Source organism: Paraburkholderia phymatum (assembly GCF_040965635.1).
Taxonomy (GTDB): Bacteria; Pseudomonadota; Gammaproteobacteria; order Burkholderiales; family Burkholderiaceae; genus Paraburkholderia; species Paraburkholderia phymatum_B.
The window spans coordinates 633,123-715,433 of sequence record NZ_JBFRCH010000002.1; the positions used below are offsets into that span (position 1 = coordinate 633,123).

The 82,311-nt window shown below is 63.7% G+C and carries 76 protein-coding genes, 1 other RNA gene and 1 pseudogene (1 of these 78 cut by a window edge); 40 read left to right on the forward strand and 38 right to left on the reverse strand.

The features are described 5' to 3' along the window. The 6 genes from AB4Y32_RS06235 to AB4Y32_RS06260 form a co-directional block, all read left to right on the forward strand. Positions 1 to 386 carry the 3' portion of a YhdP family protein gene (locus AB4Y32_RS06235; RefSeq protein WP_368720474.1) on the forward strand. It extends 3,850 nt beyond the left edge of the window, so 386 of the gene's 4,236 nt are visible here — the last part of the coding sequence; its start codon lies beyond the left edge, outside the window; it ends in the stop codon at positions 384 to 386. A gap of 177 nt (positions 387 to 563) precedes the next feature. Beyond that, on the forward strand, positions 564 to 1,412 hold the full coding sequence (locus tag AB4Y32_RS06240) for a carbon-nitrogen hydrolase family protein (RefSeq protein WP_368720475.1): 849 nt from the start codon (positions 564 to 566) through the stop codon (positions 1,410 to 1,412). A 99-nt stretch (positions 1,413 to 1,511) separates the two neighbouring features. After that, the gene (gene tldD / locus AB4Y32_RS06245; protein ID WP_368720476.1) at positions 1,512 to 2,978 is read left to right on the forward strand and encodes a metalloprotease TldD; all 1,467 of its coding nucleotides are present in this window, start codon (positions 1,512 to 1,514) and stop codon (positions 2,976 to 2,978) included. A 385-nt stretch (positions 2,979 to 3,363) separates the two neighbouring features. Then, entirely contained in the window at positions 3,364 to 4,437 is a 1,074-nt protein-coding gene (gene aroG / locus AB4Y32_RS06250; RefSeq protein ID WP_368720477.1) for a 3-deoxy-7-phosphoheptulonate synthase AroG, read from the forward strand. A 185-nt stretch (positions 4,438 to 4,622) separates the two neighbouring features. Next, positions 4,623 to 4,961, forward strand: a complete 339-nt coding sequence (locus AB4Y32_RS06255) for a type II toxin-antitoxin system RelE/ParE family toxin (protein WP_368720478.1) — start codon at positions 4,623 to 4,625, stop codon at positions 4,959 to 4,961. Next, positions 4,958 to 5,293 carry a helix-turn-helix domain-containing protein gene (locus AB4Y32_RS06260; protein WP_368720479.1) on the forward strand — a complete coding sequence of 112 codons (336 nt, stop codon included), beginning with the start codon at positions 4,958 to 4,960 and terminating at the stop codon, positions 5,291 to 5,293. The genes AB4Y32_RS06255 and AB4Y32_RS06260 overlap by 4 nt, the downstream gene beginning before the upstream one ends. Before the next feature lie 112 nt (positions 5,294 to 5,405). Here the strand turns inward: AB4Y32_RS06260 and AB4Y32_RS06265 are convergent, their stop codons facing one another. Further along, a complete protein-coding gene (locus tag AB4Y32_RS06265) occupies positions 5,406 to 5,972 on the reverse strand; it encodes a cob(I)yrinic acid a,c-diamide adenosyltransferase (protein ID WP_368720562.1) in 567 nt (188 codons plus the stop codon). Positions 5,973 to 6,200: 228 nt separating this feature from the next. Here AB4Y32_RS06265 and AB4Y32_RS06270 point away from each other — a divergent pair, with 228 nt between their 5' ends. From AB4Y32_RS06270 to proC, 6 genes are all read left to right on the forward strand, one after another. Further along, the gene (locus AB4Y32_RS06270) at positions 6,201 to 7,616 is read left to right on the forward strand and encodes an FAD-binding oxidoreductase (protein WP_368720563.1); all 1,416 of its coding nucleotides are present in this window, start codon (positions 6,201 to 6,203) and stop codon (positions 7,614 to 7,616) included. A 64-nt stretch (positions 7,617 to 7,680) separates the two neighbouring features. Beyond that, positions 7,681 to 9,186 (forward strand): FAD-linked oxidase C-terminal domain-containing protein, encoded by a 1,506-nt coding sequence (locus AB4Y32_RS06275; RefSeq protein ID WP_368720480.1) that lies wholly within the window; start codon positions 7,681 to 7,683, stop codon positions 9,184 to 9,186. Between the two features lie 232 nt (positions 9,187 to 9,418). Then, complete coding sequence (gene glcE, locus AB4Y32_RS06280) at positions 9,419 to 10,507, forward strand: glycolate oxidase subunit GlcE (RefSeq protein ID WP_368720481.1); 1,089 nt, start codon at positions 9,419 to 9,421, stop codon at positions 10,505 to 10,507. Positions 10,508 to 10,514: 7 nt separating this feature from the next. Beyond that, complete coding sequence (glcF, locus tag AB4Y32_RS06285) at positions 10,515 to 11,741, forward strand: glycolate oxidase subunit GlcF (RefSeq protein WP_368720482.1); 1,227 nt, start codon at positions 10,515 to 10,517, stop codon at positions 11,739 to 11,741. Between the two features lie 157 nt (positions 11,742 to 11,898). Continuing rightward, the gene (locus tag AB4Y32_RS06290; RefSeq protein ID WP_368720483.1) at positions 11,899 to 12,597 is read left to right on the forward strand and encodes a YggS family pyridoxal phosphate-dependent enzyme; all 699 of its coding nucleotides are present in this window, start codon (positions 11,899 to 11,901) and stop codon (positions 12,595 to 12,597) included. A gap of 12 nt (positions 12,598 to 12,609) precedes the next feature. Then, on the forward strand, positions 12,610 to 13,425 hold the full coding sequence (gene proC / locus AB4Y32_RS06295) for a pyrroline-5-carboxylate reductase (RefSeq protein WP_368720484.1): 816 nt from the start codon (positions 12,610 to 12,612) through the stop codon (positions 13,423 to 13,425). 88 nt (positions 13,426 to 13,513) lie between these two features. On the opposite strand, the gene ubiA is transcribed toward proC, so the two are convergent. From ubiA to recG, 7 genes are all read right to left on the reverse strand, one after another. Beyond that, positions 13,514 to 14,377 carry a 4-hydroxybenzoate octaprenyltransferase gene (ubiA, locus tag AB4Y32_RS06300; protein WP_368720485.1) on the reverse strand — a complete coding sequence of 288 codons (864 nt, stop codon included), beginning with the start codon at positions 14,375 to 14,377 and terminating at the stop codon, positions 13,514 to 13,516. A gap of 180 nt (positions 14,378 to 14,557) precedes the next feature. Continuing rightward, entirely contained in the window at positions 14,558 to 15,046 is a 489-nt protein-coding gene (locus tag AB4Y32_RS06305) for a Dps family protein (RefSeq protein WP_087732581.1), read from the reverse strand. A 173-nt stretch (positions 15,047 to 15,219) separates the two neighbouring features. Then, positions 15,220 to 15,378, reverse strand: a complete 159-nt coding sequence (locus AB4Y32_RS06310; RefSeq protein WP_368720486.1) for a hypothetical protein — start codon at positions 15,376 to 15,378, stop codon at positions 15,220 to 15,222. Between the two features lie 207 nt (positions 15,379 to 15,585). Continuing rightward, positions 15,586 to 17,040 carry a catalase gene (locus AB4Y32_RS06315; RefSeq protein ID WP_368720487.1) on the reverse strand — a complete coding sequence of 485 codons (1,455 nt, stop codon included), beginning with the start codon at positions 17,038 to 17,040 and terminating at the stop codon, positions 15,586 to 15,588. Between the two features lie 65 nt (positions 17,041 to 17,105). Beyond that, a complete protein-coding gene (locus tag AB4Y32_RS06320) occupies positions 17,106 to 17,240 on the reverse strand; it encodes a hypothetical protein (protein ID WP_368720488.1) in 135 nt (44 codons plus the stop codon). Positions 17,241 to 17,413: 173 nt separating this feature from the next. Beyond that, on the reverse strand, positions 17,414 to 18,373 hold the full coding sequence (locus AB4Y32_RS06325; protein ID WP_087732579.1) for a LysR substrate-binding domain-containing protein: 960 nt from the start codon (positions 18,371 to 18,373) through the stop codon (positions 17,414 to 17,416). Between the two features lie 124 nt (positions 18,374 to 18,497). Further along, complete coding sequence (recG, locus tag AB4Y32_RS06330) at positions 18,498 to 20,720, reverse strand: ATP-dependent DNA helicase RecG (protein ID WP_368720489.1); 2,223 nt, start codon at positions 20,718 to 20,720, stop codon at positions 18,498 to 18,500. A 233-nt stretch (positions 20,721 to 20,953) separates the two neighbouring features. Here recG and queA point away from each other — a divergent pair, with 233 nt between their 5' ends. From queA to secF, 5 genes are all read left to right on the forward strand, one after another. Continuing rightward, positions 20,954 to 22,015 carry a tRNA preQ1(34) S-adenosylmethionine ribosyltransferase-isomerase QueA gene (gene queA, locus AB4Y32_RS06335; RefSeq protein WP_368720564.1) on the forward strand — a complete coding sequence of 354 codons (1,062 nt, stop codon included), beginning with the start codon at positions 20,954 to 20,956 and terminating at the stop codon, positions 22,013 to 22,015. 79 nt (positions 22,016 to 22,094) lie between these two features. Next, positions 22,095 to 23,300 (forward strand): tRNA guanosine(34) transglycosylase Tgt, encoded by a 1,206-nt coding sequence (tgt, locus tag AB4Y32_RS06340; protein WP_368720490.1) that lies wholly within the window; start codon positions 22,095 to 22,097, stop codon positions 23,298 to 23,300. Between the two features lie 208 nt (positions 23,301 to 23,508). Continuing rightward, complete coding sequence (gene yajC, locus AB4Y32_RS06345) at positions 23,509 to 23,838, forward strand: preprotein translocase subunit YajC (RefSeq protein WP_012401902.1); 330 nt, start codon at positions 23,509 to 23,511, stop codon at positions 23,836 to 23,838. 120 nt (positions 23,839 to 23,958) lie between these two features. Continuing rightward, entirely contained in the window at positions 23,959 to 26,010 is a 2,052-nt protein-coding gene (secD, locus tag AB4Y32_RS06350) for a protein translocase subunit SecD (RefSeq protein WP_368720491.1), read from the forward strand. A 16-nt stretch (positions 26,011 to 26,026) separates the two neighbouring features. After that, complete coding sequence (gene secF, locus AB4Y32_RS06355; RefSeq protein WP_087732575.1) at positions 26,027 to 26,977, forward strand: protein translocase subunit SecF; 951 nt, start codon at positions 26,027 to 26,029, stop codon at positions 26,975 to 26,977. Positions 26,978 to 27,075: 98 nt separating this feature from the next. On the opposite strand, the gene AB4Y32_RS06360 is transcribed toward secF, so the two are convergent. The 4 genes from AB4Y32_RS06360 to AB4Y32_RS06375 all read right to left on the reverse strand — a co-directional run bounded on the left by AB4Y32_RS06360 (position 27,076) and on the right by AB4Y32_RS06375 (position 30,374). Further along, positions 27,076 to 28,353, reverse strand: a complete 1,278-nt coding sequence (locus AB4Y32_RS06360; RefSeq protein WP_368720492.1) for an MFS transporter — start codon at positions 28,351 to 28,353, stop codon at positions 27,076 to 27,078. A gap of 266 nt (positions 28,354 to 28,619) precedes the next feature. Next, the gene (locus tag AB4Y32_RS06365) at positions 28,620 to 29,189 is read right to left on the reverse strand and encodes a YceI family protein (RefSeq protein WP_368720565.1); all 570 of its coding nucleotides are present in this window, start codon (positions 29,187 to 29,189) and stop codon (positions 28,620 to 28,622) included. A 40-nt stretch (positions 29,190 to 29,229) separates the two neighbouring features. Continuing rightward, positions 29,230 to 29,793, reverse strand: coding sequence for a YceI family protein (locus AB4Y32_RS06370; RefSeq protein WP_368720493.1), 564 nt, complete (start codon positions 29,791 to 29,793; stop codon positions 29,230 to 29,232). 8 nt (positions 29,794 to 29,801) lie between these two features. Beyond that, positions 29,802 to 30,374 (reverse strand): cytochrome b, encoded by a 573-nt coding sequence (locus AB4Y32_RS06375; RefSeq protein ID WP_368720494.1) that lies wholly within the window; start codon positions 30,372 to 30,374, stop codon positions 29,802 to 29,804. A 412-nt stretch (positions 30,375 to 30,786) separates the two neighbouring features. Here AB4Y32_RS06375 and AB4Y32_RS06380 point away from each other — a divergent pair, with 412 nt between their 5' ends. From AB4Y32_RS06380 to AB4Y32_RS06410, 7 genes are all read left to right on the forward strand, one after another. Continuing rightward, on the forward strand, positions 30,787 to 31,512 hold the full coding sequence (locus AB4Y32_RS06380) for a paraquat-inducible protein A (RefSeq protein ID WP_368720495.1): 726 nt from the start codon (positions 30,787 to 30,789) through the stop codon (positions 31,510 to 31,512). 7 nt (positions 31,513 to 31,519) lie between these two features. After that, positions 31,520 to 32,188: a paraquat-inducible protein A gene (locus tag AB4Y32_RS06385; RefSeq protein ID WP_368720496.1), complete on the forward strand. Its 669-nt coding sequence runs from the start codon at positions 31,520 to 31,522 to the stop codon at positions 32,186 to 32,188. After that, positions 32,185 to 33,825, forward strand: a complete 1,641-nt coding sequence (locus AB4Y32_RS06390; protein WP_368720497.1) for an intermembrane transport protein PqiB — start codon at positions 32,185 to 32,187, stop codon at positions 33,823 to 33,825. The genes AB4Y32_RS06385 and AB4Y32_RS06390 overlap by 4 nt, the downstream gene beginning before the upstream one ends. Beyond that, the gene (locus AB4Y32_RS06395) at positions 33,822 to 34,550 is read left to right on the forward strand and encodes a membrane integrity-associated transporter subunit PqiC (RefSeq protein ID WP_368720498.1); all 729 of its coding nucleotides are present in this window, start codon (positions 33,822 to 33,824) and stop codon (positions 34,548 to 34,550) included. The genes AB4Y32_RS06390 and AB4Y32_RS06395 overlap by 4 nt, the downstream gene beginning before the upstream one ends. A 153-nt stretch (positions 34,551 to 34,703) precedes the next feature. Beyond that, positions 34,704 to 35,984, forward strand: coding sequence for a class I SAM-dependent RNA methyltransferase (locus AB4Y32_RS06400; RefSeq protein WP_368720499.1), 1,281 nt, complete (start codon positions 34,704 to 34,706; stop codon positions 35,982 to 35,984). A gap of 185 nt (positions 35,985 to 36,169) precedes the next feature. Then, positions 36,170 to 36,553: a VOC family protein gene (locus AB4Y32_RS06405; RefSeq protein ID WP_368720500.1), complete on the forward strand. Its 384-nt coding sequence runs from the start codon at positions 36,170 to 36,172 to the stop codon at positions 36,551 to 36,553. Between the two features lie 122 nt (positions 36,554 to 36,675). Continuing rightward, positions 36,676 to 37,416, forward strand: a complete 741-nt coding sequence (locus AB4Y32_RS06410) for a helix-turn-helix transcriptional regulator (protein ID WP_439899744.1) — start codon at positions 36,676 to 36,678, stop codon at positions 37,414 to 37,416. Between the two features lie 66 nt (positions 37,417 to 37,482). On the opposite strand, the gene AB4Y32_RS06415 is transcribed toward AB4Y32_RS06410, so the two are convergent. The 3 genes from AB4Y32_RS06415 to AB4Y32_RS06425 all read right to left on the reverse strand — a co-directional run bounded on the left by AB4Y32_RS06415 (position 37,483) and on the right by AB4Y32_RS06425 (position 40,576). Beyond that, complete coding sequence (locus AB4Y32_RS06415; RefSeq protein WP_368720501.1) at positions 37,483 to 38,934, reverse strand: NAD(P)(+) transhydrogenase (Re/Si-specific) subunit beta; 1,452 nt, start codon at positions 38,932 to 38,934, stop codon at positions 37,483 to 37,485. Continuing rightward, entirely contained in the window at positions 38,935 to 39,267 is a 333-nt protein-coding gene (locus tag AB4Y32_RS06420; RefSeq protein WP_368720502.1) for an NAD(P) transhydrogenase subunit alpha, read from the reverse strand. 166 nt (positions 39,268 to 39,433) lie between these two features. Next, positions 39,434 to 40,576 carry a Re/Si-specific NAD(P)(+) transhydrogenase subunit alpha gene (locus tag AB4Y32_RS06425; RefSeq protein WP_368720503.1) on the reverse strand — a complete coding sequence of 381 codons (1,143 nt, stop codon included), beginning with the start codon at positions 40,574 to 40,576 and terminating at the stop codon, positions 39,434 to 39,436. A 281-nt stretch (positions 40,577 to 40,857) separates the two neighbouring features. Between AB4Y32_RS06425 and AB4Y32_RS06430 the strand changes: the two genes are divergently transcribed. The 3 genes from AB4Y32_RS06430 to AB4Y32_RS06440 all read left to right on the forward strand — a co-directional run bounded on the left by AB4Y32_RS06430 (position 40,858) and on the right by AB4Y32_RS06440 (position 44,484). After that, entirely contained in the window at positions 40,858 to 41,355 is a 498-nt protein-coding gene (locus tag AB4Y32_RS06430; RefSeq protein WP_368720504.1) for an NUDIX hydrolase, read from the forward strand. Positions 41,356 to 41,398: 43 nt separating this feature from the next. Next, positions 41,399 to 42,553, forward strand: coding sequence for a tRNA 2-thiouridine(34) synthase MnmA (gene mnmA / locus AB4Y32_RS06435; RefSeq protein WP_368720505.1), 1,155 nt, complete (start codon positions 41,399 to 41,401; stop codon positions 42,551 to 42,553). Between the two features lie 320 nt (positions 42,554 to 42,873). Then, on the forward strand, positions 42,874 to 44,484 hold the full coding sequence (locus tag AB4Y32_RS06440) for an FMN-binding glutamate synthase family protein (protein ID WP_368720506.1): 1,611 nt from the start codon (positions 42,874 to 42,876) through the stop codon (positions 44,482 to 44,484). Between the two features lie 86 nt (positions 44,485 to 44,570). Here AB4Y32_RS06440 and AB4Y32_RS06445 read toward each other — a convergent pair whose 3' ends face one another. Next, positions 44,571 to 45,326 (reverse strand): M48 family metallopeptidase, encoded by a 756-nt coding sequence (locus AB4Y32_RS06445; protein ID WP_368720567.1) that lies wholly within the window; start codon positions 45,324 to 45,326, stop codon positions 44,571 to 44,573. Between the two features lie 199 nt (positions 45,327 to 45,525). Next, on the reverse strand, positions 45,526 to 46,137 hold the full coding sequence (locus tag AB4Y32_RS06450; RefSeq protein WP_368720507.1) for a glutathione S-transferase C-terminal domain-containing protein: 612 nt from the start codon (positions 46,135 to 46,137) through the stop codon (positions 45,526 to 45,528). Between the two features lie 405 nt (positions 46,138 to 46,542). Here AB4Y32_RS06450 and AB4Y32_RS06455 point away from each other — a divergent pair, with 405 nt between their 5' ends. From AB4Y32_RS06455 to ruvB, 8 genes are all read left to right on the forward strand, one after another. Continuing rightward, positions 46,543 to 47,982 carry an aminopeptidase P N-terminal domain-containing protein gene (locus AB4Y32_RS06455; protein WP_368720508.1) on the forward strand — a complete coding sequence of 480 codons (1,440 nt, stop codon included), beginning with the start codon at positions 46,543 to 46,545 and terminating at the stop codon, positions 47,980 to 47,982. Between the two features lie 21 nt (positions 47,983 to 48,003). Then, positions 48,004 to 49,224, forward strand: a complete 1,221-nt coding sequence (locus AB4Y32_RS06460; protein ID WP_368720509.1) for a UbiH/UbiF/VisC/COQ6 family ubiquinone biosynthesis hydroxylase — start codon at positions 48,004 to 48,006, stop codon at positions 49,222 to 49,224. A 197-nt stretch (positions 49,225 to 49,421) separates the two neighbouring features. Next, positions 49,422 to 50,486, forward strand: a complete 1,065-nt coding sequence (dusB, locus tag AB4Y32_RS06465) for a tRNA dihydrouridine synthase DusB (RefSeq protein WP_368720510.1) — start codon at positions 49,422 to 49,424, stop codon at positions 50,484 to 50,486. Continuing rightward, positions 50,483 to 50,716, forward strand: coding sequence for a Fis family transcriptional regulator (locus AB4Y32_RS06470; RefSeq protein ID WP_087739738.1), 234 nt, complete (start codon positions 50,483 to 50,485; stop codon positions 50,714 to 50,716). The genes dusB and AB4Y32_RS06470 overlap by 4 nt, the downstream gene beginning before the upstream one ends. A gap of 43 nt (positions 50,717 to 50,759) precedes the next feature. Next, a complete protein-coding gene (gene purH, locus AB4Y32_RS06475) occupies positions 50,760 to 52,325 on the forward strand; it encodes a bifunctional phosphoribosylaminoimidazolecarboxamide formyltransferase/IMP cyclohydrolase (RefSeq protein WP_368720511.1) in 1,566 nt (521 codons plus the stop codon). A 105-nt stretch (positions 52,326 to 52,430) separates the two neighbouring features. After that, positions 52,431 to 52,973, forward strand: coding sequence for a crossover junction endodeoxyribonuclease RuvC (gene ruvC / locus AB4Y32_RS06480; protein WP_368720512.1), 543 nt, complete (start codon positions 52,431 to 52,433; stop codon positions 52,971 to 52,973). A 126-nt stretch (positions 52,974 to 53,099) separates the two neighbouring features. Then, complete coding sequence (ruvA, locus tag AB4Y32_RS06485) at positions 53,100 to 53,681, forward strand: Holliday junction branch migration protein RuvA (protein WP_087739741.1); 582 nt, start codon at positions 53,100 to 53,102, stop codon at positions 53,679 to 53,681. A 109-nt stretch (positions 53,682 to 53,790) separates the two neighbouring features. Beyond that, the gene (gene ruvB / locus AB4Y32_RS06490) at positions 53,791 to 54,855 is read left to right on the forward strand and encodes a Holliday junction branch migration DNA helicase RuvB (RefSeq protein WP_368720513.1); all 1,065 of its coding nucleotides are present in this window, start codon (positions 53,791 to 53,793) and stop codon (positions 54,853 to 54,855) included. 73 nt (positions 54,856 to 54,928) lie between these two features. Here ruvB and AB4Y32_RS06495 read toward each other — a convergent pair whose 3' ends face one another. Genes AB4Y32_RS06495 through tyrS form a run of 3 tightly spaced genes read right to left on the reverse strand, consistent with a single transcriptional unit; the run spans position 54,929 to position 57,399 of the window. Beyond that, positions 54,929 to 55,600, reverse strand: a complete 672-nt coding sequence (locus tag AB4Y32_RS06495) for a histidine phosphatase family protein (RefSeq protein ID WP_368720514.1) — start codon at positions 55,598 to 55,600, stop codon at positions 54,929 to 54,931. A gap of 49 nt (positions 55,601 to 55,649) precedes the next feature. Continuing rightward, complete coding sequence (gene dtd, locus AB4Y32_RS06500; RefSeq protein ID WP_342935807.1) at positions 55,650 to 56,108, reverse strand: D-aminoacyl-tRNA deacylase; 459 nt, start codon at positions 56,106 to 56,108, stop codon at positions 55,650 to 55,652. 43 nt (positions 56,109 to 56,151) lie between these two features. Further along, positions 56,152 to 57,399, reverse strand: coding sequence for a tyrosine--tRNA ligase (gene tyrS, locus AB4Y32_RS06505; protein ID WP_368720515.1), 1,248 nt, complete (start codon positions 57,397 to 57,399; stop codon positions 56,152 to 56,154). Between the two features lie 235 nt (positions 57,400 to 57,634). Here tyrS and AB4Y32_RS06510 point away from each other — a divergent pair, with 235 nt between their 5' ends. Beyond that, a complete protein-coding gene (locus tag AB4Y32_RS06510) occupies positions 57,635 to 58,765 on the forward strand; it encodes an anhydro-N-acetylmuramic acid kinase (protein ID WP_368720516.1) in 1,131 nt (376 codons plus the stop codon). Between the two features lie 104 nt (positions 58,766 to 58,869). Here the strand turns inward: AB4Y32_RS06510 and erpA are convergent, their stop codons facing one another. From erpA to rplM, 3 genes are all read right to left on the reverse strand, one after another. Continuing rightward, a complete protein-coding gene (gene erpA, locus AB4Y32_RS06515) occupies positions 58,870 to 59,235 on the reverse strand; it encodes an iron-sulfur cluster insertion protein ErpA (protein ID WP_087739746.1) in 366 nt (121 codons plus the stop codon). Positions 59,236 to 59,484: 249 nt separating this feature from the next. Beyond that, positions 59,485 to 59,877 (reverse strand): 30S ribosomal protein S9, encoded by a 393-nt coding sequence (gene rpsI, locus AB4Y32_RS06520; RefSeq protein WP_087739747.1) that lies wholly within the window; start codon positions 59,875 to 59,877, stop codon positions 59,485 to 59,487. An 11-nt stretch (positions 59,878 to 59,888) separates the two neighbouring features. Then, positions 59,889 to 60,317 (reverse strand): 50S ribosomal protein L13, encoded by a 429-nt coding sequence (rplM, locus tag AB4Y32_RS06525; protein ID WP_087739748.1) that lies wholly within the window; start codon positions 60,315 to 60,317, stop codon positions 59,889 to 59,891. Between the two features lie 606 nt (positions 60,318 to 60,923). On the opposite strand from rplM, the gene AB4Y32_RS06530 reads away from it, so the two are divergent. Further along, on the forward strand, positions 60,924 to 61,346 hold the full coding sequence (locus tag AB4Y32_RS06530) for an OsmC family protein (protein ID WP_087739749.1): 423 nt from the start codon (positions 60,924 to 60,926) through the stop codon (positions 61,344 to 61,346). 87 nt (positions 61,347 to 61,433) lie between these two features. Here AB4Y32_RS06530 and rnpB read toward each other — a convergent pair. From rnpB to pyrC, 3 genes and pseudogenes are all read right to left on the reverse strand, one after another. Continuing rightward, positions 61,434 to 61,847: RNase P RNA component class A (gene rnpB / locus AB4Y32_RS06535), an RNA gene on the reverse strand. Between the two features lie 51 nt (positions 61,848 to 61,898). Beyond that, positions 61,899 to 62,840, reverse strand: a pseudogene (locus tag AB4Y32_RS06540) (DUF3025 domain-containing protein); the annotation flags it as partial. Continuing rightward, positions 62,753 to 63,817 carry a dihydroorotase gene (pyrC, locus tag AB4Y32_RS06545; protein ID WP_368720517.1) on the reverse strand — a complete coding sequence of 355 codons (1,065 nt, stop codon included), beginning with the start codon at positions 63,815 to 63,817 and terminating at the stop codon, positions 62,753 to 62,755. The gene pyrC and the pseudogene AB4Y32_RS06540, both read right to left, overlap by 88 nt. A 202-nt stretch (positions 63,818 to 64,019) precedes the next feature. On the opposite strand from pyrC, the gene AB4Y32_RS06550 reads away from it, so the two are divergent. Continuing rightward, positions 64,020 to 64,925, forward strand: a complete 906-nt coding sequence (locus tag AB4Y32_RS06550; protein ID WP_368720518.1) for a class II glutamine amidotransferase — start codon at positions 64,020 to 64,022, stop codon at positions 64,923 to 64,925. A 69-nt stretch (positions 64,926 to 64,994) separates the two neighbouring features. Here AB4Y32_RS06550 and AB4Y32_RS06555 read toward each other — a convergent pair whose 3' ends face one another. The 7 genes from AB4Y32_RS06555 to AB4Y32_RS06585 form a co-directional block, all read right to left on the reverse strand. Continuing rightward, on the reverse strand, positions 64,995 to 65,465 hold the full coding sequence (locus AB4Y32_RS06555) for a hypothetical protein (RefSeq protein ID WP_368720519.1): 471 nt from the start codon (positions 65,463 to 65,465) through the stop codon (positions 64,995 to 64,997). A gap of 259 nt (positions 65,466 to 65,724) precedes the next feature. Then, positions 65,725 to 66,450: an amino acid ABC transporter ATP-binding protein gene (locus AB4Y32_RS06560; RefSeq protein WP_368720520.1), complete on the reverse strand. Its 726-nt coding sequence runs from the start codon at positions 66,448 to 66,450 to the stop codon at positions 65,725 to 65,727. Beyond that, positions 66,447 to 67,124 carry a glutamate/aspartate ABC transporter permease GltK gene (gene gltK, locus AB4Y32_RS06565; RefSeq protein ID WP_368720521.1) on the reverse strand — a complete coding sequence of 226 codons (678 nt, stop codon included), beginning with the start codon at positions 67,122 to 67,124 and terminating at the stop codon, positions 66,447 to 66,449. Before gltK ends, AB4Y32_RS06560 begins: the two co-directional genes overlap by 4 nt. Further along, complete coding sequence (locus AB4Y32_RS06570; protein WP_090868555.1) at positions 67,124 to 67,861, reverse strand: amino acid ABC transporter permease; 738 nt, start codon at positions 67,859 to 67,861, stop codon at positions 67,124 to 67,126. The genes gltK and AB4Y32_RS06570 overlap by 1 nt, the downstream gene beginning before the upstream one ends. Before the next feature lie 92 nt (positions 67,862 to 67,953). Next, positions 67,954 to 68,847, reverse strand: coding sequence for a glutamate/aspartate ABC transporter substrate-binding protein (locus tag AB4Y32_RS06575; RefSeq protein WP_087739756.1), 894 nt, complete (start codon positions 68,845 to 68,847; stop codon positions 67,954 to 67,956). A gap of 382 nt (positions 68,848 to 69,229) precedes the next feature. Continuing rightward, positions 69,230 to 70,522 carry a Glu/Leu/Phe/Val dehydrogenase gene (locus tag AB4Y32_RS06580; RefSeq protein ID WP_368720522.1) on the reverse strand — a complete coding sequence of 431 codons (1,293 nt, stop codon included), beginning with the start codon at positions 70,520 to 70,522 and terminating at the stop codon, positions 69,230 to 69,232. 182 nt (positions 70,523 to 70,704) lie between these two features. Continuing rightward, positions 70,705 to 71,661: a LysR family transcriptional regulator gene (locus AB4Y32_RS06585; protein ID WP_368720523.1), complete on the reverse strand. Its 957-nt coding sequence runs from the start codon at positions 71,659 to 71,661 to the stop codon at positions 70,705 to 70,707. A 173-nt stretch (positions 71,662 to 71,834) separates the two neighbouring features. Here AB4Y32_RS06585 and purB point away from each other — a divergent pair, with 173 nt between their 5' ends. After that, complete coding sequence (gene purB, locus AB4Y32_RS06590) at positions 71,835 to 73,223, forward strand: adenylosuccinate lyase (protein WP_368720524.1); 1,389 nt, start codon at positions 71,835 to 71,837, stop codon at positions 73,221 to 73,223. A 99-nt stretch (positions 73,224 to 73,322) separates the two neighbouring features. Here the strand turns inward: purB and AB4Y32_RS06595 are convergent, their stop codons facing one another. The 4 genes from AB4Y32_RS06595 to edd all read right to left on the reverse strand — a co-directional run bounded on the left by AB4Y32_RS06595 (position 73,323) and on the right by edd (position 78,007). Next, positions 73,323 to 73,817: a gluconokinase gene (locus AB4Y32_RS06595; RefSeq protein WP_368720525.1), complete on the reverse strand. Its 495-nt coding sequence runs from the start codon at positions 73,815 to 73,817 to the stop codon at positions 73,323 to 73,325. A 10-nt stretch (positions 73,818 to 73,827) separates the two neighbouring features. Then, entirely contained in the window at positions 73,828 to 75,189 is a 1,362-nt protein-coding gene (locus AB4Y32_RS06600; RefSeq protein ID WP_368720526.1) for a GntT/GntP/DsdX family permease, read from the reverse strand. Positions 75,190 to 75,435: 246 nt separating this feature from the next. Further along, a complete protein-coding gene (gene eda, locus AB4Y32_RS06605) occupies positions 75,436 to 76,077 on the reverse strand; it encodes a bifunctional 4-hydroxy-2-oxoglutarate aldolase/2-dehydro-3-deoxy-phosphogluconate aldolase (protein ID WP_368720527.1) in 642 nt (213 codons plus the stop codon). Between the two features lie 19 nt (positions 76,078 to 76,096). Beyond that, positions 76,097 to 78,007, reverse strand: coding sequence for a phosphogluconate dehydratase (gene edd, locus AB4Y32_RS06610; RefSeq protein WP_368720528.1), 1,911 nt, complete (start codon positions 78,005 to 78,007; stop codon positions 76,097 to 76,099). A gap of 295 nt (positions 78,008 to 78,302) precedes the next feature. Here edd and AB4Y32_RS06615 point away from each other — a divergent pair, with 295 nt between their 5' ends. Beyond that, on the forward strand, positions 78,303 to 79,142 hold the full coding sequence (locus AB4Y32_RS06615) for a MurR/RpiR family transcriptional regulator (protein WP_368720529.1): 840 nt from the start codon (positions 78,303 to 78,305) through the stop codon (positions 79,140 to 79,142). Between the two features lie 308 nt (positions 79,143 to 79,450). Here the strand turns inward: AB4Y32_RS06615 and AB4Y32_RS06620 are convergent. Next, on the reverse strand, positions 79,451 to 82,311 hold a 2,861-nt coding region (locus AB4Y32_RS06620), incomplete at its 5' end, for a YadA-like family protein (protein WP_368720530.1).

Genomic DNA, 82,311 nt, shown 5'->3' on the forward strand with positions numbered 1-82,311 from the left:
TCGGCGAAGGGCTGCCGTTCGAGCACGTGACGGGCACGGCACGGGTCGAGAACGGCATCGGCACGACGAACGACTTCGAGATGGTGACGGCGCCCGCGCGCGCCCAAATGAAGGGCTCCGTCGACCTGCCGCACGAAACCCAGGACCTGAATGTGCATATCGTGCCGACCGTCAGCGCGGGCGCGGGCGTGGTCGCAGCGGCCGTGATCAACCCGCTGCTCGGACTGGGCGCGCTGGTCGCCGATATCGCGCTGTCGCATTCGATCGAACATGCGTTCGCGGTCGACTACACGATCACGGGTTCGTGGGCCAAGCCGCACGTCGAGCGGGTCCACACCGATCGCGGTAATATGAACGCGCCGGCCGCCGTCGCGGCGCCCAATTGAGCGAAACGCGCTCCTGACCCGCTCGGGCACTGCATGGCACGTGCCCGTGTCGGCCGCCCGGAAGTGCGGAGCCGCAGCTGGCATCCCTTTTCTGCAGCGCGCCGGTGCCGCGCCTTTGCGCCGATCCTTTTGGCAGAAGTCAGCAGAAGTCTTTTGGCAGGAGTCTTTCGAACGCCTATGAGCGACCTGAACACGCAGTCCGCGAAGTCATTCCCCCACGCTGGCCCCTTCCGCGTCGCCGCGCTGCAGATGGTGAGCACGCCGGAGCGCGACCGCAATCTCGCCGATGCCGAACGCCTGATCGCGCAAGCCGCCGCCGATGGCGCGCAGCTCGTCCTGTTGCCCGAGTACTTCTGCTTCATGGGCTACAAGGAAACCGACAAGCTCACCGTGCGCGAACCCTACGGCGATGGACCGATCCAGCGCTTTCTCGCCGACGCCGCGCGCCGGCACAAGGTGTGGGTGATCGGCGGCACGCTGCCTTTGACGGCGCCCGACGCGACGCGCGTGCTGAACACGACGCTCGTGTTCGATCCGCAAGGTGACGAAGCCGCGCGCTACGACAAGATCCACCTGTTCAACTTCGAGAAGGGCGAGGAATCGTTTGACGAAGCGCGCACGATCCGCCCAGGCGACACCGTCCGCACGTTCGACGCGCCGTTCGGGCGCGTGGGCCTGTCCGTCTGCTACGATCTACGCTTTCCCGAGCTATACCGGCGCATGGGCGACTGCGCGCTGATCGTCGTGCCGTCCGCATTCACGTACACGACGGGCCGCGCGCACTGGGAAACGCTGCTGCGCGCGCGAGCCGTCGAGAACCAGTGCTACGTGCTCGCCGCCGCGCAGGGCGGCAAGCACGAGAATGGCCGGCGCACGTGGGGCCACAGCATGCTGATCGACCCGTGGGGCGAAATCATCGACGTGCGCGACGAAGGCGCGGGCGTCGTTGCGGGCAATATCGAGCGCTCACGCATCGACGAAGTCCGGCAAAGCCTGCCGGCCTGGCGTCACCGCGTGCTCAGCTGACTACGTTTGATTTGAACCGCATGCATTGAAAGTGCCGCAGCCGTCACCCATCTGACGGGTGTGCACGCAACCGAATACCCTGAATCGAGCGAACTTCGCATGAACATCATCGAACCCAGCATCCGTAATCTCGCGACGGCCAAAGACGTGCTCCTCACACCCTACGGCCTCGACGAAGCCGTGCTGACCCGCACGCTCGCCGAGATCTTCACGCATCGCGTCGATTACGCCGACCTCTATTTCCAGGCGACGCGCAGCGAGGCCTGGAGCCTGGAGGAAGGCATCGTCAAGTCGGGCAGCTTCAGCATCGACCAGGGCGTCGGCGTGCGCGCCGTGTCCGGCGACCGCACGGCTTTCGCGTATTCGGACGACCTGTCGCCCGAAGCGATCCGCCAGGCCGCGATCGCGACGCGCGCGATTGCCAAGGCAGGCGGCGGCAAGCAGAAGATCAAGGCGGCGTCGACGCTGACGGGCGTGTCCGGACGCGATCTCTACCTGCCGTCCGATCCGCTGCATTCGCTCGACGCAACGGCCAAGGTCAAGCTGCTCGAACGCATCGAGCAGATGGCGCGCAGCCGCGATCCGCGCATCACGCAGGTAATGGCGGGTCTCGCGGGCGAATACGATGTGGTGCTGGTCGCACGCAGCGACGGCGCGCTGGCGGCGGACATCCGCCCGCTCGTGCGGGTGTCGGTGACGGTGATCGCCGAACAGAACGGCCGCCGCGAAATCGGCAGCGGCGGCGGCGGCGGCCGCTACGACTACGGCTATTTCACCGACGAAATCCTGTCGAAGTACGTGGATGACGCGGTTCACGCGGCACTCGTCAATCTCGACGCGCGTCCGGCGCCCGCCGGCGCGATGACGGTCGTGCTCGGACCGGGCTGGCCCGGCGTGCTGCTGCACGAAGCGATCGGCCACGGCCTCGAAGGCGACTTCAACCGCAAGGGGTCGTCGGCGTTCGCGGGCCGCATCGGCGAGCAGGTGGCGGCGAAGGGCGTCACCGTGGTCGACGACGGCACGCTGCCGAACCGCCGCGGCTCGCTGAACATCGACGACGAAGGCAACCCGACGCAGTGCACGACGCTGATCGAAGACGGCATCCTGAAGGGCTATATCCAGGACACACTGAACGCGCGCCTCATGAAAATGCCCGTGACGGGCAACGCGCGCCGCGAATCGTACGCCGCGCTGCCGATGCCGCGCATGACCAACACGTACATGCTCAACGGCGACAAGGACCCGCAGGAAATCATCGCTTCCGTGAAGAACGGGCTTTATGCGGTGAACTTCGGCGGCGGCCAGGTCGACATCACAAACGGCAAGTTCGTGTTCTCGGCGTCCGAAGCGTACATGATCGAAGACGGCAAAATCACGTATCCCGTCAAGGGCGCAACGCTGATCGGCAGCGGCCCGGAATCGCTCAAGTACGTGAGCATGATCGGCAACGACATGTCGCTGGACACGGGCGTCGGCGTCTGCGGCAAGGAAGGCCAGAGCGTGCCCGTCGGCGTGGGCCAGCCGACGCTGCGCATCGAGAAGATGACGGTCGGCGGAACAGTCTGATTTCGCGTTTGGCGCACGATTCGCGCACCACTAGCTGGAATTGTGCGGATTTTCCGCATTTTCCGGGCATACGGCTTGCCAGCCGAGCAATCTCCGGGTTATAAAGCGATTCAACCTTTTTGACGAGCCATCCCTTTTCGCCATGTCCGCCAAGTTTTATTTTTATTTCTTTTGGGCATCTCAGACCGCTGGCGGATCGAGAGGGGTGTGAACGTACATAGGCACCTGAAATTCCCGAAAAAACCGCCAGCGAGTCTGGCGGTTTTTTTTCGTCCCTAACGACTTTGACTTTGACCGTTTTAGCTTGTTGACCCGTTCGCTGCGGCGCCGTCGTTGAATCGAAGACCGCGCGAACCGCGCTACGAACCGAATCGAGGAGAAAACCATGCCCCCGCACAATACCGACGATGTCCGCATCCGCGAACTGAAGGAACTGACGCCGCCTGCTCACCTGATCCGAGAATTCCCCTGCGACGAGAAGGTGTCCGACCTGATCTTCAACGCGCGCTCGTCGATGCATCGGATTCTGCACGGCATGGACGACCGTCTGATCGTCATCGTCGGACCCTGCTCGATTCACGACACGAAGGCCGCGATGGAATATGCCGGCCGCCTGATCGAACAGCGCAAACGCTTCGCGAGCGAACTCGAGATCGTGATGCGCGTGTACTTCGAGAAGCCGCGCACGACGGTCGGCTGGAAGGGCCTCATCAACGATCCGTACATGGACAACAGCTTCAAGATCAACGACGGCCTGCGCACCGCGCGCGAGCTGCTGATGAAGATCAACGAACTGGGCCTGCCCGCCGGCACCGAATATCTCGACATGATCAGCCCGCAGTACATCGCCGATCTGATTTCGTGGGGCGCGATCGGCGCGCGCACGACGGAATCGCAGGTGCATCGCGAACTCGCGTCGGGGCTGTCGTGTCCCGTCGGCTTCAAGAACGGCACGGACGGCAACGTGAAGATCGCCGTCGATGCGATCAAGGCTGCGTCGCAGCCGCACCATTTTCTGTCGGTGACGAAGGGTGGCCACTCGGCCATCGTATCGACGGCGGGCAATGAGGACTGCCACATCATTCTGCGCGGCGGCAAGGTGCCGAACTACGACGCCGACAGCGTGAACGCGGCGTGCACCGACATCGGCAAGGCGGGCCTCGCCGCGCGCCTGATGATCGACGCAAGCCACGCGAACAGCTCGAAGAAGCACGAGAACCAGATTCCCGTGTGCGCGGATATCGGCCGCCAGATCGCAGCAGGCGACGAGCGGATCGTCGGCGTGATGGTGGAATCGCATCTCGTCGCGGGCCGCCAGGATCTGCAAGAGGGCTGTGCGCTGACGTACGGCCAGAGCATCACCGATGCATGCATCGGCTGGGACGACAGCGTCGCCGTGCTCGAAGGTCTCGCGGATGCCGTCAAGCAACGGCGCGTCGCGCGCGGCAGCGGCAACTGACCATCAACCAACCTTACTTCACGCAGATTTTTGCCCGGCTCGTGCAGCCGGGCATTTTTTTGGCCATTCGGCCGAATCGCGCTTCATGTGCTGCTTCTGTACCTTCGAATCTCGTGCCCGTGTTTGCGAAAAGACGTTGAACACTGGGGAATTTGGGTATAAAATTTTGTACATGAAGGAAGCACATGGAGCTGGAAAAAGAGATTCGCTGGATCGGCTCCAGCTATGACAATCTGCTTTCGTTTCCGGATGAACCCCGCCGCCAGGCAGGCTTTCAGCTCGCCAAGGTTCAAGCGGGCCTCGATCCGGACAACTGGAAGCCGTTCGATATCGTCGGCGCGGGCACGCGTGAAATTCGCATCAGCGAACAGGAAGGCGCTTTTCGCGTGATGTACGTCGCCAAGTTTGTCGAAGCCGTATACGTACTGCACTGCTTTCAGAAGAAGGCGCAGGCAACCAGCCGGCATGACAGGGAAATCGCCGAAGCGCGCTATCGCGCCGCGGCCACTGTGAGGAAAGTATGAAGACCATCGACACCACGATCCGTCATGTCACGAAACCGGGCGCGAATCTGTTTCTCGAACTCGGCTTCCCCGCAGACGAAGCAAAACGGCTGCACGCCGCATCGCAGAAGCAGATCAACGACACGCGCCTGCTCAAGGAACAGTTGATGACCGAACTCTCCACGTGGATCGAACAGCATCATCTGAAGCAGTCCGAGGCTGCAGAAATCCTGATGGTGTCGCGGCCGCGCGTGTCGGATGTCGTCAACAAGAAGACTTCGAAATTCACGATCGATACGCTCGTCGAAATGATGAGCCGTATCGGCAAGCCGGTCACGCTCGCGGTCGGCTAGGCAGTCGGTCGAGTGGGCTGCCCGTCGGTTCGCTTTTTGTCGCGTTCTTTCTCAGGCTCTTTGGCTTGTTGCCGCGCTTCTTGCGAGGCTGGCCGTGCCCTTGCCCGTCTTGCTAGCCACCTTTGCTTTTCGAGCCGCGGTCGTGTTGCCACAGCACGTCGCTGCCGCCGTCCACGCGATTGAGTACGCGAGCCAGCACGAACAACAGATCGGACAGCCGGTTCACATATCGACGCGGCGCCGCGTTGATCGTGTCGACGGCACCAAGCGCGACGATCGAGCGCTCCGCGCGCCTGCAAACCGTCCGGCACACATGCGCGAGCGAGGCAGCGCGCGTGCCCGCAGGCAGGATGAACTCCTTGAGCGGCGGCAAGGTCGCGTTGTATTCCGCGAGCCAGGCATCCAGTTGCGCGAGATGCATATCGGCGATCATCGAATGGCCCGGAATGCATAGCTCGCCGCCGAGATCGAACAGATCGTGCTGGATCGCCGTCAGCGCGGCACGCACGCCGTCGGGCAAGGTCTCGCACAACAGCACGCCGATATTCGAGTTCAGTTCATCGACGTCGCCGATCGCGGCAATGCGCGCGTCATCCTTGCGCACGCGGCGGCCGTCGCCGAGACCCGTAGTGCCGTCGTCGCCCGTGCGGGTCGCGATCCTGCTCAAGCGGTTGCCCATGATGTGCGTTTCCTTGTGTCGAACGGCGATGCGTCCATGCGGAACATCGCGATATGCCATCGCGCTTCATTATAAAGTTGCCGCGTTCTCCTGCTCGCGAACGCGCATGCCGCTGGGCCAAACACTGCGTCAAAGCCTGCATCGACCTTGCGAGTCCGACGCCCGGCCGCGATCGAAGGGCGTAAAATGGACATCAACCATCAGAACATTCGTCAACAGGAGACGCAGGTGAACCATCCCGTGCCGCCCACCCCCGTGCGCCGCCCTTTTCCTGCAGAACTGCTCACCGCGCTCAAATCGGCATTCGGTGAACGCGTATCGACATCCGACGCTGTTCGCACCCATCATGGCCGCGACGAATCGCCCTTCGATCCGCAACTGCCCGACGCCGTCGTCTTCGCGCGCAACACGGAAGATGTCCAGGCCGTCGTCACGCTGTGCGGTCAATATGACGTTCCCATCATTCCATACGGCAACGGCTCCTCGCTGGAAGGCCATCTGCTGGCCGTACAAGGCGGCGTGTCGATCGATCTTTCCGAAATGAACCGCGTGCTCTCGATCAACGCGGAAGATCTGACCGTCACCGTCGAGCCCGGCATCTCGCGCAAGCAACTGAATGAAGCACTGCGCGACACGGGCCTGTTCTTCCCGATCGATCCGGGCGCGGACGCGAGCATCGGCGGCATGTCGGCGACGCGCGCGTCGGGCACGAATGCCGTGCGTTACGGCACGATGCGCGAGAACGTGCTGGGCCTGACCGTCGTGCTCGCCGATGGCCGCGTAATCCACACAGGCACGCGTGCGCGCAAGTCGTCGGCGGGCTACGACCTTACGCGCCTGTTCGTCGGCTCGGAAGGCACGCTCGGCGTGATCACCGAAATCACGTTGCGCCTGTATCCGCAGCCGGAGGCCGTGTCCGCGGCTGTCTGCGCGTTCCCGTCGATGGGCGACGCCGTACGCGCCGTGATCGAGACGATCCAGATCGGTGTGCCGATCGCGCGCGTCGAGTTCGTCGATTCGCTCGCAATCCGCTCGATCAATCGTCACTCGAATCTGACGCTGCGCGAAGCGCCCACGCTGTTCTTCGAATTCCATGGCACGGAAGCCGGCGTGAAGGAACAGGCCGAACTCGTGCAGGAAATTGCCGCGCAAAACAGCGGCGAAGACTTCGAATGGGCGACGCGCCCTGAAGACCGCAGCCGCCTGTGGAATGCGCGTCACAGCGCTTACTTCGCGATGCTGCAACTGAAGCCCGGCAGCCGCGCGGTCTCCACCGATGTCTGCGTGCCGATCTCGCGCCTCGCCGAATGCGTGGTCGAAACGGAGGCGGACCTCAAGGGGTCGCCGCTGCCCTGCCCGATCGTCGGACATGTCGGCGACGGCAACTTCCACGTCTGCATTCTGATCGACCCGAACAAGCCGGAAGAGATGGAAGAAGCGGAGCGCCTGAATCACCGCATCGTGCAGCGCGCGTTGCGCATGGACGGCACCTGCACGGGCGAACATGGCGTGGGCCTGCACAAGATGAACTTTCTGCTCGACGAACACGGTCCCGTCGCAGTCGATGTGATGCGCTCGATCAAGCACTCGCTCGATCCGCGCAACCTGATGAATCCAGGCAAGATCTTTACATGGGCGGCATAGCGTAACCGCATGTCCGGCCGCGCAGCACAAAGAGGCGCGTGGCCGTCCAACGAGGAGACATTCCATGAACGCACCCGGCGAGCTGTCATCCGAGCTGTCGCCCGAGATGCTTGCGCAACGTCAGCGCGAGGTCGTGCAGGCGTTGATGGCCGTACTGCCCACTCATTGCCTGCTCTTTCGCGAAGAAGACACGGTCGCATACGAATGCGACGGTCTTGCCGCGTACCGGCGCTTGCCGCTTGCCGTCGCGCTGCCGGAAACCGAGTCGCAGGTGCAGCGCATCGCGCAAATCTGTCAACGGCTCAATGTGCCCATCGTCCCGCGCGGCGCGGGCACGAGCCTGTCGGGCGGCGCGATGCCGATCCGGAACGGAGTCGTCGTCTCGCTCGCGCGCTTTCGCAAGATCATCGAAGTCGATCCGTATGCGCGCACGGCAACCGTGCAGCCCGGCGTGCGCAATCTGTCGATATCGGAAGCGGCTGCGCCTTACGGCCTTTACTACGCGCCCGATCCGTCATCGCAGATCGCGTGCACGATTGGCGGCAACGTCGCGGAGAATTCCGGCGGCGTGCACTGCCTCAAGTACGGCTTGACGGTGCATAACGTAATGCGCGTACGTGCCGTCACGATGGACGGCGAGATCGTCGAGTTCGGCTCGCTGAGCCCGGACGCGCCCGGCCTCGATCTGCTGGCCGTCATGATCGGCAGCGAAGGCATGTTCGCGATCGTCACGGAAGTCACCGTCAAGCTGATACCGAAGCCGCAGGCCGCGCAGGTCATCATGGCGAGCTTCGACGATGTCGTGAAAGGCGGCGATGCCGTCGCGGGCATCATTGCCTCGGGCATCATTCCCGCCGGCCTCGAAATGATGGACAAGCCGGCCACGCGCGCCGTCGAGGAGTTCGTCAACGCCGGCTACGATCTCGATGCGGCCGCGATCCTGCTCTGCGAGTCGGACGGCACGCCTGAAGAGGTCAGCGACGAAATCGTGCGCATGACGGCCGTGCTGCGCGAACACGGCGCGACGCGCATCCAGATCTCGCGCACGGAAGCCGAACGGCTACGCTTCTGGTCGGGCCGCAAGAACGCGTTTCCAGCCGCCGGCCGCATCTCACCCGACTACTACTGCATGGACGGCACGGTGCCGCGTCGCAGCATCGGACCGCTGCTCGCGCGTATCGAGGAGATGGAGAAGAAGTACGACCTGCGTTGCATCAACGTGTTCCACGCGGGCGACGGCAACATGCATCCGCTGATCCTGTTCAACGGCAACGACCTCGACGAGTGGCACCGCGCGGAGGCCTTCGGTTGCGACATCCTCGAGACGTGTGTCGAACTGGGTGGCACGGTGACGGGTGAACACGGCGTCGGCATCGAGAAGATCAACTCGATGTGCGTCCAGTTTTCGCCCGAAGAGCGCGATGCGTTCCATGCCGTCAAGCGCGCCTTCGATCCCGCGGGACTGCTCAACCCCGACAAGGGCATCCCGACGCGCGCCCGCTGCGCCGAATACGGCAAGTTACATGTACGCGGCGGACTGCTGCCTCATCCCGAACTGCCGCGTTTTTGAGCGCCCGGCCGGCGGTTGCACGGTCACTCCGCGCACCGCAGGCATTGCGCCTGACTCCGGCCGATGCTCAGCCTGTCGATGTTTCGGCTCGCGGCAGGCGGCACGTACGCGTTGCCCTTGAACGCCTATAAGGCATAACCAACGCCCTCGGGTTCGTGGTACGGGTCGGAACCGGGTTGCCAGCACGGTTTGCCTCGGTACAATCGAAAGCACTACAACGAAGCAACGCACCATGAAAGAGGACGACATCGTCGCCGCGTGGTCGGAACGGGTTCGCGCCGCCACGGCCGCCGAGCAGCCGCTCCGCATCCGAGGCGGTGGCACGAAGGACTGGTACGGCCAGTCACTGCAGGGTGAGATCCTCGACACGCGCGCGCATCGCGGCATCATTGCGTACGACCCGGCCGAGTTGGTCATCACCGCGCGCGCAGGCACGCCGCTCCTCGAAATCGAAGCGGCGCTCGCCGAGCACGACCAGATGCTGGCCTTCGAGCCGCCCCACTTCGGCACGCAGGCAACGCTTGGCGGCTGCATAGCGGCGGGCATCGCCGGTCCGCGCCGCCATTCGGCAGGCGCGCCACGCGACTTCGTGCTCGGCACCGTCGTCATGAACGGCCAGGGGCAGGTGCTCACGTTCGGCGGACAAGTGGTGAAGAACGTCGCCGGTTACGACGTTTCCCGTCTGATGGCCGGATCGCTCGGAACGCTCGGGCTGATTCTCGAGTTGTCGGTCAAAGTGCTGCCACGTCCGAAGGCCGAAGCGACGCTCAAGTTCGACATGAACGGCACCGATGCCGTGCGCAAGCTCAACGAATGGGGTGGTCGCCCGCTGCCGATCACGGGCAGCGCGTGGCGCAACGGCACGCTGGCCGTCCGGCTGGGCGGCGCGGAAGCAGCCGTCAAGTCGGCGCGCACGTCGCTGGGCGGCGAAGTCGTCGACGCTGTGGAAGCCGAACGCTTCTGGGCCGGCCTGCGCGAGCAGACCGATCCGTTTTTCGCGGCCATTGCGCCGAAGTCCGCGCTCTGGCGTCTCGCGCTGCCGACGATCACCGAGCCGCTGCAACTGCCCGGCGCGCAGCTGATGGAATGGGGCGGCGCGCAACGCTGGTGGATCACCGACGCCGACGCGCAGACCGTGCGCATCAGCGCGAAACAGGCGGGCGGCCACGCGACGATCTTCCGCGCGGGCCACGGCTACGATCGTGGCGCGGGCGTCTTTACGCCGCTGCCCGCCCCGCTGATGAAAATTCATCGCGGCCTGAAGGCTGCATTCGACCCGGCCCGCATCTTCAATCGCGGCCGGCTGTACCCCGACTTCTGAGCGCGCGATGCAAACCAATCTCGCCGACTTCATTCGCAACACGCCCGACGGCGACGAAGCCGACGCCATCCTGCACAAATGCGTGCATTGCGGCTTTTGCACCGCCACCTGCCCGACGTATCAACTGCTGGGCGACGAACTCGACGGGCCGCGCGGCCGCATCTATCTGATCAAGCAGATGGTGGAAGGCGCGCCCGTCACGCGCAGCACGCAACTACATCTGGACCGCTGCCTTACGTGCCGCAATTGCGAATCGACCTGCCCGTCGGGCGTGCAATACGGCAGGCTCGTCGAGATCGGCCGCAAGCTCACGGAAGAAAAAGTGCCACGACCTTTCGGCCAGCGCCTGATGCGCCGCGTGCTCGCGAGCTTCGTGCCGAACAGCACGCTCTTCACGCCCGCGATGCGTATCGGCCAGCACTTCCGTCCGCTGCTGCCGAAGAAACTGCGCGACAAGGTTCCGCAACGGCAACGTCAGCTCGAATGGCCGACGGCCACGCATCCGCGCAAGATGCTGATGCTCGCGGGCTGCGTGCAGCCGTCGATGATGCCGAACGTCAATATCGCTACGGCACGCGTGCTGGACGCGCTCGGCATACAGACTGTCATCGCACCGGAAGCGGGCTGCTGCGGCGCGATCCGTCTGCATCTCGGCTACAACGACGAAGCGCTGGACGACGTGAGGCAGAACATCGACGCGTGGTGGCCGCATGTCGAACAGGGCGCCGAAGCGATCGTGATGAACGCATCCGGCTGCGGCGCGACCGTCAAGGAATACGCGCACCTGATGCGCAACGATCCCGCTTACGCCGAGAAAGCAAAGCGGATCGTCGAACTGACGCGCGACGTCAGCGAAATCCTGCCCGACTTCGAAGAAGCGTTGACGCCGCTCACGCGCCGCCGCGCGATTCACACCGTCGCGTTTCACCCGCCTTGCACGCTCCAGCATGGCCAGCAGATTCGCGGCCAGGTCGAACAGCTGCTGACGGCGCTCGGCATCGACGTCAGGCTGCCCGCCGACAGCCACCTGTGCTGCGGTTCGGCCGGCACCTATTCGCTCACGCAACCGGCGCTGTCGTACGCGCTGCGCAACCAGAAGCTCGAAAAGCTGAAGGCGCAGGAACCGCAGATCATCGTCTCTGCGAATGTGGGCTGCATCGCGCATCTGCAAAGCGGAACCTCAACTCCTGTCGTGCATTGGATCGAGCTCGTCGAGCACATGCTCGCGGCCTGAGCTTGTGTCCTGTGCTTGTGTCCTGTGCTTGTGTCCCGATCGACAGCATCGCTTGCGGACGATGCACGCGCAACCTGGCCATTCGGCCAGGTCGTGACGCACGGGAGGCGTCCGTATAATTCGAATCGTCGCCCCTCGCATCGGTAATCAACGTTTCATGCCCGATCTCGCTCACAATCTCGACGCAGTGCATCAGCGCATCGCTCTCGCCGCGCAGGTCGCGGGCCGCGATCCGCGCTCGATTGCGCTGCTGGCCGTCTCGAAGACGTTTCCCGCCGAAGACGTTCGCGCCGCCCATGCAGCGGGCCAGCGCGCGTTCGGCGAAAACTACGCGCAGGAAAGCCTGACGAAAATCGAAGCGCTGTCCGATCTGCGCGCGTCGATCGAATGGCATTTCATCGGACCGCTGCAGTCGAACAAGACGCGCCTCGTTGCCGAACATTTCGACTGGGTGCATTCCGTCGATCGTCTGAAGATCGCGCAGCGGCTGTCAGAACAGCGGCCCGACAGCTTGCCGCCCCTCAATGTGTGCCTGCAGGTCAACATCAGCAGTGAGGCGTCGAAGAGCGGCGTGGCGCCTGAAGAAGCGTTGCATGTCGCGCGCGAAATCGCGTCGCTGCCGAAGTTGCGGCTGCGCGGCCTGATGGCGATTCCCGAACCGGCAGGCGACGTCGAACAGCAGCGCGCGCCCCATCGCGCGTTGCGCGAGTTGTTCGAACAGCTGCGCGCGGAGGGTCTCGAACTCGACACGCTATCGATGGGCATGTCGGGCGATCTCGAAGCGGCCGTGCTCGAAGGCGCGACGATCGTGCGCATCGGCACGGCTATCTTCGGCGCCCGTGACTACTCTCACTAACTCCCGTACATCATGAAAATTGCCTTCATCGGCGGCGGCAATATGGCCGCCGCACTCATCGGCGGTCTGATCAAGCGCGGCGTCGCACCGTCGGACATTCGAGCCATTGATCCCAACGAAGACGCGCGCAAGCGCAACGAACAACAGTTCGGCGTCGGCACGAGCGCCACGGCGGATGCATCGCTGAAAGCGTTCGATGCCGTCGTGCTCGCCGTGAAGCCGCAGATCGTCAAGGACGTCGCGGCCGCGCTAGCGCCGCATCTGTCGCCGTCGCAACTGGTCATCAGCATCGTCGCTGGCATTCGTGGCGCGGACCTCACGCGTTGGCTCGGCGGCCACGCGCGCCTCGTGCGCACGATGCCGAACACGCCCGCGCTGATCGGCATGGGCGTGACGGGGCTGGTCGCGCTCGGCGGCGTCGACGAAGCGGGACGGGCGCTGGCGTCGCAGGTTCTCGGCGCGGTCGGGCAGACGGTATGGTTCGACGACGAAGCGAAGATCGATGCCGTGACGGCCATCTCGGGCAGCGGCCCCGCCTACGTGTTCTACTTCATCGAAGCCATGCAGGAAGCGGCGCGCCAGCTAGGCATGGACGAAGAGCAAGGCCGCGCGCTCGCCGTCGCGACGTTCATGGGTGCCGCGCAACTCGCCGCGCAGTCGGACGAACCGGCGAGCGTGCTGCGCGAACGCGTGACGTCGAAGGGCGGCACGACGGCAGCCGCGCTGGCATCGTTCGAAGCGCAAGGCGTGAAGGACGCGATCGTGCGCGGCGCGCTCGCCGCCGATGCGAGGGCCCGGGAAATGGGGGAGGAATTCGGCAAGCAGTGAAGGCGCTTGCCGTTTGACATAGGCAGACGCTGCGGCTCGTTACCGGTAATGCAATCGGTACCGGCCGCAGCGCCTTATCGAAAGCCGTTCAGAACGCCTGCGCCGCGTAATGCGCGGCAATGCCGGCAAACAACGCCCCGCCCAGCCAGTTGTTATGCCGGAACGCTGCGAAGCACGGCATGCGCTCGCGGTCCTTGATGAGCGTGTAGTGGTACACGGCGCAGCCGACAGCAGCGGCAAGACCGATCCAGTACAGCACCCCGAAGCCCAGCACCACGCCGATGCCGACGTAGATGCCGAGTGTGACCGCGTAGCAGATCATGATCGCGAGCACGTCGAAGCGGCCGAATGTCAGCGCGGACGTGCGTATGCCGATCTTGATGTCGTCGTCGCGATCGACCATCGCATATTCGGTGTCGTACGCGACCGACCAGAACACGTTCGCGAGCAGCATCACCCACGCGAGCAGCGGCACCTGATTCTGTATCGCGGCGAACGCCATCGGAATGCCGAAGCCGAATGCAATGCCCAGATACGCCTGCGGAATCGCGAAGAAACGCTTCGTGAACGGATACGTACCCGCGACGAACAGCGCCGCCACCGACAACTCCTTCGTCAGCGTATTGAGCGGCAGGATCAGCAGGAACGCGATCAGCGACAGCCCCGCCGCCAGCGCCACGGCTTCCCACGCCTTGATCTTGCCCGACGTGATCGGCCGGTTTTCGGTGCGATTCACGTAGCGGTCGAAGTCGCGGTCAGCGTAGTCGTTGATCGCACAGCCTGCCGAGCGCATCAGCACCGTGCCGATCGCGAAGATCGCCAGCAGCGACAACGACGGATGACCGTCGGATGCAATCCACAGCGCGTTGAGGGTCGGCCACAGCAGCAGCAGGCTGCCGATCGGCTTGTCCATGCGGACAAGGCGCAGATAAAGCGGGAGTCGGGCGAACATGGCGGTGCGCAGAAATACGAATCTCCGTATTTTAGAGCAGTGCGTGAGAGAGGCCCGATCAGTCGCGTGGGCACGGGAACGGCGGCAAAAAAGCCCGACGGGCTTTCACCCATCGGGCTTCACGTTGACCTGCGTGGACCACCGGCGCTTCGACCCGCGCCAGAGGGCCGCCGAAGCGGATTAAGCCAGCATCGAACGCAGCATCCACGCGTTCTTTTCGTGCGTCTGCATGCGTTGCGTCAGCAGGTCGGCTGTCGGCTCGTCGTTGGCGGCGTCCGTCACCGGGAAGATTGCGCGCGCGGTGCGCACAACGGCTTCCTGGCCTTCCACCAGTTGGCGGATCATGTCTTCGGCGGCGGGCACGCCGTCCGCTTCGGCGATCGACGACAGCTTCGCGAATTCCTTGTAGCTGCCCGGTGCCGCGACGCCCAGAGCGCGAATGCGCTCGGCGATCAGATCGACGGCGGCGGCCAGTTCCGTGTACTGCGTCTCGAACATCAGATGCAGCGTGTTGAACATCGGACCCGTCACGTTCCAGTGAAAATTGTGGGTCTTCAGATAAAGCGTGTACGTATCGGCGAGAAGGCGCGACAGACCTTCTGCGATCTTCTTTCGATCCTTGTCGCTGATACCAATGTTGACGTGCGGTACGGCTTCCTTCTTGGCCATGATGACTCCTTCTAAGAGTGATACGAACCTGTCTGCATGCCCGAAGTTGCGTCTGTGCAGTCCGTCAACGCTCGAACGTCCGCCAGTTTATCTTAGAAATGGGATGCGTTCGCGCGACGCAATACCTCGCCGATGCGGCTGTTCGAACCGCGGATGGCCATGCGTGCGGTTCGTCATCGGCTGATTGCGTGCAGCAGATTCGCGACGATCACCGCGTACCCGCTGCTGACGATCGCGAGCCCTGCGAGCTTCTGAAAAAGCATAGGGCCGCGCACCTGTTGCGCGACGTTGCCGGCGCTGTGGCCGACTGCGTTCATCACCATCTGAACCATGATCGTTCTCCTGTGCTGTCGACCAGAGTTGGTGCTTTAGCACTTACTCTGGTCCCATGCAAAGCTGTCGACCAGAGTTAGTGATTTAGCTGTCGGCTGGAGTTAGTGCTTCAGCACTTACTCCAGCCCCATGCAGAGCACTCACTCTGGTCCCATCCAACATCGTTGCCTTGATGCGGGCGGCTCAATCACTACTCGCCCGCCATCTCACTTCGCCTTCGCCTTAGCGAGCGCCTCGATAGCCGCGAGCACGCCGTCCGCATACGCCGGATCGATCTTGCGGAAGTGCTCGACCTGCAGCGCGACGATATCCGCCGGCACGCCATCGATCGCCCGCGCGATGTTGCCAAAGAGACGCTCGCGCTGGCCCGCATCGAAGATCCGGAAAAGGGCCGCCGGCTGGCTGTAGTAGTCCTCGTCCTCGCGATGGTTATAGCGATCGACGTTGCCCGCCGCGAGCGGCGGCTCGATCGCATTGCGGTCCTGCGTGAAGTCGCCGAAACGGTTCGGCTCGTAGTTCACGTTGCCGCCGAGGTTGCCGTCGGTGCGCATGCCGCCGTCGCGATGGAACGAGCGCGCATTCGGCGCGCGCGATGCGTTCACGGGAATCAGATGGTGATTCACGCCAAGGCGATAGCGCTGTGTATCGCCGTACGAAAACAGGCGGCCCTGCAACAGGCGGTCCGGCGAGAAGCCGATGCCCGGCACCACGTTGACCGGCGTGAACGCAGCCTGCTCGACGTCCGCGAAGTAGTTCTGCGCGTTGCGGTTCAGCTCGATTACGCCGACGTCGATCAGCGGATAGTCCTTGTACGGCCACACTTTCGTGATGTCGAACGGGTTGTAGCGATACGTCGCCGCATCCGCTTCGGGCATCACCTGAATCTGGAAGCGCCACTTCGGGAAGTTGCCGCTGTCGATCGATCCGATCAGATCGCGCTGCGCGCTCTCGCGGTCGCTCGCGACGACCTGCGCGGCTTCTTCGTCGGTGTAGTTCTCGATGCCCTGCATCGACTTGAAGTGGAACTTCACCCAGAAACGCTCGCCGTTCGCGTTGATGAAAGAGAACGTGTGCGAGCCGAAGCCGTGCATCTGCCGATAGTTCTTCGGAATGCCGCGATCGCTCATCACGATCGTCACCTGATGCAGTGACTCGGGATGACGCGAGAAGAAGTCCCACGCGTTCGTCGCGCTGCGCATGTTCGTGTACGGATCGCGCTTTTGCGTATGGATAAAGTCCGGAAACTTCAGCGGATCGCGGATGAAGAACACGGGCGTGTTGTTGCCGACCACGTCCCAGTTGCCCTCTTCCGTGTAGAACTTGATCGAGAAGCCGCGCACGTCGCGCTCGGCGTCTGCGGCGCCGCGCTCGCCCGCGACCGTCGAAAAGCGCATGAACAGCGGCGTTTCCTTGCCGACTTCCGAGAACACTTTGGCCTTCGTATAGCGCGAGATGTCGTGTGTCACCGTCAACTTGCCGAACGCGCCCGAACCCTTTGCGTGAACGCGGCGCTCAGGAATCACTTCGCGGTCGAAGTGCGCGAGCTTTTCGATCAGCCACACATCCTGCAACGCGACGGGGCCGCGCGGGCCTGCCGTCAGCGAGTTCTGGTTGTCGGCGACGGGCGCGCCCGAGGCGGTCGTGAGATTGCGTTCAGACATATCTGTTCTCCTTGCTAGTTCTGGCGAATGCCGTCCTGGGGAATTCGAATAAGAGGAAAAGCGTGTCAGGCGGCCAGCGCGCGATCGACGAGCAGTGCGAACGCGACAGTCCTGAAGCTGGACGCAACATTCGCGGCCGGGGCCGCTTGCTGCGGCGACGGGGAAACAGACGGGATCAACGACGACGTAGATGACTGCATGATTCCTCCCATTTGTGGTGGCGGATCTCGGCGACCCATGGAGGAATCTTATTAAAAACTATCGAATACGACGATTTGATTAATTTTATGTATTCAATAGTCTCCGCCTCATGCAGAAGGCGGCGGCTGACGGGCGGCGCATCCCGAGGCCCGGGATGCGCCAGCAAAGGCTCTTAGTTGACGGCTGCGGGCAGATCGAGCTTCTTCACACCCGGCAGATCGCATGCGGCGACGGCGTCGCAGATCGCGTCGATGGCGGGCATCCGCGTGAAGCTCTTGCGCCATGCGAGCACGACGCGGCGATCCGGCACCGGGTCGTCGAACGGCACGTAGCTGAGCAGGCCCGAATCGACGCCGCCCGCGTGCGCCTTCACTTCATGCACGGACATGCGCGGCAGCACGGTAATGCCGACGCCGCTCGCGACCATATGCCGGATCGTTTCCAGCGACGACCCTTCGAACGTCTTCTGGATGCCGTCCGCGTTCTGCGAGAAGCGCATCAGCTCGGGACAGACGCCGAGCACGTGATCGCGGAAGCAGTGACCGCTGCCGAGCAAGAGCATCGTTTCCTGCTTCAGGTCGGTCGGATCGATCTTGTGACGCGACTCCCACGCGTGGCCCGACGGCAGCGCGACGACGAACGGCTCGTCGTACAGCGGACGCAGCATCAGGCCCGTTTCCGGGAACGGCAGCGCCATGATCGCGACGTCGATCTCGCCCTGCTTGAGCAGTTCGATCAGCTTGAGCGTGTAATTTTCCTGCAGCATCAGCGGCATCTGCGGGACGCGCTTGATCATCTGCTTGACGAGCGTGGGCAGCAGGTACGGTCCGATCGTGTAGATGACGCCCAGGCGCAGCGGCCCGACGAGCGGGTCCTTGCCCTGCTTCGCGATTTCCTTGATTGCGAGCGTCTGTTCGAGCACGCGCTGCGCCTGCGTGACGATCTGTTCGCCAATCGGCGTGACGCTGACTTCGCTCGTGCCGCGTTCGAAAATCTGCACGTTCAGTTCGTCTTCGAGCTTCTTGATCGCGACGGACAGCGTCGGCTGGCTCACGAAACACGCTTCCGCCGCGCGGCCGAAATGGCGCTCGCGGGCAACGGCGACGATATATTTCAGTTCTGTGAGGGTCATTAGGGACCAATCAGGGCGATAGATTCGATAGGTTTCTGTTATACACCTATGGGGCCAATTCGCCAACCTTCAAGCCGCCTTCACTTGTGCTGCGGCGCGCAAGCGCTTCCCCGCCCAAGCCTCGTCACGCTTTCAGATACTGCTCGCGCGTGTTCAGCCAGCGCAAAAGATGCTGCGTGACGACGCTCGGATACTGCGCAAGCAGCGTCGCGGCCGCCTCGCGCGCCGGTTCGATCAGCCAGCCGTCGTTTTCCAGATCCGCGAAACGAAGCATCGCGGCGCCCGATTGGCGCGCGCCGAGAAATTCCCCAGGGCCGCGAATTTCGAGGTCGCGGCGGGCGATTTCGAAGCCATCGGTGGTTTCGCGCATCGTCTGCAGCCGCGCGCGCGCCGTCATCGATAGCGGCCCCGAATACATCAGCACGCATACCGATGCCGCGCTGCCGCGCCCCACCCGTCCGCGCAGCTGATGCAGTTGCGCGAGCCCGAAGCGTTCCGCGTGCTCGATCACCATCAGCGATGCGTTCGGCACGTCGACGCCCACTTCGATCACCGTCGTCGCAACCAGCAACTGCACTTCGTTGCGTGTGAACGCGTCCATCACGGACGCTTTCTCGACGGGCGTCAGGCGTCCGTGCACGAGGCCGACCTTCAGCTCCGGCAGCGCGGCGACGAGCGTTTCGTAGGTTTCGACGGCCGTCTGCAATTGCAGCGTCTCGCTTTCCTCGATCAGCGGACAGACCCAGTACACCTGGCGTCCCGTCAACGCTGCTTCGCGCACGCGGCCGATCACTTCGTCGCGGCGTCCGTCCGACACCAGCTTGGTCAGGATCGGCGTGCGGCCGGGCGGCAACTCGTCGATCGTCGATACGTCGAGGTCCGCGTAATACGTCATCGCGAGCGTGCGCGGGATCGGCGTCGCGGACATCATCAGTTGATGCGGCTGGAAATCGCGCGCGCCGTCGGCGGCGTTTTGCGCTTTCGCGCGCAGCGCAAGCCGCTGCTCGACGCCGAAGCGATGCTGTTCGTCGACGATCACGAGGCCCAGCCGCGCAAATTCGACCGCGTCCTGAATGATCGCGTGCGTGCCGATCACGAGTTGCGCGGTGCCGAGCGCCGCCGCTTCGAGCGCACTGCGCTTTTCCTTCGTCTTGAGGCTGCCCGCGAGCCACGCGACCGTCACGCCGAGCGGCTCCAGCCAGCCGCGCAGCTTGCGCGCGTGCTGTTCGGCGAGAATTTCGGTCGGCGCCATCATCGCGGCCTGATAACGGGCGTCGATGGCTTGCGCGGCCGCGAGCGCGGCAACGATCGTCTTGCCACTGCCGACGTCGCCCTGCAACAGACGCTGCATCGGATGCGGCTGCGTCAGATCGTGCGCGATCTCCGCGCTCACGCGCTGCTGCGCTCCCGTCAGCGCAAACGGCAGCGCCTTCAACAGACGCGCGACGAGCGATGTGTCATCGGCGGGCGAAAGGCGCGGCATCGCGGGCGCGGCGCGCGTGCGGCGCTCTTCGTGCGCGCGCTTGAGCGACATCTGTTGCGCGAGCAGTTCCTCGAACTTGATGCGCGTCCACGCGGGATGCGTGCCGTCGATCAGCGCCGTTTCGTCGGCATGCGAAGTGGGATGGTGCAGCGTGCGCACGGCGTCCATCAGCGGCGGTACGTCGAGCGGCTGCAAAAATTGCTGCGCGACGGGCTCGGGCAACAGCTCAGGCAACGACGTGCGCGACAACGCGTTGTCGATCGCCTTGCGCAGATACGCCTGCGAAACGCCCGCCGTGCTCGGATAGACGGGCGTGAGCGCTTGCGGCAGCGGCGTGTCTTCATCGACGACGCGCACCGCGGGATGCACCATCTCCATCCCGAAGAAGCCGCCGCGCACGTCGCCGCGCACGCGCAGCCGCATGCCGACCGACATCTGCTTGACCTGCGAGCCGTAGAAATTGAGGAAGCGCAGGATCAATTCGTCGCCCGCGTCGTCGCGCATCTTCACCAGCAACTGGCGGCGCGGCCGGTACGCGATCTCGTTGCCGAACACGACGCCTTCTGTTTGCGCGACGCCACCGGGCAGCAGTTCGCCGATCGGCGTCAGCGAGGTTTCGTCCTCGTAGCGCATGGGTAGATGCAGCACGAGGTCGATGTCGCGCGTGAGGCCGAGCTTCGCGAGCTTGTCGGCTGTCCTGGCGAGCGCGGGCTTTTTTGCGGCGGGCTTCTTCGCGCCTTGAGCGTCGGGCACAGCGGGCTCCTGAGCCGCGTCCTCGCCCGCCTTGCTCCGCGCGGCGCGGCGCTTCTTCGGAGCGTCTGCGTCGTCGGTGTCGAGGGGTGAACGGCTATCGGACAAAGGCATGAGTCGCTTCGCAAGTACAATATCGGCTTCAGAAGGTTCGCGGCCAGCGCGCGCATGTCGGTTGCGCACCAAGGACCGCTGCGGCAATGTCCCGCAATCATAGCCGCTCGACGGCCGCTGGCGTACCTGCTATGGATCGAGTCGTCGATCCCGTCGCCCGTCCGGCTTCGTTTCAGCCCTGTTCCGTCCAAGACGGCAATCCAATATCGCATCAGCGCATCACATCAGTCCGCATGTTCACGCTTTCCGATTTCGATTTCGACCTGCCGCCCGAGTTGATCGCGCAAGTCGCCCTGCCCGAGCGCAGCGCGAGCCGTCTGCTCGAAGTGAATGGGCAGACGAAGCCCGCGACGTTCGCGGACCGGCGTTTCGCCGATCTGCCCGAGCTCATCGACGCCGGCGATCTGCTCGTATTCAACGATACCAAAGTGCTGAAGGCGCGGTTCCTCGGCCAGAAGGCCAGTGGCGGCAAGATCGAAGTCCTCGTCGAGCGTCTGACGGGCGAGCGCACCGCGCTCGCGCAGATCCGCGCGAGCAAGCGTCCGGGGCCGGGCACGACGCTGCGTCTCGCCGACGCTTTCGACGTCACGGTGGGCGAGCGCGTCGAGCCGTTCTACACGCTGCACTTCCCGGACGACTGCCTGACGCTCATCGAGCAATACGGCCGCCTGCCGCTGCCGCCGTATATCGAGCACGACCCCGACGCGTTCGACGAAACGCGCTATCAAACGGTGTACGCGCAAAACCCGGGCGCCGTCGCCGCGCCCACGGCCGGCCTGCATTTCGACGACTCGATCTTTGCGCGGCTCGACGAAAAGGGTGTCGAGCGCGCGACGCTCACGCTGCACGTCGGCGCGGGCACGTTCCAGCCGGTACGCGTCGACAACATCGCCGAGCACAAGATGCATAGCGAGTGGTATCGGTTGCCGCAGTCGCTGGTCGACCGAATCGCGGCGACGAAGGCGCGCGGCAATCGCGTGATCGCGGTGGGCACGACGTCGATGCGCGCGCTCGAAGCCGCCGCGCGCGACGCCGAAGCAGCGGGCCGTGCGCTTGCCGCGACGAGCGCCGACACGGACATCTTCATCACGCCGGGCTACAGGTTTCGCGTGGTCGACCGGCTGGTGACGAATTTCCATTTGCCGAAGTCGACGCTGCTGATGCTCGTGTCCGCGTTCGCGGGCATCGAGACGATACGCGCTGCGTATCGGCATGCAATCGAGGAACGCTACCGTTTTTTCAGCTACGGCGACGCGATGCTGCTCACGCGCAGCGACGACGCGTTGAACGCATAATCCAACACCGCCGCCGGGAATCTTCTGGCGGCGTTTATCATCTGCGCCGGACTGTTCTCTGGTGGCACAGGAGTATTCAATGACCGACGGTCACAACAACGCCGCACGCGCGGACCACGGCGCCTACCTCGGCGACCACGTTCGCCCTGACAACGGCCTTAAGTTCGAGCTGCTGAAAACCGACGGCCAGGCGCGCCGCGGACGTCTGACACTCAATCACGGCGTCATCGAAACGCCGATCTTCATGCCTGTCGGCACGTACGGCACCGTGAAGGCGATCCAGCCGCGCGAGCTCGAAGAAATCCGCGCGCAAATCATCCTCGGCAACACGTTTCACCTCTGGCTGCGCCCCAGCCTCGAAACGATCGCGGCGCATGGCGGCCTGCACGGCTTCATGGGTTGGAAGCGGCCGATTCTCACCGATTCGGGCGGCTTTCAGGTCTTCTCGCTCGGCGATCTGCGCAAGATCACCGAAGACGGCGTGACGTTCGCGTCGCCGATCAACGGCGACAAGCTGTTCCTGTCGCCGGAAGTGTCGATGCAGATCCAGAAGGTGCTGAACTCGGACATCGTGATGCAGTTCGACGAATGCACGCCCTACGCGACCAACGGCGTGCCGACGTCGCACGAGGATGCCGCCGGCTCGATGCGCATGTCGATGCGCTGGGCCAGGCGCTCGATCGACGAGTTCAACCGGCTCGGCAATCCGAATGCGCTTTTCGGCATCGTCCAGGGCGGCATGTTCGAAGACCTGCGAGACGAGTCGCTCGCGGGGCTGTCGGAGATCGGCTTTCACGGCTTCGCGATCGGCGGGCTGTCCGTCGGCGAGCCGAAGGAAGACATGATGCGCGTGCTCAATCACATCGGCCCGAAGCTGCCCGCCGACAAGCCGCACTACCTGATGGGCGTCGGCACGCCGGAAGACCTCGTTGCGGGCGTCGCGGCGGGCGTCGACATGTTCGACTGCGTGATGCCGACCCGCAACGCGCGCAACGGCTGGCTCTTCACGCGCTACGGCGACATCAAGATCCGCAACGCGACGCACAAGAACTCACTGCGCCCGCTCGACGAGCAATGCGGCTGCTACACGTGCCGCAACTTCACGCGCGGCTATCTGCACCATCTGCATCGCGTGGGCGAAATTCTCGGCGCGCAGCTGAACACGATCCACAACCTGCACTACTACCTCGAACTGATGCAGGAAATGCGCGATGCCATCGACACGCAGATGTTCGACACGTTCAAGAAGTTATTTCATGAAAACCGGGCGCGCGGGACGGACTAAAGTTAAACGACGCGCGACGCAAGCGCGTCGGGCACCGCGCGAAAAGCATCCTCCCACATAGCGCAGCAGACATTACAATTTACTTTCGGAAAAACACCCGAAACCTCTTGACAGCCCGTCACGAAAACTTGTTCGGGTGCCGTCCCGTAAATGGCCGGTGGTAGAATAACCGGCTGATTTTTTTGATTGTTATAACGGAGAGACCAACGTGTCGTTCATTTCCAATGCCTTCGCGCAAGGCAGTGCAGCAGGTGGCGCCGAATCGAGCCTGATGAGCTTCCTGCCGCTGATTCTGATGTTCGCGGTGCTCTACTTCATCATGATCCGCCCGCAAATGAAGCGCCAGAAGGAACACCGCAACATGCTCGCCGCGATGGCGAAAGGCGACGAAGTGGTGACGAACGGCGGCATCGTCGGCAAGGTGACCAAGGTCGGCGAAGCCTATGTTGGCGTCGAAATCGCAGAAGGCACTGAAATCACCGTGCAGAAGGCGTCGGTCACGACCATTCTGCCGAAGGGCACGCTGAAGTCGCTGTAAGGCCTGCTCTCTCGCGTCCGGCGCGGCCTCGCGTCGGTCGAAGCCCGCCCAGGCGCTTCCGCTCGCCGCGCTCATCGCCGGACGCATCGCACTCAAGCCAACCTCCCGTTGGACCACTCCATGAATCGTTATCCCCTCTGGAAATATGTCGTGATGCTGGTGGCGCTCGTCATCGGCCTCGTGTACACGCTGCCCAATTTCTTCGGCGAAGCGCCGGCGGTGCAGGTGTCGAGCGGCAAGGCCACGGTGAAGCTCGATTCGGCCACGCTGTCGCTGGTCGAAGCGGCGCTCGCATCGAGCCAGATCAAGCCGGACGACGTCACGTTCGACAACTCCACATTGAACGCGAACATTCGCGTGCGCGTGAAGGACACCGACACGCAGCTGCGCGTCAAGGACCTGCTGCAAAAGTCGCTCAATAGCGACCCGACCGATCCGCAGTACATCGTCGCGCTGAACCTGCAGAGCGCATCGCCGCACTGGCTGACGGCCCTGCACGCGCTACCGATGTATCTGGGTCTGGACCTGCGCGGCGGCGTGCACTTCCTGCTGCAGGTCGACATGGCGGGCGCGCTGAACAAGAAGCTGGATTCGGACGCTTCGGATGCGCGCACGCTGCTGCGCGACAAGAACATCCGCGACGGCGGCGTGAACCGCGTCGGCCAGTCGGTCGTCGTCAATTTCGCGGACCAGAGCGTCGCGGAGAACGCGCTCACGCAACTGCAAGCGGGCGTGAACGAACTGCAGTGGGCCACGCAGCCGAACCCGAGCGGCGGCGTCCAGGTAGTCGGCACCTTCACGCCGGCCGTGCAGAAGACGGTGCAGGACGCGGCGCTCAAACAGAACATCACGACGCTGCATAACCGCGTCAACGAACTGGGCGTGGCCGAGCCGGTGATCCAGCAGCAAGGCCCCGATCGCATCGTCGTCGAGCTGCCGGGCGTGCAGGACACGGCGAAGGCGAAGGACATCATCGGCCGCACGGCGACGCTCGAAGCGCGTCTCGCCGATCCGAACGGTCTGCATCCGAACCCGGGCGATCCCGTGCCGGCCGGCGACGAGCTTTTCACTCAAGGCAACCAGGCGCCCGTGCTGCTGCGCAAGGCCGTGATCTTCACGGGCGACCGCATCATCGACGCGTCGGCGGGTTTCGACGAGCACCAGCGTCCTTCCGTCAACATCCGTCTGGATTCGGCGGGCGGCCGCGCGGTGCGCAGCGTGTCGCGCGACAACATCGGCAAGCCGATGGCGATGGTGCTGTTCGAAAAGGGCAAGGGCGAAGTACTGACGGTTGCGACGATCCAGTCGGAACTGGGCGACCGCTTCCAGATCACGGGCCAGCCCACGCCGCAAGCGGCAACGGACCTCGCACTTCTGCTGCGCGCCGGCTCGCTCGCGGCGCCGATGGACATCATCGAGGAACGCACGATCGGCCCGAGCCTCGGCGCGGACAACATCAAGAAGGGCTTCGATTCCGTCGTCTACGGCTTCATCGCGATCGCGGCGTTCATGATCGCGTACTACATGCTGTTCGGCCTGATCTCGATGATCGGGCTGTCGGTGAACCTGCTGCTGCTGATCGCGATCCTGTCGATGCTGCAGGCCACGTTGACGCTACCGGGCATTGCCGCTATCGCGCTCGCGCTCGGTATGGCGATCGACGCGAACGTGCTGATCAACGAACGCGTACGCGAAGAGTTGCGCAATGGCGCGCCGCCTCAACTGGCGATCCAGAACGGCTACGCGCACGCATGGGCGACGATTCTCGACTCGAACGTGACGACGCTGATCGCCGGTCTCGCGCTGCTTGCGTTCGGCTCCGGCCCGGTGCGCGGCTTTGCCGTCGTGCACTGTATCGGCATTCTGACGTCGATGTTCTCGGCCGTGTTCTTCTCGCGCGGCCTCGTGAACCTGTGGTACGGCGGCAAGAAGAAGCTGAAGTCGCTGGCCGTCGGCCAGGTGTGGAAGCCCGCTGCCGCCGACGGCGCAACGGCCTACCTCGACGACGCCGACGCGCAATCCGAAGCGGCTCGAGCAATCGCGGCCGCGTCGGCGCCCAAGGCGAAGGCAAAGGCAGCGACGCCTGCTCAGGCCCAGGGCCGCACTGGCAAGCCGACCCTGCGCCGCCGCAACGCGCCGGATGTCACGAAGAAACCGGGTTCGTCCCGCTGAGTCCCGGAGAAAGAACATGGAATTTTTCCGCATCCGTAAAGACATTCCGTTCATGCAGCGCGCGTTGATCTTCAATGCGATCTCGCTGCTGACGTTCATCGCTGCGGTGTTTTTCCTGCTGCACCGCGGGCTGCATCTTTCCGTGGAGTTCACGGGCGGCACGGTCATCGAAGTGCAGTATCCGGGCGCAGTGCCGCTCGAACCCGTGCGCGACACGCTGACGAAGATCGGTTACGGCGACGCGCAGGTGCAGAACTTCGGCACCTCGCGAGACGTGCTGATCCGTCTGCCGCTGAAGCAGGGCCTGACGTCGGCGCAGCAAAGCGACCAGGTGATGTCGGCGCTGAAGGGCCAGGACGCGAACGCGAAGCTGCAGCGCGTCGAGTTCGTCGGTCCGCAGGTCGGCAAGGAACTCGCGACCGACGGCCTGCTCGCGCTCGCGTGCGTGGTCGCCGGCATCGTGATCTATCTGTCGTTCCGCTTCGAGTGGAAGTACGCGATCGCGGGCGTGATCGCAAACCTGCACGACGTCGTGATCATCCTCGGCTTCTTCGCGTTCTTCCAGTGGGAGTTCTCACTGTCGGTGCTGGCCGCGGTGCTCGCGGTGCTCGGCTACTCGGTGAACGAATCGGTGGTTATCTTCGACCGGATTCGCGAGACCTTCCGCCGCGAACGCAAGATGAGCGTGATGGAAGTGATCAACCACGCGATCACGAGCACGATGTCGCGTACGATCATCACGCACGGCTGTACGCAGATGATGGTGCTGTCGATGTTCCTGTTCGGCGGCCCGACGCTGCACTACTTCGCACTCGCGCTGACGGTCGGCATTCTGTTCGGCATCTACTCATCGGTGTTCGTCGCGGCGGCGCTGGCGATGTGGTTCGGCGTGAAGCGTGAAGACCTGCTGAAGGAAAAGAAGGAACGCCACGATCCGAACGATCCAAACGCAGGTGCGCAGGTTTGATCGGTAGCGTTTGAGACTCTCCGAAGCATAAAGAAAAGGCCGGTTCGAAACTGAACCGGCCTTTGTCGTTTACGACGGCGTCATAGCGGTCAAAGCGATCATCGGAACCCAAGCTTGCGCCGCGCCGCCACCAGCGCGACCACGCTCACGACGGCAGCGAACATCAGATAGAAGCTCGGCGCGACCTTCGAATCAGTCGCGCGAATCAGCCACGCGATAATGAACGGCCCGAAACCGCCGAAGATCGTCACCGCGATGTTATAGGCGAGCGACATGCCCGTCGTGCGCGTCTGCACCGGGAAGATTTCCGACAGCAGGCCCGGCAGCGAGCCGAAATAGCCCGTCATCAGGAAGCCGAACACGATCTGCATCAGCATCAGCGTGCCGAAGGTCGGATGCGCGACCAGGTACGTGAACGCCGGCAGGATCAGCAGGAACAGCAGCACGGCGGGCACGAGCATGATCCGCACGCGTCCGTAGCGGTCCGACAGATGACCGACGATAGGCGAGAACACCAGCTGGATCACGCCCACGAGCGAAATGGCCGCGAATGCCACGGAAGGCGCGAGACCCAGTTGCTTGATCGCATACGTCGGCATGAACAGCACGAGATACGTCGACACCGTTCCGAGCACGACTATGCCCATGCCGATGAAGAGCCTCGCCTTCTGGCTCGCGAACGTATCGCGGATCGGCGTCTGCGTGGTTTCGGCGGCAAGGAATTCGGGCGTTTCGTCGAGCTTCGTGCGGATATACCACGCGACGGGCCCGATCAGCAGGCCGAAGAAGAACGGCACGCGCCAGCCCCACGCGCTCAGCTGTTCCGGCGACAGCTCGCCCGTCAGCACGACGCCGAACAGCGCGGCGAGCAGCGTCGTCAAGCCCTGGCTCGCGATCTGCCAGCTCGCGAAATAGCCGCGCCGGGCCGGTACGTGCTCGGCGAGAAACGCGGTGGCACTGCCGAACTCGCCGCCCGCCGAAAAGCCCTGCATCAGCCGCGCGACGACGAGAATCAGCGGCGCTGCGATTCCGATCGACTGCCAGGTCGGCAGCACGGCGATGATCAGCGTGCCCATCATCATCAGCGCGATCGACAGCGTGAGCGCGGCCTTGCGCCCTGCCCGGTCCGCATAGGCGCCGAGCACGATCGCGCCGAGCGGCCGCATGAAGAACGACACGCCGAACGTGCCGAGCGTCAGCAGCAGCGACACCGTATCGTTGCCCGCCGGAAAGAACAGCTTCGAAATGACGACGGCAAAAAACCCGTAGACGACGAGATCGAACCATTCCAGCGCATTGCCGATCGATGCGGCGATCACCGTGCGCCATGTATCGGGACGACTCTGCACCGCGCTCGCGGATATCGTTGAACTCATTGCGGATCTCCAGGTGCGCGCGAGGGTGTCGTTGTGATGGCAATCAGCGACTATTGCCCGCTTCTGTCATGTTTGCCGGACTCGATGCGCGCACAACCGGACCGGCGTCCGCCTCACTATGTACCGCAAAAAAGAAATCTGCACGAGACGTGAAAGCGCCAGGTGTTCACCGCCTCGCCTGTCATCATGAAGAAAAAATCAATAAAAAAACCGCTTCGCCGCGAATGCGGATGAAGCGGCTTGCGCGCCGGTTCAGGCGAGAACGTTTACTGCTTGATGCCTTCCGCCTGGATATGCAGCACCGTCTTCATGCTGAAACCATATTTGGTGCCGAAGTCCATCCCATAGTCCGCGCGGTTGAACTCGCCTTCCGCTTCCACGCCGCACACTTCGCGCTTCAGCACGGGATGCTGGATGCATTTGAACGATTCGATCTTCAGGCTCAGCGGCTTGGTGACGCCCCTCATCGTGAACTGACCGTCCACGGCGACGGGCGTATCGCCGTCGAACCTGATCGTCGTACCCTTATAGCTCGCCGTCGGATACTTGGCGACGTCGAAGAAATCGGGCGAACGCAGATGCTCCTCGAGCTTCGTGTTGCCGATCTGGATGGACGAAGTATCCACCGTGACGTCCACCGTGCCCGTCTTCGCCGCGCGGTCGAGCGTCACCGCGCCCGAGCTTTTCGTGAACTTGCCGCGCCACGTGGACACGCCGCCCATGTGATCGGCTTCGAAGCTCGGATAGGTGTGCGCCGGGTCGAGCTGATACGTATCGGCGGCAAACGCGCCTGCCGCAATCGACGACGCCACTGCGCCGGCAACGATCAAAAGCATCGGTTTCACTTCATTCTCCTTTCTGTGTGCATGCAATGAATCACTTGCTCGCGGCGACGATATGGAATTTGATCGTCACATCGTCCGCGACCACTGACGTATCCTTCCATTCGCCCGTGCCGATATCGAACTGCGAACGTTTGACGGACACCGAGCCGTCGTAGACTTGCGCGGCGCCCTGCTTCGTCACCGTGACGGGCACGACGACTGTCTGCGACTTGCCCTTCATCGTCAGCTTGCCCGTGACCTTGAACTGGTTGGTGCCGGCGGGCGCGATCGTGCTGGATACGAAGGTCGCCGTCGGATACGCCTTCGAATCGAACCAATCCTTGCCGCGCACCTGTTCGTTGTAGCTCTCGTCGCCGAGATCGTAGCTCGACGTATCGATCGTGACCTGCGCGCTGCCCGACGTCGGCTTCGAAGGATCGAACGAGACTTGCGCGGTGAACTTGCCGAACTTGCCTTCGACGGGCACGTTCATCTGCTTCGACGTCGCCGTGACCGTGCTCTTGCCCATGTCGACCTGCGCGAACGCGGCCCCCGACGCGGCCAGCGACGCGGCGGCAAACGCAGCGAGCATGTAGCGATAGAACGAAACCTTCATGTTTATCCTTATTTGAGGAAAGGGATCATCCGCGACAGCAGGCCGTCGCGATCGAGCCATTGATGTTTGATGGCCGCCAGCATGTGCAGCACGACCAGCCCGAGAAGCGTGTAATTGAGCACGATGTGGACCGACTTCAGCACTTCCTTGAGGTGCGGATCAGGGGCGATCAGACGCGGCAGCGGCACGAGCCCGAGATAGACGACGGGCACGTTCGCCGCCGAGCTGAACAGATAGCCCGACACGGGAATCGCGACCATCAGCACATACATCAGGATATGCGTGAGATGCGCGATGCCGCGCTGCCACGCGGCCATATGCGCGGGCATCGGCGGCACGGCATGCGTCGCGCGCCAGATGAGGCGCAGCACGACGAGCGCGAACACCGTCACGCCGATCCATTTGTGCCACGAAAAGTACTTGAGCTTGGTCGGCGTGAAGCCGGGGATGTCCGTCATCACCCAACCGAGCGCGAAGCCGCAGACAATCAGCAGCGCGATCAGCCAATGCAGCGCAATGGCCGTCGATGTGTACGACGAAGCCCGTGCGGAGAACGAACGAAGCGAAGAAGTGTGTGCCATGACAGAACCGACGCCAATCTGTAAGTAAAACGACGCAGTCGATGCCGTTATTCCGCCGCGTCCGACTTCGGCGCACCAACGGCTCGCGGCGCTAATCGTACCGCAAGCCGCTTCGACTGGCTGGCGGCCTTGCATGCGGCGCGAAATTTGCTGTCGCGGTTTGAACCCGCGCGCGCCGCATCCGTCGGACAGAGCCCGCGGCAAGCCGACGAACGTCAGTCCATTCGCCGGGCATCCGTCGGTGCACACCGACGGACGTCATCCGGGCGAGCTTTGATACTATTGCCCCCAAACCGTGCCGCGCGCCTCCCGCATGCCCTTTCACGCCGCATGCAACGCGTCGCGCCGCAACCGGCCGTAAGGTCCAACCAGAGACACGACGACACATCGCTTCCGTTTTCCGATCGCCTGCATGGAACATGACCATCTGATTGCCTGTCACGAATGCGACGCGCTGCTCCAGAAACCCCGCCTCGGACGCAGGCGGACGGCGCGCTGCCCGCGATGCGGCGCGATCCTGTACGGGAGCGCGTCGGGACGGCTGGAGGGCATCACCGCGATGACGATGGCCGCGCTGATCACGTTTCTGATCGCGCAAGGCTTTCCGATCGTTGAACTGGAAACCAATGGCATCACGTCGCAGACCAGCCTGATCGGCGCCATCGTCGCGCTATGGGACGAAGACATGCAGATCGTCGCGGTGATGGTGTTCTGCTCGACGTTTCTTTTCCCGCTCACCGAACTGACGGCGCTGCTCTATCTGCTGATCCCCATTCGCGCGGGCATCGTGCCGCCCGGCTTCAATCAGGTGCTGCGCGCGATCCAGTTCGTGCGCCCGTGGGGCATGATCGAAGTGTTCATGCTCGGCGTGCTCGTGACGATCGTGAAAATGGTGAGCCTCGCGCGCGTGATCCCCGAAGCGGCGATGTTCGCGTTCGGCGCGCTCACGCTGATGTTCGTCGTGGTCGTCACCTTCGATCCGCGCACGCTGTGGGACGTCGCCGAAAGTATCGGCGTGCTGGAGGCGCGGCGCGAACGCCATGCGCGCGAAGAAGGCGATGACGGCAATGCCGATCAGCCCGGACGCGACGCAGGCAAACCCGGCGTCGATGACACGGCCGCGCCGCACCAGGGATGACGGGCCGATGAAATACACGACGGCCTCGCGCGCCGGTCTCGTCGCCTGTCACGCATGCTCGCGCGTGCAACTGCGCGTGCGCTCGAAAGAGCCGCAACGCTGCACGCGCTGCGGCGCGGTCCTGCACCGGCGCCATCCCGACAGCCTGATGCGCACCTGGGCGCTGCTGATCGCCGCCGCCGTGCTCTACATTCCCGCGAACCTGCTGCCCGTGATGCATACGGCATCGCTGCTCGGCGCGGAGGACGACACCATCATGAGCGGCGTCGTCTACTTCTGGACGTCGGGCGACTGGCCGCTCGCCGTCATCGTGTTCGTCGCGAGCATTCTCGTGCCGATGCTCAAGCTCACGGTGCTCGCGCTTCTGACCATCACCGCGCAGCGCCATTCGACGTGGCGTCCGCTCGAACGCACGAAGCTCTACCGGATCGTCGAGCGCATCGGCCGCTGGTCGATGCTCGACATCTTCGTCATCACGCTGACGGTCGCGCTCGTGCGCTTCAAGTCGCTCGCCGTCATCACGGCGGGGCCGGGCGCGCTCGCGTTCGGCTCGGTCGTGATCCTCACGATGATTGCGTCGATGCAGTTCGATCCGCGCCTCATCTGGGACGACGTGGACAAAGGCACAGGCGACGCAGCCCGCGCGAACCGCAATACTTCAGGACCCACCACATGAATAGCCCTCAAGAGCCGACGCCACCGGGCGGCGCGCCGCGCAGCGAGCCGCCCGTCCCCGAACCCGAGATCGTCACGAAACGCGGCTGGCTGCCTTCGCTCGTCTGGGTGATTCCGCTGATCGCGGCGCTGATCGGCGTCGGACTCGTGGTGAAGTCGGTGCTCGAAAAGGGGCCGACCATCACGATCACCTTCGTCAGCGCGGAAGGGCTCGAGCCCGGCAAGACGAAGGTCAAGTACAAGGACGTCGATATCGGCTTCGTGAAGTCGATCAGGCTCGCGAAGAACCATTCGCGCGTCAACGTCGAGGTCCAGCTGACGAAGGAAGCCGAAGACTTCGCGGTGAAGGACAGCCGCTTCTGGGTCGTGCGTCCGCGCATCGGCGCAAGCGGCGTGTCGGGGCTCGGCACGCTGCTGTCGGGCGCGTATATCGGCGTGGACGGCGGCCGCGCGACGGAAACGCAGACACAGTTCGTCGGCCTCGAATCGCCGCCCGCCGTCACCGTCGACCAGAAAGGCCGCCAGTTCACGTTGCGCGGCGAATCGCTCGGCTCGATCGACATCGGCTCGCCCGTGTTCTACCGGCGCGTGCAGGTCGGCCAGGTGACGGGCTTCTCGCTCGACAAGGACGGCACGGGCGTGACCGTGCAGGTGTTCGTGAGCGCGCCCTTCGATCAGTACGTCGGCACGAACTCGCGCTGGTGGCACGCGAGCGGCGTCGATGTGCGGCTCGATTCGAGCGGCTTCAAGCTGAACACGCAGTCGCTCGCGACGGTGATCGTCGGCGGGCTCGCGTTCCAGTCGCCGCCGGGCCAGGCCGTCGGCGCGCAGGCACCGAACAACATGATGTTCCGCCTTGGCTCGGACGAAGGGGATGCGATGCGCGAGCCCGACGGCGAGCCCGTGCACGTCGTGATGAACTTCAACCAGTCGCTGCGCGGGCTGTCGCCCGGCGCGGCCGTCGATTTCCGCGGCATCGTGCTCGGCCAGGTGACGAACATCGGCGTCGAATACGATCCGCAGACTAAGAACTTCACGATGCCCGTCACGATGGACCTGTATCCCGACCGTCTGCGCCGCCGCACCAAGGGCCAGCTCGTGCCCGACCAGGGCACGCAAGAGAGCCACAAGATGCTGCAGGCGCTCGTCAAGCACGGTCTGCGCGGCCAGTTGCGCACGGGCAACCTGCTGACGGGCCAGTTGTATGTCGCGCTCGACCTGTTCCCGAAGGCGCCCGCCGCGACCGTCGACGTTTCGCGCGATCCGATCGAGCTGCCGACGATCCCGAACACGCTCGACGAACTGCAACTGCAAGTCGCCGACATCGCGAAGAAGCTCGATCAGGTGCCGTTCGACCAGATCGGCAACAACCTGAACACCGCGCTGAAGAACGCCGACCGGCTCTTCACGCGGCTCGACAAGGAAGTCGTGCCGCAGGCGCGCGACACGCTCGCGGCAGCGAAGCAGACGTTCGGCTCGGCGGAAGCGACGCTCCAGCAAGACTCGCCGATGCAATCCGACGTGCATCAGGCGCTGCAAGAGCTGACGCGCACGCTGCAGTCGCTGAATGCGCTCTCCGACTATCTCGAACGCCATCCCGAATCGCTGCTGCGCGGTAAATCAGGAGACAAGCCATGACGTATGCCCGCGTCCACCGAACGATGCGCGTTGCCGCGCTGGCGCTGTCCGCCGGGCTGCTTGCGGCGCTCGCCGCGTGCTCGTCGCCCGCGAGCCGCTTCTATACGCTCTCCGCCGGCGACCCGTCGCAGGATGCCTTGCGCGCCGCAAGCAATCCTGCGTTTCTGATCGAACTGCCGCCCGTCGACGTGCCGTCGCAAGTGGCGAAGAACCAGCTCGTAGTGCAGACGGGACCGACCCAGGTGCAGGTGCTCGAACAGGAGCGCTGGGCGTCGCTGCCGGGCGACGAAATCCGCCGCGCTCTGTCCAGCACGTTGACGCAGCAACTGGGCACTATCGACGTGTATGGCACGCCGTATCCCGATCGCGTGCCTGTGTACCGCATCAGTGTGAACGTACAGCGCTTCGAGTCGTGGCCCGGCTCGCATGCGCTGATCGATGCCGTGTGGAGCGTGCGCGCGGTGCGCACACAGGCGGTGCTGACGTGCCGCAGCGTGATCGGGGAGTCGGTGTCCGGCGGCTATGATGCGCTCGCCGAGGGCCATCGGCGCGCGGTCCAGCAGATCTCGACGGAAATCGCAGCCGCCGTGCGCAATCTCGCGGCGGCGCCGGCGCGCGGCGCGAGCGTGACGTGTCCGGCGTCGGCGGCCGGGCCGGCTGCTGCATCAGCGGTGCCTCCTGCACCTTCCTCGCCTCCCGTACCGAATGCGGGGTCGAAGGGCTGAGCCGGCTCACGCGCGCGACGCGACGTTGACGCGCGGTGACGTGCGCTGACGAAGCGACGCGCGCATGGGAGCGCCGACGCGCACCCCAACCCGGAGGCACAGCGAGGCGACCGCGTACAATGTCGCCTTGATCCACGCCTTACGGCAACCTCCATGTCCTTCGAATTTTTCATCCCCTGCCCGCGCGGCCTCGAAGCCGCGCTTGCCGCCGAACTCGCCGAGATCGCCGCGCGTCATCTGAACGGCGCGCCGTTCACGGCCGGCGAGCGAGTGCCCGGCGGCGTGCACTTCAAGGGCGGCTGGGCAGCCGGCATGGCCGCCAATCTGCATTCGCGCATCGCGAGCCGTGTGCTGCTGAAGATCGCGCATCGTCCGTATCGCAACGAGCAGGACATTTATGCGCTCGCGCTCGAACAGCACTGGGAACAGTGGTTCTCGGCGAACGAAACGCTGCGCGTCGACGTCACCGCGATCAAGTCGCCGCTGCGCAGCCTCGAATTCGCGACGCTGCGTGTGAAGGACGCGATCTGCGACCGTCTGCGCGACAAGACGGGCGCGCGTCCGAGCATCGATACGGGCGCGCCGGACGTGCGCATATTCGCGTTCGTGACGGCTACCGACTGCACGCTGTATCTCGACACATCGGGCGAGCCGCTCTTCAAGCGCGGCTGGCGCCTCGACAAGGGTGCGGCGCCGCTGCGAGAGAACCTCGCGGCGGGCATTCTGCGCCTGACGGGCTGGACGCCGGGCACGCCGCTGTACGACCCGATGTGCGGCAGCGGCACGTTCCTCGCGGAGGCCGCGCAGGTCGCGCTGAACATCGCGCCGGGCGTCGATCGCCGCTTCGGGTTCGAGAAGTTCAGGCAATACGACGTATCGGCGTGGCAAGCGCTGAAGGTCGCCGCGCAAGACGCGAAGCGCGCGGCGCGTGCGGGCCGCGGCGATCTGCTGATCTTCGGCAGCGACATCTCCGACAACATGCTGGAGAAAGCGCGCGCGAATTTCGAGCGCGCCGGCTTTCCCGCGCTGCCGCTCAAGCAACTCGACGCACGCAATATGACGCCGCCCGTCAGCGAGGCGGGCATTCTCGTCGCGAACCCGCCCTATGGCGAACGAATCGAGGTGCGCGGACGCGGACCGCGCGGCGAAATACGCAATACGGGACGTGAAGAAGGCGGCTTCCGCCGCGCGGAAGCGGATACGGGGGATATCGCCGAGTTCTTCCAGTCGTTCGGCGATGCGCTCAAGAAGCGCTTCACCGGCTGGCACGCGTTCGTGCTGACTTCGGATCGCAAGCTGCCGGGGCAGTTGCGCCTGCGCGAGTCGGCGAAGACGCCTCTGTATAACGGCGCGCTCGAATGTCGGCTGTTCCGCTTCGATCTGATCGCGGGAAGCGTGAGGCAGCGGCCGGGTGCTGACGAGCCGAAGGCGTAACCGTTATTTCGCGTCGGCGGCTTATTTCCGCGACTCATTTGAGTGAAAGAGAAAGCGGGCGCAATGCCCGCTTTTTTATCACCCATCGCACGCGGCGTCGCGCAACGCTACTGACAGAACGGTGTCAGCAGCCCACCCGCACACTTCTCCTGCGCCATCCGGCGACCCATTCACAGGAGAACGTCATGTCAGCACAACCCAATCGCGCCATCGCCTGGTTCGAGATCCCTTCCGTCGACTTCGAGCGCGCCGTCCGCTTCTACGAGGCCGCGCTCGATACGACGCTGCGCCGCGAAGACTTCGGCATGCCGATGGCCGTCTTCAGCTACGACGAGCCGTCGACGGGCGGCTGCATCGTCCAGAGCCCGACCATGGAGCCGTCGTCGACGGGCTCGCTCGTTTATCTGAACGCGCGCCCGACCGTCAACGCGACGCTCGAGCGCGTGAAGCGCGCGGGCGGCAAGGTCGAAGGGCCTGCCGTGCAGCTGCCGCACGACATCGGCTGGATCGGCTTTTTCACCGATACGGAAGGCAACCGCGTCGGCCTTCATTCGAAGACCAACGGGTGAGTGACGCGACGGCATAAGTGACTGCAATCATCTTGCATGGACGGGAGCAGGCATGAGACGGGAGTAGGCGCTTGAGCGCCCACCCCGTTCGACACGCCAACTCACGTCGACAGGAGCGCATCGTGCGGCGCTATCATCGCGGGAGATTCCCCGTCTATTTCCGCGAGACACCCACGATGACGCGTCGCGCCGACCGCCTGTTCCAGATCGCCGAACTGCTGCGCGGCCGGCGCCTGACCACCGCGCAGCAACTGGCGGACTGGCTGCACGTGTCGCTGCGCACCGTCTATCGCGACGTGCAGGACCTGCAACTGTCGGGCGTGCCGATCGAAGGAGAGCCGGGCATCGGCTATCGGCTGAGCCGCAGCGCGAGCCTGCCGCCGCTCACCTTCACGGCCGACGAACTCATGGCGCTCGCCGCAGGCGCGCGGATGCTCGAATCATGGGGAGGCGAAAGCATGGCGGCGGGCGCACGCGGCGCGCTCGCGAAGATCGCGTCGGCGGTGCCCGCCGACAAGCGCGCGACCATCGACCGCCTCGCATTCTTCGCACCGTCGTTTCACATCGATGGGAATGTCTCGGCGACCGTCGATACGCTGCATCGCGCGATCGACACGCGGCACGTGGTCAGCTTCGCGTATCAGGACAAGAACGGCGCGGCGACGAAGCGGCGCGTGTGGCCGCTCGCGCTCGCGTACTGGGGCGCGCGCTTCACGCTCGGCGCGTGGTGTGAACTGCGCGGAGACTTTCGCCACTTCGCGCTCGCGAATATCGACGAGCTGAAAGTGCACGAGCCGTTTCCCGATGTAGAGGGAAGACGGCTCGCGGATTTCATGCGCAGCATCGGCGTGAAGCCGCGCTGAGCGAATTGTCGTGACACTCGATGAAGCGTGCGAGGCGCCTTTGAATGCGCCTCACAACTCACTTCATCAGTCGACGGACTTCACCATGTCTTCGATGACCTTCTTCGCATCGCCGAAGACCATCATCGTCTTGTCCATGTAGAAAAGATCGTTGTCGAGACCGGCGTAGCCCGCCGCCATCGAGCGCTTGTTGACGATCACCGTGCGCGCCTTGTACGCCTCGATGATCGGCATGCCCGCGATCGGCGACTTCGGATCGTTCTTCGCGGCCGGGTTCACCACGTCGTTCGCGCCGAGCACCAGCACCACATCGACCTGGCCGAACTCACCGTTGATGTCCTCCATCTCGTGAACGATCTCGTATGGCACTTCGGCTTCGGCCAGCAGCACGTTCATGTGACCCGGCATCCGTCCCGCGACAGGGTGAATCGCGTATTTCACGTCGATGCCCTTCTCGACGAGCTTGTCGGTGAGTTCCTTCAGCGCGTGTTGAGCGCGCGCGACGGCGAGACCATAACCCGGCACGATCACAACGGTCTCGGCGTTGCCGAGCATGAACGACGCATCTTCCGCCGAACCCGACTTCACCGGCTTCTGCTCGCCCGCGCCGGCGGCTGCTGCCGCGCCGGGTTCGGCACCGAAGCCGCCGAGAATCACGTTGAAGAACGAGCGGTTCATCGCCTTGCACATGATGTACGACAGAATCGCACCGGACGAGCCGACCAGCGAGCCGGCGATGATCAGCATCGCGTTGTTCAGCGAGAAGCCGATGCCCGCCGCCGCCCAGCCCGAGTACGAGTTCAGCATCGACACGACCACGGGCATGTCCGCGCCGCCGATCGGGATGATGATCAGCACGCCCAGCGCGAACGCGATCAGCGTCATGATGATGAACGGCAGCCACGATTGCGTGAGGAAGAAGATCACGCCGAAGCCGATCATCGCGAGCGCGAGCAGCAGGTTGATCAGATGCTGGCCCGCATAGACGACGGGCGCGCCCTGGAAGAGCCGGAACTTGTACTTGCCCGACAGCTTGCCGAACGCGATCACCGAGCCGCTGAAGGTAATCGCGCCGACGAACGTGCCGATGAAGAGTTCGATCCGGTTGCCGTACGGCAGGAAGCCCGCAATGCCTTCCTCGGCGCCGAGGCCGAATGCGGCCGGCTCCGACACCACCGCATACGCGATACACACGGCCGCCATACCGATCAGCGAGTGCATTGCCGCGACCAGTTCCGGCATCTTCGTCATCTCGACACGCGCGGCGACGAACGCGCCGATCCCGCCGCCCACCACCAGCGCTACGAACACAAGCGCCAGGCCAAGCGACAGATTCGAACCGAGCACGGCAGCCTGCTTCGCGATCAGCGCAACGGTCGTCAGGATCGCAATCGCCATGCCGACCATGCCGAACACGTTGCCGGCGCGCGCGCTCTTCGGATTCGACAGTCCCTTGAGCGCCTGGATGAAGCAGACCGAGGCAATCAGATAAAGAAGCGTAACGACGTTCATGCTCATTTACGCACCCTCCTTCGAACCACCAGGACCCGCGATCCTCTTCGGCTCCTTCTTCTTGAACATCTCCAGCATCCGCCGTGTGACGAGGAAGCCGCCGAACACGTTGACGGCCGCAAGCGCCACGGCAATCGTGCCGAAGAACTTGCCCGCGCCGCCGACCGTCAGGCCCGCCGCGAGCATCGCACCGACGATGACGATCGCTGAAATCGCGTTCGTCACCGCCATCAGCGGCGTATGCAGCGCTGGCGTCACGTTCCACACGACGTGGTAGCCGACGTAGATCGCCAGCACGAAAATGATCAGGTTGATCACGGTATGGTTGATTACTTCCATTGCCTGTCTCCTTTGTCGACCGGAGTTGGCGCTTTAGCGCCTACTCTGGTCCCATGCAGCGCGGTCGACCAGAGTCGGCGCTTTAGCTGTCGGCTGGAGTTAGCGCTTCAGCACTTACTCCAGCCCCATGCAGAGCACTTACTCTGGTCCCATGCACGATAGTGCGCTATGCCTTGCGCGTGACTTCGCCGTCGCGTGCCAGCAGCGTGGCCGCGACGATGTCGTCCGCGAGATCGATATTGAGCGCGCCTTCCTTCGTGACGATCAGCTTCATGAAGTCGAGCAGATTGCGCGCGTACAGTGCGGACGCATCCGACGCGACCATCGATGCGAGATTCGTATAGCCCGCGATCGTCACGCCATGCTTGACGACGACCTTGTCGGCTTCCGTCAGCGGACAGTTGCCGCCGCGGTTGCCTCCGTACTCGGCGCCGCGTCCGGCCGCGAGGTCGATCAGCACGGAGCCCGGCTTCATCGCCTGCACGGTTTCGACGGACAGCAGCGTCGGTGCGGGACGCCCCGGAATCAGCGCGGTCGAGATGATGACGTCGGCCTGCTTCGCGCGCTCGTGGACGAGCGCCGACTGGCGCGTGAGCCACGAAGGCGGCATCGGCCGCGCATAGCCGCCGACGCCTTCGGCTGCTTCGCGTTCCTCAGCGGTTTCGTAAGGCACGTCGAGGAATTTCGCGCCGAGCGACTCGATCTGCTCCTTCACGGCGGGCCGCACGTCCGACGCTTCGATCACGGCGCCCAGGCGCTTCGCGGTCGCAATCGCCTGCAGGCCCGCGACGCCCGCGCCGAGAATCAGCACACGCGCGGCCTTTACCGTGCCGGCTGCCGTCATCAGCATCGGCATGAAGCGCGGATACAGGTCGGCGGCGAGCAGCACCGCCTTGTAGCCCGCGATGTTGGCTTGAGACGACAATACGTCGAGACTTTGCGCGCGCGTCGTGCGCGGCGCGGCTTCCAGCGAGAAGGCAGTGATGCCCGCTGCTGCAAGCTTTGATGAATTCTCCGTATTAAAAGGCTCGAGCATCCCGATCAGCACCGCGCCGCGTTTAAGAAGCGGCAGTTCTGAATCGGTGGGTGTCTGGACCTTGAGAACGATCTCCGCGCCGAACGCTGTCGGCACATCGACGATCTCCGCCCCTGCTGCTGAATAGGCATCGTCCAGATAACTGGCTCCCGTTCCGGCGCCGCTCTGTACGGTGACTCTGTGACCCTGCGACACGTACTTCTTGACCGTCTCGGGCGTCGCGGCGACGCGTGTTTCATACGGCCGCGTCTCGGCTGGCACTCCGATGTGCATCGTTAAACCTCCTCGACCATCCTCTGTTATGAAAATCTGGAATTGCCGACGAGGGGCTACGCCGGCAATGCAATAAGGCAAGTGCAACGGCAACGCACGGCTGGGGCTTCAGCCAACGCTGCAACTTTAACCGAAGTCAGGTGACGGATTGAAATCCGTAACGATCCGGTCTTCAGGAACACGATCCTCCGTGCTTTTTTTACCGGCATGTGCTAGGCGCGCTGCGTGCCGTCCTGGCGCGCACCGGCAAGCCCGGCCCATAACCGGTAAAATGCCGTCCCATGAAACCGGAAACCTGGGCGCCGCATGTGACGGTGGCGGCCGTCGTCGAATGCGACGGGCGCTTTTTGCTGGTCGAAGAGCACACGCCCGCCGGGCTGCGCCTCAATCAGCCCGCCGGACATCTGGAAGCAGGCGAGACGCTGACGCAAGCCGTCATCCGCGAAACGCTCGAAGAAACGGCGCATGCGTTCGCGCCCGAGGCGCTCGTCGGCGTGTACATGACGCACTTCAGCCGGCCAGATACCGTCGATGGTCCTGTTGATGGCGTCACGTATCTGCGCTTCACGTATTGCGGCTCGACGGAAGGCTCGCCCGCCGAGGGCCGCGCGCTCGATCCCGACATCGTCCGCACGGTGTGGATGAGCGCCGACGACCTACGCGCGTGCCCCGAACGGCATCGCACGCCGCTCGTGATGCAATGTGTCGACGACTACCTCGCGGGCCGGCGTTTCCCGCTCGACTTCGTGCAAACGCATTCAGTCGGGCCCTCCCGATAGAACGCGTGCTCCGGCACGAAAAAAAGCAGTCAGGCAGAACCGGATGAGCAAACAGAAAGTGGTGGTAGGCATGTCGGGCGGCGTCGATTCGTCGGTCACGGCATGGCTGCTGAAGGAACAGGGTTACGACGTCGTCGGCCTGTTCATGAAGAACTGGGAAGACGATGACGACAGCGAATACTGTTCGACGCGTCAGGACTGGATCGATGTCGTATCGGTCGCGGACCTGATCGGCATCGACGTCGAGGCCGTCAACTTCGCAGCCGAATACAAGGACCGCGTGTTCGCCGAATTCCTGCGCGAATACTCGGCCGGCCGCACGCCGAACCCCGACGTGCTGTGCAATGCCGAAATCAAGTTCAAGGCGTTCCTCGATCACGCGATGTCGCTCGGCGCGGAAACCATTGCGACGGGCCACTATGCGCGCGTGCGTGAAGTCGACGGCCGTTTCGAACTGCTGAAGGCGAAGGATCACACGAAGGACCAGTCGTACTTCCTGCATCGCCTCAACCAGGCTCAGCTGTCGAAGACGCTGTTCCCGCTCGGCGAAATTCCGAAGACGAAGGTCCGCGAGATCGCCGAACAGATCGGCCTGCCGAACGCGAAGAAAAAGGACTCGACGGGCATCTGCTTCATCGGCGAGCGGCCGTTTCGCGACTTCCTGAACCGCTATCTGCCGACCAGGCCGGGCCCGATGAAAACCACCGAGGGCAAGACGGTCGGCGAGCACATCGGCCTCGCGTTCTATACGTTCGGACAGCGCAAGGGCATTGGCCTCGGCGGCAGCAAGGACGGCAGCGGCGAGCCATGGTTCGTCGCGGGCAAGGACATTCCGTCGAACACGCTGTACGTCGCGCAAGGCCACGATCATCCGTGGCTGCTGAGCCATACGCTGACGGCGGGCAACACGAGCTGGGTCGCGGGCCATGCGCCCGAGGAAGGCCACGCGTGCGCCGCGAAGACGCGCTATCGCCAGGCCGATGCGGCGTGTACGTTCGGCGCCGCCGAAGGCGACAACAGCAAAGACGCTCTCTTTTCCCTCCATTTCGCCGACGCCCAATGGGCTGTCACACCGGGGCAATCGGCCGTGCTCTACGATGGCGACGTCTGCCTCGGCGGCGGCATCATCGAGCACGCGGCGACGGCGCAGCCGGTCGCACGCCAGCCTCGGAAAGCGGCGCTGCTGACGGCACGCTGAGCGTTATCGCGACTGGCCCGCGAGCATGATTCGCGAGCCGGTCCACACCGGCATCGCTGCATTAAGTTCCCGTTCGTTGTATCTTCCGGGCGGCGGTTGTCCCGCCGACGCCCTTGCCTGTCGTCGGCCCGCTTCTCTCGCGTGAGCGTCGAGCGTCGGGCGTCGGCGCATGCGAGCGCCAGGACAACCCACCGTATCCGCCGTACCGATTCGCAGCGCGACTCATCCGCACAAGCGCCCGGCGCATTCACGCAAGGCAAGGCCGATGCAACGGACGCCCAATGCACCGGCGGCGGCGAATTCATTGCAATGGAGTTGTCATGTTCTCTCGACGTTATCTGGCGATGTGGGGTGCCCTTCTGCTGCTCGCGGCCTGCGCCGCGCTCGCCGCAACCGGTCACATCGGATGGCCGTGGATCAGCGTGCCCGTGCTGCTCGTCGCGCTCGGCGTCTACGATCTGACGCAGGAGCGCCATGCGATCCTGCGCAACTATCCGCTGTGGGGGCATTTGCGCTTCCTGTTCGAATTCATCCGGCCGGAGATCCGCCAGTACTTCGTCGAAGACGACACGGAAGAAAGACCCTTCTCGCGCGCGCAGCGCAGCATCGTCTATCAGCGCGCGAAAAACGAAGTGGACAGCCGTCCGTACGGCACGGAAGTCGACGTGAAAGCGACGGGCCATGAATGGATCAGCCATTCGCTGATGCCGACGAAACTCGACGGCCACGACTTTCGAATCGTGGTCGGCGCGGACCGCGCTCAGCCGTATTCGATGTCGATCTTCAACATCTCGGCGATGAGCTTCGGCTCGCTGTCGGCGAACGCGATCCGCGCGCTGAACCTCGGCGCGAAGAAAGGCAACTTCGCGCACGACACGGGCGAAGGCTCGATGTCGAAGTATCACCGCGAGCATGGCGGCGACATCATCTGGGAAATTGCGTCGGGCTACTTCGGCTGCCGCAACGACGACGGCACATTCAACGCCGACAGGTTCGCGAAGCAGGCGCGCGAACCGCAAGTGAAGATGATCGAGGTGAAGCTGTCGCAAGGCGCGAAGCCGGGCCACGGCGGCGTGCTGCCCGCCGCGAAGATCACGCCGGAAATCGCCGAAACGCGCGGCGTGCCGATGGGCCGCGACTGCATCTCGCCCGCGACGCACTCCGAGTTTTCGACTCCGCGCGGGCTGCTCGAATTCGTCGGGCGTCTGCGCGATCTGTCGGGCGGCAAGCCGACGGGCTTCAAGCTGTGCATCGGCCATCCATGGGAATTCTTCGGCATCGCGAAGGCGATGTTGGAAACGGGCATCCTGCCGGACTTCATCGTCGTCGACGGCGCGGAAGGCGGCACGGGCGCGGCGCCGCTCGAATTCACCGATCACATCGGCGTGCCGCTGCAAGAGGGGCTGCTGCTCGTGCACAACACGCTGGTCGGCATCGGGCTGCGCGACAGGATTCGCATCGGCGCGAGCGGCAAGATGATCACGGCTTTCGACATCGCGAAGACGCTTGCGATCGGCGCCGACTGGGTGAACGCCGCGCGCGGCTTCATGTTCGCGGTCGGCTGCATCCAGGCGCAGACCTGCCACACGGGCCGCTGCCCGACGGGCGTCGCGACGCAGGACCCGGTGCGCCAGCGCGCGCTGATCGTCACCGACAAGTCGGACCGCGTGCTCAACTTCCATCACAACACGCTTCATGCGTTGCAGGAGATCGTGCAGGCCGCCGGTCTGCGTCATCCGTCCGATCTGCGCGCGCATCACATCGTGCGGCGCGTGTCGTCGTATGAAGTCCGGCTGATGTCGGACCTGCTGAAGTATCTCGAGCCGAACGATCTGATCGACGGCAACTATCGCTATACGCTGTACGAGAAGTGGTGGCCCATCGCGCGCGGCGATTCGTTTTCGCCGATTCTCGAGGCGGCCTTGGCCTGAGGCGTTGTCGGCTGTTTGAGCATTGCAATAGAAAACGCGCGCTGGATTCGCATCCGGCGCGCGTTTTGTATTCGGGAATCTCCGGCTTACTTGTTCGACGCGATCCGCTGCTGGATATGCTGCGCGCGCGCCGCCGACGCCGGATGCGAACTGAGCATGCTCGACTGGCCGCCGTCGAGCTTCGCGAGCTTGTTGAACGACGTGACGAGGCCGGACGGATCGAGGCCTTTCTTCTTCTGGAGATCGAACGAATAGTCGTCGGCTGCCGATTCCTGAGATTGCGAGAACTGCGCGTTGATCAGCTTCTCGGAGAAATCGCCGAGCTGCGACGCCGAGATCGCACCCGTGATGCCGCCCGTCGACGTCGCCACCGACCGCAGCGCCGACGTCGCATACGCGAGCTGCATCGCCTTCTTCGTGTGGCCGAGCGCGACGTGCCCCATCTCGTGGCCGACGACGCCGCGCACTTCGTCGTCCGTCATCATGTCCATCAAGCCGCTATAGACGCGCACGCAGCCGTTCGCCATCGCCCACGCGTTGACGTCCTTCGTGATGTAGACCTTGTAGTTGACGGGCACGCTGTTGATGTTGTCGCCGAGCTGCGCGGCGATCTTGTTCAGGCGCTTCGTGTACGGGTTGCCGGCACCCGCGATCTTGTTTTCCGCGTCGAGCTGAGCGCACGACTTGTCGGACAGCGTGCGCACGTCGCCATCGGAGAGCGACGCGGCCTGAAACGCCTGCGAGCCGGATTGAACGAGAGAATTGGGATCGAGGCTCATCCCCGAACAGGCGGCGAGCACGCCGCACGCGGCGGCAGCGAGAGCTACGCGGATCGTCTTCATGTCGAAGGTCTCTTGACGGTTGTTATCGATGGTCATGTATCGTCCAGACGGGCGCCCCAAAGCAAAAACGCCTGAAGGGCAGGCGTTTTTAACATGCTGAAAGGCACTTTCGCGGGAAACGAAAGATTCCTTAACATTCCATCGGTGTGACTCGACAACGGCGCGCGGCATCGATGTTTGCCGGCTCGCCGGGTGCGGTTCAGGTCGGTGCCGTATCGATGAACGACTGACGCTGCGACAGCTTCTGATAATGCTTGTCGAGGTTCGGATGCTGCTCGCGCCAGTCCAGTTGCGGCATGCGGAAGTCCAGATAGCTCAGCGCGCAGCCCACGGCGACGTCGGCGAGCGTGTACTGATTGCCCGCGCACCACGTCTTCGAGCCGAGCCCTCGCGCCATCGCCTTCAGGCCGTCATCGATCTTGTGACGCTGGCGCGCGACCCACGCTTCGCTGCGATGCGCTTCATCGCGCAGCACGCCTTCGAGACGGATCAGCACGGCGGCATCCATCATGCCATCGGCGAGCGCTTCCCAGCAGCGCACTTCGACGCGCTCGCGGCCCGACTGCGGCACGAGCTTGCACACGGGCGACAGCGTATCGACGTATTCGCAGATCACGCGCGAATCGAACACGGCCGCGCCGTCTTCCATCACGAGACACGGCACCTTGCCGAGCGGGTTGTAGTCGTGGATGGCCGTATCCGCGGCCCAGACGTTTTCGAGTTCGAGCTTGTAGTCGATTTTCTTTTCGGCGAGCACGATCCGCGCCTTGCGGACGAATGGGCTCGACAGCGAACCGATGAGTTTCATCACATCCTGCCTCTTTTGAAATTGGCCGAAAGTATACGTGCGTTGGCGGCTGTTGGCAGATTTTCAGTGCAGCACGCGTGGGCCGGCGCGTCGCTGGCCCTCAGGCTGTAGACAGATTGCAACAATGCCGGCTTGGCGCCCGTCCGTCTACCTGGTCTGATGGCCAGGCGTTCGCGCATCGATGTCGGGTGGCCGTCGCCGAGGATGGCAGAGGCGTGGTTGCCGATTCGAGCCATGCGGGCCGCGCGCGTGGGCCCGACCCGCGACCGTCGAGACGATGGCTGCGCCCGAGAATGCGGGCCACGTGTGCGCGGGCGCGACGGAAGCGATTCCAGTTGGGCGATACAATCGCAGCATTGCGTTGCGGCGTCGAGCGGTTGCCTCGCGCGCCGCCATCCAACCCGCACGATGAACCCGCCGACCGAACTCATGACCGATCTGACTCCGGCTATCGACATCTACCGTCAGCGCCGCGCGCGCGTGCTCGATGCGCTACGCGCGACGGGCGGCGGCGTCGCGATCGTTCCGACCGCGCCAGAAGTCCTGCGCAACCGCGACGCCGACTATCCGTACCGGCACGACAGCTACTTCTTTTACCTGACCGGCTTCACCGAGCCCGAAGCGATGCTCGTGCTCGACGCGAGCGCGAAGCAGAACGAGCCCGCGGCAATCCTCTTTTGCCGCGCGAAGAACGCCGAGCGCGAGACGTGGGAAGGCTTTCGCTTCGGCCCCGACGCGGCGCGCGAAGCATTCGGCTTCGACGCCGCGTTCGCCTTCGACGAGATCGACGCGCAATTGCCGCGCATCATCGCGGACAAGCCGGCGCTGCACTACGCGCTGGGCTCGTCGGAAGCGCTCGACGGCAAGGTGCGCCATTGGCTCGACGCCGTGCGCGCGCAGGGCAGAAGCGGGGTCGTCGCGCCGGCGGCCGTTCACGACCTGATGCCGCTGCTCGACGACATGCGCCTCGTCAAGGACGAACACGAACTGTCGATCATGCGCCGCGCCGCCGCGATCTCCGCGCAGGCGCACCGGCGCGCGATGGCCGCGTGCTGCCCCGGCGTGCGCGAATACGAACTCGAAGCCGAACTGCTGTACACGTTCCGCAAGCACGGCGCGCAGGCGCCCGCGTATGGCTCGATCGTCGCGGCGGGCGCGAACGCGTGCGTGCTGCACTACCCCGCCGGCAATGCCGTCGCGCAAGATGGCGATCTGATCCTGATCGACGCGGCGTGCGAGCTCGACGGCTACGCGTCGGACATCACGCGCACGTTTCCCGCGAGCGGTCGCTTCACGCCCGCGCAACGCGAGATCTACGAAATCGTGCTGGCCGCGCAGCAGGCAGCCATCGACGCGACCCGCGCAGGCGTGAGCTTCGACGCGCCGCATCAGGCCGCCGTGCGCGTGCTCGCGCAAGGGCTGCTCGATACGGGCATTCTCAAGCACGATCTGTTCGCGGGCGTCGAGGACGTGATCGCGGAGCGCGCGTATACGCGTTTCTACATGCACCGCACGGGCCACTGGCTCGGCATGGACGTGCACGATGCGGGCGACTATCGCGAGCGTGGCGTGCGCGCCGATGAAAGCGGCGCGCTGCCCTGGCGCACGCTAAAGCCAGGCATGACGCTGACGGTCGAGCCGGGCCTCTATATCCGCGCCGCCGACGATGTGCCCGAAAAGTACTGGAACATCGGCATTCGCATCGAAGACGACGCGATCGTCACGGCGACGGGTTGCGAGCTGATTACGCGCGACGTGCCCGTCGACGCGGACCAGATCGAAGCGCTGATGCAACAGGCGCAACCGGGGCAACAGACGCAGCCGGCACACGAGGCGGGCGCCGCCTGAGCGCAAGGAACAGACAAGAAGATGAACGATGTCCATCAGGCGGCCGCGAACGCGCCGCTCGTCCCCTCGAACACGCAGCCATTCGACTACGACGTGACGATCGTCGGCGCGGGGCCTGTCGGCCTCGCGCTCGCGGGCTGGCTCGCGCGTCGCAGCGCGACGCAGCAACTGTCGGTCGCGCTGATCGACGCGCGCGAGCCGGAAGACTCGATCGCCGATCCGCGCGCGATTGCCGTGTCGCACGGCAGCCGGATGATCCTCGAACCGCTGCGCTGGCCCTCCGACGCGACCGCGATCCAGCGCATCCACGTGTCGCAGCGCGGCCACTTCGGGCGCACGCTGATCGATCACGCCGAACACGGCCTCCCCGCGCTCGGCTATGTGCTGCGCTACGGATCGATCGTCCACGCGCTCGCCGAGACCGTGCGTACGACGCATGTGCACTGGTTCAAGTCGACGAAGGCGCAGCCGCCGCAGCAACTCGAAGACGACGGCGTGCAGCTGCCGATCGAAAGCGCGCATGTGACGCGCACGCTGCGTACGCGCATCCTGGTGAATGCCGAAGGCGGTCTCTTCGGCGAGCAGCAGGCCGGGTCGGGCGCAACGCGCGACTATGGGCAGACAGCGCTGGTCGGCACGGTGACGCTGTCGGCGCCGCAGCCGCATGTCGCGTGGGAGCGCTTCACGCCGCACGGCCCGATTGCGCTTTTGCCAATGGGCGGCGTGCGCGGCGCGGACTATGCGCTCGTCTGGTGCTGCGCGCCGAAACAGGCGGCGCGCCGCGCGCATTTGTCCGACGAAGATTTCCTGCGCGAACTCGGCGCAGAGTTCGGCGACCGGATGGGCCGTTTCACGCAGATCAAAGGCCGCGCCGCGTTCCCGCTAGGTCTCAATACCATTGATACGCTCGTCAAGGGCAATGTCGCCGCGATCGGCAATGCGGCGCAGACGCTGCACCCCGTCGCCGGACAGGGGTTGAATCTCGGGCTGCGCGACGCCCATGCGCTCGCCGATGCGCTGTCGCATCACGGCGCGACGCGCGTCGCGCTCGCGGCCTTCGCGCGCCGACGCGCGCTCGACCGGCGCATGACGATCGGCGCCACCGACACGCTCGCCCGTCTCTTCACAATCGACTTCCCGCCGCTCGCGACGCTGCGCGGACTCGCCCTCACCGCGCTGGAGTTCGTGCCACCCGTGAAGACGGCCCTCGCCCGGCAGATGATGTTCGGACAGCGCCGCTAGGCGTCCCGAAAAACGCGTGGCAGTGGCCGCCGTTCTATGATCGCGGCCACTTTCATAGAAGATTTAATGAGTTGGCTCACGGGCCGTTGCGTCTGGCTCTAACGCGTTAACGCTAAAATAACGGTTTTCCCTCGTATTTTGCGGTACGCGACATGCGCTATTTTGAGCGCATCGAACGTTCGCCGCCGATGTCCGCCATGCCCACTCTCGGCTCCCACACACTGCGCAATAACCTGTTCGTCGCCCCGATGGCGGGCGTGACGGACCGGCCGTTCCGCCAGCTTTGCAAGCGCATGGGCGCGGGCTATGCGGTGTCGGAGATGGTGGCGTCGAACGCGCAGCTGTGGAAGAGCGAAAAGACGATGCGCCGCGCGAATCACGCGGGCGAAGTCGAGCCGATCGCGGTGCAGATCGCGGGCGCGGACCCGCAGATGATGGCCGAGGCCGCGCGCTACAACGTCGCGAACGGCGCGCAGATCATCGATATCAACATGGGCTGCCCGGCCAAGAAGGTCTGCAATGTCGCGGCCGGGTCGGCGCTGCTGCAGAACGAGCCGCTCGTGCAGCGGATCGTCGAGGCGGTGGTGGGCGCCGTCGGTGTCGGCCTGGGCGCCGTGCCCGTCACGCTGAAAATCCGCACCGGCTGGAACCGCGAAAACCGGAACGCGCTGAACGTCGCCCGGCTCGCCGAGGACTCGGGCATTTCGATGCTGACGGTCCACGGCCGCACGCGCGCCGATCTGTACCAAGGCGAAGCCGAATACGAAACGATTGCCGCCGTGAAGGCCGCAGTGAAGATTCCTGTGGTGGCGAACGGCGACATCACGTCGCCGCAGAAGGCACGCGACGTGCTGGCCGCGACGGGCGCGGACGCTATCATGATCGGCCGCGCGGCACAGGGACGCCCGTGGCTCTTCCGTGAGATCGAGTATTTCCTGCGCACGGGCGAGCCGATGGAAGCGCCGCGCATCGACGAAATCCAGCAGGTGATGAACGAGCACCTGGAAGATCACTACGCGTTCTACGGCGAATTCACGGGCGTTCGGACTGCGCGCAAGCACATCGGCTGGTACACTCGCGGCCTTTCCGGCGCCAATGTGTTCCGCCATCGCATGAATACGCTGGACACGACGCGCGAACAACTGCTCGCCGTCAACGAATTCTTCGACGCGCAAAAGGCGATTTCGGACCGCCTCGTGTACGTCGGCGACGAAGTCAACAACAACGGCGAGCCGGACCAAACCGACCGACTAGCAGCATGAGCAAGCACAATATCGAACAATGTGTCCGCGACAGCCTAGGTATGTACTTCCAGGATCTCGACGGCTCCAATCCGCACGATGTCTACGACATGGTGATTTCGTGTGTCGAAAAACCGATGCTCGAGGTGGTGCTCGAGCAGGCCGGCGGCAATCAGTCGCTGGCAGCCGAGTATCTCGGCATCAACCGCAATACGCTGCGCAAGAAACTGCAACAGCACGGCCTGCTGTAGTTTCAGCGCCCTGCCACGCCTTTCATCGGCCTTTGTTCCCATCATGATCAAGCAAGCGCTCATCTCCGTTTCCGACAAGTCCGGCATCGTCGATTTCGCGAAATCGCTGTCGGACCTCGGCGTCAAAATCCTGTCGACGGGCGGCACCGCGAAACTTCTCGCGGATGCCGGCCTTTCCGTTACCGAAGTGGCCGACTACACGGGCTTTCCGGAAATGCTGGATGGGCGCGTGAAGACGCTGCACCCGAAAGTGCACGGCGGCATCCTTGCCCGCCGTGATCTGCCGGAGCATATGGCCGCGCTCGAGAAGCACAGCATTCCGACCATCGACCTGCTCGTCGTGAACCTGTATCCGTTCGTGCAGACTGTCTCGAAGGAAGAATGCACGCTGGAAGACGCGATCGAGAACATCGACATCGGCGGCCCGACGATGCTGCGCTCGGCAGCGAAGAATCACCGCGACGTGACGGTCGTCGTCGACCCAGCTGACTACGCGAGCGTGCTCGAAGAAATGCGCGCGAACGGCAACAAGGTCGGCTACAAAACCAACTTCCTTCTCGCGACCAAGGTGTTCGCGCATACCGCGCAGTACGACGGTGCGATCACGAACTATCTGACGAGCCTCACGGAAGAGCTGCAGCACCGTGATCGCAACACGTACCCGGCCACGCTCAACATGGCGTTCGACAAGGTTCAGGACCTGCGCTACGGCGAGAACCCGCATCAGAGCGCCGCGTTCTACCGCGACATCGCGGTGCCCGCCGGCGCGCTCGCGAACTATCGCCAGTTGCAGGGCAAGGAACTGTCGTACAACAACATCGCCGACTCGGATGCCGCGTGGGAATGCGTGAAGACTTTCGACGCGCCCGCCTGCGTGATCATCAAGCACGCGAATCCGTGCGGCGTGGCCATCGGCGCGAACGCACACGAAGCGTATTCGAAGGCGTTCCAGACCGATCCGACCTCGGCGTTCGGCGGCATCATCGCGTTCAATCGCGAAGTGGATGAAACGGCCGCACAGGCCGTCGCGAAGCAGTTCGTCGAAGTGCTTATCGCGCCGTCGTTCAGCGAAGCGGCCAAGCAGGTATTCGCGGCCAAGCAGAACGTGCGCCTGCTCGAAATCGCGTTGGGCGAAGGCCACAACACGTTCGATCTGAAGCGCGTGGGCGGCGGCCTGCTGGTGCAGTCGCTCGACGCGAAGAACGTGCAGCCGCACGAACTGCGCGTCGTCACGAAGCGTCACCCGACGCCGAAGGAAATGGACGATCTGCTGTTCGCATGGCGCGTCGCGAAGTTTGTGAAGTCGAACGCGATCGTGTTCTGCGCGAACGGCATGACGATGGGCGTCGGCGCGGGCCAGATGAGCCGTGTGGATTCGGCGCGCATCGCGAGCATCAAGGCGCAGAACGCGGGCCTGACGCTGTCGGGAACGGCCGTGGCGTCGGATGCGTTCTTCCCGTTCCGCGATGGTCTCGACGTGGTGGTCGCGGCAGGCGCAACCTGCGTGATCCAGCCGGGCGGCTCGATGCGCGACGACGAAGTGATCGCCGCCGCCGACGAGCACAACATCGCAATGGTCGTGACGGGCGTCCGCCACTTCCGCCACTGATCGGCTGACTCGCTTCTTCTGAAACGGCCCGGCGGTTTGCAACTGCCGGGCCGTTTTGCATTTGGTTCGTTGTAGTATCGCAGGCACTGAACACGCACGGCACCTATGAGAATTCTCGGCATCGACCCAGGCTTGCGCGTCACCGGCTTCGGCGTGATCGATCAGTCCGGCCACCAGCTCACCTATGTGACGAGCGGCGTCATCAAGACGGCCGATGCCGATCTGCCGACGCGCCTGGGCACCATCTTCGACGGAATCTCAACGCTGATCCGTCAGCATGCGCCCGATCAGGCGGCAATCGAAAAGGTGTTCGTGAACGTCAATCCGCAATCGACGCTATTGCTCGGCCAGGCGCGCGGCGCGGCGATTTGCGGGCTCGTGTCGGGCGGCGTGCCCGTCGCCGAGTACACGGCGCTGCAGTTGAAGCAGGCCGTGGTCGGCTACGGACGCGCGACCAAGGAGCAAATGCAGCAGATGGTCGTGCGGCTGCTGAGCCTCTCCGGCATCCCCTCGACCGATGCCGCCGATGCCCTCGGCATGGCGATCTGCCATGCGCACGGCGGCGGCACACTGAGCACGCTGGGCGGCATCGCGCCTGCGCTGGCGAAGAAGGGGCTGCGGGTGCGGCGCGGACGGCTCGTGGGTTGATCCCTCTCGACGCACGACGCTAGAAGCAACACGGTCGATGCAGGATTTGACTGCCAGCCTGGCCTGACCCGCGAAAGCTGTTCACGCTGCGCTACACTCGCGCTTTCCCTCTCGATAGTACCCGCCATGATCGGTCGCATCGCCGGCGTCCTGCTGGAAAAGAATCCGCCTCACCTTCTGATCGACTGCAACGGTGTCGGCTACGAAGTCGATGTGCCGATGAGCACGTTCTACAACCTGCCCTCGACGGGCGAGAAGGTCGTGTTGCTCACACAGATGATCGTGCGCGAGGACGCGCATCTGCTCTATGGCTTCCTCACGCCGCAAGAGCGTTCGACGTTTCGCGAGTTGTTAAAGATCACGGGCATCGGCGCGCGCATGGCGCTTGCCGTGCTGTCCGGCATGAGCGTGCAGGAACTGTCGCAAACGGTGACGATGCAGGACGCCGCGCGCCTCACGCGCGTGCCCGGCATCGGCAAGAAGACGGCGGAGCGGCTCCTGCTCGAACTGAAGGGCAAGCTCGGCGCCGACATTGGCGCGGTGGCTGGCGCGGCGTCGCCGTCCGATCATGCGTCCGACATCCTGAATGCGTTACTGGCATTGGGCTACTCCGAAAAAGAAGCGTTGGCGGCGATCAAGAATGTGCCGGCGGGCACCGGCGTTTCCGAGGGCATCAAGCTTGCGTTGAAGGCGCTATCGAAGGGCTGAGCGGGCTTTCCACAGCGGCGATGCATGAAGCTTCGCACGCCGCTTGTCTGCACGCACCCTGGCCGTTCGGCCAGGTCGTCGAACGGGCCGCGCGCGGTACAATGCCTGCATGATCGAACACGACAAACTCGCCGCCGAACGCATCATCGCCGCCACGCCCGTGTCGCCGAATGAAGAAGCATTCGAGCGCGCGTTGCGCCCGCGCCAGCTCGACGAATACGTCGGCCAGGAAAAGGTGCGCGGCCAGCTGGAAATCTTCATCGAGGCGGCGAGGCGCCGCTCGGAATCGCTGGATCACGTGCTGCTGTTCGGGCCACCGGGTCTCGGCAAGACTACGCTCGCGCATATCATCGCGCGCGAAATGGGCGTCAATCTGCGGCAGACGTCCGGGCCCGTGCTCGAACGCGCGGGCGACCTCGCCGCACTGCTGACCAATCTCGAAGCCAACGACGTCCTCTTTATTGACGAGATTCACCGGCTGTCGCCCGTCGTCGAAGAAATCCTGTACCCGGCGCTCGAGGATTATCAGATCGACATCATGATCGGCGAGGGCCCGGCCGCGCGCAGCGTGAAGCTCGATCTGCAACCGTTCACGCTGGTCGGCGCGACGACGCGCGCGGGCATGCTGACCAACCCGTTGCGTGACCGCTTTGGAATCGTCGCGCGGCTGGAGTTCTACAACGCAGAAGAACTGGCCCGCATCGTCAGCCGCTCGGCATCGCTGCTGGGTGCGCACATTCATCCCGATGGCGCGCTGGAAATTGCGAAGCGCTCGCGCGGCACGCCGCGTATCGCGAACCGGCTGCTGCGCCGCGTGCGCGACTTCGCTGAGGTCAAAGCCGACGGCAAGATCACTGCCGAGGTCGCGGATGCGGCGCTGAAGATGCTCGACGTCGACCCGGTCGGCTTCGATCTGATGGACCGCAAGCTGCTCGAAGCGATCCTGCACAAGTTCGACGGCGGACCTGTCGGCGTCGACAATCTGGCGGCCGCCATCGGAGAAGAGCGCGACACGATCGAAGACGTGCTCGAACCGTACCTGATCCAGCAAGGCTTCCTGCAACGCACGCCGCGCGGACGCGTCGCGACGCTGCTGACCTATCGGCATTTCGGCCTCGCTGCGCCTGATTCGGCGAGCACCGTGCGCGGTCTGTGGGATTCGGAGCCGAGCTAAGCGGCTCCTCGATGAACAGCACGGCGCGCGATGTTGTGTCTGGTTCTGATCTTCGCCGCCGTGTCGATCGGATTCAGCGCGCCGCTTCGGGCGCCTTCTTGAAGCTGTCGTCTTCGCTGCGCCCGTCGAGATGCGCGACGTCGGCCCATGATGCAACCGTCGCGCGCCCGTCTGCGTAATCGACCACGTTCACGCTCGTGTTCAGCAGCGCGTAGTTGCGCGGCGCATCCAGCGGCAGGCCGTTCGCGAAGCGATACACGCAGTCCAGCACGCCGCCATGCGCGACACACGCGATACGCCCGTTCGGATGCGCGGCGACGATCGGTTCGATCGCATGCAACACGCGGTGATAGAACACGCGCTGCGACTCGCCCTCGGGCGGCGAGAAGCCCGGATCGCGCGTCTGCCATTGCGCGTACTCGTCGGGAAAGCGTCGCGCGATCTCATCGCTGTCGTGCCCCTGGAACGCGCCGTAGTTGCGCTCGCGCAACCCTTCGCTCAGTTGCAGCGACAGCCCGAGCGCATTGGCGAAAGGCCGCGCCGTTTGCTGCGCGCGCAACAGATCGCTCGAATAGACGGCATCGAGCCGCGCGCCGCCTCGCGCCTCGCGTGCGAAACGTTCGGCGAGACGCTCAGCCTGTTCGACACCGCTCGTCGCGAGCGGAATATCGATGTGCCCTTGAATCCGCTTGATGCGGTTCCAGTCGGTTTCGCCGTGTCGGATGAAGAGGATTTGTGTGGCCATGGAATCGGCGTCGGTGAACGATTGAAGCTGGGCGAAAAAGAACGCGCGCTCAGGCGCGCGTCTGCAGCCAGAACGTGACGGGGCCGTCGTTGACGAGCGACACCTGCATGTCCGCGCCGAATTCGCCCGTTTCGACGACGGGATGCTTCGCGCGCGCCGCCGCGACGAAGTAATCGAACAGGCGCTTGCCCTCGTCGGGTGGCGCGGCGGGCGTGAAGCTGGGACGCAGGCCGCTGTTCGTGTCGGCAGCGAGCGTGAACTGCGAGACGAGCAGAAGGCCGCCCGCGCGGCCCGCGCCGTCGATGTTCTGCACGGGCAGATTCATCTTGCCCGCGGCGTCGCTGAACACGCGGTAGCCGAGCACCTTGGCCAGCAGCTTGTCGGCGATGGCGTCGGTGTCGCCGCGTTCGGCGCACACCAGCGCGAGCAGGCCCGCGTCGATTGCGCCCGTCACGCGGTCGCCGACGCGCACTTCCGCGCGCCGCACGCGTTGAATCAGCGCGATCATGCGGCGGACGCCCGCTGCGTCAGACCGAGGGCGGCGCTGATCATCACGCCGACAGCGTCACGCGCGCAAAGCGGCGCTTGCCGACCTGCACGACGAATTCACCCGCGTCTACCTTCAGCGCCTTGTCCGACACAGTCGCGCCGTCGATCTTCACGCCGCCCTGCTCGATGTTGCGCAGCGCTTCGCTCGTCGACGGCACGAGGCCCGCCTGCTTCAGCAGTTGGCCGATCGCAAGCGGCGCGCCCGCGAGCGACACGGACGGAATGTCGTCCGGCACGCCGCCCTTCGCGCGGTGGTTGAAGTCTTCCAGCGCGCGCTCGGCGTCGGCCTGCGAGTGGAAGCGCGCGACGATCTCCTGCGCGAGCATCACCTTGAAGTCACGCGGATTGCGCCCGCCTTCCGCTTCGCGCCTGAACCCTTCGATTTCCGACATCGGCCGGAACGACAGCAACTCGAAGTAGCGCCACATCAGCACGTCGGAGATGCTCATCAGCTTGCCGAACATCTCGTTCGGCTTTTCGCTGATGCCGACGTAGTTGCCCTTCGACTTCGACATCTTCTCGACGCCGTCCAGCCCTTCGAGCAGCGGCATCGTCAGAATGCACTGCTGTTCCTGGCCGTACTGCTTCTGCAGTTCGCGGCCGACGAGCAGATTGAACTTCTGGTCCGTGCCGCCGAGTTCGAGGTCCGCGTTCAGCGCGACGGAGTCGTAGCCCTGCATCAGCGGATACAGGAATTCGTGAATCGAAATAGGGACGCCGCTCTGGAACCGCTTCGTGAAGTCTTCGCGCTCCAGAATGCGCGCGACGGTGTAGCGCGACGCGAGCTTGATCATGCCGTCGGCGCCGAGCGGCATCGACCATTCGCTGTTGTAGCGGATTTCGGTCTTCGCGCGGTCGAGCACGAGCGCGGCCTGCTCGAAGTATGTCTTCGCGTTCGATTCGATCTGCTCGCGCGTGAGCGGCGGCCGCGTCGCGTTGCGGCCGGACGGATCACCGATCAGCGACGTGAAATCGCCGATCAGGAAAATCACCGTATGGCCGAGGTCCTGCAACTGGCGCATCTTGTTTAGAACGACGGTGTGGCCGACGTGGATGTCGGGCGCCGTCGGATCGAGACCGAGCTTGATGCGCAGCGGCGTGCCCGTGGCCGCGCTCTTCGCGAGTTTCTGCGCGAACTCCTCTTCGATCAGTAGTTCGTCCACGCCGCGCTTCGTGACTTCGAGCGCGTGACGGACTTCGTCGGTGATCGGGTAGGTGGAATTGGGCTTGTCGGTGGACTCGGTGCTCATGCTGGAACGGGAGATCGCAAAAAGAGAGATTCTCCCATAGTTGCGGGACATTGCGCCTTCATCTCACGCGAAACGCGCCCAACTCACGCCGCAATATGGCGCGCGCACAGACGTCATCCGCTCGCACACGGCTCGGCCAGGTTGTTTCGCGGCGCAGCATTGAGCGACAATCGTCGTGAAGGGCGCGCCCGCAGCGCCCGTGACGCGCGACGAACGACGATGGGAGGAGCACAGCGTGGCGAAAGACGCAGCAGACGGCGTGTATTTCGGACTGATGTCGGGCACGAGCATGGACGGTGTCGACGGCATCGCGGTCGAGTTCGCGAAGGGCAAGGCGCCCGTCGTGCGGTCCCAGGCTTTCGTGGGCTTTTCGGAGGGCCTGCGTGACGCGCTATTCGCCCTTCAGCAACCCGGCGACAACGAAATCGAGCGTGAGGCGATGGCCGCAAACGCTTTGGCCGCGCGCTATACGGTGTGCTGCCACGAGCTGCTGCGCGCGGGCAACCTGTCTGCCGCCGACGTCCGCGCGATCGGCGTGCACGGGCAGACGGTGCGGCACCGCCCCGAAAAGGGCTACACGCGGCAGATCAACAATCCGTCGCTGCTGGCGGAAATGACGCATATCGACGTGATCGCCGATTTCCGCAGCCGCGACGTCGCGGCGGGCGGCCAGGGTGCGCCGCTCGTGCCCGCGTTCCATGCGACCGTTTTCGGCGCGCAGAACGAGACACGGGTGGTCTGCAATCTGGGCGGGATCAGCAATATCACGATCCTGTCGGCGAACGGTGCCGTGCGGGGCTTCGATTGCGGCCCCGCAAACGCGCTGCTCGACGAATGGGCACATCGGCATCTGCACAAGCCGTACGACGAGAACGGCCAGTTCGCGGCGACGGGCCAGGTGCATCGTCCGCTGCTGAATGCGTTTCTCGACGAGCCGTATTTCGAGGCGCAACCGCCGAAAAGCACGGGCCGCGATCTGTTCAACGCCGAATGGCTCGACGCCAAGCTCCGGGAATTCGCCAACGTGAGCCCCGCTGACGTCCAGGCGACGCTGGTCGCGCTGACGGCCGTGACCGTCGCGCGCGAAATCGAGCGTCATGCGCCCGATTGCAAGGCCGTGTACATCTGCGGCGGCGGCGCGCGCAATCCTGAGGTGATGAAAGCGCTGGAGGGCGCGCTGGCCGAGAGCGGCTGCAGCGGCGTGCCCGTGCTGACGACGGACGCGCTTGGCGTGCCGCCGCATCAGGTGGAACCGCTGGCGTTTGCGTGGCTGGCGATGCGCTGCTTGGCGCGCGAGCCGGGAAATCTGTCGTCGGTGACGGGCGCAGCTGGCGAGCGCGTGCTGGGCGCGATTTATCCGCGCTGATTCGCTGTCTGCCTTCTGAGGTGTTTCCGCGACGCGAAGCCGAAGCGGGAAATAGAAAACGGGGCCGAGGCCCCGTTTTCCGTGCTACTTAAGTACGGTGTCGATTACACCGAGAACGACGAACCGCAGCCGCAGGTAGTGGTCGCGTTCGGGTTCTTGATGACGAACTGGGCGCCGTTGATGTCATCCTTGTAGTCGATTTCCGCGCCGACCAGATACTGGTAGCTCATCGAGTCGATCAGCAACTGGACGCCGCTCTTGTTCATCACGGTGTCGTCTTCATTGATCGCTTCGTCGAACGTAAAGCCGTACTGGAAGCCCGAGCAGCCGCCACCCTGCACGAACACGCGCAGTTTGAGGTCCGGGTTGCCTTCTTCGTCGATCAGTTGCTTGACCTTTTCTGCCGCTGCGTCGGTAAAGACGAACGGGGCCGGCATCTCGGTCACGGGGGTGTCGGTCACTGCGTTCATTCGAACTCTCCAAAATAGCTTCTAGCCGGTATTGTATTGCTGATCCCGATATCGTGCTAAAGCCCATGAAATCAATAGGTTCTTCCTGGCCGAAAAGCAGCGGGCGCAAACAGCGTGGGCCGTGCCGCCACACGTCCGCGAGCGAGGTGATTCATCCGCACGACGAAAAACAAAAAAGCCGCCTTCGCATACGCGTTGGCGGCCTTTTTGTTGCATGCTCTGCCCGAAAACAGAGCCGGCACGAAACGATTAACGCTTCGAGAACTGCTTGCGGCGGCGTGCCTTGTGGAAACCGACCTTCTTACGCTCGACTTCACGTGCGTCACGCGTCACGAAGCCTGCGTTCGACAGAGCCGGCTTCAGCGTCGCGTCGTAGTCCATCAGCGCGCGCGTGATGCCGTGGCGAACTGCGCCTGCCTGACCCGTTTCACCGCCGCCCGACACGTTGACCTTGATGTCGAACGTCGATGCGTGGTTCGTCAGTTCCAGCGGCTGACGCACGATCATCAGCGACGTTTCGCGCGAGAAGTACTCGGAGATGGGCTTGCCGTTGACGACGATGTCGCCCTTGCCCGCCTTGATGAAGACACGTGCAACGGCGCTCTTGCGGCGGCCCGTACCGTAATTCCAGTTACCGATCATGTGGGCTCCCCTTAGATCTCGAGCGCCTTCGGCTGTTGTGCCGAGTGCGGATGCGTTGCGTCTGCGTAGACCTTCAGCTTCTTGATCATCGCGTAGCCGAGCGGGCCCTTCGGCAGCATGCCCTTGACCGCCTTCTCGAGCGCGCGGCCCGGGAAGCGTTCCTGCATCTTGCCGAACGTCGTTTCATAGATACCGCCCGGGTAGCCCGAGTGGCGATAGTACTTCTTGTCCGTGGTCTTGTTGCCCGTGACCTTCAGCTTGCCGGCGTTGATTACGATGATGAAATCACCGGTGTCGACGTGCGGGGTGAACTCAGGCTTGTGCTTGCCGCGAAGACGGTGTGCCACTTCGCTGGCGACACGGCCGAGAACTTTATCCGTCGCGTCAATCACGTACCATTCGCGCGTCACCTCATGGGCTTTTGCGGAAAACGTCTTCATGATCGATCCAAAAAATAGTGCTGCGCCCTGTGTTTTTTTCCTGCTTGTAAGTGCGCATCGAGGCGCGTGCAGGCTCTCCCTGTTCTTCCTCCGCGGGCACGAATGCGGAAAAGCTATGAATTATAAAGGAATTTGCGCTGAGGAGTCAAAACGTGCGAAGCAATCGGGAAACTGAGGGACGAAAAAAAGCCCGAACTAGCGGTTCGGGCTTAATCCACCTTAGGAGGAGGGTGGAGGAGACATGCGGAGGTTGCCGAACTTCGACAACCAATGGACAGATTATATGGCCAACGCTTGTGCGACGCAAGAGCATTTGCAATGTGAAATTGAATTTCATGATTTGGAATTCACACATCGACGTATACGCACCAAAGGAAATCTTTCAAAACAATCAGTTAGCCGTCGACGGCGGAAAACATGCTCAGCGGAGCTAGCGCAGATCGCCTGATTTCGTCCGTGCTATCCCCTACGCGTGCAGCATGCTGCGGCGCAACAGACAACCGCGGTGCGACATAAGTCGCTGCCGATGTCGCTCGGGGCGAGCCATCATCCGTAGGGCTACAATGATGCGTTTCTCATTCAAGGCAAGCGAGCCGGAGTACACGCATGGAATGCAAAGTCAGCTGGATGGGTCAGGACGGCATGGCATTCGCCGCCGAAACGGGCAGCGGCCATCTCGTCGCCATGGACGGCGCGCCGGAAGGCGGCGGCCGCAATCTGGCGCCGCGTCCGATGGAAATGGTACTGCTCGGCACGGGCGGCTGTACGGCGTATGACGTTGTGATGATCCTGAAGAAGAGCCGTCAGGAAATCATCGGATGCTCGGTGACGCTGAAAGCCGAGCGCGCCAGCGAAGACCCGAAGGTCTTCACCAAGGTCCACTTCCATTTCACGGTGACGGGCAAGAACCTGAATCCGGCCACCGTCGAACGCGCGATCAACCTGTCGCACGACAAGTACTGCTCGGCGTCGATCATGATTGCGAAGACGGCCGAACTGTCGCATTCGTTCGATATCGTCGCGGCCTGAGCCCGAGTCCACGGCTGGACGTACCGAAGCAACGCACAAAAAGAAAAATGCCGGCGTCCCAACGGACGCCGGCATTTGTCGTTTGAGCGGCAAAGCGGGCCGATAAGCCGGATTCTGTGCACGCGACGCGCCCGAAGACGCCTCACGCGTGGCAGCCATTCCTCTAGGCGCGCCATTGCTGACGCGCTCAAGCTTCCTACCCGCAGACGAGACGGGGGCCCCGTCCTGCATCGCGAAGATGCGCGCCTGCCTACTTGGAATTGCTCCGGGTGGAGGTTACCGTGCCGGTCTGCGTCGCCGCAGCCGCGGTGCGCTCTTACCGCACCGTTTCACCCTTGCCTGATCCCGGCTTGCGCCGGGCCATCGGCGGTTTGCTTTCTGTTGCCCTGTTCCGCGTGTCGCCACGGATGGCCGTTAGCCATCACCCTGCCCTGTGGAGTCCGGACTTTCCTCGCCCTCGCCGGCCGAAACCGTCGAGGCCGCGACTGCCTGACCTGCTTTGCAACCGCGTATTTTACCATCCGGCGTCACGCTGGACCGTCTTCCGCTGCGAAACACGGCGGCATCGTCATAGAACGACGGCTTTTCGTTCTCCGCCCACCAGCCTGGAATGCCGAGCACCGGGAGCGGCGAGAACATCTTGCCGCTGAACTCGCTGCCCTCAATCAGCGCATAGGCGACGCGCTCGTCCAGAAACGCGTCGCGGGCGGCGCGCGTCCACGCAAAATACGCCAAAGGCACCTCGACGATCCACGCATGCGCCGTGCAGGCCTTGTACGGCGCGACGAGCTTTTCCAGCATCGCGTGCCCGAAACAGCGCACCTCGCAGCGCTCGCCCCACGCTGCGCGGTTGTCGATGAACAGTGCTTTCCAATCGAAGGACCGCAGTGCCATGCTCAGATCGCCCTCGGCGCAAGCGAACAGCACGGCGTTCTCGTCAAACACGGTCAGCGCATCGCGCATGCCGCCGCGCGTCGGGCCGACACCAAACGCATCGACGGCCGCCGAGCCACGCGCGCTCAGCGCCGCCTTGATGCGCGGATACTGGAACCACATCAGCGCGTTGAAAAAATCATGCAGATTGTGGCGCGTGGGTACGCAGCCTGTCGCGGCGATATGCGCTTCGTAAGCCGTATCCGGAGGCAGATCCTCTTGCGGGATGAACGCGAGGCGTCTTCCGCGTCCCGTCGTCTGTGCTGTCGATGCGGCGTCGGCGTTCATTTCTCGCAACTGGTCCGCCGCGCTGCGCAGCGCGGCCTGTTGCCAACGCACTCCGCGTGCGGCAACCTGCGCGAACCACGGCCGCGACCAGTCGATATCCGCAAAACCCGGAGCGGTGCGTTTCAGCGCGCCGTCCGGCGCAACGACATCACGCGACATCCCGTCAACAGCCTTCAAACGACCCGTCAAACAAGCCGCCAGGCGATCGCCTCGCCGCCGCGCAGCGGCACGACGGGCGTATCGCCGGCAGCGACTTCCGCTGGAAGCGTCCATTGCTCGCGGCGCAGCGTCACCTTCTCCTCGCTGCGCGGCAGACGGTAGAAATCCGCGCCGTGGAAGCTGGCAAAACCTTCAAGCTTGTCGAGCGCGCCCACCTTGTCGAACGCTTCCGCGTACAGTTCGAGCGCGTGCAGCGCCGTATAGCAGCCCGCGCAGCCGCATGCATGCTCTTTCAGGCCCTTCGGATGCGGCGCGCTGTCGGTGCCGAGGAAATAGCGCGGATTGCCCGAAGTCGCCGCTTCGACGAGCGCCACGCGATGGGTTTCGCGCTTCAGCACTGGCAGGCAGTAATAATGCGGGCGAATGCCGCCTTGGAAAATCGCATTGCGGTTGTACAACAGGTGATGCGCGGTGATCGTCGCGCCGAGCAGTTCGGGCGGCGCACCCGCGTCGCGGATGAAGTCGACGGCATCCTTCGTCGTGATGTGCTCGAACACGACCTTGAGAGTGGGGAAATCGCGGCGCAGCGGCGTCATCACGCGATCGATGAACACCTTTTCGCGATCGAACAGATCGATCGACGAATCCGTCACTTCACCGTGCACGAGCAGCGGCATGCCGACTTCCTGCATCACGTCGAGCGTCTTCGCGCATTTGCGGATGTCCGTGACACCTGCGTCTGAGTTCGTCGTCGCGCCCGCCGGGTACAGCTTCACGCCATGCACGAAACCGCTTTCGCGAGCGCGGCGGATTTCCTCGGGAGGCGTGTTGTCGGTCAGATACAACGTCATCAGCGGCTCGAACTTCACGCCCGCCGGAACCGCCGCGACGATGCGCTCGCGATAGGCGCGCGCCATCTCCGTCGTCGTGACGGGCGGCTTCAGGTTCGGCATGATGATCGCGCGTCCGAACTGGCGCGCGGTATGCGGCAGGACGGCGCCGAGCATCGCGCCGTCGCGGACGTGCAGATGCCAGTCATCGGGACGGGCGAGCGTGAGGGTATCGACGGAATCAGCGGTAGATGCGGTCATGGCGGGGAGTCACAAGAGGCCGATGCGGCAAATGACAATTGGCGGCAGAAAATGGCGAGGTCTTTGGCAAAAATGCAGCCAAAACACTCGTCAATTTTGCGTTTTGCCGTTTCTGGCTCGGTGATATGCTTGGAAAATCATCATTGTAACGGGTTGGCTCACCTGGGCTCATACCCCGTTCATAAGGCTTGTCTTCCGCATCATGTGCCAACTACTCGGAATGAATTGCGCCGCGCCCACGGACGTCACGTTCTCGTTCACCGGCTTCGCGGCGCGCGGCGGCGTCACCGACCACCACTCCGACGGCTGGGGCATCGCCTTCTTCGAGGACAAGGCCTGCCGCCTATTTATCGACCACCAGTCGTCGGCCACGTCGCCGATCGCCGAAATGGTCAAGCGCTATCCAATCAAGTCGAAAAACACGATCGCGCATATTCGCAAGGCGACGCAAGGGCATATCGTGCTCGAGAATTGCCACCCGTTCCTGCGGGAGTTGTGGGGACGCCATTGGATCTTTGCGCACAACGGCGATCTGCAGAACTACAGTCCTGTGCTCTCGGGCGTCTATCAGCCTGTCGGCAGCACAGATAGCGAACTCGCGTTCTGCGCGCTGCTGCAAGGCTTGCGCAAGGCATTCCCCTGTTCGCAGCCCCCCCTCGACGAACTCTTTGGCGCGCTCGAATCGCTGACGCGCGAAATCACCCAGTTCGGCGTGTTCAACTTCCTGATGTCGAACGGCCAGGCGCTGTTCGCGCACTGCTCGACGCGCCTGCATTACCTCGTTCGCAGTTGGCCGTTTTCGACGGCGCATCTCGTAGACGCCGACGTTTCGATCGACTTCGCCAAATACACGACGCCCGAAGACCGCGTCGCGGTCATCGCCACCCAGCCGCTCACCGACAACGAAGTGTGGACCGCCTTCGAGCCCGGCGATCTGCTGATGTTCCAGCATGGCGAAGTGATTGCGCGCGCCAATGTGCCCGTGCCGCCTGCCGTGCTGGAAAAAGCGCGCAATCCTGCCTGCGATCCGAGCGCGTCCGCGAGCATGCTGCCCGCCGCCACGGCGCTCGACCTCGAATCCGACGACGCCGCCGCGTACGAATCGTGACCGGCTGACGCGGCGGATCGGCGACGGCTGTCGTTACTCGTTGTCCGCCTTGGCGCAACCGCCGATACATCATTGCTCACCGACCGATTCTGCGGGCTGCGGCGTATCTGCCGTACAGATGAGCAAACGCAACACGGCGGGACAACTCAAGCCGCCCGTCGCAAACGGCGCTGGCAGGTCCTTTTCTGCGGAAAGCGGGCCGCAATCGCATAGCTTGTTGCGGCAAACTTCCAGACTGGCGGCGAGTGCATTCGCGCTCAGCGGATCGGCATAGTTGACGACGGGAATATCCAGAAAAAGCCGCCTCAACGGCGAGCCTTCCGTCATGACCGCGCACTGCTTCATCAGGCGTTCCGCGATCTGAATGGCCTCTGTCTCCAAGGTCCGCATAATCGATTCGGATAATTGATCTTTAGGCGCATGACGGGAAGCCCAAAGACGCGCCGACTCGGAGAATTGCTCCGTTGTCAGCCATTTTCCTTCCAACTGCATCGATACCAGCTCGTGAACGACCATGTCGCTCAGCAAAAACACTTTCATGGATTGTCTCTTGTCGATTGAAAACGAATGACGGCAACGCGCGCCGCTTATCGTCATCGAATTTTTCGTCCCAAGCTTATGCTTATATCAACATTCCTCACATGAGACGATTCCGATTAACCAACATGACAATGAGTGATATTCCTAACGTTTTGGATCACCACTTAACGAGCAAGAAAAATGGACTGCGAAGCAATTGTAGATATATAAAAAAAGCCGCTTCCGGGGAAGCGGCTTTACCTGCAATCGATACTTAAACTTAATGCAGAATTTTCGCGAGAAAATCCTTTGCGCGATCCGACTTCGGATTTGCAAAGAAGTCTTCCTTGCGATCGTCTTCGACGATGAGGCCCTTGTCCATGAAGATCACGCGATGCGCGACCTTCTTCGCAAAACCCATTTCGTGCGTCACGCACATCATGGTCATGCCTTCCTGCGCTAGTTCGACCATCACGTCGAGCACTTCGTTGATCATCTCCGGATCGAGCGCCGACGTCGGCTCGTCGAACAGCATCGCGATCGGGTCCATCGACAGCGCCCGCGCAATCGCCACGCGCTGTTGCTGACCGCCCGACAACTGACCCGGGTACTTGTCCGCATGCGCGCGCAGGCCGACGCGATCGAGCAACTTCATGCCTTTCGTCATCGCTTCGTCCTTCGAGCGGCCGAGCACCTTGGTCTGCGCGAGCGTCAGGTTCTCGGTGATCGACAGATGCGGAAACAGCTCGAAGTGCTGGAACACCATGCCGACTTTCGAGCGCAGCTTCGACAGATTCGTCTTCTTGTCGGTCAGCGACTGGCCGTTGATCACGATGTCGCCCTGCTGAAACGGCTCCAGGCCGTTCACGGTCTTGATGAGCGTCGACTTGCCCGAACCCGACGGGCCGCACACGACGACCACCTCACCTTTTTTTACTTCCGTCGTGCAGTCGGTCAGCACCTGGAACTGGCCGTACCACTTCGAGACATTCTTAATGGAGATCATCTTGCGACCTTTTTCTGAAGACTTTTGACGAGGCTCGACGCGACCACGCAGATCACGAAATAACACGCACCGGCGAACAGTACCATTTCGACATTCGTGCCGTCACGATCGCCAATATTCGTGGCCGTGCGGAAGAAGTCGGCGAGGCTGATCACGTAGACGAGCGACGTATCCTGAAAGAGAACGATGGCCTGCGTCAGCAGCAGTGGCACCATCGCGCGGAACGCCTGCGGCAGCACGACGAGGCGCATTGCCTGCGCGTAGTTCATGCCGAGCGCGAACGACGCATTCACCTGCCCACGCGACACGGCCTGAATGCCCGCGCGGATGATTTCCGAGTAGTACGCGGCTTCGAACAACGAGAACGCGACCATCGCCGAAGCGAGACGGATGTCGATGTCGGCGGAAAGTCCCAGCACGTTCTGCAGCACTTGCGGCACGATCAGGAAGAACCACAGCAGAACCATCACGAGCGGGATCGAGCGGAAGAGCGTCACGTAGAGCTTCGCGAACCACTCGAGCGGCTTGAACGACGACAGCCGCATGATGGCGAGCAGCGTGCCCCACACGATACCGATGACGATCGCGAGAATGGTGATCTTCAGCGTGACGACGGCACCTGTCCACAGTGTCGGCAGCGTGCCCGGAATGCCGCTCCAGTCGAAATGATGCATCACTTGCCTCCGATGTAGCCAGGCAGCCGGCTCTTGTGTTCGACGATACGCATCAGCGTCATCACGATCAGGTTGATGAGCAGATACGCAACGGTGACGGCGATGAACGACTCATACGTCTGCGCCGTGTAGTCGACGAGCTGGCGCGCCTGTGCGGACAGATCGAGCAGGCCGATGGTCGACGCGACCGCGGAGTTCTTGAAGATGTTCAGAAACTCGGACGTGAGCGGCGGCACGATGATCCGGTACGCAACGGGCAGCAGCACGTAACGGTACGTCTGCCATTGCGTGAAGCCGAGCGCGAGACCCGCGCCACGCTGGCCGCGCGGCAGCGCGTTGATGCCCGAGCGCACCTGCTCGCACACGCGTGCGGCCGTGAAGAGCCCGAGACAGATGATCGACGACGAGAAGAACTGCGTGCCGGGCGGCAATTGCTTGAACCATGTGCCGATCGATACGGGCAGCAACTCGGGTATCACCAGATACCAGATGAAGAACTGCACGATCAGCGGGATGTTACGGAAGATGGCGACGTAGACGGTGCCGATCGCGGCCGTTCTGTTCGGCACCGTGCGCAGCACGCCGAAGAGCGACCCGACGATGAGCGCGATCACCCACGCGGAAAGCGAAACGGTGACCGTCACCCATAGGCCGGACAGCAGCCAGCCGAGATAGGTGGTCGGCTCGCCGGTGGAAACCGGACTTAGCAGAATGCCCCAGTTCCAGTGGTATGACATGACGAAGACTCCAACAAAAAGAAACGGAAGAAGCGCCTGCCCCTTCCGTTCTGTTCAACACGTTGACTGATCAGCTAACGGTTGTTCGAGGGTTAGTCGATTGCCTTGTCGTTCGGTGCCTTGTACAGCGTCTTCATGTCGTCGCTTTCCGGGAACGCGAGGTTCAGGCCCTTCGGCGGAATCGGCGATTCGAACCACTTCTTGTAGATCTGCGATGCGTCGCCCGACGTCTCGACCTTCGCGATCGCATCGTCGACGACCTTCTTGAACTCCGGATCGTTCTTGCGCAGCATGCAGCCGTACGCTTCATGCGATTGCGGCGTGCCGACGATCACGAAATCGCCCGGGTTGTTCGACTTCGCGCGCTCGCCCGCGAGCAGCGCATCGTCCATCATGAACGCGGCGGCACGACCCGTCGACAGCGTCAGGAACGATTCTCCGTGATCCTTCGCGCTGATGATGTTCATGCCCATGCTCTTGTCCTGATTCATCTTTCGAAGCAGGCGCTCGGACGTCGTGCCAGCCGTCGTCACGACGGTCTTGCCCTTCAGGTCCGCCCAGTCCTTGATGCCCGAATCCTTCTTCGTCATCAGGCGCGTGCCGATCACGAAGATCGTGTTCGAGAACGCGACCTGTTGCTGGCGCTCGGCGTTGTTGGTGGTCGAGCCGCATTCCAGATCGACGGTGCCGTTCTGCACCAGCGGAATGCGGTTTTGCGACGTGATCGGCGTCAGCTTGACCTTCAGGTTCGGCATGTTCAGCTTCTGCTTGACGGCGTCCACGACCTTCAGCGCGAACTCCTGCGAGTAGCCGACCACGTTCTGCTTGTCGTCATAGTACGAAAACGGAATCGACGATTCGCGGTGGCCCAGCGAGATGACCCCCGTGTCCTTGATCTTCTTCAGCGTACCGGCGTCCTGCGCATGCGCGCCTACCGTGAACAAACCCAGAGTCGCGAGAACGAGCGCAGCTTTTTTAACCTTCATTTGTGATCTCCTTGGCAAGAACCGGCGCCAGTTTATCTCAGTAATTATTATGAAAGTATGGTTGTTAACCATGTTTCCGCGTGCAGTGTTGCATAAAGCCACCATTTGCGCGACGCAGCGCCCGTATTGGCTTGCAGCGGCTCGACGCAATGATGCGCGCGTCATTGGATGCGTCGTTTTTGCCGGTCAGGTTCAGCTCCTTCGGGCATCGACTGCGCAAAAGCGGACGGCACCCGGAGATGCCGTCCGCCCATTATTCTGCGCGAGTCCGTGGAATCGCGCAGACAAAGACATGGTTGAAACGTTTGTTGCGAGGCGCCTGCCTTGATGACAGGCGCCGCGTCGGCCGGGTATCGGATGAGATACGGGCCGCGCCGCTGTATCAGGGATACAGGCCGCGCATTTCGCGCGCTTGCAGGATGCGCTTGCACGCGACGATGAACGCTGCCGTACGCACCGACACCTTCTGCTCGCTCGCCACCTGCCACACGGCTGCGAACGCTTCGCGCATCACGCGCTCGAGACGCTCGTTGATCTCGTCTTCCGTCCAGAAGAAGCTCGAGAAGTCCTGCACCCACTCGAAGTAGGACACCGTCACGCCACCCGCATTCGCAACGACGTCCGGGATCACGAGGATGCCCTTGTCGTGCAGGATGTCGTCGGCGGCCGTCGTGGTCGGGCCGTTCGCGCCTTCGACGATGATCTTCGTGCGAATCTTGCCGGCGTTCTTTTCGGTGATCTGGTTTTCGAGCGCAGCCGGAATCAGGATATCCGACTCGACCGTCCAGAAGTCGTCGTTCGCGATCTTGTCCGCTTCCGGATAGCCGCCGACGCCGCCGTGCTTTGCAACGTAATCGAGCAGCGCGACTGCGTCGATGCCCGATTCCTTGTACAGCGTGCCCGTGTGATCCTGCACGGCGACGACCTTCGCGCCCGCTTCCTGATACAGACGCGCCGCGATGCCGCCCACGTTGCCGAAGCCCTGCACGGCGATGCGCGCGCCTTCGATGTCCATGCCGATACGGCGAGCCGCCTCGCAGCCGACGACGAACACGCCGCGGCCCGTCGCTTCGCGACGGCCGAGCGAGCCGCCGAGCGTGATCGGCTTGCCCGTCACGACGCCCGTCGACGTCTGGCCCTGGTTCATCGAGTACGTGTCCATCATCCACGCCATGATCTGCTCGTTCGTGTTCACGTCCGGCGCGGGAATGTCGGTGTTCGGCCCGATGATGATGCCGATCTCGCTCGTGTAGCGGCGCGTCACGCGCTCCAGCTCGCCGCGCGACAGCGTGCGCGGATCGACGCGGATACCGCCCTTCGCGCCGCCGTACGGCACGTTCACGGCCGCGTTCTTCACCGACATCCATGCGGACAGCGCCATCACTTCCGACAGCGTCACGTCCTGGTGATAACGCACGCCGCCCTTGCCCGGACCACGCGATACGTTGTGCTGCACGCGATAGCCTTCGAAGTGCGCCACGGTGCCGTTATCGAGCTCGATGGGTACGTCGACGATGAGAATGCGCTTCGGGCGCTTCAGCGTTTCGAGCCAGCGCGACAGCGAGCCGAGATACGGCGCGACGCGATCGACTTGACGGAGATAATTGCCCCAGGGGCCGAGATCGTCCTGATGAAGGTAGGACGGGATGGACTGCACATTTGCCGCGGTAGACATGAACGCTCCAGCGTTTTATCGGGTGACGCCATTGTCGAAAAAAAGCGCCGAAAGGGTCCAATGCCGATTGTTCATCCCGTTATGTCTTTCTTGCATAAGGCCGTGAAAAGCGCAATTGCGTGTCGCAACCGCGTATTCGCATGCGTTCCCGCCAGGGCTTAGCGGCGCGGCTTCAGCGCGCGCTACTTCGAGCCGTGCGCGAGTTCCGCGCTCACCACGTCCCACAACGCGCGCACGAGCTGCTGACGCGCATCGTCGGCTTGTGCCGCGAGCTTGTCGCGATAGAGGCGAATCTCCATGGTCAGCGTGAGCTGGCCTTGCGCGATGCCGCGCGATGCGCGATCGAGGCGTAGCAGACGGCCATCGGCGACGGCATCTTCGACGGCGCTATGCGGCAGGAACGCGACGCCATGTCCGGCCAGCGCCATCGCCTTCAGCCCTTCGGCCATGTCCGTCTCGTACACGCGATCGAGATAGAGCCGCCCCGGCGCAGTCGCGAAGATCACCTCCGTCATGCGGCCCAGGTACGCGTTCGGCGTGTACGAGAGATACGGTGTCGGCGCGTCGGGCGTGCCGGGCAGCGTGTAGCGCGGGCGCCCGCCTTTGCCCGGCGCGGAGAACGGACTGATCGATTCGATGCCGAGCGTCAGCATGTCGTAGCGCGCGGGATCGAGCGCGACGGGATGGCTCGGATGGTGATAGCCCATCACGAGATCGCAGCCGCCTTCGACCAGCGACAGCACGGCATCGTGCACGTTCAGCGCGCGCAGCCGCGTATGGATCGAGCCGAGCTGCGCTTCGATGCGTTGCAGCCAGCTCGGAAAATACGTCAGCGAAAGCGTATGCGGAACCGCGAATTCGATCGTCGCGGCGGGCGTTGCCGTATGGCCGCGAAGCAGCGTGCGCGCCTCGTGGAACTGTGAAAGCATCGCCAGTGCCTGCTCGTAGAACACCTGGCCCGCAGCCGTCAGACGCGTCGGGTAAACCGAACGGTCGATCAGTTCCGTCCCGAGCCACGCTTCGAGCGCCTGAATGCGCCGCGAAAAGGCGGGCTGCGTGACGTGCCGCAGCTCGGCCGAGCGGCTGAAGCTGCGCGTCTCCGCGAGCGAAACGAAGTCTTCGAGCCATTTCAGTTCCATAGCGACTCAGTGCTCCAGCGATGACAGAAAGCCCGCATTCTAGCGGCGTCGCGCGCGCAAGAGGGCAAGCGTGGACCAAGCGCGCGTGGGCACGCGCCGGGCCGCACGCCGTGAAGTGGTAAAATTCGCGGTTCTCCCCGTTTGCGTTTTTCACCGTTGCCGCCCCGCCCATCATGTCCGACACCCGCCCCGACTCCCTCTTCGCGTTGACCGCCCTCTCCCCGCTCGACGGCCGCTACGCATCGAAAACCGAAGCCCTGCGCGACTGGCTCTCGGAAGCCGCATTCATGCGCCATCGCGTGACCGTGGAAATTCACTGGCTGATCGCGCTGTCGCACGCCGGTTTCGCCGAAGTGCCGCGCTTCTCCGAAGCATCGGAGCAATTCCTGCTGCAGCTGGTCGAGCGCTTCACCGCGCATGACGCCGCGCGCATCAAGGAAATCGAGCGCGTGACGAATCACGACGTGAAGGCCGTCGAGTACTGGCTGAAGGAATCCGTGAAGGGCCAGCCGGAACTTGAGCGCGCGAGCGAGTTCATCCACTTCGCGTGCACGTCCGAGGACATCAACAACACGTCGCATGGCCTGATGCTCGCAGGCGCGCGCGAACACGTGATCCTGCCCGCGCTGCGCTCGGTGCATCAGCGTCTCGTCGCGCTCGCGCATGCGCAGGCCGATCAGCCGATGCTCTCGCGCACGCACGGCCAGCCCGCGAGCCCGACCACGCTCGGCAAGGAAATCGCGAACGTCGCGGCGCGTCTTTCGCGCGCGATCGACCGCATCGCGAAGGTCGAGCTGCTCGGCAAGATGAACGGCGCCGTCGGCAACTTCAATGCGCATCTGTCGGCGTATCCGGAGTTCGACTGGGAAGCGTTCTCGAAGCAAGTCGTCGAGCAGCGCCTGAAGCTGACGTTCAATCCGTACACGATCCAGATCGAGCCGCACGACTACATGGCCGAGCTGTTCGATGCGGTTGCGCGCGCAAACACGATCCTGCTCGACCTCGACCGCGACGTGTGGGGCTACATCTCGCTGGGCTACTTCAAGCAGAGGACGAAGGCAGGCGAGATCGGCTCGTCGACGATGCCGCACAAGGTCAATCCCATCGACTTCGAAAACTCGGAAGGCAACCTCGGCCTCGCCAACGCGACGCTGCGCCATCTCGCCGACAAGCTGCCCGTTTCGCGCTGGCAGCGCGACCTGACGGACTCGACGGTGCTGCGTAATATCGGCGTCGCGTTCGGCTACGCGCTGCTTGCGTATGACGCGCTCAATCGCGGACTCGACAAGCTCGAAGTGAATCCGCAGCGTCTGAATGACGACCTCGACGCGACGTGGGAAGTGCTCGCCGAGCCGGTGCAGACGGTGATGCGCCGCTACGGCATCGAGAACCCGTACGAGCAGCTGAAGGAGCTGACGCGCGGCAAGGGCATCACGCGCGAGGCGCTGCAGACGTTCATCAACGGCCTGGCGATTCCCGCCGATGCGAAAGAACGTCTGCTGGCAATGACGCCCGCATCGTACATCGGCAAGGCAGCGGAACTGGCGAAGCGGATCAGCTGATCCGCGCGCCCGCTTGACGCATCGCTAAACGATGCGAATACGAAAAAGGCGCCTGCGAAGGCGCCTTTTTTACGACTGCCGCAAGGGCAGACTCAGGCGTTATCGCAGCTTGATCTTCGCGAGCGTCTCATCGACGATCTGCTCCGGCGTCAGCTCGATGCCTACCGTGATGGCTTCGTCCTCGCCCGGCTCTTCCAGCGTATCGAGTTGACTTTGCAGCAGCGACGGATCGAAGAAATGTCCGGTGCGCGTCTGCAGACGCTGCGCCAGCAGTTCACGCGTGCCCTTCAGATACACGAAGCAGACATCCTTGTCACCATTGCGAAGGATGTCGCGATACGAGCGTTTCAGTGACGAGCACGTGAACACGGCCGTTTCGTGCGCCTGCTGCTTTTCCTCGATCGCGGCACGGATCGTTCTGAGCCACGGCCAGCGGTCTTCGTCCGTCAGCGGGATGCCTCGGTGCATCTTCTCCTTGTTGGCGGCGCTGTGAAACGCGTCGCCATCGGTGAAAGAGCAGTTGAGCCGCTCCGCCAGCAATTCGCCAATGCGGGTCTTGCCGGCGCCCGACACGCCCATCGCGATCAGAATCATTTGAAACTCCTTACAGGACCGCCGCCAATGCGAAGGTCAAGCCGAGGCCCATCAGCGAAATGATGGTTTCGCAGAGCGACCACGTCTTGAACGTCTGCCCCACCGTCATTCCGAAATACTCCTTGATCAGCCAGAAACCACCGTCGTTGACGTGCGAGAAAATCAGCGAGCCCGAGCCCGTTGCGAGCACCAGCAGTTCCGGCTTCACCTGGACGCCGCTCGCCGCCGCGATCGGCGCGACGATGCCGCATGCCGTCGTCATCGCGACCGTCGCGGAACCCGTCGCGAGACGGATCAGCGCGGCAACGAACCAGCCGAACAGGAGCGGCGACAGATGCGCCGCCGTCGCCGTCGCGACGATCTCCTTCGAGATGCCGCTATCCATCAGCACGCGGCCGAAACCGCCGCCCGCGCCGACGATCAGCGTGATGCCCGCGATCGGCGCAAGACATTCGCCGCAGAACTTCTGGATCTGCTCGCGATTGAAGCCGCGGCTCGCGCCGAACGTCCAGAAGCTCACCAGCACCGAGATCAGCAGCGCGACATCCGACGTGCCGATGAATTTCAGCAGATCGTTCGGCGTCGTCTTCGGGGCGAACACGAGGTCCGCCCAACTGCCGATCAGCATCAGGATCACGGGCAGCAGAACCGTGAAGAGCGTGATGCCGAAGCCGGGCAGAACGCGAGTGCCCGCCTCGTGCTCGACATCGACGAATTGCGCGGCGAGCGGATTGTTATTCGCCAGCTTGACCTGACGATGGATCAGCAGCGCGAACAGCGGACCCGCCACGATGGCCGTCGGCACGCCGACGAGCAGACCGTATGCGATCGTGCGGCCGATATCCGCGTGATACGCCTGCACGGCGAGCAGCGCGGCCGGGTGCGGCGGAATCAGACCGTGCACGACCGAGAGGCCCGCGACCATCGGCAGGCCGATCAGCAGCAGCGATTTGCCCGTGCGCTTCGCGACGTTGAACGCGATCGGAATCAGCAGCACGAAGCCGACTTCGAAGAACACCGGCAAGCCGACGATGATCGCGACGAACATCATCGCCCAGTGGATGTTCTTCTCGCCGAACCAGTTGATCAGCGTGGTGGCGATGCGCTCGGCGCCGCCCGACTCGGCCATCATCTTGCCGAGCATCGTGCCGAGGCCGACGACGATCGCGATATGGCCCAGCGTGTTGCCGTTACCCGTTTCGAACGACTTTACGATCGTGCCCGCCGGCATGCCGACCGCAAGGCCCAGTAGCAGCGAAACGATGATGAGGACGAGGAAGGGATAGACCTTGAAGCGCGTGATCATCAGGATCAGCACCGCAATGGCGATCACCGCGTAAATCAGCAGCATGCTGCCGTGGACAGCTTCCATGAAGCTCCTCCTTTGCTTTGTTAGTTTGAGTTGCAAGTGCTGCGGCACTCGCCCGCTTCCGGATGCTTAAAACGCCTTCAAAAGAGGCGTATTCGCGGACGCTGAATTTTACTGTCAGTTGACGTTGGTGGCGCGCGAAGCCCCCGCGCAATAAACAAAAAGCCTCGCCGCTAAAGCCTTTCGAGGCTATAACGGCGAGGCTGTGTCGAGCCTGTTGCGCGCTTCGTCAAAACGCGATGCGGCGAATCAATGCGCGGGCGCGGCCAGTTCGCTTGCAGCGTGTGCGAGGCGCGTGACTTCGTCCCAATTCTGCGCGGCGAGCGCAGCCTTCGGTGTCAGCCACGAACCGCCGACGCACACGACGTTCGGCAGCGCGAGGAAGTTGGGCGCCGTTTCCGCTGTGATGCCGCCCGTCGGGCAGAACTTCAGCGTCGGGAACGGGCCGTGGAACGCCTGCAGCATGGGCACGCCGCCCGCCTGCTGCGCCGGGAAGAACTTGACGATCTCATAACCGAGTTCCAGCGCGACGATGATGTCGCTGGGCGTCATCACGCCGGGCAGCAGCGGCAGACCTGCATCCTGCGCAGCCTTGTGCATCTCTTTCGTGAGGCCCGGCGACACGCCGAACTGCGCGCCCGCCTTTTTCGCCTGCTCGCAGTGCTCTGGTTTCGTGATCGTGCCGACACCGACGACGATGTCCTCGGCAAGCTGGCTCGCGCGCTCGATCGCCTTCATGCCCGCGGGCGTGCGCAGCGTGATTTCGAGCACCTTCACGCCGCCTGCGTGGAGCGCGCGCGAAACGTGTTCGCCCTGCTCGACGGTATCGAATGCGAGGACGGGAATCACCGGTCCCAGGCGGACGATTTCGCTGACTGTTTTCGACGTCATCTTCAGACTCCTTATCGCTTCATTTCTGCATTGCGTGACTGGCTTCGCTCGATACGGCGCTTGCCGCTTGACCTTCGTGCCGCGTTGCGTGCGGCGCTTCGCCGACGAGCGGCCCGAACACCGACGCGCCCAACTCCGCCGGCGCAGCCGCCGAGCGGAACACACCGAACAGCTCGCGACCGAAACCCACTTCGTTTTCCGCCTGATGCTGTGACACGGCGATCGGACGCGCAGCCCATTCGGCATCTTCGATTTCGACGTCCAGCACGCCCGCTTCCGCATCGATGACGATCGTATCGCCCGTGCGCACCTTGCCGAGCGGGCCTTGCAGCAACGCTTCCGGCGACACGTGAATGACAGCGGGCACCTTGCCCGATGCGCCCGACATACGGCCGTCGGTCACGAGCGCGACGTGGAAACCTTGATCCTGCAACACGCCGAGCAGAGGCGTCAAACGATGCAGTTCGGGCATGCCGTTTGCGCGCGCGCCCTGGAAGCGCACGACGGCGACGAAGTCGCGTTTCAGCTCGCCGTTGTCGAAGGCTTCCTGCACGGCTTCCTGCGAATCGAACACGATAGCCGGTGCCTTCACCGTGCGATGCTGCTTCGCGACGGCCGAAATCTTGATGACGCCGCGCCCGAGCTTGCCCTGCATCAGACGCAAACCGCCGTCCGGCTGGAAAGGCTCGTTGATGGCGCGCAGCACTGCCGTATCCTGGCTTTCGGTGACGCCGGGCACCCACGTCAGCTTGCCGTCGAGCAACTTCGGCTCTTCGGTGTAGCGCGCGAGGCCCTTGCCCACGACCGTGTTCACGTCGTCGTGCAGCAGGCCGCCTTCGAGCAGATTGCGGATCAGGAACGCCATGCCGCCCGCCGCGTGAAAGTGGTTCACGTCGGCCTTGCCGTTCGGATAGACCTTGGCCAGCAGCGGCACCGACGCCGACAGCGTATCGAAGTCGTCCCAGTCGATGATGATGCCCGCCGCCCGCGCAATCGCGACGAGGTGCAGCGTGTGATTGGTCGAGCCGCCCGTCGCGAGCAAGCCGACGATGCCGTTGACGATTGCCTTCTCGTCGATCACGTGACCGATCGGCATGTACTGGCCGCGCTCGACGGTCAGCTCGAGCACGCGGCGCGCGGCTTGCGCGGTCAGCGCGTCGCGCAGCGGCGTATGCGGATGCACGAACGCCGAGCCCGGTAGATGCAGGCCCATGATTTCCATCAGCATCTGGTTACTGTTGGCCGTGCCGTAGAACGTGCAGGTGCCGTGGCCGTGATACGCGGCGGCCTCGGATTCGAGCAGCGCGTCGCGGCCGCATTGGCCCGTTGCGAACTGCTGACGCACTTTCGCCTTGTCGTCGTTCGACAGGCCGCTCGTCATCGGGCCGGCGGGCACGAAGATGGTCGGCAGATGGCCGAATTGCAGCGCGCCGATCAGCAGGCCCGGCACGATCTTGTCGCACACGCCGAGGCACAGCGCCGCGTCGAACATGTTGTGCGTGAGCGCGACGGCCGTGCTCATCGCGATCACTTCGCGCGAGAACAGCGATAGCTCCATGCCCGCGTTGCCCTGCGTGATGCCGTCGCACATCGCTGGGACGCCGCCCGCGAACTGCGCGACACCGCCGCTTTCGCGCGCGGCGGCCTTGATGATGTCGGGGAAATCCTTGTATGGAGCATGCGCCGAGAGCATCTCGTTGTACGACGAGACGATGCCGATATTCGGCTGGCGGATCTGCTTGATGACGAGCTTGTCGTTGCCCTCCAGACCGGCAAAGCCGTGCGCGAGGTTCGCACAGGACAGCGCGCCGCGCGCCGGGAACTTGCCCTGCGCCTTGTCGATGCGCGACAGATAGGCGTCACGCGTAGGCTTGCTGCGCTCGATCACGCGCTTCGTGACTTTCATCAGTTGCGAATGCGGGGAAACCATCGATGCTCCTTCGTCGCTGGCTCGCGCGCACGCGCGCTTGCGCCAGATTGATATCGCGGGGAACGGCATGGAACGCCGGCAATCGGGATATTAGTAGAAAAACTACATGCACACAATGTTGCAGTTGCTGAATCTGCCGAGCGGCCGAATTCACGTCTGAGCGTTACGTATCCGAGCTTTCAAGCATTCACCGCTCGACTTCAGGGTAATCACCTACGGCACAAATGTAGTTTTTGTACCCGATTCGTCTATCAGCTATAGTCCACGCATTCTTCAGCATAGTGCGAGATTCCCGATGATGCTGTCCCAGGTGGAAGCGATGCGCGACCAGTTGCGCCCTTCCGAACGCAAGCTCGCCGACTACGTGATCGAAGCGCCGCGCGAAGTGCTCGATCTGTCGATGACGGAGGTGGCCGCGCGCGCTGGTGTGAGCCAGCCGACCATCGCGCGCTTCTGTCATGCGCTCGGTTTTTCCGGCTTCCGCGAGTTCAAGATACGGCTCGCGCAAGGCATCGCAACGGAGGTGCCCGCCGTCTATCGCGACGTTCGGCCCGACGAACCGGCGCCGGGCGTCGCCGCGAAGGTGCTCGACCGGACGATCGGCGCGCTGATCCAGGTGCGCAACAATCTGTCGACTGACAGCGTCGCGGCCGCGATTCAGGTGCTCGCACACGCGAAACGCATCGAGTTCTACGGCGCGGGCGGCTCGGGCATCGCCGCGCTCGACATGCAGCACAAGTTCTTCCGGCTCGGCATGCCGAGCGTCGCTTATTCCGATCCGCATACGTTTCTGATGTCGGCGGCGTTGCTGGGCGAAGGCGATGTCGTGGTGGCGATTTCGAACACGGGCCGCACGCGCGACATCATCGACGCGGCGAAGTCAGCGCTTGCCACGGGCGCGAAAGTGATTGCGGTCACGCATGGGAATTCGCCGCTGGCGCGCATTGCGTCGATTGGCCTGTTCGCCAATGTCGACGAAGACACCGACATCTTTTCACCGATGACTTCGCGCACGTCGCATCTCGCGATCGGCGATATCCTCGCGGTCGGCGTCGCGCTTCAGCGAGGACCGGAACTGGCGGAAAAACTGGCGGGCGCGAAGGATCTGATCGCGCAGCGAAGAGTCGTGACGTAGCGGAGCGCTTGCGGGTTCGTTGACGTATGGCCGTTTGGCGGGCTCGTGCCGGGAAGCGACGGAAAGCGAGACTAACGTTACGCTTGCGTAGCGTCGATGATCAGAAAAGCCGGCGCACGGGCACACGTGTACCGGGATGAAACGGGCTAGCACGCGTCGAACTGATCGCGCGCATGAGCTACAAAAACCACAAACCACTAAATGCGAAACGGGCTCCCGAAGGAGCCCGTTTTGCTTGAAGCGTATTGCTTGTGAAGGCTGCGCTCAGGCGGCCGTTACTGCACCGCCCTTGTGCCTACTTCCGATGCTTACCACTGGTACGACGCACCAGCACCGATCGTCGTGCCCTGCGCGCTGATGCCTGCACCGAGCTTGATCTTGACGTTCTGCGTGACGCGTGCAGAAGCACCCAGCGCAGCAGCCTGATAGCCGTGATACGAACCGCCGCCCACGCCGACCGCGATCGTCTTGCCCTGATCGACGTCCGGGATCATCGTCAGCGCCGTGGCCGCCGCGATGCCCGAGTAGGCGTTACGTGCCACGCTGTTGACGCTCTGCTGGACCATGTTGATCTGCTGGTCGGTGTACTGCCTTGCAGTCGTACCCGCCGGCAGACCGCCGACAGCGGCAGCAATCGAGTCGTTCAACTGGCCGACGTTGACGGCATCCGTCGTTGCGGTACCCGCTGCGACGTTGGCGATCTGGCGTTCCTGACCCGCCGAGCCCACCGACACCGTGTTCGCACGATCGGCCACCGAGCCGTCACCCAGCGCGACGGCGTGATCCGCCGTTGCCTTGGAGTTCGCGCCCATCGCGATCGAGCTGTTGCCGCTTGCTTGCGCGTTGTAGCCGCCCGCGATCGACTGGTTGCCGCTCGCGTTCGCGGTCGGGCCCATCGCCGTGGAGTGCGTGCCGCTGGCGTTCGCTGCTTCCGTATTGCGGTCGCCGTTGGCGGTGAACATCGGATCGACTGCGTTGTTCGCGATGTTCGTCACGTTCTGAATGGCGGCATTCAGCTGGCTGACATTCACCGCGTCCGTGCCGTCGGTGCCGGCTGCGACGTTGTGGACCGTCGTGCCGCCGGCAACACCGTTACCCATCGTGATGCTGCTGTAGTTGACGGTGCCGTCGGCGTTCTTGTCGTACGAGACCGCGCGCGAATTGCCGTTCGAGTCGATCACGCCGGCTGCCTTCAGCTGGGCGACGTTGACCGCGTCGGTGTCGGACGTGCCGGCTGCCACGTTCGTGATCTGACGTTCAATGCCCGCCGAGCCCACGGATACGGAGTTAGCGCGATCCGCCACCGAGCCCTGACCCAAGGCCACCGCGTTGGTCGCCGATGCTGTCGACTTGCTGCCGATCGCCGTCGAGTTTTCACCCTGGGCTTGTGCCCCGCTGCCGATTGCCATCGAGTAGCCACCTTGAGCCAACGCAGCACCGCCGATTGCCACCGACTCCTGCCCCAGCGCCGACGAGTCCGCCAGCGTCGAGTTGGCGTGGAAGTACGTGATACCTGACCCGTTCGTGATGTTGTTCAACGTGTTGTTGATGTTCGTCACATTGCTGCTCAGGTTGCTGATGTCGGTCGTGTTCTGCGTCACGCGGCCGTCGATGTTGGTCATCGCGCCCGCCACGTTGTTATACGTGCTGCCGCCGATCACATACGTCGGGTTCGTGATCGTGCCCGTTGCCGGATCATAGGTCGAGCCGCCGCCGATCGCGTTCGCCGTCGACTGCGCCACGTTGTAAAGCTGCGAGCCGTTCACCGCATCGACGCTCGATGCGTTCACGCCTCCGCTGGCCACGCCCGTCAGCTTGCGTGCGCCCGCTGTGCCCGCGAAGTCCACCAGCGTGTCCGCCTTGTCCTTCGCCACCGTGATCGTGCCCGTCGACGCATCCTGCTGCACCAGACCGATCTCGCCACTGTTGAGCTGCGTCGTGATACTGCTGATCTCGGTCGTGTTCTGCGTCACGCGGCCGTCGATGTTGGTCATCGCGCCCGCCACGTTGTTATACGTGCTGCCGCCGATCACATACGTCGGGTTCGTGATCGTGCCCGTTGCCGGATCGTAGGTCGAACCGCCACCGATCGCGTTCGCCGTCGACTGCGCGACGTTGAACAGTTGCGAGCCGTTCACCGCATCGACGCTCGATGCACTCACGTCGCCGTTGGCCACGCCCGTCAGCTTGCGTGCGCCCGCCGTGCCCGCGAAGTCCACCAGCGTGCCCGTCTTGTCCTTCGCCACCGTGATCGTGCCCGTCGACGCATCCTGCTGCACCAGACCGATCTCGCCACTGTTGAGCTGCGTCGTGATGTTGCTGATGTCGGTCGTGTTCTGCGTCACACGGCCGTCGATGTTGGTCATCGCGCCGGCAATCGACGTCACCGTCGAGCCGCCGATGTTGAACGTCGGCCCGGTGATCGTGCCCGTCGACGCGTCATACGTCGAACCGCCACCAATCACGTTCGCGATGCTCTTGCCCTGGCTGTTGACCTTCGCATCCTCCGACTGCAGCTGGCTCACGTTCACCGCATCCGTGGCCGCCGAACCGGCCGCCATGTTCGTCACGCGGCGCTCGTTGCCTGCTGAACCCACGGATACTTCGCCCACCGCCGCCGTGCCCGACAGCGTGCCACTGCCCGGGTTGTATGCCGCAGCCGTCAGGTCAGCCGTGGTCGTTGCGCTGGAGCCCAGTGCAACGGAGTTGGCCGCCGTCGCGCTCGCGTTGCCGCCGATTGCCACCGCGTCCGTGCCCGTCGCCACCGAGTCCGCCAGCGACGAGTTCGCGTGGAAGTACTTGATGCCGCCGCCGTTCACGATGTTGGTCACCGTGTTGTTGAGGTTCGTCACGCGGCCGTCGATGTTGGTCATCGCGCCCGCCACGTTGTTATACGTGCTGCCGCCGATCACATACGTCGGGTTCGTGATCGTGCCCGTTGCCGGATCGTAGGTCGAGCCGCCGCCGATCGCGTTCGCCGTCGACTGCGCCACGTTGTACAGCTGCGAGCCGTTCACCGCATCGACGCTCGATGCGCTCACATCGCCGTTGGCCACGCCCGTCAGCTTGCGTGCGCCCGCCGTGCCCGCGAAGTCCACCAGCGTGCCCGTCTTGTCCTTCGCCACCGTGATCGTGCCCGTCGACGCATCCTGCTGCACCAGACCGATCT

Bases quoted from the DNA above. Each gene is read 5' to 3' on its own strand.
- aroG (WP_368720477.1), top strand. From the start codon at position 3,364: ATGCCCCCGCACAATACCGACGATGTCCGCATCCGCGAACTGAAGGAA.
- edd (WP_368720528.1), bottom strand. From the start codon at position 78,007: ATGGTTTCCCCGCATTCGCAACTGATGAAAGTCACGAAGCGCGTGATC.
- AB4Y32_RS06320 (WP_368720488.1), bottom strand. From the start codon at position 17,240: ATGCAGTCATCTACGTCGTCGTTGATCCCGTCTGTTTCCCCGTCGCCG.
- AB4Y32_RS06360 (WP_368720492.1), bottom strand. From the start codon at position 28,353: ATGAGTTCAACGATATCCGCGAGCGCGGTGCAGAGTCGTCCCGATACA.
- glcE (WP_368720481.1), top strand. From the start codon at position 9,419: ATGAAAGAGGACGACATCGTCGCCGCGTGGTCGGAACGGGTTCGCGCC.
- AB4Y32_RS06560 (WP_368720520.1), bottom strand. From the start codon at position 66,450: ATGATCTCCATTAAGAATGTCTCGAAGTGGTACGGCCAGTTCCAGGTG.
- purH (WP_368720511.1), top strand. From the start codon at position 50,760: ATGATCAAGCAAGCGCTCATCTCCGTTTCCGACAAGTCCGGCATCGTC.
- AB4Y32_RS06445 (WP_368720567.1), bottom strand. From the start codon at position 45,326: ATGAAGACGATCCGCGTAGCTCTCGCTGCCGCCGCGTGCGGCGTGCTC.
- recG (WP_368720489.1), bottom strand. From the start codon at position 20,720: ATGCCTTTGTCCGATAGCCGTTCACCCCTCGACACCGACGACGCAGAC.
- AB4Y32_RS06405 (WP_368720500.1), top strand. From the start codon at position 36,170: ATGTCAGCACAACCCAATCGCGCCATCGCCTGGTTCGAGATCCCTTCC.
- AB4Y32_RS06575 (WP_087739756.1), bottom strand. From the start codon at position 68,847: ATGAAGGTTAAAAAAGCTGCGCTCGTTCTCGCGACTCTGGGTTTGTTC.
- AB4Y32_RS06400 (WP_368720499.1), top strand. From the start codon at position 34,704: ATGTCCTTCGAATTTTTCATCCCCTGCCCGCGCGGCCTCGAAGCCGCG.
- AB4Y32_RS06470 (WP_087739738.1), top strand. From the start codon at position 50,483: ATGAGCAAGCACAATATCGAACAATGTGTCCGCGACAGCCTAGGTATG.
- AB4Y32_RS06260 (WP_368720479.1), top strand. From the start codon at position 4,958: ATGAAGACCATCGACACCACGATCCGTCATGTCACGAAACCGGGCGCG.
- ruvC (WP_368720512.1), top strand. From the start codon at position 52,431: ATGAGAATTCTCGGCATCGACCCAGGCTTGCGCGTCACCGGCTTCGGC.
- AB4Y32_RS06600 (WP_368720526.1), bottom strand. From the start codon at position 75,189: ATGGAAGCTGTCCACGGCAGCATGCTGCTGATTTACGCGGTGATCGCC.
- ruvB (WP_368720513.1), top strand. From the start codon at position 53,791: ATGATCGAACACGACAAACTCGCCGCCGAACGCATCATCGCCGCCACG.
- AB4Y32_RS06380 (WP_368720495.1), top strand. From the start codon at position 30,787: ATGGAACATGACCATCTGATTGCCTGTCACGAATGCGACGCGCTGCTC.
- AB4Y32_RS06555 (WP_368720519.1), bottom strand. From the start codon at position 65,465: ATGAAAGTGTTTTTGCTGAGCGACATGGTCGTTCACGAGCTGGTATCG.
- AB4Y32_RS06595 (WP_368720525.1), bottom strand. From the start codon at position 73,817: ATGATTCTGATCGCGATGGGCGTGTCGGGCGCCGGCAAGACCCGCATT.
- AB4Y32_RS06550 (WP_368720518.1), top strand. From the start codon at position 64,020: ATGTGCCAACTACTCGGAATGAATTGCGCCGCGCCCACGGACGTCACG.
- AB4Y32_RS06255 (WP_368720478.1), top strand. From the start codon at position 4,623: ATGGAGCTGGAAAAAGAGATTCGCTGGATCGGCTCCAGCTATGACAAT.
- dusB (WP_368720510.1), top strand. From the start codon at position 49,422: ATGCCCACTCTCGGCTCCCACACACTGCGCAATAACCTGTTCGTCGCC.
- AB4Y32_RS06395 (WP_368720498.1), top strand. From the start codon at position 33,822: ATGACGTATGCCCGCGTCCACCGAACGATGCGCGTTGCCGCGCTGGCG.
- tyrS (WP_368720515.1), bottom strand. From the start codon at position 57,399: ATGAGCACCGAGTCCACCGACAAGCCCAATTCCACCTACCCGATCACC.
- ruvA (WP_087739741.1), top strand. From the start codon at position 53,100: ATGATCGGTCGCATCGCCGGCGTCCTGCTGGAAAAGAATCCGCCTCAC.
- AB4Y32_RS06315 (WP_368720487.1), bottom strand. From the start codon at position 17,040: ATGTCTGAACGCAATCTCACGACCGCCTCGGGCGCGCCCGTCGCCGAC.
- AB4Y32_RS06305 (WP_087732581.1), bottom strand. From the start codon at position 15,046: ATGGCCAAGAAGGAAGCCGTACCGCACGTCAACATTGGTATCAGCGAC.
- rpsI (WP_087739747.1), bottom strand. From the start codon at position 59,877: ATGATCGGTAACTGGAATTACGGTACGGGCCGCCGCAAGAGCGCCGTT.
- queA (WP_368720564.1), top strand. From the start codon at position 20,954: ATGTTCACGCTTTCCGATTTCGATTTCGACCTGCCGCCCGAGTTGATC.
- AB4Y32_RS06530 (WP_087739749.1), top strand. From the start codon at position 60,924: ATGGAATGCAAAGTCAGCTGGATGGGTCAGGACGGCATGGCATTCGCC.
- AB4Y32_RS06415 (WP_368720501.1), bottom strand. From the start codon at position 38,934: ATGAGCATGAACGTCGTTACGCTTCTTTATCTGATTGCCTCGGTCTGC.
- glcF (WP_368720482.1), top strand. From the start codon at position 10,515: ATGCAAACCAATCTCGCCGACTTCATTCGCAACACGCCCGACGGCGAC.
- AB4Y32_RS06290 (WP_368720483.1), top strand. From the start codon at position 11,899: ATGCCCGATCTCGCTCACAATCTCGACGCAGTGCATCAGCGCATCGCT.
- AB4Y32_RS06370 (WP_368720493.1), bottom strand. From the start codon at position 29,793: ATGAAGGTTTCGTTCTATCGCTACATGCTCGCTGCGTTTGCCGCCGCG.
- AB4Y32_RS06580 (WP_368720522.1), bottom strand. From the start codon at position 70,522: ATGTCTACCGCGGCAAATGTGCAGTCCATCCCGTCCTACCTTCATCAG.
- secD (WP_368720491.1), top strand. From the start codon at position 23,959: ATGAATCGTTATCCCCTCTGGAAATATGTCGTGATGCTGGTGGCGCTC.
- AB4Y32_RS06275 (WP_368720480.1), top strand. From the start codon at position 7,681: ATGAACGCACCCGGCGAGCTGTCATCCGAGCTGTCGCCCGAGATGCTT.
- AB4Y32_RS06440 (WP_368720506.1), top strand. From the start codon at position 42,874: ATGTTCTCTCGACGTTATCTGGCGATGTGGGGTGCCCTTCTGCTGCTC.
- AB4Y32_RS06375 (WP_368720494.1), bottom strand. From the start codon at position 30,374: ATGGCACACACTTCTTCGCTTCGTTCGTTCTCCGCACGGGCTTCGTCG.
- erpA (WP_087739746.1), bottom strand. From the start codon at position 59,235: ATGAACGCAGTGACCGACACCCCCGTGACCGAGATGCCGGCCCCGTTC.
- AB4Y32_RS06385 (WP_368720496.1), top strand. From the start codon at position 31,520: ATGAAATACACGACGGCCTCGCGCGCCGGTCTCGTCGCCTGTCACGCA.
- AB4Y32_RS06615 (WP_368720529.1), top strand. From the start codon at position 78,303: ATGATGCTGTCCCAGGTGGAAGCGATGCGCGACCAGTTGCGCCCTTCC.
- AB4Y32_RS06425 (WP_368720503.1), bottom strand. From the start codon at position 40,576: ATGCACATCGGAGTGCCAGCCGAGACGCGGCCGTATGAAACACGCGTC.
- AB4Y32_RS06310 (WP_368720486.1), bottom strand. From the start codon at position 15,378: ATGGTTCAGATGGTGATGAACGCAGTCGGCCACAGCGCCGGCAACGTC.
- AB4Y32_RS06325 (WP_087732579.1), bottom strand. From the start codon at position 18,373: ATGACCCTCACAGAACTGAAATATATCGTCGCCGTTGCCCGCGAGCGC.
- purB (WP_368720524.1), top strand. From the start codon at position 71,835: ATGTCCGACACCCGCCCCGACTCCCTCTTCGCGTTGACCGCCCTCTCC.
- AB4Y32_RS06460 (WP_368720509.1), top strand. From the start codon at position 48,004: ATGAACGATGTCCATCAGGCGGCCGCGAACGCGCCGCTCGTCCCCTCG.
- AB4Y32_RS06240 (WP_368720475.1), top strand. From the start codon at position 564: ATGAGCGACCTGAACACGCAGTCCGCGAAGTCATTCCCCCACGCTGGC.
- proC (WP_368720484.1), top strand. From the start codon at position 12,610: ATGAAAATTGCCTTCATCGGCGGCGGCAATATGGCCGCCGCACTCATC.
- AB4Y32_RS06420 (WP_368720502.1), bottom strand. From the start codon at position 39,267: ATGGAAGTAATCAACCATACCGTGATCAACCTGATCATTTTCGTGCTG.
- AB4Y32_RS06495 (WP_368720514.1), bottom strand. From the start codon at position 55,600: ATGGCCACACAAATCCTCTTCATCCGACACGGCGAAACCGACTGGAAC.
- dtd (WP_342935807.1), bottom strand. From the start codon at position 56,108: ATGATCGCGCTGATTCAACGCGTGCGGCGCGCGGAAGTGCGCGTCGGC.
- AB4Y32_RS06570 (WP_090868555.1), bottom strand. From the start codon at position 67,861: ATGTCATACCACTGGAACTGGGGCATTCTGCTAAGTCCGGTTTCCACC.
- AB4Y32_RS06430 (WP_368720504.1), top strand. From the start codon at position 40,858: ATGAAACCGGAAACCTGGGCGCCGCATGTGACGGTGGCGGCCGTCGTC.
- AB4Y32_RS06390 (WP_368720497.1), top strand. From the start codon at position 32,185: ATGAATAGCCCTCAAGAGCCGACGCCACCGGGCGGCGCGCCGCGCAGC.
- gltK (WP_368720521.1), bottom strand. From the start codon at position 67,124: ATGCATCATTTCGACTGGAGCGGCATTCCGGGCACGCTGCCGACACTG.
- tldD (WP_368720476.1), top strand. From the start codon at position 1,512: ATGAACATCATCGAACCCAGCATCCGTAATCTCGCGACGGCCAAAGAC.
- rplM (WP_087739748.1), bottom strand. From the start codon at position 60,317: ATGAAGACGTTTTCCGCAAAAGCCCATGAGGTGACGCGCGAATGGTAC.
- AB4Y32_RS06585 (WP_368720523.1), bottom strand. From the start codon at position 71,661: ATGGAACTGAAATGGCTCGAAGACTTCGTTTCGCTCGCGGAGACGCGC.
- ubiA (WP_368720485.1), bottom strand. From the start codon at position 14,377: ATGTTCGCCCGACTCCCGCTTTATCTGCGCCTTGTCCGCATGGACAAG.
- AB4Y32_RS06455 (WP_368720508.1), top strand. From the start codon at position 46,543: ATGAACCCGCCGACCGAACTCATGACCGATCTGACTCCGGCTATCGAC.
- AB4Y32_RS06265 (WP_368720562.1), bottom strand. From the start codon at position 5,972: ATGGGCAACCGCTTGAGCAGGATCGCGACCCGCACGGGCGACGACGGC.
- AB4Y32_RS06365 (WP_368720565.1), bottom strand. From the start codon at position 29,189: ATGCTTTTGATCGTTGCCGGCGCAGTGGCGTCGTCGATTGCGGCAGGC.
- secF (WP_087732575.1), top strand. From the start codon at position 26,027: ATGGAATTTTTCCGCATCCGTAAAGACATTCCGTTCATGCAGCGCGCG.
- tgt (WP_368720490.1), top strand. From the start codon at position 22,095: ATGACCGACGGTCACAACAACGCCGCACGCGCGGACCACGGCGCCTAC.
- pyrC (WP_368720517.1), bottom strand. From the start codon at position 63,817: ATGACCGCATCTACCGCTGATTCCGTCGATACCCTCACGCTCGCCCGT.
- eda (WP_368720527.1), bottom strand. From the start codon at position 76,077: ATGACGTCGAAAACAGTCAGCGAAATCGTCCGCCTGGGACCGGTGATT.
- mnmA (WP_368720505.1), top strand. From the start codon at position 41,399: ATGAGCAAACAGAAAGTGGTGGTAGGCATGTCGGGCGGCGTCGATTCG.